The organism is Cupriavidus sp. FW306-01-F10A (genome assembly GCF_058782785.1).
This window is the reverse complement of the sequence record NZ_JBYSYA010000007.1, coordinates 222558-313376: the sequence shown is the minus strand read 5'-3', so window position 1 is coordinate 313376 and position 90819 is coordinate 222558. Positions and strand designations below refer to the sequence as shown.

Here is a 90819-nt window from a genome sequence, read left to right as displayed (position 1 = left end):
AGCTGCGTGACGCGGTCCACGTCTTCGTGGCCCATGCCCTGCGTGGGCTCGTCGAGCAGCATCAGCTCGGGCTCCATCGCCAGCGTGGTGGCGATCTCCAGCGCGCGCTTGCGGCCGTATGGCAGGTTCACCGTCAGCGTCTGCGCGAACTCGGTCAGGCCGACCTGTTCGAGCAGTTCCATGGCGCGGTCATTGAGCACGTCCAGCGAGCGCTCGCTGCGCCAGAACTGGTACGCCGTGCCGAGCTGGCGCTGCAGCCCGATGCGCACGTTCTCCATCACCGTCAGGTGCGGGAATACCGCCGAGATCTGGAACGAACGGATCACGCCGCGCCGCGCGATCTGCGCGGGCTTTTCACGGGTGATGTCGATGCCGTTGAAAAGGATTGTGCCGGTAGTCGGCTCCAGGAATTTGGTGAGCAGGTTGAAGCAAGTCGTCTTGCCCGCGCCGTTGGGCCCGATCAACGCATGGATCGACCCGCGGCGCACCTGCAGGTTGACGTCGCTCACCGCGGTAAAGCCGCGGAAGGCCTTGCCGAGGTTGCGGGTCTCTAGTATCAGGTCTTGGTGCATGGCCTTGACTCCGTGGCGCTGCCTTGTCGGTTGGGATGGCGCGGCATGCTCAGCCCGCCACGGGCAGCGCAGCGACCGCGTACGCGTGGCGCAGCGTGCGCCCCAGCACCGGATCTTCCAGCTCGATTTCGAAGCGCTCGGCCGGGCGGATGCCGCCGATCGCGGGCAGCGTGCCGCACAGCATCGCCGAGCCTTCGCCAAAGTCGCCGCCATGGCCGCTGAAGCGCTGCAGCAGGTCCGCCGGGGAGCGCATGGCGGTCACCGGGCCTTCCTGGTACAGCACGCGCTCGCCGTCGATGGTGGCGTAGGAGCGCAGCACCAGCTGGTCCCAGTGGCCTTCCACCTCAGAAAGGAGCCACAAGGCCGACGCACAGGGCTTCTCGCACATCTGCTTGGACACGGTGATGCCGTAGGTCTCGGCTTCGCGGTCGGTATGGTCCGAGGCAATGCCCACCAGGATGTCATCGCCGTCCCGGACCAGCAGGAACTCGGCTTCGCCGCTGCTGGCCTCGCCGCTGACCTGGATCTCCGGGGCCGGCCCCAGGCGTTGCGCAGCCACGCGATAGAACACCGGGGTATAGGGCGGGCGCTTCACGCCCAGTTCTTCCAGTTCCCGGATGTGGGCTTCCATGGCTTCGACGTCGCGGCCGGTCCAGCCCGCCACGATGAGCTGGTGGATGGTGACGGTGCGTTGCGACTTGCCCTGGCGGCTGACGAGTTCAAAGGTGAGGGTCTTCATGATCGGTTGCCTCTCTGCAATGGGGTGGAGCGCCGGCTGGAATGCCGGCCTCGGTGAGGGATATGGGCTTACTTCCTGACCAGCGGGCAGGTGCTTGCGCTGAGCGGGCGGAACGCTTCGCTCGCGGGAATCACGCTCTTGATCTTGTAGTAGTCCCACGGCCGCTTCGACTCCTGCGGCCGCTTTACTTCGACCAGGTACATGTCGTGCACCATCAGGCCATCGGCGCGGATCGTGCCGTTCTTCGCGAAGAAGTCATTGACCGGGGTCTCGCGCATGCGCGCCAGCACGGCATCGCTGTCATCGGTGCGCGCGGCCTGGATCGCCTTCAGGTAGTGCGTGGTCGACGAATACACACCGGCATGCACCAGGGTCGGCATGCGTCCGGTCTTGTCGAAGAAGCGTTGCGACCACGCGCGCGTGGCGTCGTCGCGATCCCAGTAGAACGATGTGGTCAGCGTCATGCCCTGCGCGGCTTGCAGCCCCAGGCTGTGGATATCGCTGATAAACATGTGCAGCCCGGCCAGCTTCTGCCTGCCCGCGGTGTTGATGCCGAAATCCGCGGCGGTCTTGATCGCATTGACCGTGTCGGCGCCAGCGTTGGCCAAACCGATCACCTTCGCACCCGAGGACTGTCCCTGCAGCAGGTAGGACGACAGGTCGGCGGAGTTGATCGGATGCCTGGCCTTGCCCTTCAGGGTACCGCCGACACTGGACAGCGCCTCGGTGCCGTCCTTCTCCAGCGACGCGCCCAGGGCGTAGTCGACCGTCAGGAAGTACCAGCTGTTGTCGCCGCGCCGGGCCAGCGCCTTGACCGTGTTGGCGGCAAAGGCGTAGGTGTCGTACGAGTACTGGATGGTGTAGGGCGAGCAGTCTTCATTGCTCAGGCGCGTGGTGCCGGCACCGCTGGCGATGACGATCTTGTGCTTGAGCTTGCCCAGGTTGGACACGGCCAGCGCGACCGAGGACGGCAGGGCGTCCTGGATCACGTCGACCTTCTGGTTGTCGAACCAGCCGCGCGCCAGCGTGGCGGCGACGTCGGTCTTGTTCTGGTGGTCGGCGCTGACCACCTGGATGGGGGCGCCCAGCACCTTGCCGCCGAAATCGTCCACGGCCATCTGCGCGGCCACCACGGAGCCCTTGCCGCCGATATCGGAAAAGATCGACGACATGTCGGTCAGCACACCGATCTTGACCACGCCGTCGCTGATGGGGGCCGGGTCGGCTGCAGAAGCAGTCGCCGCAAACAGGATGGCGCAGGCCAGTACGGCGGCGCCGGTACGGATATCAGGCATTGTTGTCTCCACTGTAGTTATGGGTACTTCTGTACTGCTGCGGGGGCTCAGCCCCGCTCGTGCCGCAATGCCGCCTCGATGCCCATGCCGATGGCCAGCAGCCTGCGGTCGGACAGGTGGCGCCCGAACAGCATCAGGCCCACCGGCGCGTCGCCCAGGCGATGGCATGGGACCGACAGCGCGCACAGGTCGAGCATGTTGGCGATGGCCGGGTTGCGCAGCAGCAGCCGGTTGGTGCTGAAGAAGGCTTCGTCGTCGTCCAGGTCCGCGATGCGCGGCGCCACGACCGGCACGGTGGGCAGGACCACGGCATCGAATCCCGCCAGCTCGGCATCGGCCTGCCGGCACAGCTCGCCCCGGCGCTGCAGCATGCGCAGGTAGTCGGCGGCACGCTGCCCGTCAGCCAGCCGGATGCGCGACAGCACGCGCGGGTCATAGCGATCGGCCTGCTCAGCCAGCAGGCTGCCGTGCCAGGCACTGGCTTCCGCGGCGACCAGGCCGCCGTTCGCGCCGATGCCGGCCAGCTGGTCCCAGCTGTCGAAGCTCACGTCCTGCAGCAGCGCGCCCGCCGCGGAGAGCCGGCGCAGCGTGCGGCTGAAGACCTCGGCCACCTCGTCCGACATGCCTTCCAGTACCAGGCCGGTGGGCACCGCCAGGCGCAGCCCTGCCAGCGGCGCCGGCCCCGCGGGCGGCGCCTCGCCCGCCATCACGGCATCAACGGCGGCGCAGCACGCCACGGTGTTGGCCAGGCAGCCCACCGAGTCACAGCTGGGCGACAACGGCACCGTGCCCTGCAGCGGCACGCGCCGCGCCGTGGGCTTGAAGCCGGCGATGCCGCACAACGCGGCCGGGATCCGGCACGAGCCGCCGGTGTCGGAGCCGATCGCGGCCAGGGCCATGCCGTCGGTCACCGACACCGCGGCCCCCGACGACGAGCCACCGGGAATGCGACCCGTCTGCCGGTCGTAGGGATTGCGTGGCGTGCCGTAGTGCGGATTGATGCCGACGCCCGAGTAGGCGAACTCGGTCATATTGGTACGCCCGACAAACACCGCCCCCGCCGCACGCAAGCGCGCGATGACCGGCGCGTCGGCACTGGCCGCACGCTCCGGCAGCACACGTGCGCCGGCGCGGGTCACGTCGCCCTGCACGTCGAACAGGTCCTTGACCGACACCGGCACGCCCGCCAGCGGGCCGGCCACGCCCTGCTCGCGCAGCATGTCGCTGGCCTGGGCCTGCTTGCGCGCCGCCATGCTCACGCCATGCGGGAATACGCGCGCGCCCTCGCCGCCTGGATTGCAGATACGTTCGACGCATGACGCCAGCAGGGACAGCGCGTTGGCACTGCCCGCGGCAAGCTGGCGCTGCGCGGTTGCGATGGTCGCTTCCATGATCAGGCCGGGTCGTAGTAGTGGATCTCCAGCAGCATGCAGCCGCCGTCGGACTTGAACGGGCCGTGGAAGGCGCCGGGCGGGCGGCAGGCGTAGGTGTTGGGGACGAAGGCTTCGCCGCCCTTGCCATTGGCGTCGTTGCCGACGGTCAGGTCGCCGCTGAGCAGATAGACCTCTTCCCAGTACTCATGCACGAAGGGCGAGGTGGTGAACACGCCGGGCTGGAAGCGCAGCAGGCGCGTACGGCTGCCGCTGCGGCCGTTCTCGTCCAGCGAGCCGGCCAGGATCTTCTGCTGGATGCCCGACGGATAGCCGTGGGGGACCTCCCAGCCGGACTCCAGGTCCAGGGTGTGGAACTCGTCGTGAAGTTTGGTGATTGCCATGTCGATCTCCGTGTTCGATGCGGGAATTGGGAAAGGTGCGGAACGTCAGGCGGCCTGCGGCAGCTTGGCCAGTTCGCTTTCAAGGGAATAGCTGCCGAGCATGTTGTCGACCAGGCCGGATGCGTTCTGCCAGTCGTAGGTGCGATAGGCATGCCCCTTGGTGACAAAGGTGGCGCCGGCATAGAACATCTCGTACTGGTTGTGGCGCGACGCAAACTCGGAGCCGACCGCGTCCCAGGCGAGCTTGAAGAACTTGACGCGCTCTTCCGGGCTGCACACCGGCGACTTCTGCGTCTTGGCGATGATCCCGGCGAGCGACGGATTGGCGAAATCCTCGATGCTCGACGGCAGCATGATCATGCCGCCGCCGGCCAGCTCGCGCAGCGTGGCCAGCACCTTGCCGTAGAGCTGCTGGGTCACCACCTGCGAGCCGTACAGCATGCTGCGGTCCGGCACGAAGTAGCCATGCTTGCCGACCTGGCCCTTGGCCTCCATGCCGTAGACCCAGGCCTCGACCATGCCTGCTTCGGCGGCGAGCTGGCCCAGCATTTCCCTGACCTGCGGGAAGCTGTTGGTGCCGTTGATCTCGGTGATGCGGTGCGCCAGGCCTACCAGGAAACGCAGCTTCACCATCAGCCGCACCTGGCACTGGTAGTTCTGGTAGACGTGCGCCGGCGTGGCGTGGAATTGCCTGGCGCACAAGCCCACGTCGCCCGCGACGAAGATGCGCTCCCACGGCACCTTGACGTCGTCGAAATAGAGCACCGCGTCGTTCTCGTCAAAGCGGCTGGCCAGCGGGTTGTCGAACACCGAGGTGGCATTGGCTTCATACGACTTGCGCGACATCACCTTCAGGCCCTTGGTGTTCATCGGCACTGCGAAGGACAGCGCATACATCTCGTCGCCCTCGCGCAGCGGCTGGATGCAGCTGCAGAAGACCTCATTGGCCATGATGCCGCTGGTCGCCAGCATCTTGGCGCCGCGCACGGTGATGCCCTCCGCGTCCTGGTCGACGATGCCCACCGCCAGGTACTTGTCTTCCTGCTCGTGCGCGGACTTGGACTGGTTGGCCTGCGGGTTGACGATCACATAGGTGAGGAACAGGTCGTTGTCGCGGGCATAGCGGTAGTAGTCGCGCAGCGCGCCGGCACGTGCCGGATCGGCCTGCTCGAAGACATCGATGCCCATGTACATGCCCGAGATGCAAGAAGCCACGTGGTCGGGCGAGCGGCCCATGAAGCCGTAGTGCAGTTCGGTCCAGGCTTCCAGCATCTGGCGGCGTTCGACCAGTTCGTTGTAGCTGGCCGGCAGCTCCCAGATCCGGCTGACGCGCCGGTCGGTGCCCGCCGGCTGGAAGGTCATCTTGTCGATATTGCCCGGCTGCGCCTGGAAGTCGTAGAGGTTGGCGTAGCTGCGGATCGAGTTGCGGAAGGCCGGGTGGCTGGTGACATCCGTCACCCGCTTGCCGTCCAGGTACACCTCGCGGCCATCGCGCAGCATGGCGATGTGCTGGTTACCGGTCTTGATCATGTCGTTCTCCTGTGCTGACTGTCTGTTCTTGTGGATTCAGGCGGCGGCCGGGCTGTCTTCCAGTGCCCGGTACTTGCCGCCAAAGAAGATGAGGGGCCGGCCGTCCTGGCGGGCCTGGTGACGGACCACCCGCCCGATAAAGATCACGTGGTCGCCGCCGTCGTGCATGGCATAGGGCTCGCACTCGAAGGTGGCCAGCGCGTCCGGCAGCAGCACGTGGCTGTCCTCGTTGCGCTTGCTGAAACCGATGCCTTCCCACTTGCCGGAATTGGCCCTGGCGAAGCGGTTCGAGATATCCTGCTGCGCCTCGGCCAGCACGTTGACGGCATAGCGCCGCGCGCTGCGCAGGTCGCCCAGGCTCAGGCAGCGGCGGTCCACCGAGAACAGCACCAGCGGCGGGTCCAGCGATACCGAGTTGAACGACGCCACCGTGATGCCGACCGGCAGCCCTTCTTCGCGCGGCGCGGTAATCACGGCAACGCCTGTTGCAAACATCGCCAACGCATTCCTGAAGCGGCGGTGCGCTTCTGCGTCCGCTTCGGCGTCCGCTTTGACGCCCTGACCAACAGATGACTCAGCCATCACGACTCCTACGCAAGTGTTCTCACCAAACCGGTTACTTTGTTTATTTACCTTTGTAATTTAGGTTTTATTGAATGCTAAAAAACAACGCTATTCAAGTTGGTGGAAACCCTAGAAGGCGGAGCCGGACAGCCCTCCGAGGCGACTCAATGAAGTTCGGAAACCCTTTCTGGACAAGGCTTTCCGGTTAGCGAACAGGTGGCGCCATGCAACCGGAATTGCAGCTGTCCGCGCGTCAAGCAACCCTACCGGCAGCATGGCGCTGCCGCGAACGGCCGCTACCCGGTGCTAGACTCGGCCCCACTTTCCTTGACCAGCGGGTACGCTTTGCCCACGGTCGTCCCCATCCGCCTCCAGGAATGAGCGCTATGCAATCCGAGCCGAAGACCCTTCCGATCTACATGGACTACAGCGCGACGACACCGGTCGACACCCGGGTCGTCGAGAAGATGGTTCCCTACCTGCACCAGCAGTTCGGCAACCCCGCATCGCGCAGCCATTACTACGGCTGGCAGGCGGAAGAGGCAGTCGAGGCCGCGCGCGCGCATGTGGCGGCGCTGCTGAATGCGGACCCGCGCGAGATCATCTGGACCTCCGGCGCGACCGAGGGCAACAACCTGGCGATCAAGGGCGCGGCGCATTTCTATCGCGGCAAGGGCAACCACATCATCACCGTCAAAACCGAGCACAAGGCCGTGCTCGATACCTGCCGCGAGCTGGAACGGCAGGGCTTTGAGGTGACCTATCTCGACGTCGGCACCGACGGCCTGGTCGACCTTGACGCGCTGCGAGCGGCCATGCGGCCGGACACCATCCTGGTTTCGGTGATGATGGTCAACAATGAGATCGGCGTGATCCAGCCAGTCGCGCAGATCGGCGAGCTATGCCGCGCGGCGGGGGTGGTGTTCCATTGCGATGCGGTGCAGGCCGCCGGCAAGATCGCCATCGACCTGGATACCCTGAAGATCGACCTGCTCACCGTGACGGCGCACAAGGTCTATGGCCCGAAAGGCATCGGCGCGCTCTACGTGCGGCGCAAGCCGCGCATCCGCATCGAGGCGCAGATCCACGGCGGCGGGCATGAGCGCGGCATGCGCTCAGGCACCCTGCCAACGCACCAGATCGTGGGCATGGGCGAGGCCTTCAGGCTGGCAAAGCTCGAACTTGCGGAGGAAGCGCGCCGCGTGGGCGCGTTGCGCGACCGGTTGCTGGCGGGGCTGTCGCGGCTGGACGAGGTCTACGTCAACGGCAGCCTGGCGCACCGTATCCCGCACAACCTGAACATCAGCTTCAACTATGTCGAAGGCGAGTCCCTGATCATGGGCATCAAGGACGTGGCGGTGTCGTCAGGCTCGGCCTGCACCTCGGCTTCACTGGAGCCCTCGTTCGTGCTGCGGGCGCTGGGCCGCAGCGACGAGCTGGCACATAGCTCGATCCGCTTTACGCTTGGGCGATACACCACCGCGGCAGAGGTGGACGAGGTCATCCGGCAGGTCAGCGAGACCGTTACCCGCCTGCGTGAACTGAGCCCGCTATGGGAGATGCACCAGCAGGGCATCGATGTCGGCACGGTGCAGTGGGCCGCGCACTAGCCCTTCTGCCGGCGCGCCTGCAGATGTTCGAGATCCAGCGCGGCGCGATCGCCGTTGGCGACCAGCCGGTCGACCACCGAGCACAGCACCTTGAATTCGGTGCGGGAAACGCCGTCGAACAATACGTCGTTGATCTGCTGCTGCACCGGCAGCAGTTCATTGAGCAGACGGGTCCCGGCGGCGGTGATGGTCAGACGCATCTTGCGCTTGTCTTCGGGATGGGCCTTCTTGTCGATCAGCCCCAGCTTCTTGAGCTTGCCGGTCTCGATGGTGATGAACGGGCCGCTCAGGTGCAGATGGTCGGCGAGCTGGTTGACCGTCACCTCGCCTTGCTGCGACAGGTGCAGGATCGAGCGGATCAGCGAATACTGGACCCCCGTCAGGCCGATCAGGCTGCCAAAGCCGTCGCGCACGGACAGCAGGCGCGCGGCAAACGGCAGCAGGCCATTCACCAGGTGCCGGAATTCACGGTCCGAGCCGTCGACCAGGCACGCCGGATGCGTAACGGTCAGGTTCTTGTTTGCAGAAGTCGTTGCCATCGGCGGAATGTCCACTTAGCTTTTGATGCAAGCTTTGTGCCAAATTCTATCAAACTCCCCGCAACACCCGCCCCTCCCTTAATCCAAACGCCTGAGTCCAGCATGAACACAATCCCGCTCGCCACCGCCAAAGCCCGGCTGGCCCAATACGTCGAGGCCAAAGACAACAATCGTCCGGCGCTGATCCACGAAGCCTTCGCTCCGGATGCGTCGCTGACCTTCTCGATCGATACCGACTCCATCAGCTTCCCGCCCAAGGCCGAAGGCGCGGATGCCATTGCCGCGACGCTGGTCAGCGAGTTTGCGAAGACGTTCGACCGCTGCCGGACCTACTACCTCGGCGACGTTGCGGCGGCGCTGGACGGCAACGCCATGACGATCCCCTGGCTGGTGGTGATGCGGGAAACCGCGGCCAGCGCCTTGCGCGTCGGCAAGGGCGATTACCGCTGGGGCTTTGCCGCCGGCGATGACGGCACGTACCGTATCGCCAGCCTGCATATCCATATCGAACGGATGGACACGATCGCCGATCCCGGCGCGGTCACGTTGGCGGCCTTGCAGGCGGCACTGCCCTATCCCTGGCTGCCGGCGCCGGTGCTTGCTGCCAGCATCCAAGCGCAAGCCAGCGCGCAACCCGCGCTGGGGTTCCTGAATGTGTTCGCGCAAGCGGCCCGCATGCCTTGACGGGCGCGGGTCATCTGGCCGGCAATTGCTGCGCGACCAGCGCCACCCAATACGCCGCGCCCAGCGGCAGGATCCTGTCATTGAAGTCGTAGTAGGGATTATGCAGCGGCGGGTCCTCCGCGCTTTCACCCGCGCCGATGCCGATATAGGCGCCGGGGCGCTTTTCCAGCATGAAGGCGAAGTCCTCCGATCCCATTGCCGGCTTGATATCGGTCTTCACGTTGTCGGCGCCCACCAGTTGGGCGGCGGCGGCAATGGCAGCGTCGGTCTCGGCGGGGGTGTTGACCACGCCGGGGTAGCCGGGGCGGTAGTCAATCGCGATCCGCGCGCCGTGGGTCGTGCCCACGCCCTCGCAGATCTGCCGCATCGCGGTTTGCATGCGGTCGCGCACCGCGGGGTTCAGCGTGCGGATGGTGCCGCGCAGCACCACCGACTCAGGCAGCACGTTCCAGGTATCGCCGCCGTGGATCTGCGTGATGCTGACCACGACCGCATCGGTGGGATCGGTGCGGCGGCTGGCAATGGTCTGCAGCGCGGTGACCAGGTGCGCGGACACGACCACGGAATCGATGCCGTGGTGCGGCTGGGCGCCATGTGCGCCCTTGCCGGTGATGACGATCTCGAAGTTGTCGAGGAACGCGGTCATGGTGCCGGCGCGGATGGCGAACTTGCCGCGCGGCAACTGGGGGAAGTTGTGCATGCCATAGACGGCATCGGCCGGGAACTGGTCGAACAGGCCCTCTTCCACCATCACGCGGCCGCCGCCTTCATTCTCCTCGGCGGGCTGGAACACGAAATGCACCGTGCCGCGGAAGGCATCGCGGTGGCGCGACAGGTGCGCGGCCGCGCCCAGCAGCATGGCGGTATGGCCGTCGTGGCCGCACGCGTGCATCTTGCCCGCGCAGGTGGAAGCGTGGGCGGCCTTGCCCAGCTCCTGCATGTTCAGCGCATCCAGGTCCGCGCGCAGCGCGATGCTGGGGCCGTCGCCGTTGCGCAGGGTGCCGACCACGCCCGTCGTCGCCAGCCCCCGCTGCACCTCAATCTCCATCAGGCCCAGCGCCTGCGCCACGATGCCGGCAGTGCGGTGTTCTTCGAATGCGGTTTCTGGAACAGCGTGGATGTCGCGGCGCCAGGCCAGCATGTCCTGGCGGATGTCGTCGGCAATGTCGGGGTCGCGGTACATGGGTAATCCCTGCTACGGGTGGGGTTCAGTGGAAGAACTCGGCAATCAGCGTGGCGCCGAGGAAGGTACCGGCCGTGGCCGTCAGCGAAACCACCACGATGCGCCAGCCGAGCAACCGGAACACCGGCAGGTCCTTGGCCACCGAGAAGCCCGCCAGCGCCAGCACCGGCGTGGTGAAGGTCATGAAATTGAGTTTTTCCGTCATGGCGATGACGGCGTCGGAGAACGGGAACATCCCCGGCACGCCGATCAGCGTGACCACCACCGACATCGTCAGCAGCAGCGGCACGCGCGGGAACACGCGCTTGAGCAGGTCGCAGGCCGCCACGATGGCAATGGCCACCAGGATGCCCTTGAGCGATACCGACAGCGGCACGTTGTATGACAACTTGTTGCCGATCAGCACGCCGGCGCCGACCACGAACCAGCCCAGCGCGGCATCCCGCGCCGAGGTGCCATGCGCCAGCGCGCCATCGAGCTTGACGTCCTGCACCTCGCGCATGGCGTCACGGCGCGAGAAGCGGCCCAGTACCGGCTCCAGCTTGCCGTACAGCCATGAGCACAGCGGCAGCGACAGGAACAGCGTGAAATAGAAGCCGGCCACCGAGGTCAGCAGGTTCGACGCCGCGGCAATCGCCATGATCTCGGAAGCCTGCCCGGGGTGCTGCGCGACGATGGCGCCGACGGCCGCCGCCATCAGGCTGCCCGAGCCCACGCCGGCACCCATGGCCAGCGAACGCGGATCGAAGATGCCCAGGCTGCTGACAAACCCCGACAGCACCGCGATGAAGAGCGCGCCCAGCACGGTGCCGGTGATGTACTCGGCCAGCACGCCGCGGCCTTCCGGCGACGCCATGCCGTATTTCTCGCCGATGATGACGATATTGCCCTCGCGCCCAACCGAGAAGGTCGCGCCGACGGCCTCGCGCTTGATGCCGAGCAGCAAGGCCAGCGGCAGGCCCAGCGCCAGCGTCCCGAGCGCGTGCCCGAACTCCTGGAACAGCAGCGCCCAGCCCGCGTCCTTGAGCTGCGGCAGCGCGCCGCCCACGGTCAGGCCGAGCTTCACCACGAACAGCAGCAGCCCGGCATTGAGCAGCCCGGTGGCAAGCGATTGCAGCGGCGCGTCGATGCGCACCGCGCGCGGCACGTTCCGGGCCGCGATGCCCCACGCCGCGGCCATCAGCAGCGCCCACAGCATCGGCATCAGCACGACCTTGCCGGGTCCCAGCTTGAACTGCACCGCGCCAATGGTTTCGGCAATCGCCACCACGGCCAGCGTGACAACGGCCAGTCGTACCTTGCCACTGCCGGTGACGGCGGCAATCGGGGAAGCGGACGCAAGCGCCGGCTGGGCAATGGGGTTGGTCATCGGGTGTCTCCGCGGGAAGGCTGCTTATGTCGCACAAACGTGCTCTCTTCGGCATTCCGGTTCGATCTTGACCGCTTACCGAGAAGGATCAGGCTAGTATTCCGGCGCCTGAGCGTTTCATCAATGATCGTGATATGGGAAACTTGTTGCATTCAATGCAACGCTCAAGCGGAGTGACACGTGCTTTCGATGGACGACAAACTGGACACGCGGCGCGTGCGCTACTTCATGCAGGTGCTCGACAGCGGCTCGGTCCGCGGCGCCGCCGAAGTCCTCGACATGGACCCCTCAGCCGTCAGCCGGGCCATCGCCGTGCTGGAGAAAGACTGCGGCACGCGCCAGCTGGAGCGGCATGGCCGCGGCGTGGTTGCCACCGAGGCGGGCGATCTGCTGGCCGCCTATGTCCGCAACCAGAACAACCAGAAGCAGCAGTTGCTGGCCGAACTCGACAGCATCCAGAAGGTGGCGCGCGGCCATATCGACATCGTGGCGGGCGAAGGTTTCGTGGAATGGCTGATGCGCCATAGCCTGCGCACCTTCATGCTGGCCCACCCGGGCATCACGGTGGACCTGTCGGTGGGCAGCACCGACGAGATCGTGCAGCGCATTGTCGATGGCAGCGCCCATATCGGACTGGTGTTCCAGCCGCCCAGGGACGCGCGGCTGCGCTGCCACCACGCCCATCCGATGCCGATCCAGACCCAGGTGCTGGCCTCGCACCCGCTGGCGCAGCTGGGCCGGCCGCTGGACCTGCAGGACCTGCTGCCCTACCCCGGCGCCACCCTGCACCGGACCTTCGGCGTGCGCCAGCACATCGAGGCCGCAGAGATCAGCGAGGGCGTGCGCCTGCAGTCGCTGCTGACCACCTCGTCATTCAATGCGCTGGGGCATTTCGCGGCGGCGGGGCTTGGCTATGTCCTGTGTACGCGCCTGGCCTTGTGGAACCAGCTTAACGAGGCGCCCGTGGTGTCGCTGCCAATGAAAAACCCCCTGCTTTACCAGGGGGAAATCCAGACCGTGTCGCGCCAGGGCCGGGTGTTGTCGCCGCCGGCGGCACGGCTGTTGCGGCAGATCGTGGGGGATTTCTCGGCGCTGATGACTGGGGAGTGAACCTTCGCGCCCGGTGTGTCAGACCACACCCTCCGCCCGCAGCCGGGCCAGCTCCTCATACCCGATGCCAAGCCGCCCATAGACCTCGGCATTGTGTTCGCCCACATCCGGCCCGGTACGCGGTGACGGCGGCGCATAGCCCGAGAAGCGCGGCACCACGCATGGCGCCGGCACCGAGCCCAGATCCGGATCGGGCAGCCGGACGATGGCCTGGCGCGCCGCCATCTGCGGATCGTCGACGATGTCGGCGATGCTGAATACCTTGCTGAACGGCACCTGGCACTGCACCAGCCGCGCCGCCACGGCGGCATAGGGCTGCGCGGCAAACCACTCCGCAATGCTGCCGTCCAGCGCTTCGATATTGCGCACGCGCCCGGCGTTGGTGGCGTATTCCGGCGCCTGCGCCAGTTGCGGCGCGTCCATGGCCTCGGCGAGCCGGCGGAAGGTGGCGTCGGAGGAGGCCACTACCGTGACCCAGATCTCGTCCGCGGTGCGGTACATGTTGGACGGCGCCGCGTAGGTGGTGCGGTTGCCGGCGCGCTGGCGCACATGCCCCAACTGTTCATATTCGATGGCCAGCGGATCCAGCAGGCGGAACAACGCCTCGGTGGCGGCCAGGTCGATCTCGCGGCCGCGCTGGCCGGGCCTGGCGTGCTGCTCTGCCACCGCAGTGGCAATCGCAAAGGCGCCGAACAGCCCGGCAATCATGTCTCCCACCGGGTAGTTCATATGCATCGGCCCGCTCTGCGCGGTGCCCGCCAGGTTGGTGAAGCCGCTCCTGGCTTCAAAGATGCGGGCAAAGCCCGGCCGCGCCGCATCGGGCCCGGTCTGGCCGAAGCCGGTCAGCCGCAGCACGATCAGCTTCGGGTTAGCCGCATGCAGGGTGTCGAGATCCAGCCCCCAGCGCGCCAGCGTGCCGGTGCGGAAGTTCTCGACCAGCACATCGAACTGGGGCAGCAAGCGCAGGAAGATCTCGCGGCCGCGCGGCGTGCGCACGTCGAGCGAGATGCCGCGCTTGCCGCGATTGGTCACCTTCCAGTACAGGGCGTGGTCCTCGGTAACCGGCTCCAGCCCGCGCAGCGGATCGCTGCCGTCGGGCAACTCCAGCTTGACCACATCGGCGCCCATGTCGGCACACAGCGTGGCGGAAAACGGGCCGGCCACCACGGTGGCCATGTCGAGGATGCGCAGTCCGCCCAGCGGGCCCGTGCAGTGTGCGTCTGGCGATACAGCGTGTGTGTCCTGGTCTTGCATGGCGGGCCTCCGGCGGCATTGGCGTCTGCTGCAAGGTGGCAGGCGGCTGGCCCGGATGCAAGCACGGTTTCGCTGTGCGGAACGGTCGTGCTACAACATTGACGCCCCCATCTCCGGATCCCAGCATGGAACCCAAGCAACCACCGCACAGCATGGACCGCAACCCGGAACACCTGCCCCTGCCAGGCCTGGCCAGCGAAGATGCACTGGCCACTGACCGCCAGTTCGCCACCAACCTGGCGCGCGGGCTGGAGGTGCTGCGTGCCTTCACGCCGTCCAGCCCGGTGCTGGGCAACCAGGACATCGTGGCGCGCACGGGGCTGCCCAAGGCGACGGTGTCGCGGCTGACCTACACGCTGGGGCTGCTCGGCTTCCTGAGCCGCGTGCCCGGCAACCAGAAGTACCGGCTGGGCGCCGGCGTGCTGGCGCTGGCCTACCCGATGCTGGCCGGGCTGGCGATCCGCCAGGTGGCGCGGCCGTATATGGAGGCGATTGCGCGTGAAACCGGCTGCACGGTGAACCTGGGCATGCGCGAGCGGCTGTCGGTAGTGTACGTGGACAGTTGCCGGCTGGATCCCGGCAACCTCTACCAGCCGGACATCGGCAGCACCCGGCCGCTGCTGGCCAGCGCGATCGGCCGCGCGGTCTTGCTGGCCTGCAGCGCCGACGAGCGCACGGCACTGCTGAACCGGCTGCGCGTGGACGATCCGGAGCGCTTCAACGTCGAGCGCCAGATGTGGGCGGACGACCAGAAGCACTTCCGCGCGCACGGTTACTGCCTGAGCCGCGGCGAGTGGCGGCCAGAGATCCACGCGATCGCGGCACCCGTGCGCCAGTCGCTGCACGAAGACCCGTTTGCGCTGAACTGCACCATCGCCGCATCGCGCAACCGCGACAACATGCTGGAGCGCGAGGTGGCGCCAAGGCTGCGCGAGGCGGTGCGGCAGATCGAACTGAGCTGCGCGCGCTAGCCGACAGGACGCAGCAATGCAGTCCGCCGGCGATGTCGCCGGCAATGACAAGCGGCCCGCCAGAGGCCCGCATGAAAACGCGCCGCGGGAAATCCCCCGGCGCAGGCAACCCAAGGAGACAAGATGGATGCCATCCAACCGTTGCGCCAGCTCGCTGCCGGCATGCTGGCCTGCGCCGCGCTGATGCCGCTGCCATTGCCGGCCGCCCCTGACAATGCGGCGCGCTTCCCGGACCGCCCGATACGGATCATCGTGCCGTTCTCGGCGGGCGGCGTGGTCGACTCCGTCACCCGCATCACCGCGGATAACATGGCGCGGGTGCTGAAGCAGCCCGTCATCGTCGAGAACAAGACCGGCGCCGGCGGCGCCATCGGCGCGGACTTCGTCGCCAGGTCGCCCGCCGACGGCTATACGCTGCTGGCGGTCAGCCCCAGCTATGTGGTCGGGCCGCTGCTGAACCCGTCGATCCAGGGCAAGAGCGGCAAGGACTTCCGCGCGGTGGCGGGCATTGGTGCCGTACCCAACGTGATCGTGGTGCCGGCTTCGTCGCCGCTGCGCACGCTGCCTGAACTGCTCGATGCCGCGCGCAGCAAGCCCGGCACGCTGACCTACGCCAGCGCGGGCGTCGGCACCTCGAACCATCTGTCGGCGGAACTGCTGGCGCAGATGACGCAAGTGAAGCTCACCCACGTGCCCTACAAGGGCCAGCCCGAGGCCATGAGCGACCTGCTGGGCGCGCGCGTCTCGATGATGGCGCTGACCTCGGCCATTGCCCGCCAGCAGGTGCAAAGCGGCAAGCTGCGCGCGCTGGCGGTGACTTCGGCAAAGCGCTCGGCCGTGATGCCCGACGTGCCCACCGTGGCCGAAGCCGCGCGCCTGCCCGGCTATGAAGTGGGCGGGTGGTTCGGCCTGGTCGCGCCGCAGGGCACGCCGGACGCGGTGGCGCGCAAGCTGGCCGAGGCCGCCGCGCAGGCCACATCGGACCCCACCACGGCACGCCGCCTGGCCGAACTCGGCATGGACCTGGCACCGCAATCCACCGCCGCATTCGACCGCTTCCTGGACACGGAAACCAGGAAATGGACCGGCGTGCTGAAGACCGCCGGCATCACGGCACAGTAGCCGCATACGCTCATCCAACCTACCGGAAACATCCCATGATCCGCGACTCCGCCCGCCAGCAAGCGCTGCTTGCCGATATCCGCCGCTTCGTGCTCGAAACCTGCATCCCGCTAGAGGCGGAGATCGACCGCACCGATGTCATCCCCGAGCCCGTGGTCGAGCAGATGCGCCGCCTCGGCCTGTTCGGCCACAGCATCCCTGAAGCGTACGGTGGCGCAGGGCTGACCACCGAGGAACTGGCGCTGGTGAACATCGAGGTCTCGCAGGCCGCCACCGTGTTCCGTGCCCGCTTTGGCGGCAACACCGGCATCGCCTCCGAATCGCTGGTGGCCGACGGCACCGAAGCGCAGCGGCAGCGCTACCTGCCGCAACTGGCCTCCGGCAAAGTGACCGGCTGCTTTGCGCTGACCGAACCGGAAGCCGGCTCCGATGCGACATCGCTGCAAACCACCGCAAGGCAAGACGGCGATCACTACGTGCTGAACGGCAGCAAGTGCTTTATCACCAATGCCCCGATCGCGGACCTGTTCACCGTGTTCGCCCGCACCGATCCCGATACGCCCGGCGCGCATGGCATCAGCGCCTTCCTGATCGAACGCGGCACTCCCGGCCTCAGCACCAGCGAACCGGAACGCAAGATGGGACAGCACGGCTCGCCGGTGGGCGATGTCTACCTGAAGGACTGCCGCGTGCCGGCCAGCGCCATCGTCGGCGGCAAACCCAATGTCGGTTTCAAGACGGCGATGAAGGCGCTCAACAAGCAGCGCATCAACCTGGCCGGCTTGTGCGTGGGGCCCGCCATCCGGCTGGTCGACGAGATGGTCCGCTACGCGGCGCAGCGCCGGCAGTTCGGCAAGCCGATCGCGGACTACCAGCTGGTGCAGCAGATGATTGCCGACAGCAATACGGAACTGCACGCCGCCCGCGCACTGGTGCTCGACACCGCGCGCAAGCGCGACGCTGGCGAAGACGTGACCATGGAGGCGTCGATGTGCAAGCTGTTCGCCTCGGAGATGGCCGGCCGCGTGGCCGACCGCGCGGTGCAGGTATTTGGCGGCAGGGGCTACATGGCACGCACCGTGGCCGAGCGCTTCTACCGCGATGTGCGGCTGTTCCGGCTGTATGAGGGCACGACGCAGATCCACCAGCTCAATATTGCGCGCAGGACGATGGAGGCGCGGGGGGCGGCGCTGGAGGGGAGCGGGCCTGAGCCAGATGCGAGGCAACCGGCGCGGTAGCCGGATGGCGTCCTTGCTGACTATCTGACTATCCGTGCGCGCTGGCAGCCAGCGCGTCCATGAACGCCTGCCGCAGCGGCGTCTGCTCGGTGTCCCGGCGCCGGAGCACGCCGACCATGCCCTCGCGCCGGTATGGCAGCCGCAATATCGCCACCTGCCCCAGGCGACTGAAGAATGCTGCCATCCGGCCTGACATCACGGCCAGCAGCTCTCCCTGCTGCAGCAGCGACACGTTGGCAAGCAACGTCGCGCTCTCGATCCGCACGCATGGCGCGGGTTCGCCGGCCAGTGCCAGTTCGTAGTCCAGCTCGCGCCGGATCTGGCTGGTCACGGGCGGCCCCACCCAGGTGTAGGCGCGCGTATCCGCCCACCCGACCTTGCGCTTGCGCGCGAGCGGATGCGTGGGGCCGGCGATCACGCGGATAGTCTCCGGATATAGCAGGTCGCAGCGCAGCGCGCCGTCGATGCCCTGCACTTCGGTACGTCCCATGACGAAGTCCAGCCGCCCTTCGCGCAGGGCCGGCAGCATCTCTTCGACGGTGCCCTCTGCCAGCGTCAGGTGGGCATCGGGAAAGCGCTCGCGAAACCGGCTGATCGCCGACGGCAGCAGATCGACCGATACGGTTGGCGTCGCGCCGATCGCCAGTTGCCCGGCCGCGCCTTCCGCCATCACGCGAATGGTGGCCTGGGTGCGTTCGATCTCATTGAGGATGGTGCGGGCATGCACCACCAGCGCTTCGCAGAAGCGGGTCGGCACCAGGCCGCGCGAATGCCGCTCGAACAGTGCCACCCCCAGTTCACTCTCCAGCTCGGCCAGCCAGCGGGACAGGGCCGGCTGGGTCATGTTCAGGCGCGCAGCGGTACGGCTGACATTGCGGGTTTCATGTAGCGCCACCAGCACATGCAGCTGGCGGATACGCATCCGTTGGGTCCAATCCATGGTATGAGTTTCAGGTTATAGCAGAGGTCATATTAATCATTTCAATGGAATCGCGGACGATGCAATAATTTTTCCATCCCCCGCAAGCCGCCATTGCCATGCCCCCGTCCAGCATTCCCGCCAGCGCCCGCCCCAATTTCCTGCTGTTCATCACCGACCAGCATCGCGCCGACCATCTCGGCATCTATGGCAACGCCGTGGTGCAGACGCCCAATATCGACCGGCTCGGCAGCCATGGCTGGGTGGCAGAGCGCTGCTATGTGGCCTCGCCGATCTGCATGCCGAACCGCGCATCGCTGATGACCGGGCGCATGCCGTCGGTCCATGGCGCGCGCCACAATGGCATTCCCTTGCCGCTGTCACAGACGACGTTTGTCGAGCGGCTGCGCGATGCCGGCTATCGCACGGGGCTGGTCGGCAAATCGCATCTGCAGAACATGACCGGCCTTGCGCCAGTCTGGCCACGTCCCGGCGATCCGCGCACGGAGGGCGAAGCGCGCCGGCCTGAAAGCGGGCGCTTCGACCAGGAATGGGGACCGGCCTGGCGCGACGATCCTGACTTCGCCATGTCACTGCCGTATTACGGCTTTGCCGACGTGCAGCTGGTGACCGACCATGGCGACACGGCCGGCGGGCATTACCGGCGCTGGCTGGAGCAGCGCCATCCCGAGGTAGCGCGCGCGTGCGGCCAGGAGCAGGCCATCCCGACACCAGGCTATGTGTTGGCCGAAGCGCGGCAGGCCTGGCGCACGCGCGTACCGGAAACGCTGTCGACCACGGCATGGATCGGCGATCGCACCATTGACCTGCTCGGGCAATACGCGCAAGAGGACGCCCCCTTCATGATCCAGTGTTCGTTTCCGGATCCCCATCACCCGTTCACGCCACCCGGCCGCTTCTGGGACATGTACCGGCCCGAGGACATGGCCCTGCCGCCCTCGTTCGACGCCGATCCGGCGCTGGCGCCGCCGCACCTGCGCTGGATGCACGCGCAGCGCGACGCCGGCCGCGCCGTCAAGCATACGCCGGCGATGTTCGCCTGCACGGCGCGCGAGGCCCGCGAAGCGCTGGCGCTGAACTATGGCTCGATCGCGCATATCGACGACACCATCGGCCGCGTGATGACGCACCTGGCCGCGCTCGGCCTGGATCGCAACACTGTGGTCCTGTTCACCAGCGACCATGGCGACTTCTTCGGCGATCACCAGTTGCTCTGGAAAGGGCCGCTGCACTACCAGGGCCTGATCCGCACGCCGCTGATCTGGTCGGAACCCGCAGCGCGCACGGCCACCGATGCCCGCGCCGCGCGCAGCCAGGCACTGTGCTCGAGCATCGATATCGCGCCGTCGATCCTCGCGCGCGCGGGCTGCGCGCCCTACAACGGCATGCAAGGCCTGTCGCTGCTGCCCGCCATCGCCGGCGAGGCATTGCCGCGGGAAGCCCTGCTGATCGAGGAAGAGAACCAGCGCACCATGTTCGGCTTCCCGATGCGCACGCGCATGCGGACGCTGCAAACCGCGCGCTATCGGCTCAGTGTGTACGAAGGCGCGCCGTGGGGCGAACTCTACGACCTTGAAAGCGACCCAACCGAATCGCACAACCTGTGGGATGCGCCGGCGCTGGCAGGCACGCGCCAGGCGCTGCTGCACCAGTTGCTGGTCACGATGATCTCGCACAGCGACGCCAGCCCCAATCCGACCGCGCTTGCCTGAATCGGGTCCGCCCGCACCACCAGCGGCAGCACCCCATGACAACAATATCCACGGAGACAACCCATGACACGCCGTCCCTTCAGAATGCTGATCGCCGCAGCCATGCTGGCGGCCGCGGTCCCCGCCTGCGCGCAGGATGCCTACCCGGCCAAGCCGGTCCGCCTGATCGTCAACTTTCCTGCAGGTGGCCCGCTCGACACCGTGGCACGGCTCATTGCCGAGCGTGCCGGGCGCGACCTGAAGCAGCCGGTCGTGGTGGAGAACCGCTCCGGCGCCGGCGGCAACATCGGTGCCGAAGCCGTCGCGCATGCGACGCCGGACGGCTACACGTTGCTGATGTCGACTGACACCGTGGTCACCGTCAACCCGTTCGCCTATCGCAAGATGTCGTTCGACCCGGTCCGCGACCTGGAGCCGGTTGGCCTGGCCGGCACCTTCAATCAGGTGCTGGTCACGCATCCCGGCCTGAAAATCCGCGACCTGAAGCAGTTCCTGGCTGCCGGCAAGGACAAAGACCTGTCCTATGCATCGGCTGGCGTAGCATCGCCGGGCCATATCGTGTTCGAGATGCTGAAGGCGCGCACGCAGATCCGGGGCACCCATGTCCCCTACAAGGGCAATGCGCCAGCACTGAGCGACGTGCTCGCGGGCCAGGTACCGGCAGGATTCCTGGCCACGCCGACCGCCGTGCAATACATCAAGGGCGGCAAGCTGGTCGCGCTTGCGGTGTCCGGCCTCAAGCGCGACCCCTTGCTCCCGGACGTGCCGACGGTGGCAGAGACCGGCATCGCCAACTTCGATGCCGAGTTCGCCTTCGTCATGTTCCTGCCCTCAGGCACGCCCGCGGCCATCCGTGCACGCTGGGAGCAGCAGCTCAAGACCGTCTTCGCGGACGCGGATTTCCAGAAGAAGCTGCTGGCGCAGGGCGTGCGGCCGCAGACGAGCAACGGCGCGGCGGCAACGCAATGGCTCGCCGCGGGGCGTACGCGCTGGGGCGAACTGATCCGCAAGCTCGGCGTGTCCCTGGACTGAGCGACTGCCCGGGGCCTTCAGCCCCGCCCCCGCCCCGCCTTCTCCGCCAGCGGCGAGCGCACGCGAAAATGCGCCGCCAGCAGCGCCGCGAATTCCTCCGCGATCTCCGATGGCGCGGAATGCCCGGAGAACGCCATGCGCACCTCCACCGGGCAGCGCGGTGCGAGCGGCACCACCCGCAAGCCGTGCCCGAATACCGCCGCGACATAGGGATTGACGATCCCTATGCCCGCCCCTTCGGCCGCCATCGTGCAAATCGTGCCTGAGTAAGTGGTCTCGATGGTCGCCGACGGCTCGACGCCGGCTTTTTGCATGAGCCGCTGCACCGCCAGGTGCAGCGCATCGTCTGCGTTCAGCAGGATCAGGAACTGCCCGCGCAAGTCGCGCACGCGAAGGGTGTCGCGCGCCGCCAGCGGGTGTTCCGGGTGCATGACGCACACCGCTCCCGACTGATGCACCACGTTGACATCCAGGTGCGGATGGTCGATCTCGCTGGTGGTCAGCACCAGGTCGTACAGGCCATGCAGCAACCCTTCACGCAGCTGGTGCCCGCCGACCGTTTGCAGGCTGATATGCACGTCCGGGTGCCGCTCCGTGAACGGCCGGATCACCTTGGGCATCACCCCCAGCCCGAGCGAAGGCGTGCAGCCGATACGCAGCACGCCGGTGCCGGACTTGCGCAGCACCGCCACGTCCTGCTCGATCCGCGCCAGCCCCTGGAAGTGGTTCTGCACCGTGTCGAACAGGCGCCGCGCCTCCTGCGTCGGCCGCAGCCGGCCCTTCTGGATATCGAACAGCTTCAGTTCAGTCGCCGCCTGCATCTGGGCCAGCAAACGGCTCACCGACGGCTGGGTCGTATGCAGCATGGCAGCGGCCGCGGTCGTGGTTCCGGTCAGCATGACCGCGCGGAACGCCTCGATCTGGCGGAAGTTAAGGGGACGGGACATGGCATCGGCAAGGGACGGGCGAGTCGGGCAATGTATATCAAATCTGCATAGGGTGCATTGAACAAAGAATTATTCAGAATGCCAACCCCTCCTCTACACTCGCTTCGCATTGCCGCTTCCAGACGGCAGGACCAGAACCCAAGGAGAAAAGTGATGAAGCGGCATTCGCCCCGGAATGTTTGGAAAGGCGGGATCGTTGCGGCCGTGCTGGCCATCGCCGGCACCGGCAGCGCGCTCGCCCAGCCGGGTTATCCGGACCACACGATCCGGATCATCGTGCCGTTCAGCGCCGGGGGCAGCTCGGACCTGCAGGCACGCATGCTGGCCGACCGGCTGGGCAAGCTCTACAAGCAATCGGTAGTGGTCGAGAACCGGCCCGGCGCCGGCGGCCATATCGGGGGCAAGGCCGTGGTCGATGCGGCGCCCGACGGCTACACGCTGCTGCTGGGCTCGCTGGGCCTGCACGCCACCTATGCCACCTTCAAGAAGCTGAACTACAACCCCGCCACCGATCTCAAGGTCGTGACGGTGCTGGCGGAGATGCCGCACGTGGTGGTGGTCAACCCGAAGCTGGCGGTGAACAACCTGCAGCAACTGGCCAGCCTGGCGCGCCAGCAGCCAGACACGCGGACCTTCGGCTCGGCCGGCGTCGGGTCCTCGGTGCACATGATGGGCGAGCTGTTCCGCCTCAACGCCAATGCGCCGATCACGCACGTGCCATACAAGGGCAGCTCAGCGGCCATGACGGATCTTCTCGGCGGCCAGATCGACATGATGTTCGAGAATCCGCCCACCACGCTGGCCTATATCCGCTCCGGCAAGCTCAAGGCGCTGGCGGTGACCGGCAAGACCCGCTCGGCCGCGCTGCCCGATGTGCCTACTGCCAGCGAAGCCGGCTACCCGTCGTTCGTGGCGACTTCCTGGACCACGGTTGCGGTTGGCGCCAGGGTGCCCGATGCGATCGCGGACAAGCTCAACGCCGATATCCGCCAGATCGTGGCCACGCCGGAGTTCCGGCAGGGACTGCAAGAGCAGGGCATGACCCCGGTGGCCAATACGCGCGATGCCGCGCAGAAGTTCGTCGCCGCGGAGAAAGTGCGCTGGGACCAGGTGATCCTGAAGGGCAAGATCACCGCCGAATAAGCGGCTTCCATCCGCGCACGGACACTCCCCTTCATGGCTGGACGCGCGGCCAGCCATTGAACTTTCCAGACTTCAGCTTCAACACGGACACACACGCTTCATGTCAACGGAACGCATCATTGCCACGCCGCTGCCCTGCCGCCGCGTCGGCGCGGGCGAGCATCATCACTTCTTCGGCTACTACAACAAGACCAACTGGGACCGCAGCGGCCGCTACCTGCTGGCGCAGCGTGTGCCGATGGCAGATGCCGACCTGACGCCCGGCCTGGTTGCCGAGATCGGCTACTTCGACCTGCAGGACAACGACCGCTTCCATCGCGTGGGGGAAACCACCGCGTGGAACTGGCAGATGGGCTCGCAGCTGCAATGGCTGGATGGCGAAGCACAGCGCCAGCTTGTCTACAACTGCCGCAGCCGGGACGCGAAGGCCTTCTATCCCCACCTGGGCGCCACCATCTTCAACCTCGACACCGGCGAAGCGCGCCAGCTGCCGATGCCGGTCTATGTGGTCGCGCCGGACAGCCGTTACGCGCTGTGCGCGGACTACCGCCGCCTCTACGTCACGCACCAGACCATCGGCTACAGCGACCACGGCACCCAGCCCGCGCTGGACAATGCGCCCGCCGACGACGGCATCCACTACATGGACCTGCGCACCGGGCAGACGCGCCTGATCGTGAGCTACGCTGACCTGCGCAACTTCCATCCGCGCGCCTCGATGGACAAGGCCATCCACTGGGTCAGCCACATCGAAATTAACCCGTCCTCATCGCGCGTGCTGCTGCTGCACCGCTGGACCGAACGGGTCGAGGACGAAACCTGCTTCCTGCACCGGCTGATCACGGTCAATCCGGACGGCAGCGACATGCGCTTGCTCGAATGCTCCGACCATCCGCTGCCGCAGCTTGCCGAAGATTTCGATCCGAACGCGGTCGGCACCTTCGACTATGAGAAGTCCGAGTACCAGATCTCCCATCCGCTCTGGCAAGACGATAGCAGTATCATCGTGTGGGGGCCGCACGCGGGCAGCATCCACTACCACCTCTACCACGACAGCCCCGGCGGCAAGGTTGAAGTCATCGGCGACGGCATCCTGACCGAGAACGGTCACATGACCTTCTCGCCCACCAACAAGCGCTGGCTGCTCAGCGACACCTATCCCGACGCGCACACCAACGAGCGCGTGCTGTTTCTCTTCGACATGGCGCAGGGCGTGCGCCATGACCTGGGCAGTTACTACACCAGCCCGTTCCTGAAGAAGGAAAACCGCTGCGACCTGCACCCACGCTGGAGCCGCGACGGGCGGCACGTGTGCATCGATTCGATCCACGACTCCGAGCGGCAGATGTATATCGTCGACGTTTCCGCGCTGACCGACGAGGCAGGCCAGGCGTAAGGCGCCCCCCCGACACAAGCGTCGCAGCACGCTGCTGCCCTGTACCCCTGCGCCAAAGGCACCAGCCTGGAAGCGCATGGGCAGCGCCCTCTCTCCGAAGCCCCCCTCCCCCACACGCCGCCAGCCGGGTCACGCTGGCGACAATTGCCGCCGGCCGCAACCTGCGTACCTGGCAGTCCCCTTGTCTCCCGCCCTTGGTGCCAAGTCCGATGTTGCCCCGCCTCCTGGCTATGGCGCGCTGCCGCAGCCGCCTGCCTGTAAACAGGGCGTGCAAAAAGGGCGTTCTTCACCAAAACTGATGATGAGCATTCGGCAGTCCCGGGCCTGACAAGGTCCCGCCAAAGCGCGAGCCACGCCCGGTCCGGGCTTCAAGGACCGGCGCAGTAGGTAGCGCAAGCATCACAAAAGTGATGCAAAAAGCATTTTTCAGTGAGAAATCGGCCTATCGGCCGGCGAAGGTGCGGCCACGACGCGGCTGTCTCAACCCGGCACCCCCCACTCCAAACGGACGTTGGATTGGGGGAAGTCCGGTCACAATCGCTGAGCAAGGCTGGCACAGTGGTCGCTACGTCAACAGGACTCCCCCGACTTGTCAGCAATGGCACCTCGCCGGAAGGACTGGGTGCGGCCGCGTCGCGCGCGAACGGCAGCTTTTGCCGCAACCGCCATGCAGAGCCTTGCCACCGATCTCACTGATTACCCGACCTGTAGAAGGAAAGCCGATGTTCTCCGAAGCCGAGCCTCCGCACCCGATGCGCCACGCCTCTCGCGCCAAAGCCCCCACGCTGCCGCCATGGATCACGGCGCGGATGGCACAACATTTCGACGAGCGGATGGGCAAGCTCTGGGGCGGCGATCATCTGCTTCACGGACGCACGCCCGGGCCCGATGCGCTGCACCTGAGCAGCAACGACTATCTCTGCCTGCTCGGCGAATCCTCGCTGATACAGGCGCAGGCGCGGGCCTTCCTCAATGAGGAGCCGGAGTTGCTGATGTCGTCCGTGTTCCAGCACGGCGACACCCCGCAGCGGCGGGTCGAGCGCAAGATCGCAGACCTGATGCAGGCCGAGGACGGGCTGATCGCCCAGTCCGGCTGGGCCGCCAACGTCGGCCTGGTGCAGTGCATTGCCGGCCCCGGCATTCCGGTCTATATCGACATGAACGGGCATGCCTCCCTTTGGGAGGGCATCATCGCCGCGGGCGCGCAGGCCGTGCCGGTGCGCCACAACGATTGCGAGCACGTGCGCCGCCAGCTGGAGCGCTTCGGCCCGGGCGTGATCATGGTGGACTCGGTCTACAGCACCACCGGCAGCGTGGCGCCGCTGGAGGACTATGTCGCCCTGGCCGAGGCATCGGGCTGCGTGCTGGTGGTGGACGAGTCGCACTCGCTCGGCACCCATGGGCCGTCTGGCGGCGGCCTGGTGCGCGCGCTCGGGCTGTCCGAGCGCGTACACTTCCGCACGGCCTCGCTGGCCAAGGCGTTTGCCGGCCGCGCCGGCTATGTTGCCTGTTCGACCGACTTCAAGGACTTCTTCGCGGTTGAGTCCCGGCCGGCCATTTTCAGTTCCGGGCTGCTGCGCCATGAGGTTGCGTGGTTCGATGCCGTGACGGATTTCGTCGCCACGGCGGATGAGCGCCGTGCGCGCCTGCACGCCATCACCCGCGACACCCGGGCTGCGATTGCCGAACTGGGCTACAACATCAGCGAAGGCTCCGAGCAGATCATCGGCCTGGAGGCGGGAACCGAGCCGCAGGTCAAGGTGCTGCGCGATGCGCTGCAGAGCCGCGGGATCTTCGGCGCGGTATTCTGTGCGCCGGCAACACCCAAGAATCGGGCATTGATGCGACTTACGCTGCATGCGAAACTTGCCGCCAATGAAATCGACCGCCTGGTCGGCGTGCTCGCCAGTATCCGCGACGAAGTCCGGCTGGATGAATGGTCCTCGACGCGCCGGGCCCGGCGCAAGTCTCAAAATCCCACAAGCGGGCCGCTGGCAGGCTCCCGCGAGGAGTAGTCCTGGAGATGGATGCAAAGGTAGCGCAAGCGGAAGACGGCCGCACCTCACTTGCCGGCGTCGCCCGCCATGCGTGGCAGACCGTGTTCGAGACCGCCGCGCGGGCCACCCTGCTGGACGAGGAGAGCGTCATCCGGCTGCGCCGGATCCAGATGGTGGGCGCGCTGGGCGTGATCGGACACCCGCTGTACTACGTGATCTGGTCCTACATCTTCCCGCAGCCCTATGAAAACCTCTGGCTGCGCCTGGTCTGCACCGCGCTGTTCGTGCCGCTGCTGTTCGCCTCCGCCTTCTCGGACCGTCGCTGGCTGCCGCCCTATGCGCTCTTTGCCATTACCGTAGGCCTGCCGTTCGCCTTTATCTTCTTCTACCTGGAGAATGGCGGCTCCATGGTGTGGGCCGAATCGGTCATCATCGCGGTGGTGATCCTGTATCACTTCAACACCGCGTTCGCGACCATTGCCTTGTTCTCAGGGGCCGCCGCAGCCATCGCCCTGTTCGTGCTGGCGGGCAACTCCATGGGCGTAATCCCGTGGGAGCCGGTACTGCTGCAGCTGCCGGTGATCGGCTTTGTCATCGCGGTGCTGGTGGTGATCAAGCTGGACCGCCAGTTGCTGGCCGAACAGAAGCGGCGCGGGATGGCCGCCGCGCTGGCCACCGTCGCGCACGAATTGCGCACGCCGCTGACCAGCCTGGCCATGACTGCCAGGGGCCTCAAGGCGCGGCTGCCGGCGGCCCTGGACCAGGACACGCCGCAGCGCGACGGCCTGATGCAGGCCGTGGCCCGGATGGAATCAGACCTGGCCCATATCAGCAACAGCATTGAACTGCTGGTCGCCAACTCCAAGAACCCGGACAACGCCACGCAGGAGCTGTTCGAACTGGGCGGTGTGATCCGCGACGCTGTCGGCCGGTTTCCGTTCGAGCACAGCGACCTGGATCTGGTCACCGTCGACCTGCCTGGCCCCGCCTACGTGATGGGCAACGCCCAGTTGTTCGGGCTGGTCACGACCAACTTGCTGAAGAACGCGCTGGAAGCGACCAAGCGCGCCGGCAAGGGCACCATCCATATCCGCTGCGAGGTCCGGCCCGACGCCGTCCATGTAATGTTCCGCGACACCGCCACTGGCGTGCCGCCGCAAGTGCTGGCCCGGATGTTCCAGCCCTTCTTCTCTTACCCGGCGCATCGCGGCACCGGCATCGGACTGGCGTTTTGCCAGAAGGTGCTGAACAGCTGGGGGGCAAGCATCAGCTGCCGCTCCGAAGAGCACGTGTTCACCGAGTTCGATATGCGCTTTCCCCGCAAGGGGAAATGGCCCGAGGCGCCATCGCAACAGCAATAGCAGGCGCCGGCATTGCCGGCGCCGCACAGCCACTTACACCACCCCCGGCGGCCTTCAGCCCCGCAACCTGCGCGGCATCCATCCCCGGGGCCCCTGCCATCCTCAGCATCAGCCCCGGGCGCTGCCGGGCTTCTGCACTGTCAAGGCGTTGTCGACAATTCCATAGATCGTTGACACGATGTCAACCAAGAATTAACAGTCCGCCGCGACCCGGCATCGTGCAGCGGGTTTACCTTAGTACGCAGCAACACAAGAGTTTGGGGTGAATCGCCCTACTGCCCCGCAACGCCCTGTCCCTAGTATTGACTCACCGCGCGGCGCCAGCAGGACTGCCGCGCGGTACCAGGCATACCCCGCCTGCCACGCATAGCCAGTGTCCCTGATTACCTCATCGAATCCAGCCGCTCACCGGGTGAACGGCTGCGGACACGGCTGCAAGAAAACATAGGAGACAACATGCTGCACGACCTGCCCGCCCGCCCCGAGACCGTCCACTGGGGCTACTTCGATGCCGCCAAGGCGCCCGCCCTGACCGTGAAAAGCGGTGACCTCATCCGCGCCGAAGCGGTGACCCACCATGCCGGCGATGCCCCCGACCTGATGATGGACGACGCCATTCGCGAGATCTTCCGGGCGATTCCCCACGACGACCGCAACCCCGGCGTGCACATCATGACCGGCCCCATCTATGTCGAAGACGCCAAGCCCGGCGACGTGCTGGAGGTGCGCTACCTGCAGATGATTCCGCGCTTCCGTTTCGGGGCGAATGCCGCGGCCCACTGGGGCCAGCTGTACAAGGAGTTCGAGAAGGAGCGGGTCACCATCTATGAGCTGGACCAGCGCTCCAACACCGCGCATGCCCTGTACGCCTTCGACTACCCCGGCAAGATGACCATCCCCGGCAAGCTCGTGGATGACCGGGAATGCTGCCGGCAGCCCGCGCTGGCCGGTGTGCGCGTTCCCGTGCGCCCGCATCTTGGCACGGCTGGCGTCGCGCCCGACGCACGCGGCCGCGTCACCACCGTCGAGCCCGGCCTGCATGGCGGCAATATCGACAACTGGCGCATCGGCGCGGGCGCCACCATGTACTACCCGGTGCAGGTGGATGGCGCGCTGTTCTCGATCGGCGACCCGCATATCTCGCAAGGCGACGGCGAGATCAGCGGCACCGCCATCGAGGCCTCATTGAACGTCCTGTTCCAGATCGTCCTGCGCAAGGACTTCCACTTCCCGTCGCCGCTGCTGGAAACGCCGGATTGCTGGGTCGTCCATGGCTTCCACGAGGACCTGGATGAAGCCGGCAAGAACGCGGCCCGCGACATGATCCACCTGCTGACCGAGCAACAGGGACTCTCGCGCGACGATGCCTATTCGCTCATGAGCGTCTCGGCTGACTTCGGCGTGACGCAGGTCGTCGATGGCACCCAGGGCATCCATTGCACCATGCCGCGCTCGATCTTCCCGCCCAAGGACAAGGGCTGAGCCGTCAACTCAATACAAAGGGAGAGCGCCGCATGCAATACGTCTATATAGGACGCAACGAACTGGTTGCACTGATTGTCGGCCTGGTCACCGGCACGCTGTATTCCTGGCTGAACCTGCCGATCCCCGCGCCAAACGTCACCGGCGGGATCTGCGCCATCCTCTTCACCTACATCGGCTATCTGATGGTGCACGCGTGGCGCAGGACCATCGCCTTCGGGCGGCCGCCGGAAAGCCGCTGAATCACGCGCAATTCATGAGATGGGGGAATGACATGGTGGAAATTGCATTGGGCAGCACCGAGCTGCAGGCCGCAGCCGTTGGCTTGGTGACTGGCGTTATCTACACTGCGGTACGTGCGCCGATACCGGCCCCGAACGTGCTCGGCGGGATCTTCGCCATCTTTGGCACGTTCGCGGGATTCGTACTGGTGGCCGCGATGCGGGGGCAGTTGCTGTTCGGCTAGCGGAGGGCCTGGCCTTCGCAAGAAATGCTTTGGATGCGCGGCGGACAGCAATGTCCGCCCGTTTTCGCTGTTGCAGCGTGATGCCAGGGAGGCTCAATTGCACCTTTTGCGTTTTTCCACCGAAGCCTATCCACGCAACCGGCGCGGCGCAGCCTGGCGTGACGAACTCCGCGCCGCACGCCTGCATTGCGAAAGCCTGTGCGCGGATCACACCCTGCACGGCACGATCGAGTCGCGGACCACCCCCGCGGGCATCGAGCTGACCTGCATTGCATCGGTCCCCCAGACGCTGGCCATCACCAGCGGCGACGGCCGCGGCCTGATGCTGCTGATGCTGACCGAAGGCGAAGCGCACCTCGCTGCGCCGGAACTGCGTGAACCGCTGCGGCCGGGGCAGGTGGTCTGCGTGCCGGAACACGCCGCCCGCAGGCTGGCCCTGGCCACCAGCTTCCGGATGCTGATCGTGCACATCGGCCAGGCATTGCTGAGCGCACGCATCACCGCCCCCTTGCCTCGCTCCGCGCTGGTGCTGAGCGGCGACGCCGCGGAACTGTTTGCCCGCCTGCTCCAGTCCATGGCGGCCAGCTTCGACACCATCGTGTCCGCAAACGCCAAGGCCATCCAGCCCTTCGACAACACCATCACCGCCTGCCTTGACGCCGCGCTGGCCGACAGCCAGCCCAGCGCACCGCCGGACATGACGCCCTCGCGCGCGGCCGTCTTTGCGCGCGTCTGCAGCCGCATTGACGCACGCCTTGCCGAGCCGGAGCTCAGCCTCGCCGCCATCGCCGCAGACGAGCGCATGTCGGCCCGCTACCTGCAGAAGCTCTTCGAGAAATCCGGCAGCAGCTTTTCCGCCTACCTGCGCACCAGCCGGCTTGAGCGATGCCGGGCCGACCTGGCCAACCACCAATACGACAAGCTCTCGGTCTCCGACATCTGCTATCGCTGGGGCTTTAACGACCCTTCGCACTTCAGCCACGCGTTTCGCGAACAGTTCGGGATCTCGCCCCGCGCCTACCGTGAGCAGGCCGCGAACACGCCCGAGCATCGCCCACCGCAGAATGTCTCCCGCGGGCTTCCGGCCCATGCGAAACGCGCTCCGGCCAGTCCTGGCGCGCCCGCGAACGATGGCTCTGCTGCGCGCCTGCAAGCGGCGCCCACCATCGTCCCCATCACCCAGGCCCGCTCGCACGCCGCGCGCCCGGAAGGCCGGCACCACTGGCTGCAGGCCACGGACAAGACCGTGCACTGGGGCTATCTCAGCCACGATCTGCCGCCCGTGCTCGAGGTCATGCCCGGCGACACCGTCACCATCGAAACCCTGACGCAGCACGCCTCTGACGACCGGGAACGCATGATCGACGGCGACGCCGGCGCCGAAAGCGTCTTTCACTGGACCGCGGAGCAAAAGAACGTCAACCGGCGCGGCGCGGGCCCCATCGACGCCTCGGTCTATGGCCGCGGCGCGGGCGAAGGCTTTGGCGTGCATATCTGCACCGGCCCGGTCGCGGTGCGCGGCGCCATGCCCGGCGATGTGCTGGAGGTGCGCATCCTGGACGTGCGGCCGCGCCCATGCTGCAACCCGCGCTTTGCCGGCAGGGCCTTCGGCAGCAACGCCGCGACCTGGTGGGGCTTTCATTACCGCGACATGCTGACCGAGCCGCGCGAGCGCGAAGTGGTCACCATCTTCGAGATCGATTGCGAACGCGCCGACAGCCGTGCGCGCGCGGTCTACAACTTCCGCTGGACGCCGCAGCGCGATCCGTTCGGCGTGCTGCACCCGACCATCGACTATCCCGGCGTGCCAGTCGACCACGACACCATCGTCAAAAACTACGACGTGCTGCGCGATATCGAGATCCCGGTCCGCCCCCACTTCGGCGTCATCGCCGTGGCGCCGGCGCAGGACGGCCTGATCGACTCCATCCCGCCCTCAAGCTTCGCCGGCAACCTGGACAACTGGCGCGTCACCCGCGGCGCCAGCGTCTACCTCAAGGTAGCCGTACCGGGCGCCCTGCTGTCGATTGGCGATCCCCATGCCTCCCAGGGAGACTCCGAGCTGTGCGGCACGGCCATCGAATGCTCGCTCACCGGTGACTTCCAGCTCATCCTGCACAAGAGCACCATGATCGACCGCGGCGCCCCCTTCGCCGACCTGAGCTACCCGCTGGTGGAAACCGCCGACGAATGGATCCTGCACGGCTTCAGCTCGCCGAACCACCTGGCTGAACTGGGCCAGATGGCGCAGAGCCATATCTACCTGAAGTCCACCCTGGACGACGCCATGCGCGACGCCTTCCGCAAGACACGCCGCTTCCTTATGTCGGTCAAGGGGCTGAGTGAGGACGAGGCGGTCGCGCTGATCTCGGTTGCGGTGGATTTTGGTATCACGCAGGTGGTCAATGGCAACTGGGGCGTGCATGCCATTATCAGGAAGTCGATGTTCAGCCGCGCCTAGCAGGCTGTCGCACGGCGCAAGACCCATATGCGTATCCGACGCTGGCCGCGAACGGCAGCCTGCTGGGCTGTCCCGTGATCGATAGCGCAAGCGCCCCGGCTACTGCCGGCGCGGCGCTAGCCATGGCATCATCGGCGGAAGCCTAGGTTATTGGGGCGCGGACTGGGTGGTCGATCAAATGGAGTGAGATAAGTGCTCAAGAAATTGCGCGACATGTTGACTCACAGGCGTATCGCCGAGGAGCGGAATCGAGCTCTCCGAGCACGCTTCGGCCGCTCGCGGGAAGAATTGCAACGTTTATTTGCTCGTCCGCTAGATGCGATGCAACTATCAGTGACTGAAAAGAGGCCATCTAAGTACCCTGAAATTTCCAGCTTATTACCCGGAGCGGGCATAAATGCCTTTTACGCTCACTTTCAGCTGGAGTCGGATAAGGTGCATGGGTTTATCGAAGACATTAAAATCGGATTCGATAAAATTGATGAGCACTTGTATATAAAACGCAGCGGCAATGAGGCTGTAGATTTTCTCATTTCCATTGCGTTCAGTAATGAGTTTACTGGATCAATAGTGTCAGTGATGACCAACGATACTTCGGTGTTTGATCGCATAGTAGTGGCCAACTCAAGTCCACCGCCTCCGTGGGTCGCCTTCCCGGAGATTAGCGAACCGCTTAAGCTGGGATTCCTGCAAGGCGACCTTGAATATTGGTGGGATAACTATTGGTCTCCATTCTGGGAATCCTTAACCGCCGAAGAGCGCGAGGCATATTTAGGAAGACACGGAGCCACCGAAGAATGGAAGCGTTGCATTTGGCTTCATGGAAGGGAGGCACGTGAGCTACTGGAAAGCGCGCTGTTTGAGAAGGATCAGGGATAGCATGACCTTCCGGCATGTTCCTGAAGGTGCGTCCGCAATGCGAGCATTACTCCTGAATTTCAATCGACCGATGACTGTCGAGCGCTTGATGAAGGAACTCATTTAAGAGGGGAGCAACCCCGCCGCCGGCCGGCCTTTCAGCAACTGCCGGGCGCCAACACGCACGGCCGAACGCTGCCTGCCGGCCCCTATAGTATCCTCGCGGGTTCCCCGACCCGTACCACGAGATTGATGCACCACACCGACGACGCGCTCCCCGAGCACGAATCCACCGCCATCCACGAACCCCGCCTCTGGCGCGACAAGGGCTGGACCGCCCGCGTCATCAAGAACGAGGATGGCGACGGCTGGGCAGTCGAAATGATCCGCGACGGCAGCGCCGAGCCCGCGCTGGTCGGGCCCTGGACCATGGGACGGAACAAGGTCGATCCCAAGCCGCTGGATGCCACCGCGCACCAGACGCTGGTGAAGACCGCTTCAGAGGTGATCCGGCGGCATGAGCAGCAACTGCATGCGCAGCTCAACAAGCAGGTCAGTATCGAGTCTGAATCCGGCACTGTGATTGTGAAGCTCGTCATTACGCCGGACGAATTCGAGCCCTTTGGCACGCTCACGGCTGAAGATGCCTTCGGCGATGTGCTGGCGACTGTGAAGGTGCGGCCCGACTTTCGGCTGACGCGGGACAGCGCCGAGCGCTGGGCCGCTGGCGGGTTCGACAGGATTCGCTAGGCAACTGCCTGACAACGAAGCGCCGGAAGATTGCGAATCGTCTGATCGCCATAGACGACAGAGATGGGGACACTAGAGCCATCACCGAGACAACGGTGATCGGGCGTACCAACCCGGATCTCATTACAGGTGGCCGTCTCATGCGGCCAAAGTCGCACGTCCACATCCCTCAGTTTAATGGCGGGCCGGGGCGGGGCAGCCGCAAGGCTGGCCGGACTATCCTGTTAATGAGCCGGTATTGGTACCCCCGCTGTCAGGCCCGCCACCCTTTTAATGCAGGTATCAGGCGGGACTTCCAACTTTGATAGGAGCTCGCAATGGAAGAACAAACCGCGTCGAAACAACAAACCGTCTTGATCGCCAATCTGGAAGATTGTCGCGAATCGCTGAATTGCATCAGTGCTGGATTGGACAGGGTGCTGGTTCTGTTGGAAGTGGAAAGCGAATGTTCGGATGCTTGCTTTGGTATCCGGTGCCTGGTGGAGATGATCAAGGCGAAGTTTGATCGGACGGCGGCGGAGATTTGTCCGGTGGCGTGGGGATGCTGATGTGGCCGGGGGTGTAGCTCCGGTGGGATGGAATAACCGCAGCTTCGGCTGCGGTTATTTTTTTGGGGGGGACGGTACGAGGCTGGCTGCCTGCGAGGAGCCACGAGAGCAGTCGCCTGACGACGATTACTACGACGACCTCTATGATGATCTATGTTTCAAGAAAGACTTAACCCCGGCGGCCCAGCGTCTCGGGGTTTTGTCGTTTAAGGTTCCTGCATTGCATTGAGAATCGCGCGGTGCGGGATCAGTTGATCCGCTTCAACACTGCCGGGGTACACTGCGAGCAGGACTTGTGGGAGATCGTCTTGTAGTTTGCGCTTATCGTGCCACTCCTTGGCGCACTATCCATCCAGCTTATCGAAGTACCATTGATGGAAATGTTGCGAACTGCATCGCTGGCCGTGTAGCCCGACGCATTCCTGACGACGTAGAGTCCCGTTCGGCCATCGGCATTGATAACGAGCCGGTGTTGCTGACTACTACCCTTGTTTCCCACGTACGTTCCTGCGGCTGGATGGGCGTTCGGTTCGCATGCCGGAAGCATCATCCAGTTGTGGTTGAGATTCTCGAGCTGGCTTTCCGTTCTATCGCGTGCGCGCACCACCTTCCTTCGGTAACGCGAAACCGATTGGTCATAGGCGCCGAGCGCAGGCCGCACCCCAGCTTCCAAGGCATACCAGTCCCACACAAAGGTTGATCCGATCACCGGGACATGGGCGGCTTGCCTCGTCATGTCGATCATGTACTTAAGCGCTTCTCGATTGCTGTCGATGCGCTTCTTCTGCTCATCTAGATCGCGCAATTCGCTCTTGTGAGCGGCTGCCTTACTGCTCAGCGCCTTCGCATTCTCCCTGAGCACCTCCACGGCTGCAGGTCGCGATGAACACTTGGCCAACGCCTCGGCTGAGACAGGTGTGAGCACTACATCTTTGTAGTCGCCCTCGCTTGCAGCGTCGAGTTTCTGTCCTGCTCGCCGGTAGCCGTCGACGAGCTTGCTCCAGTCGCTTCCAAAATGCTCGGCTCCAGGGTCTTCGCCGTTCTCAATGCGACGAAGAATCTTCTCGACGCTCACAATGTTCTCGTACGCCTCGTTTGCGTCGACTAACGCCTGTGGCAGGTCTGGCGGAACCTGCGCGAGAGATTGATGCCCTTGCAGAACAAGCATTGCAAACACCAAAACGTATCGATTCAGGTTTCTCATTTTTGCTCCTCCTCTATGGCTGCTTAACCGCCGACGCGTTTATACCGCATGTCTGTCACGTCAATCGCACCTACGCGGAACCCCCCTCCCAGCGCACCAGACAGACTACCTCCGTTGCGCACCGTTCGACTGCTGGACCAGGTGCGCAGGCGCATTCGCTTCCTGCGCCACGACCCGCGCACGGAGCAGGCGCGGCTGTTCGCCGCCTGGTTGACTCTTCTGAGCTTCCGGGTCTGGCCGATTACAGGACCATTCCTCCTCGATGGACCGCAATCGCTGCAAACCGGTTATGGAGTGCGTGAGGAGAAATTTGGGGTCGATAGGCGACCCTGGGTTTCCCTTACCACCGTAACTTCACAAGTTCCGTGAGCGTGGGAAATGGCCAGTCCTCATCGTCAGCCGAATTCGTCAAGCTTGTAGCGAGGGGAGTAAATGGCATTTGCCATGCGTTCCACAATGTCACCGGCCCCATGGACCAAATATGCCAAAGTTTCTCGCACCCGCTTTGGGTCGTTGAATGTTGGGAACTGTCGCTTCCACGTGGCAAGTCCTCCGTCGAAGAAGCGGAATCGATCGTGGAATGAATGAAGGGTCGCCAAGGCGTCGAACAAGTCGGAGTCGTTAGCCTCCATGATCGCCTCGCGGGAACCAAAGACGCGTTTGAGCCGGGGGTAGTTCGTGCCGACTATGCCCGCAGACGGCCAGTAGCGGTCATCGGGAAATTACAGTTGAGTGACTGCTCCTTAAGCTAGTTGCTGCCCCCTCGAAGACCGACAGACTACGTCTGCTGTCGTTGAACCAGTCATTCGGCACCTGTCGAGTCGCCGACTCGTTGAACCAACGACGGATATTTTTACTTCGCAACACTAAATCTTTCAATTGCCGAAGAGAGGATCCTTAAAGGATGATCCGTAACGTCATTGTGCCAATATGTGCCGCGAAACACCGCGGACGACTCGTAGCGAATAATGTGCGCGGGGCGCGGGGTTCATCATTGCATTTTCTGTGAGACGAAAACTATAGGATGACTCTTCGGGGTCGCCCGCGTTTTGGTCCCAAGCGAGCTTTTCGGCGCCTGAAGGCGGAGATCCGGAAATGATGAGAAGGAGGCGTTCATGTTGAACCGCTCGGAAAGCAGTCCAACGGTACTAAAGAGGGCTGTACTGGCCGTCGCAATAGCCACCCTCGCCACGCCGTCCGCCAGTGCCGACGAGCGGCAGTACAAAATGACGACGCTTATTCCGCCGCAGATCACGACGCCGGACAAGGTTGAAACGCGCATCGGCACGCTGCGCTTCTTCGATGGTGTGCCGACAGAGGATACCGCTTCCAAGGTCTATGATCAGCTGGATTTCAGCCGCGGCATCGAAGCTTTTCTCAACGGTATTCCCGGCGCCTCCATGGTGGGCCTGCGCACTGGCAGTCGCGCCGTCGGCGCAGTCAACGGAACGATCGGCATCTTTCAGGACCTGATGGATTCAAGGTCGCTGTACCTGACGGCCAATACCGAAAGCATTTACTACGCAACGTGGATTGACCTAAAGAACGGCCCCGTCGTCATCGAGAGTCCTCCTAACGTGCTGGGCGTAGTCAACGACTTCTGGTTCCGCTATGTTGCCGACCTTGGCAATGCCGGCCCTGACAAGGGCAAGGGCGGGAAGTACCTGATCCTGCCTCCGGATTACAAGGGCACCGTGCCGGAAGGCTATTTCACCTTCAAATCCCCGACCTACGGCAACCTGGTGCTGGGTCGCGGCTTTATGAAGGACGGGTCGACCCGGGCGGCAGTGGACAGCATCCGGCAGCATATGCGCGTCTACCCGCTCTCCGAGGCTGGTCGGCCGCACGAGCCGAACTTCGTCGAACTTTCTGGCCGGGAAATGAATACGGTGCACGCCAACGATTTCAGCTTCTTTTCCGAGCTTAACCAGATCGTCCAGGAAGAACCTGAGGATTCGTACGGCCCCGACATGATGGGCATCTTTAATGACATCGGACTGGTCAAGGGCCAGCCCTTTGCGCCCGATGCCCGAATGAAGAAGATCCTCACCGACGCAGTCGCCACCGGGAACGCCATTGCCCGTTCGATTGATTTTCGCAGCCGAGCCAAGGAAGCAAGAATCTATCCTAATGCCCACTGGAATACACCGTTCATTGGCGGCAGCTACGAATGGCTGACCAAGGGCGGGGCGCGCAATTTCGACGCGCGAACCATGTTCTTCTATGCGGCCACGGTCAACACACCCGCAATGGCCGTAGCGATGCCGGGGGTTGGGTCACAATACGCATCGGCCAATCTGGATGCGAACGGCCAGGCTTTCGATGGTGCAAAGACCTATCGTTTGCGCGTTCCCGCCGATGTGCCGGCCAAAGATTTCTGGTCGGTTGTCCTGTATGACACACAGACGCGCTCCATGTTGCAAACTGATCAGCGCTTCCCCAGCCTCTCCAGCCAGACCAAACCAAAGGCGAATCCGGACGGCAGCGTGGATGTCTACTTCAGCCCTAAGCGACCCACGAATGTTGACAATTGGGTACAGACGGTTCCGGGCAAGAGTTGGTTTACGATTTTCCGCCTCTACGGTCCGCTGCAGCCCTGGTTCGACAAGACCTGGAAGCTGCCGGATATCCAACGTGTCGGGTGATGTGCCCCTCTGCGTGATGACATGTCACCCAGCGAAACAGCAGTCTGATGTAGACGCCCGCTATGGAGAAAGCAGCCGGTCAGGGTTACTTGCCTGATTGGAACAAGCCGGGCTCGCGACCCGAGTCCCTTCTTCGCCGCCAAGCCAGAACCGCTTCGCTCCATTTTGATCGCGTCTCTCACCCCTTCCACGTGTCCGGCGCATTACGCCGGACGTAGTCCATACCTCAATATCCACGTGCTGGATCGATGATGTTCTCCGGCAATTCCCCGGCAGAAACGCGAACAATATTCTCCGCAATCTGCCTCGCCGCAGACGACGGAATCGCCACCGAAGCCAGGTGGGGTGTGATCAGCACATTAGGCATGCTCCACAGCGGATCCCCGGCAGGCAAAGGTTCGCGCTCGAAAACGTCCAGGGTTGCCCCGCCGATGTGGCCGCTTTGGAGCAGGTCCGTAAGCGCCGCCTGATCGACCAGTGCGCCCCGCGCGACGTTGATGAAGGCCGCGCCTCGCGGCAGCCGCTCGAGTCGCGCCCGATCCAGGATGCCAGCCGTCTGCGGCGTGAGCGGCAGCATCACGACGACAATGTCCCCCTGTCCGAGCACGGTGTCGAGCGTTTCCAGTCCTGCAAAGCATTCCACGCCTTCGATCTGCGCCGGGCTGCGCGACCAGCCGATCACCTCGAACCCCTGGCGCTGCAGTTCGTGCGCCGCTCTCGCGCCCAGCTGACCGAGCCCCAGAACCGCCACGCGGATGTCTTCCGGAGAACGGGGATGACGGTAGGCCCACTCACCCCGCCGCTGCGCCTGCTCGAAGTACGGGATGTCCCGGGCGTGCCGCAGCACAGCGAACAGCACGTACCCGGCCATCATGCGCGCCATCTGCGGGTCCGTGAGCCGTGTGATCGGAATGCCTTGGGGAAGGTCCTGCCGCTGAACCAGTGAATCAACCCCCGCCCCCAGATTGACGATCAGGCGCAGGTTCGTCATCCCGGCAAAGAAATTCTCCGGCGGTTTCCAGGCGAGCGCGTAGTGAATGTCGGCCGGCCGGGTGATTTCGCTGGAGTGAATGACCTTCAGCTTCGGGAGCTGGGCCTGGAGCGCGCGCTTCCACGTGTCGAAATCGTCGAATGCGCTGTAGAAGGCCAGCGCGCCCGAGGGGGTGTCTTCAGAAATTGGCATCTTGGCAACTGCATTGAGAATAATGGCAAGGACGACAGCGAGAGTACATCTTGCTGCCGTTCAGCGTGTGCACGGGAAATCAGACCGCTGCTCTGCCCTTCTGCACCAGCCGCGTGACGGCCTCGATGGCAAACTCGTAGCCGTCGCCGCCCAGCCCGGCGATCACGCCATCCGCCACCTTGGAGATGTAGGAGTGGTGGCGGAACGGCTCGCGCTTCCAGATGTTGCTCATATGGGTTTCGATGATCTTGCCGGGGAAAGACAGCAAGGCATCGAGGATCGGAATCGACGAGTAGGTCAGGCCGGCCGCATTGATGATGATGCCGTCCGCCACGCCGCGCGCTTCCTGGATCCAGTCGACCAGCTGTCCCTCGTAGTTCGACTGCAAGAAGCGCAGGTCGGCATTCAGGGACGCGGCCTTTTTCTCGCATCGAGACTGCAGCACCGGAAAGCTGTCGCTGCCGTAGGTCTTGTTGGCGTCCAGGCCATATAGATTGGCGTTGGGGCCGTTCAGGAACCAGATGGTGATTCTCTCGCTCATGTTCTGCCTCTGTATCTCAACCTTCGTGGGGGCGCGTGGCCTGCATGGCGGGCAGGCTTTGGAAAGCCTCATTCCAGCGTGCCGCGTTGCGGTATTGGGCGCGCCAGTCGAGTTCGGGAAACCGGAAGTCCAGATACCCCAGCGCGCAGCCAATGGTGATTTCACCGATGGTGGGCTGTTCTTCCACCAGGTCCGGTGCGATGGCGTCGATTGACTCGAGGCAGGCGCTGACTTTCGTCAGCAGCGCTTCGCGCCACGTGGGCCACTGGACTTCCTCGGGGCGCGCGGTCCGTTCGTAGCGCGCGAGCAGCGCGGCGTCGAGCAGGCCATCGCCGAGCGCCTGGCGGGTCAGGGCCGTCCACCGCGCGGGGCCGGAGGCGGGAAAGATGTCCGCGGCGTCTGCCCGGCTGGCCAGGTACTCGCAAATCACCCGGCTGTCATAGATGGACTGGCCATTTTCCAGGATCAGCGTCGGGACTTTGGCGAGCGGGTTGTGGGCCGCGATGCGCGGGTCGCGCCGCACCGGATGGGCGGCGCTGTCCAGCAGCTCGATGGATTCGGCCTGCCCCGTCAGGTGTGCGCAGACCATGACCTTGCGCACGAATGGCGAGGTCGGAGCGAAAAGGAGTTTCAGCATGGTTAATTGGCCTCTAGGGGATCAGGACCAGCTTGCCGAAGACCTTGCCGCTTTCCAGCATCTGGTGGGACGCGACTGCTTCCGCGAGCGGGAAGGTGGCGTGGATGCGCGGCTTGACCCGTCCGTTCTTCAGCAGCGGGATGACATGGCGGGCAAGGCTCTGGGCCATCCGGGTCTTTTCGTAATGGCTCTGGGGGCGCATGGTGGACGAGTGCAGGCTCAACTGGCGCTGCATCAGCGTCAGCAGTTCGACATTGACCGCCGAACCCTGCATGAAGGACAGGCTGACATGGCGGCCGCCGAAGGCCATGGCGGCAAGATTGCGGCGGACATAGTCGCCGCCGACGATATCGATGACCACGTCGACCCCGCGCCCATCGGTGTGCTCCAGGCAGGCCTTGGTGAAATCGGTGGTGGGCCAGCAGATCGTCGCATCGGCGCCCATGGCGCGCAGTTCCGGAAAACGGCTTTCGTCGTTGTCCGTGACGATGACGGTTGCGCCGGCGGCATGCGCCATGCGGATCGTGAGCGTGCCGATGCCGCCGGCTGCACCGTGGATCAGGACGGTTTCGCCCATGGCCAGGCGGCCCAGCTCGAACAGGTTGTGCCACACGGTGAACAGCCCCTCGGGCAAGGCGGCTGCCTCAACATCGGAAAGCGTGCCGGGCACGATGAAGGACTGATCGACCGGCGCCGTACACCACGGCGCATAGCCGCCGCCGGGCACCAGGCTCATCAGCCGCTGGCCCATCAGCTGGCTGTCCACACCGGGACCGCAGGCGACCACTTCGCCGCAGACTTCCAGCCCGAGCACGTCGGTGATGCCGGGCGCGGGCTTGGCGATACCTTGACGCTGCATGATGTCGGGCCGGTTGACGCCGGCGGCGAGCACGCGTAGCAGGACTTCGCCAGCACCGGGCTCGGGCATGGGGCGCTCGGCCAGCGTTAGCACACCGGCGTCGCCGGGTTCACGGGCGATGATGGCTTGCATGGAGCGGGGAAGACTGGTCATGGGTGTGTTCTCTCAGGCGGCGTTGTCTGACGCGTTGTGTCATGCCTTCGCGTTGCGTTCTTGCATCTGCTCTTACGTCCGCTTCTGCGGACTGAAAATGCTGACACCCTCATCTGGCAGCGCAAGTCCCGCGACCGAGCCGATGGGCCATTGCTGCATGGCGCCCAGGCCCGCACTGCGCACCGTGACGACCTGACGGGCCGTCATCGGAATGTCCACGTCGATGAACGTATTGATGTGATCGCCCTGGTAGACGTGATTGATCACCGTGCCGCTCAACACCGATTCGGCATGCAAATGCTCAAGCTTGATGTGCTCCGGGCGCACGTACACGTCCAGCCTTTCCCCGTCGTGCGATGCGTCGGCCAGGCGGGCATGTGGAAAGCTGATGAGCCCCGAGCCTAGGCGCAGTTGCACGTCCGTTGCCGTCTGGCCGTGATAATGCGCTGGCAGGATATTCACGTCGCCCAGGAAGGACGCCACGAACGGGTCTTGCGGGTTCTGATACAGATCGGCCGGCGACGCGATCTGCCGAATGGTGCCGTTCGACATCACCGCGATCCGGTCGGACATGGCCAGCGCCTCGCCCTGGTCGTGGGTGACGAATACCGTGGTCAGGCGCAAGCGGCGCTGGATTTCCCGGATCTCTACCTGCATGGAGCCGCGCAGGTTCTTGTCCAGGGCCGAGAAGGGCTCGTCCAGCAGCAGTACCTTGGGCTGGATCACCAGCGCCCGCGCCAGCGCCACGCGCTGCTGCTGGCCGCCCGAGAGTTCGCGCGGCTTGCGGTGCCCGAGGCCGTCCAGCTTCACCAGGTCCATCACCTGCTTCACGCGCTGTGCGATTTCGTCCTTGCCCACGCCCCGCATACGCAGGCCATAGCCGATATTGCGCTCGACGGTCATGTGGGGAAAGAGCGCGTAATTCTGGAAGACGATGCCGATCTGCCGCTTGTGCGGCGGCTCGCAGGTCACCGGCTGGCCATCGATGAAGATCTCGCCGGTGTCGGCTTCCGCAAAGCCTGCGATGAGGTTGAGGAGCGTCGTCTTGCCGCAGCCGGACGGGCCCAGCAGGGTGAGGAACTCCCCGCGTCGTATCTTCAGCGAGAGCTCGTGCAGCACGGTGTGGTCGTGATACTTCTTGACCACCCGTTCCAGGCTGACTGCGGTATCGGGCTGTGCGTTGTGTTGCTGTGCGGCAGGCTCGGAGTTGGCTACGTTCATAGGTGTACAGAGATTGAGGAGTATGCCGTGCTCCAGGCTTGGGCCCAATGACATCGAGGCCGAGCTGGTACTGGCAAGCAGGATAAGTCAAACAGCCAGTATCGGGACTTTGCAGAAACTGATGCGGTCCCTCGGAAAAAACGAAATGCCCGGTTTCTGCGCCGGCGGCGCGGATGCGATGGCCGGGAACGCCTTGTGGTGCGCGGGTGGTGCGCGGGTGCGGGGTGGCGGTGCGGCACCCTTCGGCCGGCGCTTTACTTTTTCCTAAGTCCTGAGTTTGAAAAACGTGATTTTCAAACGAGGTGGGCTTCATCAAACTGGCCACCGTCGATGAGCGATGTCTCCAGGGCGCCAGTACGCCTTGCCGTCGAAGCTTCCGTGCCGGGGCGACTGACCGGGGCGATCATTCTTAGGAAATTCAAATGTCAGTGGAAAAAATCAACACCGTGGTGGTCGGTGCTGGCCAGGCGGGCATCGCGATGAGCGAGCATCTCGCGCACATGGGTGTGCAGCATGTCGTGCTGGAACGCAGCCGAATCGCAGAACGCTGGCGCTCGGAACGTTGGGATTCTCTGGTCGCGAATGGACCGGCCTGGCATGACCGTTTTCCCGGGATGAAATTCGAAGGCATTTCGCCGGAGACCTTTCCGTCGAAAGAGCGCATGGCCCAGTATTTCGAGAGCTATGCCGCCATGCTGAAGGCGCCGGTCCGTACCGGCGTGGAAGTCAGGCGGGTGGAACGGCATCAAGGACGTCCCGGCTTCAGGGTGACGACATCCGACGGCATCATCGACGCAGACAACGTCGTTGCCGCAACCGGCCCGTTCCAGACGCCGGCCTATCCGAAGATCGTGCCTGAGAGCGAAAAAATCCGGCAGCTGCATTCCTCGGCCTACAAGAATCCGGACCAGTTGGCGGAAGGCGGGGTGCTCGTGGTGGGCGCGGGCGCTTCCGGCTCACAGATCGCCGAAGAGCTGCGCCAGGCCGGCAAGACGGTTTACCTCTCGGTCGGCGAGCATTACCGCCCGCCGCGCGCGTACCGTGGCCGTGACTACTGCTGGTGGCTGGGCGCCCTCGGCCTGTGGGATGAAGTGAGGATCCGGCCCAAGAAGGCGCACGTCGCTTTCGCCGTGAGCGGCTATGAAGGCGGCAAGACCGTTGATTTCCGGCGCCTGGCGCACGCGGGCATCAACCTGGTCGGCCTGACCCAATCCTACAAGGATGGCGTCATGACGTTCGAGCCAGGCCTGCCCGAGAACATCGCCGAGGGCGACCGCGCCTACTTCGACGTGCTGCGCGAAGCGGATGCCTATATCGAAGAGAATGGCCTGCCGTTTCCGCCGGAACCTGACGCCTGGGAGCTGCTGCCGGACCCGGAGTGCCTCAAGCACCCGATCCTCAGCCTCGACCTCGCTGACGCCGGCATCACCACGATTCTCTGGGCGACCGGTTTCAAGTTTGATTTCAACTGGCTGAACGTGAAGAATGCCTTCGACGAGAAGGGAGATCCGTTCCACAAGCGCGGCATCTCCGCGGAAAGCGGCATCTATTTCCTGGGCCTGCCGAATCTGGTCAACCGGGCGTCGTCCTTCATCTATGGCGTCTGGCACGATGCGAAATACATCGCTGACCATATCGTGCTCCAGAACGGCTACATGACGTATGAGCGGTCTTGAGCTTGTTCTTGAGGCTGCACGGTGACCTGTCATTGGTAACGAGGTTGCACGCACGAGCTGCCGGATCGGGTGATCCGGCAGCTTTTTGTTTTTCTCAAGGGAGTTCCCATGGCCGAGATGACGTGCATTGAAGACCTGCGCAGGCTGGCGAGAAAGCGCGTGCCGCGCATGTTCTATGACTATGTCGACGGCGGATCGTGGACCGAATATACCTACCGTGCCAACGAGGCGGATTTTCAGCGTATCGAATTCCGCCAGCGCGTGGCGGTTGACATTACCGAGCGCAGCACCGCCAGCACCATGGTGGGCCAGCCGGTCAGCATGCCGGTGGCGATCGCGCCCACCGGGTTGACCGGCATGCAGCACGCCGATGGAGAAATCCTGGCCGCGCGCGCGGCGAAGCGGCACGGCATCCCGTTCACCTTGTCCACCATGAGCATCTGCCCGATCGAGGCGGTGGCGGAAGCGACCGGACGCCATCCGTTCTGGTTCCAGCTGTATGTGCTGCGCGACCGGACCTTTGTCGAAAGCCTGATCGACCGTGCCAGGAATGCCAATTGTTCGGCGCTCGTGGTCACGATGGACCTGCAGGTCTTCGGCCAGCGGCACAAGGACAAGAAGAACGGTCTGTCCACGCCGCCCAAGCCGACCCTGCGCAACCTTGTGAACATGGCGAGCAAGCCGCGCTGGTGCATGGGCATGCTGGGTACCAGACACCGTCAGTTCGGCAATATCGTCGGGCATGCCAGGGGCGTCGACAATATCGGGTCGCTGGTGGAGTGGACTCAGGAGCAGTTCGATCCGCGTCTGTCCTGGCAGGATGTTGAATGGATCAAGAAGCGATGGGATGGGAAGCTGATCGTCAAGGGCATCCAGGACCCCGAGGATGCGCGGCTGGCGGTGGCAAGCGGCGCCGATGCCATCATTGTGTCGAACCATGGCGGGCGCCAGCTGGACGGCGCCGCGTCATCGATCTCCACATTGCCGCGCATCGTGGAAGCCGTCGGGGATCGGGTGGAAGTCCATATGGATGGCGGCATCCGCTCGGGCCAGGATGTGCTCAAGGCTATCGCGCTCGGGGCGCGTGGCACGTATATCGGTCGCGCCATGATGTATGGCCTGGGCGCCCTCGGCGAGCAAGGCGTGACCACGGCCTTGAACATCATTCAGAACGAGCTTGATCTCTCCATGGCGTTTTGCGGCAAGACGGATATCCAGTCGGTCGACCGCAGCATCCTGCTGACTTCATTTTGATAGCGTCCTGAGGCGTCCGGGCCGAAGCCGGCCAGGACGCCAGGACTTATTGACAGAGAAATTCGACGAGGCCGGCCAGCATGCGGTCGCAGGCTTCGATCTGCGCCAGCTCCACATACTCGTCGGCCTTGTGTGCGACTTCAATGCTCCCGGGCCCGCAGATCAGCACTGGCGTTTCGTTCCAGCTCTGCTGGAACAATCCACCCTCGCTGCCATAGTCCACCCTGGCGCATGGGGTGCCCGCGGGGAGCAGCGAGGCAAGCAGGCCGACAGCAGGCGAATCCTCGCGCGTGTTCAGGCTGGGATAGCTGTTTGTCATCTGGATGTCTGGCAAGGGCGCCGCAGGATCCAGCGCCTCATTTTTGACGCGCTCGGCCAGGCGTTCCAGGACGCGCTTCAGGATCTCCTCGGGTTTATCTTCCGAGACATTGCGAATCTCGAAACTGACTTCGCATTCGCTGGGCACGATGTTCAAGGCGCGGCCGCCGTGGATGACGCCAGCGTGGACCGTGCTGTAGGGCACGCCGTAGCCCTCCTCGCGAGGGCCGCTTTGCGCGAGTTCACGCTGCAGGTCCCGCAGGGATGCGACGAGGTCGCTGGCCATGTGGATGGCGTTGAAGAACCTGGGCGCCAGGCCTGAGTGGCCGGCCTGGCCGCAGCAGACCGCCCGGTAGGCAGCCTTGCCCTTGTGACCGGTGCCGATCCGCATCAAGGTCGGCTCGCCGACAATGCACAGGTAGGGTGCGGGGAGGCTGTTCTCCAGGCGGCGCAGCAGGTGGCGCACGCCAACGCAGCCGATTTCCTCGTCGAAGGACAGCGCCAGCTGCAAGGGGCGCCGGAGCGGCTGCCGGGCGGCTGCCACCATGGCGGTGACGGCGCAGGCCACGAAGCCTTTCATGTCGGCTGTGCCGCGTCCGTAGATGCGGCCATCCCGGTGCGTTGCCTCAAAAGGGGGGGAAGTCCAGGGCTGGCCTTCCACCGGCACCACATCGGTATGGCCGGAGAGCAGGACGCCCGGAACGCCCACCGGACCAACCGTCGCAAACAGATTGGAGCGGCTGGGGTCTTGCGGGTCGGGCGCGAGCATCGATTCGATGCCGGCTTCCGCCAGGATGTCCTGGACCTTGTGGATGAGCGCGATGTTCGGCGTCAGGGAAACCGATGCGAAAGAAATGAGCGTTTCCAGGAGAGAGACGCTTGCTGAGGAGGCTTGATTTTCCATCTCTGGCCCTTCTTGAGGGGGCATTGCCGAAACACGGCATGGCCGATGCGGCTGGCGCTTCAGGACGCCGATTTCAGCGGCGCTGCTATATGGGGATCGAAGAAACTTGGAGCGCTCATTCCGGGGATGTATTGGTCGGAGATATAAGCGCGGCAGCGTTCCATGAAGATTCTCGTCAATCTTGACTGTTTCATCGGCTTGTAAGTCGCCAGGCCGAGCAGCATGGGCCGATGGGTACCGGCAAGGCGGACCCGCACCATGCGCTTTCCATCGAGCGACTGATCGGATTTGGGGCGCACATTGAAGAGTGCGTAGCCAATGCCGTTGGCGACCATGGACCGGACCACTTCCGTGGACTGCGAACGCGCCGCGATGTTCGGCGTCACGCCGGCCTTTTCAAACAGGGAGGTGAAATAGTCCCGGCTCATCGGCATATCGAGCAGGACGTAGGGTTCGGGCGCCAGCTCTTCGAAGGAGACGACTTTCTGCTGCGCCAGCGGATGGACCTCGCTCACCAGCACATAGGGCGGCATTGTCGCCAGGCTCTCGAACTGGATGTCGTCCTCAAGGTGCAGGTCGTAGGTGATCGCCACGTCGATCTCAAGCGCATGGAGCTTGTTCATCAAGACTTCCTGATCGCCTTCGACCATCTGCAGCTCGATTTTGTTGAAGGCGCGCGAAAAGCCGAAGATAACCTCGGGCGCAATCATTGCCGTGAGCGACTGGAAGCTTCCCACCCGCAAGGTGCCCTGGATGACGTCGCTCGAATCGGAGGCGATTTCATAGAGTCGGGACGACCGTCCGAGCATGTCTTCGCAGTGATGCAGGACCAGCTTGCCGATGGTGGTCAGGCCAATGCCCTTGGAAGAATGGCGCACGAACAGCTGCACGCCCAGTTCGGCCTCGATATGGGCGATCGCTGCGGAGATCGAGGGAGAGGAGATATGGATTTGCGTCGACGCAGCGGCGATGCTGCCATGCTTCGCCGTTGCGACGAAATACTCCATCTGGCGCAGGGAAATGCGATTGAGCATGTCGAGATCAGGAAAAGGGGAACGGTCCAGTGTACTGGAGAAGGTTTGCCCTTTCGAGTGCCGGCTGCCTGGCCGGCGCTGTCACGCTTCATTCGATGCGTCGGACTGGTCACAGGTTTCCGGGAACGCCAAAGCTGGGCGCTGCACGGGGATCGAGCGCCCGCTTGACATAGTCCTTCAGCTGCGGCGCATAAACCTCCCAGGCGGCATGGAGGGCCTCGACCGGATCGTTTTCTACCCAGTCCAGGCGCAGATCCACGACAGGCCAGTTTTGCGCATCGTACACCAGCAGGCCTGCCGAGTGCACCGGACCCTCCTCGCCGCCGGCGGCCTGGCCGGCGAGCATGGCCTGCATCAGCCGTTCTGCGAGCGCGCCTTCGGTCTGCTCGAAGGCCGACAGCATGGCCTGGGGCACGTCACGCGTCGCCAGCATGTTGCCCGCGCATGCGGCATGGGTGCCGACCACGCTTGCCAGGGTGCCCAGCGCCTTGGCACCGGTGAAAACCACTGGCGGGTTGTGCGCGTCGATGGCCATGAGCTGGCGATACTCGATATGGGGGCGCTTCTGCAGCTCTGCGAGGGCGCGTTCCGGCGTCAGGCCGCTGGCCATCAGGTCCAGCGCGAGGGGCCCCAGATCCGGGTCGGTAATGTTCTGGCTCGCGGCGGCGCCGACCCCTTTGCGGCCGCGGATGCAGCGCGAGGCAACCGCCGGTGACGAGGACGCCACGGCAGCGCCGAACTGGCCGGTGGCGGGGCACCGTGCAATGATGGAGAAGGTCATGGCAGCTCAGTCGGGGATGACAGCGGTGGCGTCGATCTCTACCAGCCACTCGGGGCGGGCCAGAGCCGATACGACGATGCCGGTCGAGACCGGGAAGACACCCTTCAGCCAGCGGCCCACGACGCGATAGACCGCCTCGCGGTAGCGCGGGTCGATGATGTAGATCGTGATCTTGCAGATGTCCTCGAGCTCGCCGCCGGCTTCCTTGAGCAGCATCGCGATATTGGCCATGGCCTGCTCCGCCTGTCCGGCGACGTCCCCGATGCACACGCTCTCCGAGGTGTCGAGGTTCTGGCCGATCTGCCCTCGCAGAAAAACGGTACGGCCGCGCGCGACAACGGCCTGGCAAAGGTCGTTGTCCAGGTTCTGTTCCGGGTAGGTGACTTTGGTGTTGAAGGTGCGGATGCGGGTATGCTTCATGGTCGATTCGGATCGATTCGGCAGGTGGCGGGAGATTGGGGGCGATGCACCCGACTGCATGGTCATGTGCAGCCGCTGGCGGCGCCATTTGTATTTTCCTGCCGGCCGTTTAGGAATTTCCGAATACCACCGAACCTCACACGGCCGCTAACCTGCTCCAGACGGCGGAACCATCCACAACCCCATCGGGAAATGTGAGGCACCCCTACGAAAAAGCCGACTTGGCCGCCTGGTACGACTTTCACATCATAGGCTCCGTAATTCGAAGTCATTGCGTCAACGTGATTGCGTCAGCAACGCATCTCTTCTTGTGATTGCATTGCCCGGTGGCACGTTCCAGCGTATTTCCAGTTCTATCAGATGTTTATCTTTTCGATTGGGGGTTAGTAAATGACGATTCGCAAGCTTTTGGCACTTTGCGCGCTCTCCGCCACGCTTGGCAGTACCGCGGCATGGGCCCAGGAAGCCTTGGTGGTGAGCACCTGGGGCGGCAGTTTCCGCGACCTCATCGATGAAAGCATCGGCAAGGAATTCACGCGGCAAACCGGGGTGCCGGTCAAGTACATCACGGGCGGAACCATCGACCGCCTGAACAAGGCGAAGCTTGCCTCCAAGCCCGAGAGCGACGTTACCTTCACGACTTCCCACGTCGGCTGGCTCTACGCCAACGGCAATCTGTTTGAAAAGCTGGATACGAGCAAGATTCCGAATTACAAGCATCTGGTCGAGCGCGCCAGGATCAGCCCGTATCACATCGGCAGCTGGGCCTATGTCTACACCATCGGTTATCGCGCCGACCTGGTGCCGCCCAGCGTCAAGTTCGAGAGCTGGAACGACCTGTGGAGCCCGGCCCTGAAAGGCAAGATAGGCGTGCCCGACTTCGATCCGAGCCATGTGGTCGCGGTTTCGGCCATGCTGTCGGGTGGCGATGCGCAAAGCTGGGAAAAGGGGCAGGACAAGCTCAAGGCGCTCAAGCCCAACTTCAAGGCGTTCTATACCAATGACGCCAATGCGCAGCAGTTGATCGCCACCGGCGAAACGCCCGTGCAGGTCATCCTGTCGATCAACGCCTATCACATGATCAGCCAGGGCGTTCCCGTCAAGTTGGTCACGCCCAAGGAAGGCGCGGTGCTCGGCATCGATACCATGGCCATCACGAAGGGCTCCACCAAGGCCGATCTGGCTTACAAGTTCATGAACATCGCCTTGTCCCCGGAAGTCCAGTCGAAGATCGTGGCCTTGAAGAAGGCCAGCCCCGTCGTCGACGACGCCAAGGTTTCGCCTGAAGACGCCAAGCTGCCCGGCGTGTTCACAACGAAGGAGCAGTGGGACAAGGCCATCCTGGTGGACCACAAGCTGCGCGCCGAGAAGACTGCGGAATGGCGCAAGTGGTTCACTGAAAACGTCATGAACTGAACCCGACAGTAAGAGTATGGAGGGAGGGTCGCCGCGGCCATGCGCCGCGCCGATCCTCCCTCGCCGATTGAGCATCTGGAATAAGGTTTAAGAATGCGCCCCGATTCACGAGCCTGGTTGGTCTCCCCGGCAGTACTTGTCGCGCTGTGCATCGCAGTATCGTTGATTGCGGTCCTGCAGTTCAGCTTCCGGGCGTATGTGCCCGGCTCCCTGGATGTCGGCGGATTCACGTTCGCCAACTTCAGCGACCTGACCAAGTCGATTTATCTCGACGCGTTCTCCAACACCTTGTGGCTGAGCGTGGAGACGACCGTGTTTTCGCTGCTGGTTGCGTACCCGCTGGCCTATGCCCTGGTGCGCGTCAGGAGCCGGGCGCTCAAGTCCTTCATTCTCGTGGTGTCCATCACGCCCCTGTTTCTGGGGGAAATCGTCCGGACCTACTCCTGGATCGCCGTCCTGGGCAGCAATGGCTTCATCAATGGCACGCTGCGAAAGCTCGGCCTGATCGACTGGCCACTGGAACTCATGTTCACACACCTGGGCGTGCTGGTCGCGCTGGTGCACGTAACGATTCCCGTCGTGGTCCTGATGCTAGCCACGGCAATTTCGCATATCGACCGCGACTACGAAAAAGCCGCCCAGAGCCTGGGTGCCGGCCCGGTCAGGACCTTCCTCACGGTCACGCTTCCGCTTTCGATGCCGGGTATCCTGGCTGGCATCACAACTGCGTTCGCCTGGACCTTCAGCGCCTTTGCGACGCCTCAGATGATTGGCGGAGGCCGCGTGCCGACGGTCTCGACGCTGGTGTACCAGCTTGGCTTTGCTTCCATGAACTTCCCGCTGGCGGCCAGCCTGAGTGTGATGGGCTTGCTGCTCACGGCCGCAGCGCTCTTTTCCCTGGGGCTGTTCACCAAGCGACTGAAAGCCGTTGGAGGCCACTAAAATGAGAATCAAAAGCGCTCTGCCTTTGCCGCTGCGTGTCGCGGGCCCGCTGCTCGTCGCCATCCTGCTTGCATTCGTGCTGCTGCCGGTGGTGGTGGTGACCATCGCCGCCTTCAACGAAAAGGCGATCATCACTTTCCCGCCTGAATCCTATTCGCTGACATGGTTTGCACGCGTCTTCAGTTATCCGGATTTCCAGGATGGATTCCGTGCCAGCCTCGTCATCACCGGATGGTCCTCGTTCATTGCGCTGGTGATCGGGACCTGCCTGTCGATTGCCGTCAAACGGCTGGAATTCCCCGGCAAGCAGACGCTGCTGGCCATCCTGCATTCTCCGCTCGTGGTGCCGCACTTCACGCTGGGGCTGGGCCTGCTCATCCTGGTGTCACAGGCCTCCATACACCGCTCATATGACGTCGTCATCCTGTGTCACGTGATGCTGGTGCTGCCGTTCGTGCTGAAGAGCGTCTATGTTTCGATGGAAAACCTGGACGCAAAGCTGGAACAGGCGGCAGCAAGCCTCGGTGCGTCGCCGCTGAAGGTGCTTTTCACGATTACGATTCCGCTGCTCGCGCCGGGGCTGTTTGGCGGCTGGTTGTTTGCAGCGATCATGTCGTTCAGTGAATTCACCGCATCGCTTTTCGTCACAACGCAAGACACGCAGACCCTGCCCGTTTCCATGTACAACTATGTCCGGGAGTTTGCCGATCCGACGCTGGCCGCGCTGTCAGTCGTCTATATTGCCGTGACGGCTAGCGTGCTTGCCTTTGCGAACTATTTTCTGGGCTTGGGGAAAATCCTCAATATCGAGCAAGGGCATTGACCGGCATGCGCTGCTGAAAACCGTGCTGGCGGTATGGACCGCTAGCACGGCAGCTCGGGGGAGCTGCAAGCTGGAATGCCGTCCGTATACTGCCAAGCTGAAGCCCTCGTCAATGCTGCATCAGCCGCGCCGTCTCCGCTCGCGCGCGTGCGTACTCCCCAGCCAGCACATCAACCAGTTCATCCACGGGAAGCACCCCATCCACCCCCGAAACGCTGTGCCCGGCGCTCCAGATGTCGACCCAGCGCTTAGGGCCGTGCGCCTCCCGGCCATGCTCGCTGAAGAGTTCGCGGGCACGCTCGGGAGACACCTTGCCCTGCAGGGTCTGCGGGTCCAGCCCCGCCGCCACGATGGAGGGTCGCAGCATGTTGGTATCCAGTCCCGTGAAGGCCTGGGTCAGCAACACGTCGTCGAGCCGGCTGTCCACCAGCATGGCCTTGTAGTGGTCGGCGCCCAGGCTTTCCGGCGTGGCGATGAAGCGCGTGCCCATCATGCCCAGATCGCAGCCCAGCGTGCGGGCCGCCCACAGCGCGGCACCGTCGGACATGCCGCCCGACAGCACGATGGGGCCGTCGAACATCCGGCGTACGGCACGTACGAAGGCAAAGGGGTTGGCCCAGCCGGTCTGCCCGCCGGCCCCGGCCGTGAGCAGGATCAGACCATCGGCACCCGCCGCCAGCGCCTTCTCGGCATGGCGGATCGATGCCACGTCGGCGAACACCAGGCAGCCGATATCGTGCAGCGGCTGGATAACGGCTTCGGGCGAGCCTACGCTGGCGATGACCATTTCCACCCGGTGGCGGACAAGGACCCGCAGGTCCTCATCCAGCGTGGCCTGGCGCCGCATGATGATGTTGGGGCAGACCGGCGCGACCGGGCCGGGCGCCTCGGCGCACCGGGCCTTGATCTGGGCAAGCCAGGCGTCCAACTGCTCGGCACCGCGGGCGTTGACCGTGGGAAACGCGCCGATGACGCCGCTGCGGCATGCGGCGGCCACCAGATCCGGGCCGGACACACGCAGCATTGGCGCGGCAATCAGCGGCAGGCGCAGGCGCGATGCCAGCGATGAAGGCAAGCTCATGCAATCCTCTCCATCAGATGCCTGGGCATCCGCACATCATGCGGTGGCCCAAGCCATGTCAATCTGTCAGTCCCATTAGTTTGTATAGCCGGTCTTTTCGATCAGACGGGCAAAGCGCTTGCGCTCCTCCTGCGCATAGAGCCTGGTCTTCTCGGGGTCCAGATCTACTGTCTCGGAGCCGGCGCTGGATTGCTCCACGTAGGCCAGATACTCCTTGGACTTGAGCGCGGCCGAGAATCCCTTGTACAGGCGCTGCACCATCTCGGGTGGCGTACCGGCCTTGACCCCGTAGCCGATCCAGACGTAAGCCGTCGAATCGGCATAGCCGAGCTCGCTGAAGGTTGGCACATCCTGGAAGGCTGGCGGTCTGCGCTCGTGCGTCAAGGCCAGCAGGTGGATCTTGCCGGCGCGGAAGAATTCGCGCGCGGCGCCGGCGTCGATGATCATTGCGTCGACATTGCCGCCGACCACGTCGTTGAGCGCGGGCGCCGGGGCCTTGTATTGCACGTTGTTGAGCTGTATGCCGAGGTCGCGCTGGATCATCAGCGCCAGCAGCTTGTAGTAATGCCCGCTGTAGGTGGCCAGCGATGCCTTGCCCGGGTTGGCTTTGGCGTAGGCGACGAACTCGGCCAGCGACTTGTGCCTGCCCGCTTTCACGACCAGGGCGGCACCGCCGCGCACCGAGGTGATGACGGGCTGCAGTTGGGTTTCGGGATTGAAGCGCAGGCTCTTGTTGACCAGCGGAACAATCACCATGTTGCTGGGCGAGAGCATCAGTACGCGCGTTCCGTCGGCCGGTCCGTTCAGCACGTATTGCGTGGCGATCATGGTGTCGGCGCCTGGCTTGTTCTCGACGATCACCGTGCGCTGCAGTTCGCGGGACAGCACATCGGCAAGGATACGCGTGCTGGTGTCGGCGCCTGTGCCGCCGCCCAACGGCATGATGATGCTGATCGGGGTCTTGTCCTGCGCAAGCAGTGGCGAATGCGCTGCCCATGCCGTGGCCGCCGCTGCGGAGCCCAGCAGAAAGCTTCGTCTTTGCATAGTTGTCTCCTCCTTATTCCCGGCTTCCTGGCGCTACTCGCCGGACCAGACCGGCGCGCGCTTGGCCGCGAAGGCGTTGAGCCCTTCCACCCGGTCCTTTGAGTTGAGCGCGACCTGCGCAATCGGCATCTGGTTTTCCCAGGCTTCCAGTTCCTGCCATTCGAAGGCCTTGGACATGATGCGCTTGGACGCGGCCAGCGCCGTCGGGCCGTTCACCAGCAGCGAGCGGGCCAGTGCCATGGCGTTTTCCAGGGTCGCGCCCGGCTCGACCACCCGGTTCAGGATGCCATAGGGCCGCAGGAAATCGGCGTCGTAGATCTTGCCGGTCAGGGCCATCTCGAACGCGATGTTGTAGGGAATCTTCTTGGGCAGGCGGAACAGCCCGCCGCCGACCGCGACCAGGTTGTGCCGGACCTCGGGCAGGCCGAACTTGGCGTTGGCGGCGGCCACCACCATGTCGCAGGTCAGGCACAGCTCGAAGCCGCCGCCCACGGCATAGCCCTCGACGGCGGCGATCAGCGGCTTGCGCAGCGGCTGCATGAAGCAGCCAAAGCCGCCGCGGCGCAGCCTGGTGCGCTTGGCGCCGCTGGCCGCTTCCTTCAGGTCGGCGCCGGTAGAGAAATTGCCGCCGGCGCCATGGATGACGGCAACGAAGCAGTTCTTGTCCTCGTCAATATCGTCCATGATGTCCTGCAGCGCGATCGCCATCGCGTTGTTGCAGCAATTCTTGACTTCGGGCCGGTTCAGGGTGATGACTGCCACCCCCTCCTTCTTCTCCAGCATTGCAGCTTGCTCGGTGGTCATGGTGCGCTCCTCACAGGTTGAACGAGAACCCGCCGTTGACCGGATAGGTCTGGCCCGTGATCCACGAGCTCGATCCCGATGCCAGGAACAACACCATGTTGGCCACGTCCTCAGGCTGCCCCACGCGGCGGATCACGTAGTTCGAAAGCATCTTCTTTTTCCTGTCGGGATCGGCCTCCAGGCGCGCCGCGATCGCCGGCGTTGCCGTGGCGGAGATGGCGACGCAATTGGCGGTGATGTTGTAGCGCCCCAGCGCTCTGGCCGCGCCGCGCATGAAGCCGGCGGCCCCGGCCTTGGCGCCGGAATAGATTTCCAGGTTGGGTTCGCCCACACGGCCGGCGTCGGAGATGATGGTGATGATCCGGCCGGCGTTCTTTTCGATCATGCCAGGCACCACCGCCGCCGTGCAGTTGATGACACCGTAGAAATTGACGCGGATGAAGCTGTCCCAGGCTGCCTCGCCGACTTCCCAAAAATGCTTGCGCGCTTCGGGATCGGGGTTGACGCCCGAATTGCCGGCGTTATTGACCAGGATGTCGATGCTGCCGCCGGCCTCATCCGTGGCCTGCGCGAACACAGCCTTGACCTGCGCCTGGTCGGTCACGTCGCATACGGCGGCCACGGCCTTCGCGCCCAGTGCCCTGATTTCCTCTACCACTGCCTGGGCCCGCTCGGCATAGAAGTCGTTGACGATGACGGCCCCGGCGCCGCTCCTGGCGAAGTGCAGGGCCACCTCGCGGCCCACACCCTGGCCGGCACCGGTGACGGCCGCGATCTTTCCGTTGAGGTCGGTCAGGTTCAAAGTCATACGTTGCGCTCCTGGTTGTTCCAATGAGGTTGGCGAAGCTCGCGCTTCAGGATCTTGCCGACGGCATTGCGCGGCAGTTCGGCGACATGCACGAAATAACGCGGCCGCTTGTACGATGCCAGCTGCGCTTGCCCCAGCGCGGCCAGTTCATCGCCGGCAATGGGCCGGCCGTTCCTGGATTCGTAGTAGGCCACCACCTTCTCGCCGAATTCTTCGTCAGGCAGGCCGACCACCGCGATGTCGAGCAAGCCGGGGTGCTGGTAGAACGCCGCCTCGATTTCCGCGGGATAGATGTTGACCCCGCCCGAGATAATCATGTCCTTGGCGCGGTCGGTGATGTAGAGATAGCCGTCCGCATCGAGTTTGCCCATGTCGCCCGTGCGGAAGAAACCGCGCGCATCGAGCGTGTCTTCATCCAGCGGCGGCGCGTTGAGATAGTTCCTGATCACGGCCGGGGTATTGACCCAGATCTCGCCGACGGTGCCGCAAGCGCAGGGCTTGCCGTCCTCGTCGCGGATCTCCACTTCCACGCCGTCATAGGGCAGGCCGCTGGAGCCGGGTTTTCGGAAGTGGTCTTCTGCCTTCATGCCGGCGACCATGCCGGTCTCGGTGGAGCCGTAGCCCTCATGCAGCACCGGCCCGAACTGCTCGTGGACCCACTGCTTGATCGCCATGGGTACCGGCGCGGCGCCAATGCCCATGCTCTTGAGGCGCGGCACCTGGCGGCCCGAGGTCTCCTGGTAGCTCTTGAGCCGCTTGTACATGGTAGGCACGCCGGTCCAGTGCGTGACGCCGTGCTTCTCGGCGAGGTCGAACCAATGCGCGGCATCGAAGCGGTTCTGCAGGACCAGCATGGAGCCGTGCGCCATCGCCGCGCGCACCTGCGAAGGGCCTGAGCCGTGATGCAGCGGCATGGACACCAGCACCACGTCGGCCGCCTGGTATCGCTTGTACGCCCCGCCCTGGGCTTCGAGGTAGCGGTTCAGGCACTCATTGCCCGGCTCGGGCCGCAGATGGCGCGCCACACCCTTGGGCCTGCCCGTGGTACCCGAGGTGTAGATGATCTGCTCGCACAGTTCGTCCATGGCGAGCGGCACTCCGCCGGGCTGGGTCAGCACGTTCCATTGGCTTGCCGCGCCGGTCGTGGACACCGGAATCATGGCATCCGGCGGCAGCACGGAGATCTTGTCCATGAACGCCTGCGGCTGCTCGTCATCCAGGATCAGCATGCTGGCGCCGGCATTCTCCAGCACATAGGCGACCTCGTCGGCGACCAGGCGCCAGTTGATGCCCAGCAGCCGGGCCTTGAGCTTGGACAGCGCCAGCATCAAGGCCACCCATTGCGACGTGGTCTGCATGCGCAGCGCCACGATGTCGCCGGCGCCGACGCCGCGCCGGGCGAGCTGGTTGGCGATGTTGTCGGCCAGCGTGTTGAGCTCGCGCCAGGTCAGGGTCTGGTCTGCGGCGACCACGGCGGGCCTGTCGGGCTGGACCTGCGCCCAGTGTTCAGGCAAGTTTGGTGCGGTTGTCATCGGGGTGTCCATCCTTCAGCGAAACAGGTGGCGGGCCAGCACGTGGTACTTGTGCACCTCGGTCGGGCCTTCATAGATGCGGGCAGGACGCTGCGAGCGATACCAGTGCGCAATGGGGTTATCCAGCGACACCCCGGCCGCGCCGAAGATCTGGACACCACGGTCGAGCACGCGGCCGACCACCTCGGTAGCCTGCATCTTGATCAGGCTGGCCTCGACGCGCGTATCGTGGCCGGCATCGGCCTTCCTGGCGGCGGCGTACATCATCAGGCGGCACTGGTTGATGTCGATCCACGAATCCACGACCATGGCCTGCACCGCCTGCTTCTGCGACAGGGCCGAGCCGAAGGTCACGCGCTGCTTGGCGTAGTCGGTCATCATTTCCAGCGTACGCATGGCGATGCCCAGGGCGCGAGCGCCCACGCCGAAGCGGGCCTGCGACAAGATGATCTGGGCGTTGCGAAAGCCTTCGCCGCTGGCGCCGATCATTGCGTCCTCGGGCACTTCGCAGTTGTCGAAGATCAGCTCGTTGGTGATCATGCCGTCCAGCGTCTGGATGTCGCGCGACACGTTCAGGCCAGGGTTGGACTTGTCCACCGCGAACATGGAGATGCCGCCGTGCTGGCGCTTTTCCTGATCGGTCACGGCCACGACGAAGATCACCTCGGCGGGGCCGACGCTGGAGATGAAGACCTTGGTGCCGTTGATCACCCACTTGTCGCCCCGTTTAACGGCTTTGGTCTGGATCGCATTGCCGGGATCGGCCCCGCCCGAAGGCTCGGTCTGTGCGAACGCGTACCGCAGCCGGTCGTCCAGGCAGGGATCGAGGTAGCGCTCCTTCTGCAAGCCCGTGGCGTTGAAAAGGAAGGGCGGCACCTGCCCGCCGAAACGCAGGGGCACCAGGCATTGGTAGTTCTCCTCGATGACCGCCAGTTGCTGCGTTACCGTCAGTCTGGCGCCGCCCAGCGTCTCGGGCAGCGTCAGGCCCCACAGGCCCACTTCCTTGGCGGCCCTGGTACCGGGCAGCAGATCCTGCGGGGTAATTTCGCCGCCCTGCAGCTTCCTGGCCTCCAGTGGCATCTGGTGCTTGTGCACCAGCTTGCGTGTAAGGTCCACAATGGCACGCGTGTCCTCGTCGAATTCGACCATGTAGTCGATCATGTGCATGTCTCCTGTTTGAAATTCGCGGTTCAGATGCCCAGCACGTGCGCGTAGCAGACGGCGCCCACGCCTACCATGTGCGCCAGCCCCGTGCGCGCCCGGGGCTGCTGCCGCTGCCCGGCCTCGCCGCGGAGTTGCAGCGTGATTTCGGCGATCTGACCCACGCCAGTCGGACCGATCGGATGCCCCATGGCAATGAGCCCGCCCGATGGGCTCACTGCGACCCTCCCGCCGATGTGGAACTCGCCCGCCTTCAAGGCCGGTATGGCCTGGCCCGGCTTGCACAGGCCCATGGCCTCGAGGTAAAGCACTTCCTCGATCGCGAAGGCGTCGTGCAGCTCGACCACATCAACTGCCGTGGGCGCTACGCCGGCCTCCTTCAGCGCCTGCTGGCAAGTGGCCTGCGTGAGCATTTCGTCGAACGCTGTAGCGTCCTTGTAAACAGCCTGGCTCCGGGCGGCCGACGACAGCACCCGCACCGCGCGGCCGGGATCGATGCCGTGCGCCTTGATTGCATCTTCGGACATCAGCACCACGGCCGCCGCGCCCTCGCCGACCGGCGTGCATTGCAGCACCGTGAGCTCGCCAGACACCTTGCGCCCTCCCAGTACCTCCTCGAGCGTGCGCGGCTTCTGGCGCTGGGCGTTCGGGTTGAGCGCGCCGTTGTTGTGGTTCTTCACCGCGGCCAGCGCGATGTCGCGCATGTCGGCCCCGGAGCGATGCACGTACTTGTCTGCCAGCAGCGCAAAGTGTGTGAACGGCGCGATGTACTCGCTGGCCAGTTGCTCGATGCCAGCCTGCGTCTCGCCGCGTACCACCGGCGCGCGCTTGTCCACGCCCAGCACCAGCGCGGTATCGGCAAGGCCGCTGGCCACTTCGATGCAGGCATTGCGGAACGCCGTCGAACCGGACGCCGAGGCGTTTTCGACATGGGCGATAGGCAGCCCCGTCGCCCCAAGGTGGCGCAGGATGGGCCGCCCGCAGGCCATGCCCAGCAGCGCCCGGGCAACATAGGCGGTGTCCACGCCGGCGATGGACACGCCCGCGTCGGCCAGCGCCTGGCGCGCGGCGGTCAGGCCCAGCGTCACGTACGACGTATCCGACGGATCCTGGTAGCGATGCCAGCCTATGCCTACGACGTAGACCGGCCGCAGGTCCTTCAGTGTTCGCTTCATGCCGTCACCCCGAATCGGAATTCCAGAACCGCGGGGTCTTGCCCGCGCTGACGCAGCACGCCATGGACGCGCCGGCCGTGCCAGTCGCCCGCCTCGTGCCCCACGTCCAGCAGGGCGCGCACCACCGGGCCGGCGTCGAGCCGGACCTCGGCCACCGTGAATGGCACTGCAGGCTCCGGCTGGGCATGGATGTGGACCTGGCTGCTGCCGAGCACCACCCCTTGCGCGGCCAGTTCGATATCGGCCAGTTCGGCGCTGCCGCAGCACTCACAGCCGTAGTGCTGCGGTGGGAACGCCACTTCATTGCACGCTGTGCAGCGGACTCCTTTGAGAAAAGGAGTCTGATGGGCGTCCCAACCACAGAGGCTGGGCTTTTCTATCCGGGAAGTTGTCTCGTCTGTCTTCATGTTTTTTCCTCAACTTACTTACCATATGGTCGGTAAGTTTGTATGATTTAGCAAATAGGGTTTTCCGCAGGTCCTGCATTTCCACTCATCCACCTCAACAAGGAGCAGCAGCTTGGGCCCACTCGCAGGCGTCAAAGTGATCGAAATCAGCGGCATCGGACCCGGTCCGTTCTGCGGCATGCTGCTGGCGGACCTGGGGGCGACCGTCATTGCCGTCGAGCCGCCGGAGCGCCTGGCCGCGCCGGAACGGCCTCATGCCATCACCAGCCGCGGCAAGCAATCGATGGTGCTGAACCTCAAGGACCCTGCCGCCGTGGAGGCCGTGCTGCGCCTGTGCGAGGGCGCCGACCTGCTGATCGAAGGCATGCGCCCGGGTGTGATGGAGCGCCTGGGCCTGGGGCCGGAGGTGTGCCTGCAGCGGCGGCCTGCTCTGGTGTACGGCCGCATGACAGGCTGGGGCCAGCAAGGGCCGTGGGCGCCGCGCGCCGGCCATGACAGCAACTACACCGCCCTCAGCGGCGCCCTGTGGTTTGCCGGGCCGGCCGGTGAACCGCCGATGGCGCCGTCCACCGTACTCGGCGATGTGGCCGGCGGCGCGCTGTATCTGGCGGTAGGGCTGCTGGCCGCGCTGCAGCATGCGCGCAGCACGGGGCAAGGGCAGGTCGTCGATGCCGCCATCGTCGATGGCGCGGCCCACATGCTGAACCTGATGCTGGGCGCCATCCAGCGGCGCGGCGGCGGCTTCGAACGCGGCACGCAGGCTTTTGACAGTTCGCACTGGGCGGCGCAAAGCTACCAGTGCCAGGATGGCGGCTGGATCAACTTTGCGCCGCTCGAACCCAAGTTCTATGCCGAGTTGCTCGCGCGCCTGGGGCTGGACGGCGACGCGCGCTTTGTCCGCGGCCAGAACGACCCCGGCCTGTGGCCCGAACTCAGGCAAGCCATGGCCGCACTCATGCGCTCGCGTACACGCGCCGAATGGGAGGCTTGCCTGGGTGGCAGTGATGCCTGCTGGGCGCCCGTGCTGGCGCCGCACGAGGCCGCCTGCCACCCCCACATGGCAGCGCGGCAGAGCTATGTCACGCGTGGCGGCGTGCTGCAGGCCGCCCCCGCGCCGCGGTTCTCGGCCACGCCGCCGGAGATGCGGGACATCGCGCCCGTCGGCACCCACACGCGCGAAATCCTGAGCACTCTGGCTCTCACGCCCGATAATCTGGAGAATCTGCTCCGTTCACAAAACGCCTGAATTTGCTTAACTATGACTGCCATGACACCCCATACCGCCCGACGAACCCGTCGCACCCAGGAGGAGCGGCGCGCCACGTCGGAGCTGGCCTTGATCAATGCCGCCATGACGGTCATGCGCGCCAAGGGTGTAGGCGGTATGACGATTGCCGAGGTGGCCGAGACCGCGGGCGTCAGCAAAGGTCTCGTCGTTCACCTGTACGGCAACAAGCAGGCCCTGCAACTGGCCGTGCTGACCGAGTTGCGCACCGATTTCGCCAAGCGTTTCCAGCAGGCGGAAGGGCACACGGTCGGCCTCGAGCGCCTGCGCAGCTTCATACGCGCGCACTTCGGCAGCCTCAGCAAGCCGGACTCCAACACCCAGGTGTTCTCGGCGCTGTTGTCGGAAGCCATCTTTCAGGATCAGGAGTTCGCCGCAGACGTCGCGAGCATGAACGATGCCACGATCGCCTTCGTGCGCGAGTGCCTGGAGGCAGAACAGTCCCGGGGCACCCGCTTCATCGAGTCCGACCTGGACAGCCTGGCCACTTTCATCGTCGCCAGCATGCGTGGCATCGCACAGGTCTTTTCCATCAACGCTACCGCGAAGACCAAGACTCTGGATACGCAAAAGCTGATGCACCTGTGCGAGGCGATGGTTGATCGCATGGTGGTTTCCGCTTGATGTTCACCTGGCGGTTTCAGCGGCCCATCAGTGCAAATCCAACCGTGCGCTCTCAGGGATAATCATATTCCCTCAATGGGCGTAGCCGATCAGACGCTCCTTCGCCCGGAAAATCCGATAGGGTTCGCGGGGTTACGATGCCTGCCATGGCGCGTAATCGTGCCTTATCGCCGCGCCCCATAGGCGGAGTCGAAGTATCGAGGGTGCATTTCGCAGAATGACCGCTTGCCGGCCAATTCCGGTCCATGGTGATGACACGCGCAACGACAGTGTAGGGTCGAAAAGCGACCACCGGCTCGCGACTGACAGAGGTCATCTACGATTGCCATCGGCTCTCTTTGCCCCACATCTGCAGTATCAAGGGTGCCAGGTCGACGGCCTTTCAATTGGCATCGCAGGCCGTTGGCTTCCCGCCATGGCATACGAAAGTTTGTTTGCGGCATCGACGACTGTCTGCGCCAGCTCCAGCAAACGCTCTTCGCTTAGCCGGGCGGTCGGTCCCGAAATGCACATGGAGCCCAGCAGCCGCCAGTGCAATCCGAAAACCGGTGCCGACACGCTGGAGACTTCGGCCTCGCGCTCGCCGAGCGACAGATGAAATCCACGGCGGCGGATCATTTCATAAAGCTCGCCCGGCTCTCCCGAGAACGCCAGAATGACGCGGCCTGGCGAGCCGCTGTCCAGCGGCAGGGCCGCCCCGATCCTGACGTGATGCCGGATGGCCTGCGGTCCTTCGACCCGGACCAGGCAGGTTCGCTGTTGTCCCTCCCGGACGTAGAACGAAGCGCTTTCGCCGGTCTTGATCGTCAGCTCCCGCAGGACTGGCTCCACCACTTCCTGAACGTTGAAGGTTGCCTGGTAGCACGCGCCCAGCCACCCTGCTGCGCGGCCGAGCCGCCAGCTGCCGTCTTCCTTCTGCACCAGGTAGTTGTCCGCCGCCAGCGTGCGCGCCAGCCGCAGCACGGTGGTCTTGTGGATGCCGGTTCGCCGGCTCAGTTCGGCAAGTGAGAGCTGGGGGTCGTTCACCCCGAACGCCTCGAGCACGCGCAGGGCGCGGGTGACCGCTATGACGCCCCCGGCGCCATCGTCGCCTTTTGAGGCGCCCTTTGGATCACTATTCGCATTCATAGAATGAAACGAGGTGCACGGTATGAAACGGCATTGTATGCCGTGAAACGGTCGACCACAATCCGAATCACAACGAAACCGAGATTCGGAGACAGTAATGAAGGCAATTTCCCGTCACTGCATATTCATGCTTGCCGCAGGTCTGGTTCTGGCGTCCGCCACTACCCAGGCCGCGCCGCAATACCCCACCAAGCCCATCCGCGTCATCGTGCCTTTTCCCGCCGGCGGCGGCACGGACATCATCGCGCGAGAAGTCACCAATACGGTGGCCAAGTCGACCGGCTGGGTCTTTGTGGTGGAGAACAAGCCAGGGTCCGGTGGCAACCTCGGGGTGGACGCGGCAGCCAAGGCGCCGGCCGATGGCTACACCATCGTCATGGGGCAGACCAGCAACCTTGCAATCAATCCCTCGCTGTATGAACGGCTGCCGTATGACCCATTGAAGGATCTGGCGCCTATCAGTCTGGTCGCCTCCGCGCCGCTCGTCCTGGTGACGCATGTCAACTCGCCCTACAAGACGATGAAGGACGCGCTTCAGGCTGCCAAGGCAAAGCCCGGAGCGATCAATTTCGCGTCGCCGGGCAACGGCACGGTGGCGCACCTAGGCGGCGAGCTGCTTCAGGGTACCGCGAAGGTGAAGTTCACCCATGTGCCGTACAAGGGCGCAGCGCAGGCGGTCAACGACCTGATGGGCGGCCAGGTCGATCTCTACATGGCATCCGTGCCAACGTTGCTCGGGCATATCAAGAACAACAGGCTGCGGCCGCTCGCGGTGACGTCGCCGAAGCGTTTGCCAGACCTGCCCCAGGTGCCGACAGTCGCCGAGCTGGGCTATCCCGGCTTTGATACCGCGACCTGGTTCGGCTTCGTCGCGCCTGCCGCGACACCGAAGGAGATCGTGGTGCGCCTCAATACCGAGTTCAACAAGGCGCTCAAATCCCCGGAGCTCGCCAAGAAGCTGAATGAACAAGGCGCATCGGTGCTGGCCGGCACGCCTGAGGCGTTCAGCGCGCTGATCAAGCAGGACATCGGACGCTGGGCATCGGTCATCAAGACCTCCGGCACGAAGCTGGATTGACGCCCTTATCTACCTGTCCATTTCATATTGCCGGAGTCCATCATGACCTTGCCCAACATCATCAAATCGTTTGAGCGCGTGCCCGCCGAGATCGTGGCGCGGGCTGCCAGGTTCCAACCGGCGATCCTCTCCGATGTCGGCGGACGCCGCGGCGCTTTGCATGGCCGGATCAGGGCCTTGCGCCCGACCATGAAAGTCGCCGGGCCCGCCTTCACTGTCGAGGTTCGCCCCGGTGACAATCTGATGATCCACGCAGCACTGGCGCTGGCGCAGCCGGGCGATGTTCTGGTCGTCGACGGCAAAGGGGACCAGACCTCTGCGCTGATGGGAACGATCATGATGCATGCCGCTCGCCAGCGCGGCCTTGCTGGTGTCGTCATCGACGGCGCGGTCCGCGACAGCCTCGAGCTCGACGAAATGCAGTTCCCGGTCTTTTCGGTGGGTACGAACCCTAACGGCCCCACCAAGGAAGTTGGCGGGCGCATTGGACACCCCATTTCTGTTGGTGGCGTCACGGTGAACCCTGGCGACTACATCTGCGGCGACGCCGATGGCCTGGTCGTGGTGGAGCGCGAGAAGATCGAAGCCTTGCTCGATGCGGCGGCAAAGAAGGAAGAGGCGGAAGCCAAGCGCATCGCCCAGATCAGGGAAGGCAATACCACCGCACCCTGGCTGCTGGCATCGCTGGTGACGGCGGGCGTCCTGAAGCAGGGAGAAGCACTGTGACGAACAAGCAAGTCATTATCGTCACGGGTGCCGACCTCGCGCCGGAAGCCCTCGCGCTGCTGGGCGACTATGAAATCGTATTCGCGGGGAAAACGCCCCAGACCGCCGATATTGCAGCCCTGGCAAAGGAGCACAACCCGGTCGGCATTATCGTGCGCTACGGCAGCTTGACCGCTGAAGTCATGGACGCAGCACCCGCCTTGAAAGTGATTTCGAAACACGGCACCGGAACTGACACCATCGATAAAGCCGCTGCGCAGGCGCGCGGCATCAAGGTGGCCGCCGCGGCCGGGGCCAATGCCGCCGCCGTGGCTGAACATGCGTGGGCGCTGATCCTTGCGTGTGCCAAAGCGGTTCCACATCTCAACGATCGCATGCGCCAGGGTCATTGGGACAAGGCGACTTACAAGGCCGTCGAACTGAACGGTTGCACGCTCGGTATCGTGGGGCTCGGAGAGATCGGCCGCCGCGCCGCCGTGGTTGGTTTGGCGATGGGCATGGATGTCACCGCTTTCGATCCTTATGCGGCGACAGTCCCGGAAGGCGTAACACTTGTCGACCTGCCTCGGTTGTTCAGGGAATCGGACGTGGTGTCGCTGCACTGCCCGTTGACGGAAGAGAACCGTGGCATGTTGAACCGCGAAACGCTGGAGACGTTCAAGGACGGCGCGATCCTGGTCAATACGGCGCGAGGCGGACTCATCGACGAGCCTGCATTGGCCGAAGCGCTGCAGAGCGGCAAACTGTATGCGGCTGGACTGGACAGCTTTGCCGTGGAACCGATGCCCGTGCCGCATCCGTTCCGCGACATTCCCAACCTGATCCTGTCGCCGCACATCGGCGGCGTCAGCAACGCGGCGTACGTGAACATGGGCGTTGGGGCGGCAAAGAACGTCCTGGCGGTGCTGCAAGGCGTGGCTACGCCGGCCTGACCGACGCACGGCTGCATCATCAACTAGAACAGAAGTGTCGCGGGAGGAGCCGACGGACAGTCAGGTCTCGCCCGCAGCACAAGGAGACAAAGGTGTTTTATCGAACCATTGGCTGCCTGGTGGCAGCAACGACGCTGCTTGTCAGCCTGTCCGCTGTGGCGGCGTACCCGGACAAACCGGTCCGCATCATCGTGCCGAACCCTCCCGGCGGCGCCGTCGACGTCGTGACGCGCAAGGTTGCGCAGAAGCTCTCCGTGCAGACGGGGCAGAGCTTCGTCGTGGAGAACAAGCCGGGCGCGTCCGGCACGATCGGCACGTCCCAGGTCGTGAACGCACCCGCCGATGGCTACACGCTTCTGGCGAACGACAACTCCTACACTACCCTCCCCTATGTCTTCAAGAAGCTGAACTGGGACCATCAGACCGCTCTGGTCCCTATCGCGCCGTTCGCATTTTCGCCGGTGGTGCTTGGCGTCAAGGCCGATTCGCGCTTCAAGGACCTGGCTTCGCTGGTCAGCTATGCCAAGGCGCATCCCGGAGAGGTGACATTTGGCACCGGCGGCCCCGGTAGTTCGCCGCATTTTTCTGCCGAGGCGTTCCAACAGGCCGCAGGTATCAAGCTGATGCATGTGCCGTACAAGGGGGCTGGCGAGGCCATGGTCGGGCTGCTGTCCGGTAGCGTGGATCTGCTGGTCGTGTCGACCCCGACCGCGCTGGCGCCGGTCAAGGGTAATCAGATGCGCCTGCTGGGCATCAGTGGCAAGACCAGGGTGGATGTGTTCCCGAGCGTCCCTACATTCGCTGAGGCTGGTGTACCCAGCTTCAGCCTGTTCAACTGGTCAGGCCTTGCCGCGCCGAAGGGCACGCCGAACGATGTCATTACGCGCCTGCAAACGGAAATCCAGAAGGCGCTCCAGGCGCCCGACATGAAGACCTTCCTTGCGCAGATGGGGTCGCAGCCGGGCAACCTGGACAGCCCCGCGTTCGCGCAGCTGATCCAGCGCGAAACCGCGCAATGGGCAACGGTTGCGCAAAAGGCGCATATTGAGAAGCAATAACCAGGAGCGGCGATGTTCCTACTTCAGCAACCGGCCGTACGCGATGCACAGGTGCTCACCCGGCTTCCGGAGCCGTTCCGTCGGCACGACCCAGACAACGCGTGGGCGCATGCCAATCGCGGCGGGGCGACGATCGACTCATTCCTGGAGGGGCCGGTCTGGGCCGATGGCCATCTCTGGGTGACGGACATCCCCTACGGCCGCATTTTCCGTGTTTCGATGCAGGGCGACTGGGAGCTGGTTGCCGAGTACGACGGTGAACCGAATGGCATGAAGCGCCTGGCCCGCGGTGATTTCCTGATCACCGACTATCGCAACGGCCTGGTGCGTCTGGATGCAAAGTCGGGAACCGTCACCCCGTTTCTCGAGCGCAGGAATTCGGAACGCTTCCGGGGCGTCAACGACCTGACCTTCGATTCGCAGGGCAATCTCTACTTCACCGACCAGGGCCAGACCGGCTTGCACGATCCGACGGGCCGCGTCTATCGGCTGACGCCCGACGGCAAGCTGGACGTCCTGCTGGACAACGCACCGAGCCCGAACGGTGTCGTCCTCGCGCCCGACGAGAAGGTGCTGTTCGTCGCGATGACCCGCGGCAACAGCGTATGGCGCGTGCCGTTGCAGGCCGACGGTTCGGTCAGCAAGGTCGGGCAGTTCTTTACCTCTTACGGCCCGAGCGGCCCCGACGGTCTGGCAATGAGATCGGATGGCCATCTGCTGGTGGCGAATCCCGGACTTGGTTATGTCTGGGTGCTCAATCATCGCGCCGAGCCTGTGGAGGTGATTCGTAGCCCGGATGGCACATCGCTGACCAATCTGTGCTTTGGCGGCACCGAGGGCACCACGCTATTCATGACCGAGTCGACCACCGGGACGATCCTGTGCGCCGACATGTCGGTGGGCGGTGCGCCGGTGCACGGAGGACGGCTGGCGTGAACGGAGTATCGGGCATTCTCGCCATGCCGGACACATGCCTGCGCCAGAGCGCCGCGGCCGAGCAGCAAGAACGCGGCCTCACCCACGCCGCGTGCCGCGGGACTATCGCGCCTCGGTCGATTCGCGCTCGAACTTACGGATCACCGGGTTGCCAAGGATGGCATCCCTTCCCGCCTCGATCAGGCGATCGACGTCCTTCTCGGGCAGTCGAAGTCTGGTCGGCAGATCGTTCAGGCTTGCAGCTCGCTCCTTGTCGAGGGCCTCAAACGAGATCCGCGTGACGAAGAATTCGACTTCATTGCACCGCCAGCCTGGGCGGCGTGCAGCGATCTCCTGCTGCCGGAAATGCGGCAGCCCACACCGGTACGCCACGAGATCGTCGCGCCACCGCTGCATCATGGGAACGAAGGCGTCATAGGTCATGCGAACGCTGGTCGCCATTCCCGCGTCGATGGCCGCACTTGCGACTTCGATTCCGGACGGGCCACCCGGGCTTTGGTTCCAATCGCCGCGCGGGCCCTGACCGGCGTCAACAACGATGAAGAGTAGCCGCCGCACATTGATCGCGTCGTTCTCGCTCATGGGACCGTAAGCCGTGCCCAGCAGCAGGCGCGATTGCAAAATGGTGGCCAGGCCGTAGTTGTCGGTCACCCCGCCGTCTACCAGCTTGATGTACTTTCCCTTCGAAGTGTCCCGGTGACCGCGAACGGCGGTTGCCAAAGCGCCAAGCAGCAGCGATTGCCCGGGCCTCTGGGCGTGGTCAAGGTTCGGCAGCGGTGTACTGCAAGCCTCGGGATATTTTTGAAGGACGATCGGTGCGAAGAAGAGCGGGACCGCCATGGATGCGGCGACGGCCTCGGAAACGGGAAAGCTCGCGAGATCACTGCATAGCGCATCGAATGCCAGCTGGCTGAACGGGAACGCGACCCGGTAGTAGACGTTCGTGGCATTGATCCAGACGAGCGGCTTGCCGCGGCGGAACATGTCGGCGAACGTCGCGCCCTTGAACACGTCTTCATCGAGCCATGTCTGGAGATCTTCCCGATTGTTGAGGCCTCCCGCGAAGAGGCGCGCAAGGTTGACCGGATTCAGGAGACTGAAGCGAAGCCCCGCCTCTCCGTCCTTCAAGAGCACGGATCGAAAGGTCGCCAGGCTGGCCTTGCCGTGCAGACCGTAGTACGCCGCGGTGATGGAGCCTCCGGACACGCTGCTGATAAATGAGACGTCGTCGAGCAGGGACGCGTCCCCGGGACCTCTCATGGCGTCGAGCCCCTGCAGCGCGCCGAAGGCGAAAGCTGCGGCTCGCGTGCCACCGCCAGAGAACGACATGGCGACGGTTGTCGGGCCGGCGACGTCGGTGGGTTCGCGCATGGCCGCGGATGCGCTGCCAGCCGCGGCCTGAGGCAGATTGCGCGGAGCATTGTGAGAAAGCGACCCACAGGCACTGAGTCCCGCAAGCAGAAGCAGCATCAGAGCGTGGCAGGCCCTGCCGCGGGCGTGCCGCTCTCTCCCTGCCCCCCCAACTCGCCAAGGCAGGCTGCTCTTGCGGCGAAGAGTCTGGTCATGTCGAAACTTCCACATTGGACTAGGTCAGAAAGGTGCTCGGCGTGGTGGCGGCCCGCGGGAAGGGAAGGTCGAGTTTCGTTGGCGCCAGGATCCGGTGTGTCCGGCTCCCTCGGGATCTTACGGCATCGCCATGGGGCCGCGCGACCCGCAGATGGCGCCTGAGTAGCGTCGGGAGAAAGTCGGAGGGCGGACGAAGATCAAGGTACTGAATGCTAACTCGACCGGGCTTGATTGGTTCGCCTGGTGCCGCGCCGCCAGCGGTCATTTTCAATCTCCTCCAAGTTGTCGGAGCCGCCACGCGCGCCGGCTTCAGGCATCAAACGCCCACCGGAGCCAGGGTCTTACATGTCCTGAATTAATCAAATTTTTTGAATAATGTTTACAACTCTGGCTGGCTATCTCCGCACTTTCATACGACATAGTTCGTCACATAGACGGCACGTCAATGCAACACAGCGAACAAAGCGCCGCCCAACGAGAACTCAAAATCATTGAATAAATTTCATCGGAGAGAGCAGTATGCCGAACGCCAAGCTGGAAGTCCCCCATCCCTCGGAGCACACAAGATGATTCCAGGTCGAAGCGTGGCCAACGGCGCCCTCCTGCTGGGATGCTGGCTGGCCATCAGCACGTCCAGCGTAGCGGCGGCAGCGATCGTCGCCAACGCGCTGATCGCATGATCGCCTCCTCCGCGGGGGAAACCTTCCGCCGCGGCCATGCCCCCGCTACAGGATGGATCTCAGCCATGAGCGCAAACGTCAACGCATCAGACTACAGCGCTGCACATCCGGTCGGCTATCATGCGAATCCTCTCTGAAGTAGCTCCCTATGATTTCCGTCCGTAATGTCACGCTGCGTCGCGGCGTCAATGTCGTACTCGACCGCGCGTCCGTCACCTTCAACCCCGGCGAAAAGATTGGTCTTGTCGGCCGCAATGGCGCCGGCAAGTCATCCTTCTTCGGCCTTCTCAACGGGACGCTACACGAAGACAGCGGTGAGTTCTCGATACCCGCTGCATGGAAGATGGGCCAGGTCGCGCAGGAGATGCCGGAGACCGGGCAGAGCGCGACCGACTTCGTAGTCGAGGGTGATACCGTGCTGTTGGCCGCGCAGGCCGAAGTAGCCGCCGCCGAGGTCAGCGACGACGGCATGCGCATGGCGCACGCCTACATGGCCCTGCACGACGCCGGTGCACACGATGCCCCCGCACGTGCCCAGGCGCTGATCCTCGGCCTTGGCTTCAGTGCTGCGCAGCTTGGTCAGCCGGTCAACAGTTTCTCCGGCGGCTGGCGCATGCGACTGCAACTGGCGCGCGCGCTCATGTGCCCGTCCGACCTGCTGCTGCTCGACGAGCCGACCAATCACCTCGACCTCGACGCGCTGGTCTGGCTGGAAGCCTGGCTCAAGCGCTATCAGGGAACCCTGGTAGTGATCAGCCACGACCGCGAATTCCTCGACGCGGTGACGCAGGTGACGGTGCACGTCGACAACGCCAAGCTCGTGCGTTATGGCGGCAACTACAGCAAATTCGAAGACATGCGCGCTGAGCAACTCGTATTGCAGCAGGCCGCGCTGGCCAGGCAGGCGGACAAGATCGCCCACCTGCAGAAGTTCATCGACCGTTTCAAGGCCAAGGCCTCGAAGGCGAAGCAGGCGCAGAGCCGGGTCAAGGCGCTCGAACGCATGGAGAAGATCGCACCGGTACTTGCCGACGCAGAGTTCAACTTCGAGTTCAAGGAGCCGCTCAACGTCCCGAACCCGCTGTTGTCGATGCTGGACGCGAGCTTCGGCTACCCGGCGCCGACCGGCGCACTGCCGGGCACGCCGCCCACGATCATCGTGCGGGGCATCAACCGTTCCGTGCTGGCCGGGCAGCGCATCGGCATTCTCGGTGCCAACGGCCAAGGAAAGTCCACGCTGGTGAAGACGGTGGCGCACGCGCTGGCACCGATTGCCGGCGAAATCAGCGAAGGCAAAGGCCTGAATATCGGCTACTTCGCACAGCAGGAACTCGACGTGCTGCGCCCGCTCGACACGCCGATGGAACACATGATCCGCCTTGCCAAGGACACGCCGGCGCACATGCGCGCTCCCGGCCAGAGTGGCACCGAACAATCCCTTCGCACCTTCCTCGGCACCTTCAACTTCAGTGGCGACATGGTCCATCAGGCGGTTAGCACGATGAGCGGCGGCGAGAAGGCGCGGCTCGTGTTGTGCATGATCGTGTGGCAGCGTCCCAACCTGCTGCTGCTCGACGAGCCTACCAACCACCTCGACCTGGCCACCCGCGAAGCGCTAGGCATGGCGCTCAACGAATTCGAAGGCACAGTGATGCTGGTCAGTCACGACCGGGCCCTGCTGCGCGCCGTATGCGATGAGTTCTGGCTGGTCACCAAGGGCGGCGTCGAGCCCTTCGACGGCGATCTGGACGATTACCAGCAGTTCCTGCGCGACGAAGCCCGTCGCCTGCGCGAGCAGCCTGCCGCAGTGTAGAAGGTCATCGCCTGAAATGGTGGGACCCAGGCGTGAGCTTTACAGGATTCAGCGCGAAAGTCGCCATTGAGCGCCTCGTGACCTGATACGGCGAGTTCCGGAATCCCGTCGCAGTGGTTCTCCTTTTCAGAACCCTGCGCATGCCTATTAATGGGAAGCTGCTCGCCGGTCGAAGCAGTGACCGGAAACGTCGGTCAGTTGCCGGGACCATCGCCAGCCCGGGGAAAAAGCGGCCACGCCGTCGCCGCGCAGGCCCCGGCCAGGAGCCAGACGCCGGCCCAGCCGCCGCGATCGAGCAGTGGCGGGATCGCCGCAGGGGCAGCGAAGTACGCGGCGAAGACCAGCGTATTGGCCAGTCCGAGGGCCGTACCCGCCCGCTCCGCGCCCGCCTGCGTCGCCAGTTCGGTGTAGGCAACCCCATGCCAGGCCGAAACCGCGATGCCAGCCAGCACGACCGCGGCCATGGTCAGCGTCGCCGGAACACCCTGCCCGACCGCCGCGCAGAGGGCCAGCGGCACGAACATCAGCGCGGCGATCAGCGTGCATTGGCGCAGCCATGCACGGCGGTTGCCACGCCGATCGGTACGGCGGCCGCTCCAGATCCGCATCGCCATCGCGCCGAGCTGCACAGCGCAAAGGGTGGCGGCGATGCCCGACACACCCACATGGGCCGCATCGTGCAGGAACACCGAGGCGAAGCTCAAGACCGCGAACTGGGGCGCGCACAGGATACCGATGGCCACCGCAATGCGCCAGACCCGCAGGCTGCGCAACGGGCTGGCATTGTCGTGCGCATGGCGCCGTGCCGACGCGGGGGCATCGAGATGCGCGGGTTCGTGCAGCCATCGCCAGGTCAGCCAGGCAGAGGCAAGGCAGAACGCGGCCAGGACTGCGTACACCCAGCGAAAGCCCATGGCAAAGGCCAGCCACGGCAACACGAGCGCCCCTAGCCCGCCGCCGAGGGGCACCGCGGTCTGGCGGATACTCATCGCCAGGCCGCGCTCGCCGTCGGCGAACCATCGCATCACCGCCCGCCCGCTGGCCCCGTTGACGCTGCCGCCCGCCAGTCCCAGCAGCGCCATGCAGGCCATCGCCACCGGCAACGGCGGCACGCGATCCGGCCTTGGGGCCAGGAACAGTGCCATCACCGCCAGTATGAGAGCGGTGGCGCCGAGCCCGTACAGCAGGACGCGACGGTCGCCCCACCGGTCGGCCGCTGCGCCCCACGGCAGTTCGGACAACGCGGCGCCGATGCCCAACGCACCAAGCAGCAGGCCAAGCCCCCCGTTGTCGATCTGATAGGCGCTGCGCAGCCACACCGCGGTGGCGGGCAACCCGTTGGCGGCAGCGATGAAGCTGGCGTTCGCGGCAACGCCGACGCCCAACACTTTCCAGCGATGCGAAGCAGCGGAAGCCGCGAGGGAATTGCCACCAGGGCGGGCAAAACAGACGGACTCGGCCACGACGGCCCTCCGATAAGGCTGTTGACAGGGCGTCAGTATTGCAACCAATATTCGTCTTGAAAATCAGAAAGTTTGGGACCAATTGTTTCGTTTTTCCGCACGATTGCCATGACGTCGAATCTTGATATTGCCGCGCTGCGCAGCTTGATCGCCGGCATCGACCTGGGCAGCTTCGCGCGCGCTGCGGAGCAGGTCGGGCGCTCCACTTCGGCCGTCAGTGCGCAGATTCACAAGCTCGAGGACATGGCAGGCACGCCGCTGTTTCGCAAGGCCGGCCGGACCCTGGAACTTACCGAGACGGGGAGTCTGCTGCTTGGCTACGCGCGCAGAATCGTTGCCCTGAACGACGAAGCTGCCGCGGCCGTGAAAGGGGTGGACCTGTCCGGCGGCGTGCGATTGGGACTGCAGGAAGAGTTCGGCGAGGCAATGCTGCCGGAGGTGTTGGGGCGGTTTGCGCGAGCGCATCCGAAGGTCCGGGTCGAAGCCATGGTGGCGCGCAATCACGATTTGTTCGCCCGCATCCAGGCGCGGACGCTGGATCTCGCGCTGGTCTGGGGCGGCGCGGATGGCGCTCGGACGGCAAGAGAGCCCGGCGCCGATATCGCCGTGGTCGGCGAACCGCCGATGTGCTGGGTCGGACCGGCTGCGCTGCCGTGGCACATCGAGCCCGGCCAGCCGATACCGCTGGCGGCGTTCGACCGGCCCTGCCATTTCCACGATGCCGCCACGGCGGCATTGGACCGCGCCGGAATCCCCTGGCGCGTCTCGTTCACCAGCCCCAACCTTGGTGGCCTGTGGGCCGCCGCGGCAGCCGGACTTGGGTTGGTGGTCCGCACGCCCTACGGCTTGCCGGCATCGCTGCGGCAACTTGGGGCTGCCGAAGGATTGCCGCCGCTCGGCAAGATGCCCCTGATGCTCCTGCGCGCGCCGGGACCCGCGTCCGAGGTATCGCAGCGCCTGGCTGACATCATGCTTGAGGCGTTGCGTCCGGTGTGATGGCGGCGGTGGGATGGCTGGTCACGTCCTACCGGATCGGCGGTGAACCATCGAATTCCGGCCGTTCACGTAACAGGATGCGGAAGACCGGTATGGGGTCGCAAGCAAGCGGGCCCCGCCAGCGGCGCGGCGCTTGATGTTTGGCGTTGCAGCAAGGCCTGTCCGACATATAGTGAAATCCTGGCCCGTGTTTATGACTGCACGTTCCCCCCGCGGTGACACCTGTTGCCATGGAGAGGCACATCGACCCCGGCAGCATGCCCATCGCCGTGAGCAACACAGCGCGGATGTCATTGCCAGCCGAATCGTGTGCGCGTTCCTACGGGAGTCTTCATGCTGTACCAGCTCGTCGAGTATCAGCGCGCGCTGCTCACGCCATTCACCGCATGGGCGGCGAGCGCAGCAAATGCGTTCATCGATCCGGCCAGCCCCTTCGCATATCTCCCGGGCGCATCGGGCTTTGCTGCTGGCTATGAGATGCTCTACCGGCTCGGCAGGACCTGCGAGAAGCCGTCGTTTGGCATCATCACCGCCATCCGGCGCGACGGCCACGTCATCGCGGTGGCTGAGCAGGTCATTGTGGAAGGGCCGTTTTGCCGGCTGCTGCGCTTCGCACCCGACATGGGCGCGCTTGACCCTTGCACCGCATCGATGCCAGCGGTGCTGGTCTGTGCGCCGCTGGCGGGCCATCATGCCGTCATGCTGCGTGAAGTCGTGCAGGCCTTGGTGCCCGAGCATGTCGTGTATGTGACGGATTGGAACGATGCGCGTCGCGTGCCGGTGGCCGAAGGACCGTTCCATCTCGATGACCAGGTGGCCCACCTGCAGGCATTTATCCGTCGGATCAGGGCGGAACCGCTACACGTGCTGGCCATCTGTCAGGCCACCGTGCCAGCGCTGGCTGCGGTTTCGCTGTTGGCGAGCGCGGGTGAGCCGACACCCAGGAGCCTCATCCTGGTGGGCGGCCCGGTCGATGCACGCCGCAGCCCGACTGCACTCGGACGTCTGGCCGCGCGCCACTCTCTCGCGTGGTTTCAGCGTAACCTGATCTATGCGGTACCGCAGCCCTACCCGGGTGCCGGACGCAAGGTGTGCCCAAGCTTTCTGCAACTTGCCGGCTTGGCGGCGGCACAGCCAGAACGTCTGGGGGAGGCTTATTGGGACTATTGCCTGGATCTCGTTCGCTGCGACCCCGTGCGTGCCAAGGAGCACCGGCGTGCCTGCGATGCCTACCACGCGGTGCTCGACATGGCGGCCGAGTTTTACCTGGACACCATCCAGCTCGTGTTCCAGGAATTTCAGTTGGCGCGCGGCAGCTGGCAGGTGCGCGGCGAGGCAGTGCGGCCACAGGACATCCGTACCACCGCACTGCTGACCATCGAGGGCGAACAGGATGAGATTTCCGGCCGGGGCCAGACGCAGGCCGCGCACGATCTGTGCCGAGGCATCGCCGCATGCGACAAGCGGCACCTCACGGCCCGCCAGTGCGGCCACTATGATCTGTTCTGCGGGCCTCGCTGGTGCACCGACGTCTACCCCCGCATCCGCGATCTGACCGGGCACGATACTTAGCATCGCCTGCCCGCGGGCAGGATCACCCAGTCAAGGGCTGTGCAATCCCTATTGGGGAACAAGAACTCGCGGTGGCCAGCTCACGGCTGGCTCTCGGGCGCCGACGCAGGATGGCCACGCGTTGCCGCGGCGGAAGCGCCTTGGCCGCCGGCACGCCCCTTACTGCGGTCAACCTTGCCGTGCGCTTCGCTCTTGCCTTTCTTGGCACTCTCGCCGGAGGCACTGCTGGCGGCCTGCTCAGTTGGCTCCGCGCGCCTGCCAGTGTCAGTCCCCGGTGTTGGAGGCGAACCGTAGCGACCGCCCTGCGCCCACGCCGCAACGGCGGTTAGCGAAAGGGCGGCGAGGAAAGCTAGCTTTTTCATTGCTGTCTCCTTTCCTGTGGGATCGCCTTTCACGGTAGACGCTCGCGCTGTAAACACAAGCCTGCGAACCCAATAGCGCTCAAGTCGCTGCAAACTCTGCTCCGCGCCGGCGTGCGATGAGGGTGCACGCGAGTTCAAGAATGACGCTAACCCTCCGGCGCCGACGACACATCGTGCGTGATCTGCCCCGCGCCCAGCTTGTTCACGCGTCATCGCGCAGTCGGTAGTGGTACCGGTGATCGCTGATGCCGACACAGACTATGGCAACGAACTGAACGTCACGCGCCGGCGCGTACTTCGATCGTGAAGAAGTGATCGAGTGCCTGTACGGGACCGGCCGGCCCATCGACCGAGCCGCCGGGCGCGAAGCCGACCAGCCGCTGCAGGTCCCTACTTGCCGCCGACACCGACCTTGCCGCGCCCGACCTTTCGATGCGGCACACTGGGGCGTAGCCTCTTCCTGGAGCCAGCCGTCAGCGTGACGTGCTCCGCAGGGTAGCGGGGGGTCCTGTGCGGCGCGGCCTGATGGGCGGAATGGCCCGGATCGATGCGCTTGATAGCTGACATGACTGACACCTCCTCAGAGGATTCTAGTCCGAAACAGCACGGCGCTTATGCCGCCCGTCGCTAGCAGCCCCATGGGCGCTGATCCTGGGGCGCTCACCAGTGAGGGGCCCATGACCGCAACATGCAGACAGGCGCGGCAAATGTCTCCATCAATGCAATCGAGGACGCGATCAACGCGTGGCGGCGCCGCGCACAGCCGCCGGCCGACGTGTGGCCAACGGCACTACCCCGCCCGCAGCGCCCACAGGGCCTCCAGTACGTATTCCGTGGCGCGTTCTACCCGCTCCCCGCTGTGCGCCAACCCCAGTCGCCGCCACAACGCCGGCCGCAGCGGCCGCATCACTATGCGCGCATCCGGCGCCGGCGTGGTGACCTCGTGTGGCAGCAGGGCCGCACCATAGCCGGCCGCCACCAGGCTCTTGATGGCGTCGTTGTAGTTGAGCTGAATCCGCGGCGCTGGCCTGTGGCCACCGCTGGCGAACCACTCGGCGGTCAGGCGCGACAGGCGCGTGGTGCCGTCATTGAGGATCAGCGGGCGCGTTGCCAGCCAGGCCGGCGTGATGCGCGCCGGGCAGGGCCAGCTCGCTGGCAGGAAAGCCCGTACCGGATCGCGCCGCCAAGGGCGGATGGTCAGCCCCGCCACGCGCGCCTGTGGCAGTGCCACCAGACCGATCTCCAGCGTGCCGGCGGCCAGCCGCGCCAGCGTCTCCTCCGAGGTAAGCACGGCCACCTGCACGTCGATGTCGGGATGCCGCTCCGCCAGCATGGCCAGCGCCTGCGGCAGCAGGTGGGCGATGGCCCCGGTCGAGGCGCCGAGGCGCACGCGGCCGGTCAACCCCTGCACCTGACGCTGCACGTCGTCCAGCGCAAGGTCGGCATCGGCCAGCAGGCGGCGGGCGCGATCGACCAGGGTCTCGCCAATGGACGACGGACGCACCTCGCCGCGCCTGCGCGTCAGCAGTTGCGCACCGACACGGGCTTCCAGCTCGGCAATGTGAAGGCTGACGGTGGGCGGAGCCAGGTGCAACGCGCGCGCGGCTTCGGCGAAGGAACCCAGATCGGCGATGGCGACGAGGGTACGCAGGCGGTCCAGGCTGATCTCGCGCATGGGGCGGCACTCCGGTTAAGGGCGTATCTGCTGACGAGGAATATCGTTCAGGAAACGTGAATTTCATCGTCATGAAATTCAACTTCTTCGATTCTATCCGGTGGCGCAAGATGGCGCTTCCTGTACCGGCCGCACCAACGCAGAGCTGATGCTGAACCGGCCGGGGCCGCCACTTTCACGCCACTGCCAAGGATCCATCCCATGCGCTACCCTCTTGTTTTCATCGACGGCGACCAGGGCACCACCGGCCTGCAGATCCACGAACGCCTGCGCGGACGCGACGATCTGCGCCTGTTGAAACTGCCCGCCGGCCAGCGCAAGGATGCGCGCGCCCGCGCCGACGCCATCAACGGCTGCGACATCGCCATCCTGTGCCTGCCGGACTCCGCCGCACGCGAGGCGGTGACGTCCATCGTCAACCCTGCGGTGCGTGTGATCGACGCCAGCTCGGCACACCGCACGCGGCCTGGCTGGACCTACGGCTTTCCCGAGATGACCGCCGGCCAGGCGCAGCGCATCGCGGGCGCGCTGCGCGTCAGCAACCCGGGCTGCTATCCCACCGGGGCGATCGGCCTGTTGCGCCCCTTGGCGGAGGGCGGCCTGCTGCCGCACGACTACCCCATCGCCATCCACGCGGTGTCGGGCTATTCGGGTGGCGGCCGCACCGCCGTCGATACCTACGAGGGACCGGAGGCCACCCGGGCTCTGCCCTTCCAGGTCTATGGCCTGGACCTGGCGCACAAGCACACGCCTGAAATCCAGCAGCACGCGAGCCTGGCACGTCGTCCCGCCTTCGTGCCGGCCTACGGCGCCTTCCGGCAAGGTATCGTACTGACGGTGGCGCTGGAGTTGGACCTGCTGGCATCGGGCACGGACGTCGGCAGGCTGCACGCCTGCCTGCTCGACCACTACGCCGGCGCCCGCCATGTCGAGGTGATGCCGCTAGCCGAATCGGCCGCCGCCACTCACCTCGACCCGCAGGCACTGAACGGCACCAACGACCTGCGCCTGGGCGTGTTCGCCAACCGCGAGCACGGGCAGGTGCTGTTGGCGGCGGTGTTCGACAACCTCGGCAAGGGTGCTTCGGGGGCGGCAGTGCAGAACCTCGACCTCATGCTGGCCGGGGTGGCGGCGGAGGTTCGCCGGGCCGCCTGAGGCCTACCCAGCGTCGAAATATGAAGCGGGCCGGCAGCTTCGCGGCTTCCGGCCCGCCTGGTGCGATCGGGTCAATCACGCGTGATTCGACGCGTCTGTGAATCTGCATGCCTCGCATGGCGCGGATGCGTTCGTGATACTTCCGCATGCCCTCGTACTGACGCAGGAGCAATTGTTGCCGTTCGGTCAACATACTGTGGCCTTCGCGCCGTTTGCTTTGCAGAGCTGCCACTCCGGTCAGACCAGCGCCTGCAGACGGCTGGCGCTCTCGTCCAATTGCTGAGCGGCGGGACCAGGGCATCCAGACCGACGCCTCGGGTCGTGGTGTCGCACTCCAGGTCCAGCAAGGTCAGGAAGGATTGAAGGCCGGCGCTGACGCGCAGGATGTCATTCGTGATCTCGAGGATATGGTCCTCAAGGGTGATGGCTGTGCTAAGTGCCAGCGGGCCGGTTTTATTGCGGCGACGAGCCTGGGGTCAGCCATTCTCAGTCGATCATCGCTTCCTTCCCGAGTGACCATGGGTGCTCTGACACCGGTGGTCACTGACACGGCAGTAACTTCGTGCCACGCGCCTAGGGTTTCGCTGTTCCTCTTCGGATAAGCATGTCAAAGAGAAACTGAGCGGCCGGCGCCAACGGGCGTCCTCGTCGCGAGATCAATCCCAACGTTCGAGTTATCACTGGGTCAGTCAGCGGGATCGCAAGCAGACCACTGCTGGACTTCGGCGGCAAAGCCATTCGAGGCACAACACCGATTCCCAGGTCGGCCTGGACCAGGCTTACCAAGGCGGGAACATGATTTACCTCGCAGTACCATCGCGGTCTTACCGGCAGCCGCGCAAGGGCCTGGTCGATCAGGAAGCGGTTGCCGCTGCCTTGCGCGAGCGTAATGTAGTCAAAGCCTTCAAGGTCTTTCCATTTGACGCTTCTTCGCGTCGCCAGCGGATGCCCCTTGCGACAGGCGACAACGAACGCCTCTTCAATCAAGGGGCAGAAATCGATGTCAGGCTCCTGCGTCCCGATATAGGTCAGGCCGAAATCCGCATCGCCGCGCGTGACCGCGAGAAGGACATCCCCGGAAGACTCGTCAATGATGCGGATCCGTATCCCCGGATAGCGCTCGTGATACGGCCCCACGACAGAGGGCAGGAAATGCCCGACCGCAGACGGTACGCATGCAAGCGTCACCTCGCCCGACAGCCGATCGGCAACGCTCTGGATGCCGAGCATGGCCTCTTCCAGCTCGTTGATGACGTTTCGCGCCTTGTGCACAAACATGCGGCCCAGGGTAGTCAATTCGACTTTCCGGGTGGTCCGCGTGAACAGCGCGACGCCAAGCGCTTCTTCCAGTTTATCGACGCGACGCGACAGTGCCGACTGCGACAGGAACATCGCATCGGATGCCGCCTTGAAGCTGCCCAGATCGGCTACGGCCAGGAACGCTCGCAAGTCCGCCAAATCGAAATTCATGTGTCTTACGCAAGAATACTTGTGATCTTTGCACTTTACACTGGAATCCGGTCAGCGTGATCATTCGCCCTATGGATGGAACGAAACACTGTCCTGACCAAGCAGGAGACACAATGCCCAACAAAGTACAAGAGCCGTTACGGCGCATGTCGCGCCGTAACGCCCTAGCCGCCCTCGCGATCCCGCTAGCCACTGCACTGATTCCCGCACAGGCGCAGACCTGGACACCCGCCAGGCCGATCCGGCTGATTGTCCCGTATGGGCCCGGCGGAAGCTCGGACGCCATTGCCCGCGTCATCGCGGCAGAGATGTCGAAGAATCTGGGCCAACAGATCGTGGTGGACAACAAGGGCGGCGGCCAGGGTGTCATCGCCATGCAGGAGACCGCACGCGCAGCGCCTGACGGATACACACTGGTTCTCGGCCACGTTGGCACGCTTGCCGTCAATCCCGCCATGATGCGCAAGCTTCCCTACGATCCTCTGAAGGACTTCACGCCGGTGACTTTGCTGGCGAAAGTGCCGATGGTGTTCGCGGTGGGGCCTACCGTCCATAGCGATTCCATCAAGGCATTCATCGCCCAGGCCAAGGCGAAGCCTGGTGCCATGACCTACGGATCGGCGGGCAACGGAAGCGCTGGCAACGTTGCTTTCGAGATGCTCAAGCAGACTGCGCATATCGATCTTGTGCACGTGCCATATAAGGGCACCGGCGCCCAGATTTCCGACTTGCTCGCCGGAAACATCGACGCCGCATCGGCGGGCCTGGCGGGGATCCTGCAACACGCCAAGGCGGGCAAGCTGCGCATACTCGCCGTTGGATCGTCACAGCGCCTCGCGCCGATTCCCAACGTTCCCACCATTGCCGAGGAAGGCTACCCGGGATTTGAAAGCTCGCAATGGTTTGGGCTGATGGCGCCAGCGCGCACGCCCACGCCGGTGGTCAGCCGCCTGCATGCCGAGGCAGTCAAGGCCCTGGCCACCCCGCTGGTGCGACAACGACTTGCCGAGGACGCAAGCACGCCTGTCGGCGCGGGCAGCGCCGAATTTGCGTCATTCATTCGTTCCGAGCAACAACGCTGGGGCATCGTCATCCGCAGCGCGGGAATCCAGGCAAACTAAGTCTTCCGAGAATAGCCAGCATGCAACAAGATCGAATCACTGTATCCGAAGCCGAACTCCGCCAGCTCGGAGTGCGCGCGTTCCAGGGCCTGGGCCTGACCGAAGGGGACGCCATCGATGTCATTGACATCCTGGTACTTGCAGATCTCTTCGGGCTCAGCACCCATGGACTGTCTCGCATTGAATCCTATGGCGAACGGCTCCAGTCCGGCGGTATCTCGGCACGCCCCACCATTACAGTTGAGCGCGCCGCGCCGGCGCTGGTGAAGGTCGATGGTGGCAACGCAGTCGGCCCGCTCGCTGGCATGAAGGCGCTGCGCGCCGCCATGGAAGTCGCCGAAGAATTCGGCATCGGCATGGCCTTCGTCCGGGGCAGCAATCATTTCGGGCCAGTTTCACCGTACAGCTACATTGCGGCGGAAGCAGGATTCGCCAGCATGATTGGCAGCAACGCCACGACGACCATCGCGCCATGGGGTGGAAGCGACGCCCGCCTGGGCAACAGCCCGCTGGGTTTCGGCGTACCGGGGCATGACGGCCGCCACTTCCTGCTGGACATGGCCATGAGCGTGGCCGCACGCGCCAAGATTCGCAATGCGCTCAAGGCAGGACAATCCATCCCGGATTCATGGGCCACCGACGCGCAAGGACGACGGACCACCGATCCCAAGGCTGCCCTCGATGGCTTCCTGCTGCCGATTGGCGGGCACAAGGGCTATGGGCTGGCACTGATGGTCGATCTTTTCGCAGGACTGCTGTCGGATGCGGCGTACCTGACTCACGTCAAGTCGTGGGTCGATGCACCCGACCAGCCCCAGAACCTGGGCCATTTCTTTATCCTGGTTGATACCCGGCGACTGGGATCGGCCCAATGGCTGGCTGCCCGCATGCAAGACTTTGCGGCGATCCTTCACGGTAGCGCACCCGCGGAGCCTGGCAAGCCTGTTATTGTTCCCGGAGAGATCGAACTCGACAAGCTGGCGCGTCAGCGCGAAAAAGGCATTCTCATGGATCCAGCGGTGAAGGCGCTACTGGATCGACATGCCAACGCAAAGACGAACTGAAATGGCACACGCCGGAAGCATCATGACAAGTCAATATGCAAGGCTTGCAGCGGAGCTTGCGCCAACGGGAATCCTTCGCGCATCCATCAACGTAGGCAACCCTATCCTGGCAAACCTCGATGCCGGCGGCAATCCATTCGGCGTTTCAGTAGACCTCGCCCGTGAGCTTGCCAGTTGCTTGGGCGTTCCGCTTGAGCTTGTCGTATTTGACTCAGCAGGGAAGTCGGTCGAGGCCGTCACGGCCGAACAGGCGGACTTCGGATTCTTTGCCGTCGACCCGGTCCGGGGGGCCGGCATCGCATTCTCCGAACCCTACGTGCTGATCGAAGGCGCGTATTTGGTGAAGGAGGAATCCACCGTCAAGGCCAACGAAGAGGTCGACCTCGCCGGACGCCGTGTCGTGGTAGGAAAAGGGAGCGCCTACGATCTTTATCTCACTCGTACGCTGCAACATGCACACATCGTGCGCGCCCCGACGTCCCCTGCCGTTGTGCAAACATTCCTGGAGCAAAGCGCGGACGTGGCTGCAGGGGTGCGACAGCAATTGGAAGCAGATGCCAAGCGCACTGCGGGCCTGAGGTTGTTGCCGGGCCGGTTTATGGTCATACAGCAAGCCATGGGCCTCCCCATAGCCCGCAGCGCTGAAGCCGTGGAATTGCTACGGCGGTTCGTCGAGCAGATGAAGGCCTCCTGCTTCGTTTCGGACGCTCTCAGGCGTCACGGAATCGAGGGCGCGTCCGTCGCGCCCGCGAAATCATAGCCTGCACGCAACGCCGGGCTGGCAATGCCGGCGACGCAGGTGCTGATCTATGACAACGCCAAGCGGGGAACACCATTGATGCTCGCCGCACCCAGCGTTGTGCTGGACTTGCCCCTGCGCGTGCTGGTGCGCGATGACTGCCAGGGCAGCACCTGGATGAGCTGCCACACCGCCGCGGAACTGGAAAGCGCCCACCCATTGCCGGCCGGCAGCGCCGCGCCGCCGGCTGTGGCGCAGCGGATGATTCTTGACACGGTGGGCGCGCAAGGCGCCCCACGGTGATTTATCCGGCCAGGCCCTTGTTCGGGTTGATCAGGTACTTCTCACCCGTCGCGCGCTTGTTGTAGACGGCAATCACGTCCAGGTCCAGCACCTCGGCCAGCGAGATCTCTTTCGAGTAGTGGCTGGCAAAGGTGGTCTTCAGCTCCGCCATCACGCGTTGCTTCAGCGCGTTGGCCCGCTCGCGCCCGATCTTCTGCAGGAACGGGAACAGCAGCCAGCCGCCCATGCCCCACGCCATGCCGAAGTTGCGGTTGAACTCGGTCGGGCTTGTGTCCAGGCCGCCGTAGAGATAGACCTGCTTGTGGGTGGTCGAGCCATAGCGGCTGTATTCGCGGGCCGTCTTGTTCAAGGCCGCTTCCATGCAGGTGAGGATCTGGCCGCCGAGCTTGCCGCCGCCCGTGGCGTCGAACGCGATCGTTGCGCCAGTGGCGACGAGTGCCTCGGTGAGGTCCTGCATGAACGTGGGCGACGCGGCGTTGCAGACGTGGGCCGCGCCTTGTGCCTTGAGCAGGTCCGCCTGCTCTTGCTTGCGCACGATGTTCACCAGCTTGATGCCATCCTTGAGACAGATCTGATTGAGCATCTGGCCCAGGTTGGAGGCCGCGGCGGTGTGCACCAGGGCGCTATGTCCTTCGAGCCGCATGGTCTCGACCATGCCCAGTGCGGTGAGCGGGTTGACGAATGACGACGCGCCGTCAGCAGGCGTGGCGCCTTCGGGCAGGACCAGGCACTGGTCCGCGGGAATGCAGCGGTACTGCGAGTACATCGCGCCGCCGATGGCAGCCACGGTCTTGCCCATCAGGGCTTGCGCCGCGGGGGACGAGCCTGCATCGACGACCACGCCCGCGCCCTCATTGCCAACCGGCATGGACGCATCCAGGCGGCCCGCCATGCTGCGCATCGCGCCTTCCGGAACGCGCGCGGTGACGATGGGGTGCTCGGCCGTGCCGCTGGCCTTGGCCGTGCTCATGTCGGCCGCACCGAACAGCAGTCCGAGATCGGACGGGTTGAGGGGAGAGGCTTCAATGCGGATGAGCACTTCATCCGGGCCAGGGTTCGGCGTGTCGATGCTGGCTAGCGACAGCTCGAGTTCACCACTGCTCTTGATTTGCGAACGAAGTTGAAGTGCGGTGCGCATTCGATGTCTCCTTGGTCTGTCGGTTTGCGGTGAGCGCGGCAGCAGCGGGGGGCTGTTTTCGCCAGCAGTCAGCAATGTAGCAAGTTCCTGCGAATCCCGTACTGGGCCGGAAATTCAGGTCATGCGCCGGCCGACAGGCCATCATGCATCGCACTGATAGCGGTGGATATATCAATCACCTGGCGGTCAGCCCTGTTGCGCTTTACGTTCCAGTCGCCGGCTCGACTCGGACTGAAGGAAACGATTGACCCGCCTGTGCGGGACCGGCCGGCCCACGAGCACGGCCAGCCCCTGCATGCTGCACGGCGGCAACATCATTCGGCCTTGTAGCCCGATGCCTTGATGGGCCGTTCCCAGCGCCTGAGCTCGGCGACCTGGGTCTCGCCGAGTTGCTGCGGGCCGGCGTAGTTTGCATTCAGGCCGATCTCGCGGATGCGCGCCTGGAGATCGGGCGCCTTGAGCACTTCGGCGATCGCGTCGGACAGGCGCTTGACCTTGTCGGCCGGCAGGCCTGCGGGGGCGAACAGGCCGACGAAGGCCTCAGCTGTGGCGTCGATGCCGGACTCCTTGAGCGTTGGCACGTCGGGCAGCGCCGGCGATCGCGCGTTACCCGTGACCGCGAGGATGCGCAGGCGGCCCGCGCGGTGATGCTCGATGGTCTCCGATATCGTGTCCACCATGATGGGAATCTGTCCGCCCAGCAGATCGGACACTGCCGGCGCGCCGCCCTTGTAGGCAACGTGCGTGAGCGGCACGCCTGAGGCCTGCGACAGCAGCACGCCCGCAAAGTGCGGCACGGTGCCTGCGCCCGAAGTACCGTAGTTGGCGCGGGCCGGGTTGGCCTTGAGCCAGTTCAGCACCGCGCGGATGTCGCCGGCCGGCGCCGCCGGACCCGCCGTCACCGCGAAGTCGAAGGTCACCACGCGCGCGATGGGCGTGAAGTCCTTCACCGGGTCATAGTTGAGGTGGTAGAGCCATGGCGAGATCACCAACGCGCCGCTGGGCGAAATGACCAGCGTGTTGCCGTCGGCCGGCGCGCGCTTTGCTTCCCCAAGCACCAGGCGACCGCCAGCTCCGGGCTTATTCTCGACGATCACCTGCTGGCCGAGCGGCAGGCGCAGGCGCTCGGCCAGCAGCCGCGCCACGACATCGACCGAGCCGCCGGGCGCGAAGCCGACCAGCAGCTTGAGGGGGGGCTTGTCCTGGGCAAGGGCGCCCATAGGCAGCGCGGCGGCCAGCGCCAAGGTTGCAGCCACCCGATTGAAAACGCGTCGCTTCATCATGCTGAGAGTCTCCTTGGTCAGCCGAAGTCGATCAGAAACCGAATACTCGCATGGCATTGCCCGAACGCACGGCGTCGCGCTGCGCGGCGGACAGCCGCTCCGTATTGGCGAAGGACCCGCGCGTGTCGTGAACCTGGTGCGGCCAGTCGGTGCCGAACATCACCCGGTCGGCCCCGACGACCGAGATCAGGAACTCCAGCGAAGCCGGGCTGTACGAGATGCAGTCGTAGTGGATGTGGCGCAGGTAGTCGATGGGCGTGCGCTGCATCTTGCGCCGCTGGGGGATCTCGACCTCGTGGCCCTTCCCGAAACGGCCGGCCAGATAGGGCAACGCACCACCCGCATGCGAGGCGATGATCTTGAGGTTGGGGTATTGGTCGAAGAAGCCCTCGAAGATCATGCGCGTGATGGCGAGCGTGGTGTCGAACATGAAGCCCACGGACCAGCTCAGGTCGAACTTGGTCATGTCCATCAGGTCGGCGCCCGGCGGGTCGGTGGGGTGCACCAGCACCGGCAGCGCGCGGCGGTCGATTTCGGCCCAGATGGGCGCGAAGGCCGGGTCGGTCAGGCTGCGGCCGGCGATGTTGGCCAGCACCATGACGCCGCTCGCACCGTTGTCGCAGGTGCGCTTGAGCTCGTCGAGCGCGCGCTGCGGGTATTCCCACGGCAGCGAGGTGAACCAGCGCAGCCGGCTCGGGTGATCGGCCTGCGCCTGCGCCAGCGAATCGTTGGATTCGCGGGCCGCTTCGCAGCTGGTTTCCTCGTCGCCCCAGAACACATTGGGGCAAGTCAGCGACATGACAGAGATGTCGATGCCGGCCGCGTCCATGTGCTGGATGCGCAGGTCGTAGTCGAAGTGTCCTTTCTGTGGGATGACCACGGGCGTGTCGCCACGGAATACCTCGTGCTGGCCGTCGGGGCGCTGCTGGATGTTGTAGAGCCCGCCCTTGCGCTTGAGCAGCTCCAGCCAGGGCTTTGTGAAGATGTGGGTGTGAACATCGATGACAGGCATCTAGGGGGCTCCCGTGGTGTGTGAGTGACGGATGTCTAGACACTACTGTAGTGATCTGGCATAAACGTATTGGCAGATATCTTGATACCAGGATAAGTAAATACTTATGCCCGACCGACTCACCGCCCTGGCCCTTGAAACGCTGGGCCGCATGCGCTCGCGCCTGAAGGCGCGCCAGCTCAACCTGCTGGTCGCGCTGAACGAGTACGGCTCGCTCTCCCGCGTGGCGCAGGAATGGGGGGTGACCCAGCCCTACCTGACGCAGATGCTGGCCGAGGTCGAATCCATGATGGGCACGGCCCTGTTCACGCGGCAACGCGGTGGCGTCACGCCCACGCCGGTGGGGCGCATCGCGATCTCGCGCGCTTCGCGCCTGCTGGTCGACCTGCAGGACTGGGCCAACGACATGGCCGCAGCCCGCCTGGGCTTCACCGAGCGGCTCAGCATCGGCGTGATCCACTACCTGTCCGGCCAGTTGCTGTGCGACACGCTCTCGCACACGCGCGAGCAGGTCGGGCCGTTCGTGTTCTCGGTGGAGGAAGCCAGCAGCGACCGCCTGCTGGCGCTGCTTCGCGAGCACAGGCTCGAAGGCGTGGTGGCACGCGCGCGCGGCGCGGCACAGGTGCGTGACCTGCGCTGCGACATCCTGTTCCGCCAGCGCCCCGCGCTGGTGTGCCACCTCAAGACTGCCAGGCATCTGGGCAAGCGCGCGCTGGACTGGCACGAGCTCGCCACCATGGACTGGGTCCTGCCGCCCGCGGGCACGGCGCTGGGCGCCTCGGTGCTGGACCTGTTCCTGCACGTGGGCGAAGAGCCACCGGTGCCGGCCATCGAAACCCATTCGCTCAAGATCGTCGGCCGCATGATCGAGCGCAACCCGTCGATGGTGGCCATCGTGCCCGCCGACGTGGCGCACGATCTCTCCACCCGCGCGCACGTGGCCAGCGTGCCCTGCGACCTGGAGTGGCCGCTGCCGCCGGTGGCGCTTTACCGGCGCCAGGGTGCGGGTGACTCGCCCACCATGGCGACCTTTGTGCGCACGCTGAAGACCTTGTGCAAGGAACGGTTCTGATGACCGCCGCCGCTGCTTGCAAACTGTGATTCCGCGTCGCGTTGGCCGGCCCAGTTGCAAGCTTTCTCCTTTTTACAGTTGTTGCTGCACTTCACTTGTGGCTCATCGCCTGGTGCGCCTAGCGCAAGGCTGTTTCATGCCGCTTGAAGCTGTTGAGCGGGGCATAACGTCCCGTCCGAGAGCGCGGCAAGCCAAGCCGCGCTACGCCCATATCAATGCCGATGGCACCGCCATTGGCAGCGGCTGTTCGACCTCGCGTTCAGCCTGAATCGACACCTGAAGCCGGAAGGTTCCCCAATGACGTCCACCCGTACGGTCTCCTGTCGAGCTCCTGGATTTCCTATTTTTCTTTCCTGCGATTAGCTGTATAGTACTTCGATATTTCGAAGAAAATATCAAAGGAGACAGCGATGAACAGAAGTTTCCGATGCTGGCGGCGATCGCTGCTGGCAGCGTTGGCACTGGCGCCAGCACTCTCATTCGCGCAGGAAAAATTCCCTAGTCGGCCAATTACCTGGATCGTGCCGTTCACCCCGGGTGGCATCACCGACACGGCATCGCGCACCATCGCCAAGAAGATGTCGGAAACCCTGAAACAATCGGTGGTGGTGGAAAACCGCCCCGGGGCTGGCGGCATGGTCGGCACGGAAGTCGCGGCGCGTGCGCCGGCCGATGGCTACACATGGATCTATGGCACGCAGGGCACAATGGCGGCCAACCTGGCGCTGTACGGCAAGGTGCGCTACGACCCGTTGAAGGATTTCGCCCCAGTCCACGCGATCTCGGAAACATCCACGATCATGGTGGTCAACGCCTCGCGCCCCTACAAGACGGTCAAGGAACTGGTGGAATACGCCAAGCAGCATCCGGGCAAGGTCAACTTCGGATCGGCGGGCGCGGGTACCGGCACGCATTTGAGCGCCGAGTTGTTCCAGACCAGCGCCGGCGTGAAGCTAACCCACGTTCCGTACAAGGGCAGTTCGCCGGCCATCAACGATCTGCTGGGCGGCGTGGTGGACGTGATGTTCGACTATCCGAGCATCGTGATACCTCATATCCAGAGCGGAAAGCTGCGCGCGCTTGCCACGACCGGCAAAGAGCGTCTGGCGCTGCTGCCGACCGTGCCCACCATTGCGCAATCAGGTTACGCCATGGCGCAGGCCAGTAGCTGGTCCGGCATCCTGGTGCCGGCCGGCACGCCGCCACAGACCGTGGCGCTGATTGCGAAGGCGACGGAGGAAGCGCTGCGCGACCCCGAGGTACGCAAGTCGATCGAGCCATACGGCAGTATGCCGATGTACGGCCTGTCCGAAGCCAAGTTCGGCAGCTTCATCCAGGCCGAGATCGTGAAGTGGGGGGATGTGGTCAAGAAGTCCGGCGCCAAGCTGGACTGACCAACGGGCCATCCATGCGGGGCGCGGCCAAGGCCGGCGCCCCGCGATGCTTCAGGCCATACCCTCCAGCGTCACGGGGAACCCGGGCAACGGCCCGTTTTCCGTCTCCGTGATCCGCGCCCCCGATCTGGCTCGGGCTTGCACAACGGCCTCCGCAGCATCCAGCACCGGGAACACCGGCAGGTCCGCGTCGGCCAGACGCGCCATCAGCGCATCGGCGTCATACTCGACCACACATTCCGCCAGACGCGCATTGATCGCTTCGGCATGCGCGGTACGCGCGGCGTGGGTCGCGCAACATGCATCGTCGGCGGCGAACAGACCCAGCGAAGCATTCAGGCCGCGCCAGAAATGCTCCTCCAGCGCGGCGATGGTCAGGTAGCGGCCATCCCTGCAGCGGAACACGCCATAGGCCGGCTTGCCGCCCAGCATCGCACGCTGCGCATCGGACGTGGTCGCGGCCTTCTGGCGAAACAGCCCCAGCCGCGGCGCCATCCAATGCAG

84 protein-coding genes (1 of these 84 cut by a window edge) are annotated in these 90819 nt (G+C 64.6%); 42 read left to right on the top strand and 42 right to left on the bottom strand.

All coding sequences use genetic code 11. From position 1 onward, the window contains the following. The 7 genes from AC3WLF_RS13600 to AC3WLF_RS13570 form a co-directional block, all read right to left on the bottom strand. Nucleotides 1–572 (bottom strand): ABC transporter ATP-binding protein (locus AC3WLF_RS13600; protein ID WP_492358372.1); only part of this gene is annotated, 572 nt, incomplete at its 3' end. Nucleotides 573–621: 49 nt separating this feature from the next. Next, nucleotides 622–1311, bottom strand: coding sequence for a DUF2848 domain-containing protein (locus AC3WLF_RS13595; protein ID WP_492317952.1), 690 nt, complete (start codon nt 1309–1311; stop codon nt 622–624). 68 nt (nt 1312–1379) lie between these two features. Continuing rightward, complete coding sequence (locus tag AC3WLF_RS13590) at nt 1380–2606, bottom strand: ABC transporter substrate-binding protein (RefSeq protein WP_492317953.1); 1227 nt, start codon at nt 2604–2606, stop codon at nt 1380–1382. Nucleotides 2607–2653: 47 nt separating this feature from the next. Next, a complete protein-coding gene (locus AC3WLF_RS13585) occupies nt 2654–3997 on the bottom strand; it encodes an amidase (RefSeq protein ID WP_492351530.1) in 1344 nt (447 codons plus the stop codon). A 2-nt stretch (nt 3998–3999) separates the two neighbouring features. Further along, entirely contained in the window at nt 4000–4380 is a 381-nt protein-coding gene (locus tag AC3WLF_RS13580; protein ID WP_492317955.1) for a cupin domain-containing protein, read from the bottom strand. A gap of 45 nt (nt 4381–4425) precedes the next feature. Further along, entirely contained in the window at nt 4426–5910 is a 1485-nt protein-coding gene (locus AC3WLF_RS13575) for a 4-hydroxyphenylacetate 3-hydroxylase family protein (protein WP_010812511.1), read from the bottom strand. 36 nt (nt 5911–5946) lie between these two features. Next, the gene (locus AC3WLF_RS13570; protein WP_013952145.1) at nt 5947–6492 is read right to left on the bottom strand and encodes a flavin reductase family protein; all 546 of its coding nucleotides are present in this window, start codon (nt 6490–6492) and stop codon (nt 5947–5949) included. A gap of 368 nt (nt 6493–6860) precedes the next feature. Here AC3WLF_RS13570 and AC3WLF_RS13565 point away from each other — a divergent pair, with 368 nt between their 5' ends. Continuing rightward, nucleotides 6861–8084 (top strand): IscS subfamily cysteine desulfurase, encoded by a 1224-nt coding sequence (locus AC3WLF_RS13565; RefSeq protein WP_492358371.1) that lies wholly within the window; start codon nt 6861–6863, stop codon nt 8082–8084. Here the strand turns inward: AC3WLF_RS13565 and AC3WLF_RS13560 are convergent. Further along, a complete protein-coding gene (locus tag AC3WLF_RS13560) occupies nt 8081–8623 on the bottom strand; it encodes a MarR family winged helix-turn-helix transcriptional regulator (protein ID WP_492317957.1) in 543 nt (180 codons plus the stop codon). The genes AC3WLF_RS13565 and AC3WLF_RS13560 overlap by 4 nt on opposite strands. A gap of 102 nt (nt 8624–8725) precedes the next feature. Between AC3WLF_RS13560 and AC3WLF_RS13555 the strand changes: the two genes are divergently transcribed. Then, a complete protein-coding gene (locus AC3WLF_RS13555; RefSeq protein WP_492351528.1) occupies nt 8726–9307 on the top strand; it encodes a hypothetical protein in 582 nt (193 codons plus the stop codon). 10 nt (nt 9308–9317) lie between these two features. On the opposite strand, the gene AC3WLF_RS13550 is transcribed toward AC3WLF_RS13555, so the two are convergent. Further along, nucleotides 9318–10490 carry a M20 aminoacylase family protein gene (locus tag AC3WLF_RS13550; RefSeq protein ID WP_492317959.1) on the bottom strand — a complete coding sequence of 391 codons (1173 nt, stop codon included), beginning with the start codon at nt 10488–10490 and terminating at the stop codon, nt 9318–9320. 25 nt (nt 10491–10515) lie between these two features. Then, nucleotides 10516–11859, bottom strand: coding sequence for a DUF3100 domain-containing protein (locus AC3WLF_RS13545; protein WP_492317960.1), 1344 nt, complete (start codon nt 11857–11859; stop codon nt 10516–10518). A 189-nt stretch (nt 11860–12048) separates the two neighbouring features. Here AC3WLF_RS13545 and AC3WLF_RS13540 point away from each other — a divergent pair, with 189 nt between their 5' ends. Beyond that, a complete protein-coding gene (locus tag AC3WLF_RS13540; protein WP_492358370.1) occupies nt 12049–12969 on the top strand; it encodes a LysR family transcriptional regulator in 921 nt (306 codons plus the stop codon). A gap of 18 nt (nt 12970–12987) precedes the next feature. Here the strand turns inward: AC3WLF_RS13540 and AC3WLF_RS13535 are convergent, their stop codons facing one another. Further along, nucleotides 12988–14223, bottom strand: a complete 1236-nt coding sequence (locus AC3WLF_RS13535; protein ID WP_492358369.1) for a CaiB/BaiF CoA transferase family protein — start codon at nt 14221–14223, stop codon at nt 12988–12990. 125 nt (nt 14224–14348) lie between these two features. Here AC3WLF_RS13535 and AC3WLF_RS13530 point away from each other — a divergent pair, with 125 nt between their 5' ends. From AC3WLF_RS13530 to AC3WLF_RS13520, 3 genes are all read left to right on the top strand, one after another. Continuing rightward, a complete protein-coding gene (locus tag AC3WLF_RS13530) occupies nt 14349–15194 on the top strand; it encodes an IclR family transcriptional regulator (protein WP_013952140.1) in 846 nt (281 codons plus the stop codon). A 123-nt stretch (nt 15195–15317) separates the two neighbouring features. Beyond that, nucleotides 15318–16316: a Bug family tripartite tricarboxylate transporter substrate binding protein gene (locus AC3WLF_RS13525; protein ID WP_492358368.1), complete on the top strand. Its 999-nt coding sequence runs from the start codon at nt 15318–15320 to the stop codon at nt 16314–16316. Between the two features lie 35 nt (nt 16317–16351). After that, nucleotides 16352–17554 carry an acyl-CoA dehydrogenase family protein gene (locus AC3WLF_RS13520; protein ID WP_492358367.1) on the top strand — a complete coding sequence of 401 codons (1203 nt, stop codon included), beginning with the start codon at nt 16352–16354 and terminating at the stop codon, nt 17552–17554. A gap of 28 nt (nt 17555–17582) precedes the next feature. Here the strand turns inward: AC3WLF_RS13520 and AC3WLF_RS13515 are convergent, their stop codons facing one another. Continuing rightward, nucleotides 17583–18494: a LysR family transcriptional regulator gene (locus tag AC3WLF_RS13515; protein WP_492317973.1), complete on the bottom strand. Its 912-nt coding sequence runs from the start codon at nt 18492–18494 to the stop codon at nt 17583–17585. Between the two features lie 98 nt (nt 18495–18592). Between AC3WLF_RS13515 and AC3WLF_RS13510 the strand changes: the two genes are divergently transcribed. Together AC3WLF_RS13510 and AC3WLF_RS13505 are read left to right on the top strand one after the other, a co-directional pair. Continuing rightward, nucleotides 18593–20206, top strand: a complete 1614-nt coding sequence (locus tag AC3WLF_RS13510) for a sulfatase family protein (RefSeq protein WP_492358366.1) — start codon at nt 18593–18595, stop codon at nt 20204–20206. A 63-nt stretch (nt 20207–20269) separates the two neighbouring features. Then, nucleotides 20270–21238, top strand: coding sequence for a Bug family tripartite tricarboxylate transporter substrate binding protein (locus AC3WLF_RS13505; RefSeq protein WP_492358365.1), 969 nt, complete (start codon nt 20270–20272; stop codon nt 21236–21238). A 17-nt stretch (nt 21239–21255) separates the two neighbouring features. Here the strand turns inward: AC3WLF_RS13505 and AC3WLF_RS13500 are convergent, their stop codons facing one another. After that, nucleotides 21256–22185, bottom strand: a complete 930-nt coding sequence (locus AC3WLF_RS13500; RefSeq protein WP_492317976.1) for a LysR substrate-binding domain-containing protein — start codon at nt 22183–22185, stop codon at nt 21256–21258. A gap of 153 nt (nt 22186–22338) precedes the next feature. Here AC3WLF_RS13500 and AC3WLF_RS13495 point away from each other — a divergent pair, with 153 nt between their 5' ends. The 11 genes from AC3WLF_RS13495 to AC3WLF_RS13445 all read left to right on the top strand — a co-directional run bounded on the left by AC3WLF_RS13495 (nt 22339) and on the right by AC3WLF_RS13445 (nt 34647). Beyond that, nucleotides 22339–23328 carry a Bug family tripartite tricarboxylate transporter substrate binding protein gene (locus AC3WLF_RS13495; protein WP_492351519.1) on the top strand — a complete coding sequence of 330 codons (990 nt, stop codon included), beginning with the start codon at nt 22339–22341 and terminating at the stop codon, nt 23326–23328. Between the two features lie 100 nt (nt 23329–23428). After that, on the top strand, nt 23429–24724 hold the full coding sequence (locus tag AC3WLF_RS13490; RefSeq protein WP_492358364.1) for a hypothetical protein: 1296 nt from the start codon (nt 23429–23431) through the stop codon (nt 24722–24724). Nucleotides 24725–25446: 722 nt separating this feature from the next. Then, on the top strand, nt 25447–26739 hold the full coding sequence (gene cqsA / locus AC3WLF_RS13485; RefSeq protein WP_492358363.1) for an alpha-hydroxyketone-type quorum-sensing autoinducer synthase: 1293 nt from the start codon (nt 25447–25449) through the stop codon (nt 26737–26739). Nucleotides 26740–26747: 8 nt separating this feature from the next. Further along, the gene (locus tag AC3WLF_RS13480; RefSeq protein ID WP_492317979.1) at nt 26748–28082 is read left to right on the top strand and encodes a sensor histidine kinase; all 1335 of its coding nucleotides are present in this window, start codon (nt 26748–26750) and stop codon (nt 28080–28082) included. Between the two features lie 456 nt (nt 28083–28538). Continuing rightward, a complete protein-coding gene (locus tag AC3WLF_RS13475) occupies nt 28539–29564 on the top strand; it encodes an acetamidase/formamidase family protein (RefSeq protein ID WP_035827381.1) in 1026 nt (341 codons plus the stop codon). Between the two features lie 32 nt (nt 29565–29596). Continuing rightward, nucleotides 29597–29806: a XapX domain-containing protein gene (locus tag AC3WLF_RS13470; protein WP_492317980.1), complete on the top strand. Its 210-nt coding sequence runs from the start codon at nt 29597–29599 to the stop codon at nt 29804–29806. A 32-nt stretch (nt 29807–29838) separates the two neighbouring features. Beyond that, nucleotides 29839–30030, top strand: coding sequence for a DUF1427 family protein (locus AC3WLF_RS13465; protein ID WP_010812533.1), 192 nt, complete (start codon nt 29839–29841; stop codon nt 30028–30030). A 97-nt stretch (nt 30031–30127) separates the two neighbouring features. After that, nucleotides 30128–32491, top strand: coding sequence for an acetamidase/formamidase family protein (locus AC3WLF_RS13460; protein WP_492317981.1), 2364 nt, complete (start codon nt 30128–30130; stop codon nt 32489–32491). Nucleotides 32492–32683: 192 nt separating this feature from the next. Further along, the gene (locus AC3WLF_RS13455) at nt 32684–33370 is read left to right on the top strand and encodes a hypothetical protein (RefSeq protein ID WP_492317982.1); all 687 of its coding nucleotides are present in this window, start codon (nt 32684–32686) and stop codon (nt 33368–33370) included. A 231-nt stretch (nt 33371–33601) separates the two neighbouring features. Beyond that, nucleotides 33602–34099, top strand: a complete 498-nt coding sequence (locus AC3WLF_RS13450) for a hypothetical protein (RefSeq protein WP_492317983.1) — start codon at nt 33602–33604, stop codon at nt 34097–34099. Nucleotides 34100–34416: 317 nt separating this feature from the next. Further along, on the top strand, nt 34417–34647 hold the full coding sequence (locus tag AC3WLF_RS13445; RefSeq protein WP_492317984.1) for a hypothetical protein: 231 nt from the start codon (nt 34417–34419) through the stop codon (nt 34645–34647). A gap of 247 nt (nt 34648–34894) precedes the next feature. Here the strand turns inward: AC3WLF_RS13445 and AC3WLF_RS13440 are convergent, their stop codons facing one another. After that, nucleotides 34895–35851, bottom strand: a complete 957-nt coding sequence (locus AC3WLF_RS13440; protein ID WP_492317985.1) for a hypothetical protein — start codon at nt 35849–35851, stop codon at nt 34895–34897. A gap of 1115 nt (nt 35852–36966) precedes the next feature. Here AC3WLF_RS13440 and AC3WLF_RS13435 point away from each other — a divergent pair. Further along, nucleotides 36967–38496 carry a DUF1254 domain-containing protein gene (locus tag AC3WLF_RS13435; RefSeq protein WP_492317986.1) on the top strand — a complete coding sequence of 510 codons (1530 nt, stop codon included), beginning with the start codon at nt 36967–36969 and terminating at the stop codon, nt 38494–38496. A 226-nt stretch (nt 38497–38722) separates the two neighbouring features. Here the strand turns inward: AC3WLF_RS13435 and AC3WLF_RS13430 are convergent, their stop codons facing one another. From AC3WLF_RS13430 to AC3WLF_RS13410, 5 genes are all read right to left on the bottom strand, one after another. Then, nucleotides 38723–39679 carry a 2-hydroxyacid dehydrogenase gene (locus AC3WLF_RS13430; protein WP_492358362.1) on the bottom strand — a complete coding sequence of 319 codons (957 nt, stop codon included), beginning with the start codon at nt 39677–39679 and terminating at the stop codon, nt 38723–38725. A 79-nt stretch (nt 39680–39758) separates the two neighbouring features. Further along, the gene (locus tag AC3WLF_RS13425; protein WP_492317988.1) at nt 39759–40220 is read right to left on the bottom strand and encodes a type II 3-dehydroquinate dehydratase; all 462 of its coding nucleotides are present in this window, start codon (nt 40218–40220) and stop codon (nt 39759–39761) included. 16 nt (nt 40221–40236) lie between these two features. Then, complete coding sequence (locus AC3WLF_RS13420; protein ID WP_492317989.1) at nt 40237–40857, bottom strand: glutathione S-transferase; 621 nt, start codon at nt 40855–40857, stop codon at nt 40237–40239. Nucleotides 40858–40870: 13 nt separating this feature from the next. Then, nucleotides 40871–41869, bottom strand: coding sequence for an NAD(P)H-quinone oxidoreductase (locus AC3WLF_RS13415; protein ID WP_492317990.1), 999 nt, complete (start codon nt 41867–41869; stop codon nt 40871–40873). Between the two features lie 72 nt (nt 41870–41941). Continuing rightward, nucleotides 41942–43090: an ABC transporter ATP-binding protein gene (locus tag AC3WLF_RS13410; protein ID WP_427309071.1), complete on the bottom strand. Its 1149-nt coding sequence runs from the start codon at nt 43088–43090 to the stop codon at nt 41942–41944. Nucleotides 43091–43512: 422 nt separating this feature from the next. Here AC3WLF_RS13410 and AC3WLF_RS13405 point away from each other — a divergent pair, with 422 nt between their 5' ends. Next, nucleotides 43513–44766, top strand: a complete 1254-nt coding sequence (locus tag AC3WLF_RS13405) for a flavin-containing monooxygenase (protein WP_492358361.1) — start codon at nt 43513–43515, stop codon at nt 44764–44766. A 108-nt stretch (nt 44767–44874) separates the two neighbouring features. After that, nucleotides 44875–46020, top strand: coding sequence for an alpha-hydroxy acid oxidase (locus AC3WLF_RS13400; RefSeq protein ID WP_492317991.1), 1146 nt, complete (start codon nt 44875–44877; stop codon nt 46018–46020). A gap of 46 nt (nt 46021–46066) precedes the next feature. Here AC3WLF_RS13400 and argE read toward each other — a convergent pair whose 3' ends face one another. From argE to AC3WLF_RS13380, 4 genes are all read right to left on the bottom strand, one after another. Next, nucleotides 46067–47242 carry an acetylornithine deacetylase gene (gene argE, locus AC3WLF_RS13395; RefSeq protein WP_492358360.1) on the bottom strand — a complete coding sequence of 392 codons (1176 nt, stop codon included), beginning with the start codon at nt 47240–47242 and terminating at the stop codon, nt 46067–46069. Between the two features lie 59 nt (nt 47243–47301). Further along, a complete protein-coding gene (locus tag AC3WLF_RS13390; protein ID WP_354681834.1) occupies nt 47302–48276 on the bottom strand; it encodes a LysR family transcriptional regulator in 975 nt (324 codons plus the stop codon). A gap of 109 nt (nt 48277–48385) precedes the next feature. Beyond that, nucleotides 48386–49057, bottom strand: a complete 672-nt coding sequence (locus AC3WLF_RS13385; RefSeq protein WP_492358359.1) for a DUF1028 domain-containing protein — start codon at nt 49055–49057, stop codon at nt 48386–48388. 6 nt (nt 49058–49063) lie between these two features. Beyond that, the gene (locus tag AC3WLF_RS13380) at nt 49064–49477 is read right to left on the bottom strand and encodes a RidA family protein (protein WP_010812548.1); all 414 of its coding nucleotides are present in this window, start codon (nt 49475–49477) and stop codon (nt 49064–49066) included. A 390-nt stretch (nt 49478–49867) separates the two neighbouring features. On the opposite strand from AC3WLF_RS13380, the gene AC3WLF_RS13375 reads away from it, so the two are divergent. The 3 genes from AC3WLF_RS13375 to AC3WLF_RS13365 all read left to right on the top strand — a co-directional run bounded on the left by AC3WLF_RS13375 (nt 49868) and on the right by AC3WLF_RS13365 (nt 52658). After that, on the top strand, nt 49868–50893 hold the full coding sequence (locus AC3WLF_RS13375) for an ABC transporter substrate-binding protein (protein ID WP_354681836.1): 1026 nt from the start codon (nt 49868–49870) through the stop codon (nt 50891–50893). Nucleotides 50894–50986: 93 nt separating this feature from the next. Then, nucleotides 50987–51835: an ABC transporter permease gene (locus tag AC3WLF_RS13370; protein ID WP_026163914.1), complete on the top strand. Its 849-nt coding sequence runs from the start codon at nt 50987–50989 to the stop codon at nt 51833–51835. A 1-nt stretch (nt 51836) separates the two neighbouring features. Continuing rightward, nucleotides 51837–52658 carry an ABC transporter permease gene (locus tag AC3WLF_RS13365; protein WP_492317994.1) on the top strand — a complete coding sequence of 274 codons (822 nt, stop codon included), beginning with the start codon at nt 51837–51839 and terminating at the stop codon, nt 52656–52658. 109 nt (nt 52659–52767) lie between these two features. On the opposite strand, the gene AC3WLF_RS13360 is transcribed toward AC3WLF_RS13365, so the two are convergent. The 8 genes from AC3WLF_RS13360 to AC3WLF_RS13325 form a co-directional block, all read right to left on the bottom strand. Next, nucleotides 52768–53739, bottom strand: coding sequence for an NAD(P)H-dependent flavin oxidoreductase (locus AC3WLF_RS13360; protein ID WP_492317995.1), 972 nt, complete (start codon nt 53737–53739; stop codon nt 52768–52770). Nucleotides 53740–53814: 75 nt separating this feature from the next. Next, nucleotides 53815–54783, bottom strand: coding sequence for a Bug family tripartite tricarboxylate transporter substrate binding protein (locus AC3WLF_RS13355; RefSeq protein WP_492317996.1), 969 nt, complete (start codon nt 54781–54783; stop codon nt 53815–53817). Nucleotides 54784–54816: 33 nt separating this feature from the next. Further along, complete coding sequence (locus AC3WLF_RS13350; RefSeq protein ID WP_492358358.1) at nt 54817–55587, bottom strand: crotonase/enoyl-CoA hydratase family protein; 771 nt, start codon at nt 55585–55587, stop codon at nt 54817–54819. Nucleotides 55588–55597: 10 nt separating this feature from the next. Next, nucleotides 55598–56395: an SDR family NAD(P)-dependent oxidoreductase gene (locus AC3WLF_RS13345; RefSeq protein ID WP_492317998.1), complete on the bottom strand. Its 798-nt coding sequence runs from the start codon at nt 56393–56395 to the stop codon at nt 55598–55600. Then, the gene (locus AC3WLF_RS13340; protein WP_492358357.1) at nt 56392–57927 is read right to left on the bottom strand and encodes a class I adenylate-forming enzyme family protein; all 1536 of its coding nucleotides are present in this window, start codon (nt 57925–57927) and stop codon (nt 56392–56394) included. The genes AC3WLF_RS13345 and AC3WLF_RS13340 overlap by 4 nt, the downstream gene beginning before the upstream one ends. A 15-nt stretch (nt 57928–57942) precedes the next feature. Then, nucleotides 57943–59088: an acyl-CoA dehydrogenase family protein gene (locus AC3WLF_RS13335; protein ID WP_492318000.1), complete on the bottom strand. Its 1146-nt coding sequence runs from the start codon at nt 59086–59088 to the stop codon at nt 57943–57945. A gap of 29 nt (nt 59089–59117) precedes the next feature. Continuing rightward, complete coding sequence (locus tag AC3WLF_RS13330) at nt 59118–60263, bottom strand: thiolase family protein (protein ID WP_492358356.1); 1146 nt, start codon at nt 60261–60263, stop codon at nt 59118–59120. Further along, the gene (locus tag AC3WLF_RS13325) at nt 60260–60670 is read right to left on the bottom strand and encodes a Zn-ribbon domain-containing OB-fold protein (protein ID WP_492358355.1); all 411 of its coding nucleotides are present in this window, start codon (nt 60668–60670) and stop codon (nt 60260–60262) included. The genes AC3WLF_RS13330 and AC3WLF_RS13325 overlap by 4 nt, the downstream gene beginning before the upstream one ends. 112 nt (nt 60671–60782) lie before the next feature. Here AC3WLF_RS13325 and AC3WLF_RS13320 point away from each other — a divergent pair, with 112 nt between their 5' ends. Then, nucleotides 60783–61916: a CaiB/BaiF CoA transferase family protein gene (locus tag AC3WLF_RS13320; protein ID WP_492358354.1), complete on the top strand. Its 1134-nt coding sequence runs from the start codon at nt 60783–60785 to the stop codon at nt 61914–61916. A 21-nt stretch (nt 61917–61937) separates the two neighbouring features. Then, nucleotides 61938–62579, top strand: a complete 642-nt coding sequence (locus AC3WLF_RS13315; protein WP_492318004.1) for a TetR/AcrR family transcriptional regulator — start codon at nt 61938–61940, stop codon at nt 62577–62579. A gap of 357 nt (nt 62580–62936) precedes the next feature. On the opposite strand, the gene AC3WLF_RS13310 is transcribed toward AC3WLF_RS13315, so the two are convergent. Beyond that, complete coding sequence (locus tag AC3WLF_RS13310) at nt 62937–63707, bottom strand: IclR family transcriptional regulator (protein ID WP_492358353.1); 771 nt, start codon at nt 63705–63707, stop codon at nt 62937–62939. 97 nt (nt 63708–63804) lie between these two features. On the opposite strand from AC3WLF_RS13310, the gene AC3WLF_RS13305 reads away from it, so the two are divergent. The 5 genes from AC3WLF_RS13305 (at nt 63805) to AC3WLF_RS13285 (ending at nt 68437) form a co-directional block, all read left to right on the top strand. Further along, nucleotides 63805–64785, top strand: coding sequence for a Bug family tripartite tricarboxylate transporter substrate binding protein (locus tag AC3WLF_RS13305; RefSeq protein ID WP_492351506.1), 981 nt, complete (start codon nt 63805–63807; stop codon nt 64783–64785). 42 nt (nt 64786–64827) lie between these two features. Beyond that, entirely contained in the window at nt 64828–65511 is a 684-nt protein-coding gene (locus AC3WLF_RS13300; protein ID WP_010812580.1) for an RraA family protein, read from the top strand. Then, on the top strand, nt 65508–66443 hold the full coding sequence (locus AC3WLF_RS13295; protein ID WP_492356345.1) for a hydroxyacid dehydrogenase: 936 nt from the start codon (nt 65508–65510) through the stop codon (nt 66441–66443). The genes AC3WLF_RS13300 and AC3WLF_RS13295 overlap by 4 nt, the downstream gene beginning before the upstream one ends. Before the next feature lie 92 nt (nt 66444–66535). Next, nucleotides 66536–67501, top strand: a complete 966-nt coding sequence (locus AC3WLF_RS13290; protein ID WP_492318008.1) for a Bug family tripartite tricarboxylate transporter substrate binding protein — start codon at nt 66536–66538, stop codon at nt 67499–67501. 12 nt (nt 67502–67513) lie between these two features. Then, on the top strand, nt 67514–68437 hold the full coding sequence (locus AC3WLF_RS13285) for an SMP-30/gluconolactonase/LRE family protein (RefSeq protein WP_492318009.1): 924 nt from the start codon (nt 67514–67516) through the stop codon (nt 68435–68437). A gap of 102 nt (nt 68438–68539) precedes the next feature. Here AC3WLF_RS13285 and AC3WLF_RS13280 read toward each other — a convergent pair whose 3' ends face one another. Next, nucleotides 68540–69808 carry a patatin-like phospholipase family protein gene (locus AC3WLF_RS13280; RefSeq protein WP_492358352.1) on the bottom strand — a complete coding sequence of 423 codons (1269 nt, stop codon included), beginning with the start codon at nt 69806–69808 and terminating at the stop codon, nt 68540–68542. A 1023-nt stretch (nt 69809–70831) separates the two neighbouring features. Between AC3WLF_RS13280 and AC3WLF_RS13275 the strand changes: the two genes are divergently transcribed. Continuing rightward, nucleotides 70832–72496, top strand: a complete 1665-nt coding sequence (locus tag AC3WLF_RS13275; RefSeq protein ID WP_492318011.1) for an ABC-F family ATP-binding cassette domain-containing protein — start codon at nt 70832–70834, stop codon at nt 72494–72496. A 194-nt stretch (nt 72497–72690) separates the two neighbouring features. Here AC3WLF_RS13275 and AC3WLF_RS13270 read toward each other — a convergent pair whose 3' ends face one another. Then, nucleotides 72691–73959 (bottom strand): MFS transporter, encoded by a 1269-nt coding sequence (locus AC3WLF_RS13270; protein WP_492351501.1) that lies wholly within the window; start codon nt 73957–73959, stop codon nt 72691–72693. A gap of 108 nt (nt 73960–74067) precedes the next feature. On the opposite strand from AC3WLF_RS13270, the gene AC3WLF_RS13265 reads away from it, so the two are divergent. Then, nucleotides 74068–74955: a LysR substrate-binding domain-containing protein gene (locus AC3WLF_RS13265; protein ID WP_492318013.1), complete on the top strand. Its 888-nt coding sequence runs from the start codon at nt 74068–74070 to the stop codon at nt 74953–74955. Between the two features lie 333 nt (nt 74956–75288). Next, nucleotides 75289–76527, top strand: coding sequence for a polyhydroxyalkanoate depolymerase (gene phaZ, locus AC3WLF_RS13260; RefSeq protein WP_492358351.1), 1239 nt, complete (start codon nt 75289–75291; stop codon nt 76525–76527). 640 nt (nt 76528–77167) lie between these two features. On the opposite strand, the gene AC3WLF_RS13255 is transcribed toward phaZ, so the two are convergent. Beyond that, nucleotides 77168–77296: a hypothetical protein gene (locus AC3WLF_RS13255; RefSeq protein ID WP_492318015.1), complete on the bottom strand. Its 129-nt coding sequence runs from the start codon at nt 77294–77296 to the stop codon at nt 77168–77170. 383 nt (nt 77297–77679) lie between these two features. Then, a complete protein-coding gene (locus tag AC3WLF_RS13250; protein ID WP_010812590.1) occupies nt 77680–78564 on the bottom strand; it encodes a LysR family transcriptional regulator in 885 nt (294 codons plus the stop codon). Between the two features lie 201 nt (nt 78565–78765). Between AC3WLF_RS13250 and argC the strand changes: the two genes are divergently transcribed. Further along, the gene (gene argC / locus AC3WLF_RS13245) at nt 78766–79719 is read left to right on the top strand and encodes an N-acetyl-gamma-glutamyl-phosphate reductase (protein ID WP_492358350.1); all 954 of its coding nucleotides are present in this window, start codon (nt 78766–78768) and stop codon (nt 79717–79719) included. A gap of 71 nt (nt 79720–79790) precedes the next feature. On the opposite strand, the gene AC3WLF_RS13240 is transcribed toward argC, so the two are convergent. Together AC3WLF_RS13240 and AC3WLF_RS13235 are read right to left on the bottom strand one after the other, a co-directional pair. Continuing rightward, the gene (locus AC3WLF_RS13240) at nt 79791–80102 is read right to left on the bottom strand and encodes a hypothetical protein (protein WP_492358374.1); all 312 of its coding nucleotides are present in this window, start codon (nt 80100–80102) and stop codon (nt 79791–79793) included. 190 nt (nt 80103–80292) lie between these two features. Then, a complete protein-coding gene (locus AC3WLF_RS13235) occupies nt 80293–81189 on the bottom strand; it encodes a LysR family transcriptional regulator (protein ID WP_492358349.1) in 897 nt (298 codons plus the stop codon). Nucleotides 81190–81302: 113 nt separating this feature from the next. Between AC3WLF_RS13235 and AC3WLF_RS13230 the strand changes: the two genes are divergently transcribed. The 4 genes from AC3WLF_RS13230 to AC3WLF_RS13215 are packed head-to-tail and all read left to right on the top strand — an operon-like array spanning nt 81303 to nt 84416. Beyond that, a complete protein-coding gene (locus AC3WLF_RS13230) occupies nt 81303–82310 on the top strand; it encodes a Bug family tripartite tricarboxylate transporter substrate binding protein (RefSeq protein ID WP_492358348.1) in 1008 nt (335 codons plus the stop codon). A gap of 20 nt (nt 82311–82330) precedes the next feature. After that, entirely contained in the window at nt 82331–83374 is a 1044-nt protein-coding gene (locus AC3WLF_RS13225) for an Ldh family oxidoreductase (protein WP_492318020.1), read from the top strand. 22 nt (nt 83375–83396) lie between these two features. Further along, nucleotides 83397–84134 (top strand): ABC transporter substrate-binding protein, encoded by a 738-nt coding sequence (locus tag AC3WLF_RS13220; RefSeq protein WP_492318021.1) that lies wholly within the window; start codon nt 83397–83399, stop codon nt 84132–84134. 18 nt (nt 84135–84152) lie between these two features. Then, complete coding sequence (locus AC3WLF_RS13215; RefSeq protein WP_492318213.1) at nt 84153–84416, top strand: DUF302 domain-containing protein; 264 nt, start codon at nt 84153–84155, stop codon at nt 84414–84416. Between the two features lies 1 nt (nt 84417). Here AC3WLF_RS13215 and AC3WLF_RS13210 read toward each other — a convergent pair whose 3' ends face one another. From AC3WLF_RS13210 to AC3WLF_RS13200, 3 genes are all read right to left on the bottom strand, one after another. Then, entirely contained in the window at nt 84418–85554 is a 1137-nt protein-coding gene (locus AC3WLF_RS13210) for a zinc-binding dehydrogenase (RefSeq protein ID WP_492358347.1), read from the bottom strand. A 314-nt stretch (nt 85555–85868) separates the two neighbouring features. Further along, nucleotides 85869–86837 (bottom strand): Bug family tripartite tricarboxylate transporter substrate binding protein, encoded by a 969-nt coding sequence (locus AC3WLF_RS13205; RefSeq protein WP_492318023.1) that lies wholly within the window; start codon nt 86835–86837, stop codon nt 85869–85871. Nucleotides 86838–86868: 31 nt separating this feature from the next. Further along, nucleotides 86869–87849, bottom strand: a complete 981-nt coding sequence (locus AC3WLF_RS13200) for an amidohydrolase family protein (RefSeq protein ID WP_010812600.1) — start codon at nt 87847–87849, stop codon at nt 86869–86871. 106 nt (nt 87850–87955) lie between these two features. Between AC3WLF_RS13200 and AC3WLF_RS13195 the strand changes: the two genes are divergently transcribed. After that, a complete protein-coding gene (locus tag AC3WLF_RS13195) occupies nt 87956–88921 on the top strand; it encodes a LysR family transcriptional regulator (RefSeq protein ID WP_492318024.1) in 966 nt (321 codons plus the stop codon). A 410-nt stretch (nt 88922–89331) separates the two neighbouring features. Next, nucleotides 89332–90315, top strand: a complete 984-nt coding sequence (locus tag AC3WLF_RS13190) for a Bug family tripartite tricarboxylate transporter substrate binding protein (protein WP_492356334.1) — start codon at nt 89332–89334, stop codon at nt 90313–90315. Nucleotides 90316–90366: 51 nt separating this feature from the next. Here AC3WLF_RS13190 and AC3WLF_RS13185 read toward each other — a convergent pair whose 3' ends face one another. Further along, nucleotides 90367–90819, bottom strand: partial view of a CaiB/BaiF CoA transferase family protein gene (locus AC3WLF_RS13185; RefSeq protein WP_492318026.1) — the 3' end only. It continues 615 nt past the right edge of the window; 453 of the gene's 1068 nt are visible here — the last part of the coding sequence; its start codon lies beyond the right edge, outside the window; its stop codon occupies nt 90367–90369.

Coding starts and splice junctions, on each gene's coding strand:
- AC3WLF_RS13210 (WP_492358347.1), bottom strand. CDS start 85,554: ATGCGCACCGCACTTCAACTTCGTTCGCAAATCAAGAGCAGTGGTGAA.
- AC3WLF_RS13470 (WP_492317980.1), top strand. CDS start 29,597: ATGCAATACGTCTATATAGGACGCAACGAACTGGTTGCACTGATTGTC.
- AC3WLF_RS13505 (WP_492358365.1), top strand. CDS start 20,270: ATGACACGCCGTCCCTTCAGAATGCTGATCGCCGCAGCCATGCTGGCG.
- AC3WLF_RS13335 (WP_492318000.1), bottom strand. CDS start 59,088: ATGATCGACTACATGGTCGAATTCGACGAGGACACGCGTGCCATTGTG.
- AC3WLF_RS13205 (WP_492318023.1), bottom strand. CDS start 86,837: ATGATGAAGCGACGCGTTTTCAATCGGGTGGCTGCAACCTTGGCGCTG.
- AC3WLF_RS13380 (WP_010812548.1), bottom strand. CDS start 49,477: ATGAAGCATACCCGCATCCGCACCTTCAACACCAAAGTCACCTACCCG.
- AC3WLF_RS13310 (WP_492358353.1), bottom strand. CDS start 63,707: ATGAATGCGAATAGTGATCCAAAGGGCGCCTCAAAAGGCGACGATGGC.
- AC3WLF_RS13440 (WP_492317985.1), bottom strand. CDS start 35,851: ATGAGAAACCTGAATCGATACGTTTTGGTGTTTGCAATGCTTGTTCTG.
- AC3WLF_RS13590 (WP_492317953.1), bottom strand. CDS start 2,606: ATGCCTGATATCCGTACCGGCGCCGCCGTACTGGCCTGCGCCATCCTG.
- AC3WLF_RS13200 (WP_010812600.1), bottom strand. CDS start 87,849: ATGCCTGTCATCGATGTTCACACCCACATCTTCACAAAGCCCTGGCTG.
- argC (WP_492358350.1), top strand. CDS start 78,766: ATGCGCTACCCTCTTGTTTTCATCGACGGCGACCAGGGCACCACCGGC.
- AC3WLF_RS13425 (WP_492317988.1), bottom strand. CDS start 40,220: ATGAGCGAGAGAATCACCATCTGGTTCCTGAACGGCCCCAACGCCAAT.
- AC3WLF_RS13315 (WP_492318004.1), top strand. CDS start 61,938: ATGACACCCCATACCGCCCGACGAACCCGTCGCACCCAGGAGGAGCGG.
- AC3WLF_RS13390 (WP_354681834.1), bottom strand. CDS start 48,276: ATGCTCAATCGCATTTCCCTGCGCCAGATGGAGTATTTCGTCGCAACG.
- AC3WLF_RS13410 (WP_427309071.1), bottom strand. CDS start 43,090: ATGAACGTAGCCAACTCCGAGCCTGCCGCACAGCAACACAACGCACAG.
- AC3WLF_RS13550 (WP_492317959.1), bottom strand. CDS start 10,490: ATGTACCGCGACCCCGACATTGCCGACGACATCCGCCAGGACATGCTG.
- AC3WLF_RS13375 (WP_354681836.1), top strand. CDS start 49,868: ATGACGATTCGCAAGCTTTTGGCACTTTGCGCGCTCTCCGCCACGCTT.
- AC3WLF_RS13420 (WP_492317989.1), bottom strand. CDS start 40,857: ATGCTGAAACTCCTTTTCGCTCCGACCTCGCCATTCGTGCGCAAGGTC.
- AC3WLF_RS13435 (WP_492317986.1), top strand. CDS start 36,967: ATGTTGAACCGCTCGGAAAGCAGTCCAACGGTACTAAAGAGGGCTGTA.
- AC3WLF_RS13265 (WP_492318013.1), top strand. CDS start 74,068: ATGACGTCGAATCTTGATATTGCCGCGCTGCGCAGCTTGATCGCCGGC.
- AC3WLF_RS13525 (WP_492358368.1), top strand. CDS start 15,318: ATGGATGCCATCCAACCGTTGCGCCAGCTCGCTGCCGGCATGCTGGCC.
- cqsA (WP_492358363.1), top strand. CDS start 25,447: ATGTTCTCCGAAGCCGAGCCTCCGCACCCGATGCGCCACGCCTCTCGC.
- AC3WLF_RS13570 (WP_013952145.1), bottom strand. CDS start 6,492: ATGGCTGAGTCATCTGTTGGTCAGGGCGTCAAAGCGGACGCCGAAGCG.
- AC3WLF_RS13480 (WP_492317979.1), top strand. CDS start 26,748: ATGGATGCAAAGGTAGCGCAAGCGGAAGACGGCCGCACCTCACTTGCC.
- AC3WLF_RS13305 (WP_492351506.1), top strand. CDS start 63,805: ATGAAGGCAATTTCCCGTCACTGCATATTCATGCTTGCCGCAGGTCTG.
- AC3WLF_RS13225 (WP_492318020.1), top strand. CDS start 82,331: ATGCAACAAGATCGAATCACTGTATCCGAAGCCGAACTCCGCCAGCTC.
- argE (WP_492358360.1), bottom strand. CDS start 47,242: ATGGAAAATCAAGCCTCCTCAGCAAGCGTCTCTCTCCTGGAAACGCTC.
- AC3WLF_RS13385 (WP_492358359.1), bottom strand. CDS start 49,057: ATGACCTTCTCCATCATTGCACGGTGCCCCGCCACCGGCCAGTTCGGC.
- AC3WLF_RS13300 (WP_010812580.1), top strand. CDS start 64,828: ATGACCTTGCCCAACATCATCAAATCGTTTGAGCGCGTGCCCGCCGAG.
- AC3WLF_RS13530 (WP_013952140.1), top strand. CDS start 14,349: ATGGAACCCAAGCAACCACCGCACAGCATGGACCGCAACCCGGAACAC.
- AC3WLF_RS13520 (WP_492358367.1), top strand. CDS start 16,352: ATGATCCGCGACTCCGCCCGCCAGCAAGCGCTGCTTGCCGATATCCGC.
- AC3WLF_RS13405 (WP_492358361.1), top strand. CDS start 43,513: ATGTCAGTGGAAAAAATCAACACCGTGGTGGTCGGTGCTGGCCAGGCG.
- AC3WLF_RS13195 (WP_492318024.1), top strand. CDS start 87,956: ATGCCCGACCGACTCACCGCCCTGGCCCTTGAAACGCTGGGCCGCATG.
- AC3WLF_RS13220 (WP_492318021.1), top strand. CDS start 83,397: ATGACAAGTCAATATGCAAGGCTTGCAGCGGAGCTTGCGCCAACGGGA.
- AC3WLF_RS13345 (WP_492317998.1), bottom strand. CDS start 56,395: ATGACTTTGAACCTGACCGACCTCAACGGAAAGATCGCGGCCGTCACC.
- AC3WLF_RS13250 (WP_010812590.1), bottom strand. CDS start 78,564: ATGCGCGAGATCAGCCTGGACCGCCTGCGTACCCTCGTCGCCATCGCC.
- AC3WLF_RS13325 (WP_492358355.1), bottom strand. CDS start 60,670: ATGAAGACAGACGAGACAACTTCCCGGATAGAAAAGCCCAGCCTCTGT.
- AC3WLF_RS13365 (WP_492317994.1), top strand. CDS start 51,837: ATGAGAATCAAAAGCGCTCTGCCTTTGCCGCTGCGTGTCGCGGGCCCG.
- AC3WLF_RS13360 (WP_492317995.1), bottom strand. CDS start 53,739: ATGAGCTTGCCTTCATCGCTGGCATCGCGCCTGCGCCTGCCGCTGATT.
- AC3WLF_RS13355 (WP_492317996.1), bottom strand. CDS start 54,783: ATGCAAAGACGAAGCTTTCTGCTGGGCTCCGCAGCGGCGGCCACGGCA.
- AC3WLF_RS13580 (WP_492317955.1), bottom strand. CDS start 4,380: ATGGCAATCACCAAACTTCACGACGAGTTCCACACCCTGGACCTGGAG.
- AC3WLF_RS13235 (WP_492358349.1), bottom strand. CDS start 81,189: ATGAATTTCGATTTGGCGGACTTGCGAGCGTTCCTGGCCGTAGCCGAT.
- AC3WLF_RS13575 (WP_010812511.1), bottom strand. CDS start 5,910: ATGATCAAGACCGGTAACCAGCACATCGCCATGCTGCGCGATGGCCGC.
- AC3WLF_RS13585 (WP_492351530.1), bottom strand. CDS start 3,997: ATGGAAGCGACCATCGCAACCGCGCAGCGCCAGCTTGCCGCGGGCAGT.
- AC3WLF_RS13465 (WP_010812533.1), top strand. CDS start 29,839: ATGGTGGAAATTGCATTGGGCAGCACCGAGCTGCAGGCCGCAGCCGTT.
- AC3WLF_RS13540 (WP_492358370.1), top strand. CDS start 12,049: ATGGACGACAAACTGGACACGCGGCGCGTGCGCTACTTCATGCAGGTG.
- AC3WLF_RS13280 (WP_492358352.1), bottom strand. CDS start 69,808: ATGCGCGAACCCACCGACGTCGCCGGCCCGACAACCGTCGCCATGTCG.
- AC3WLF_RS13340 (WP_492358357.1), bottom strand. CDS start 57,927: ATGACAACCGCACCAAACTTGCCTGAACACTGGGCGCAGGTCCAGCCC.
- AC3WLF_RS13500 (WP_492317976.1), bottom strand. CDS start 22,185: ATGTCCCGTCCCCTTAACTTCCGCCAGATCGAGGCGTTCCGCGCGGTC.
- AC3WLF_RS13370 (WP_026163914.1), top strand. CDS start 50,987: ATGCGCCCCGATTCACGAGCCTGGTTGGTCTCCCCGGCAGTACTTGTC.
- AC3WLF_RS13330 (WP_492358356.1), bottom strand. CDS start 60,263: ATGAAGCGAACACTGAAGGACCTGCGGCCGGTCTACGTCGTAGGCATA.
- AC3WLF_RS13545 (WP_492317960.1), bottom strand. CDS start 11,859: ATGACCAACCCCATTGCCCAGCCGGCGCTTGCGTCCGCTTCCCCGATT.
- AC3WLF_RS13510 (WP_492358366.1), top strand. CDS start 18,593: ATGCCCCCGTCCAGCATTCCCGCCAGCGCCCGCCCCAATTTCCTGCTG.
- AC3WLF_RS13450 (WP_492317983.1), top strand. CDS start 33,602: ATGCACCACACCGACGACGCGCTCCCCGAGCACGAATCCACCGCCATC.
- AC3WLF_RS13400 (WP_492317991.1), top strand. CDS start 44,875: ATGGCCGAGATGACGTGCATTGAAGACCTGCGCAGGCTGGCGAGAAAG.
- AC3WLF_RS13595 (WP_492317952.1), bottom strand. CDS start 1,311: ATGAAGACCCTCACCTTTGAACTCGTCAGCCGCCAGGGCAAGTCGCAA.
- AC3WLF_RS13445 (WP_492317984.1), top strand. CDS start 34,417: ATGGAAGAACAAACCGCGTCGAAACAACAAACCGTCTTGATCGCCAAT.
- AC3WLF_RS13490 (WP_492358364.1), top strand. CDS start 23,429: ATGTCAACGGAACGCATCATTGCCACGCCGCTGCCCTGCCGCCGCGTC.
- AC3WLF_RS13555 (WP_492351528.1), top strand. CDS start 8,726: ATGAACACAATCCCGCTCGCCACCGCCAAAGCCCGGCTGGCCCAATAC.
- AC3WLF_RS13515 (WP_492317973.1), bottom strand. CDS start 18,494: ATGGATTGGACCCAACGGATGCGTATCCGCCAGCTGCATGTGCTGGTG.
- AC3WLF_RS13415 (WP_492317990.1), bottom strand. CDS start 41,869: ATGACCAGTCTTCCCCGCTCCATGCAAGCCATCATCGCCCGTGAACCC.
- AC3WLF_RS13565 (WP_492358371.1), top strand. CDS start 6,861: ATGCAATCCGAGCCGAAGACCCTTCCGATCTACATGGACTACAGCGCG.
- phaZ (WP_492358351.1), top strand. CDS start 75,289: ATGCTGTACCAGCTCGTCGAGTATCAGCGCGCGCTGCTCACGCCATTC.
- AC3WLF_RS13285 (WP_492318009.1), top strand. CDS start 67,514: ATGTTCCTACTTCAGCAACCGGCCGTACGCGATGCACAGGTGCTCACC.
- AC3WLF_RS13560 (WP_492317957.1), bottom strand. CDS start 8,623: ATGGCAACGACTTCTGCAAACAAGAACCTGACCGTTACGCATCCGGCG.
- AC3WLF_RS13430 (WP_492358362.1), bottom strand. CDS start 39,679: ATGCCAATTTCTGAAGACACCCCCTCGGGCGCGCTGGCCTTCTACAGC.
- AC3WLF_RS13495 (WP_492351519.1), top strand. CDS start 22,339: ATGAAGCGGCATTCGCCCCGGAATGTTTGGAAAGGCGGGATCGTTGCG.
- AC3WLF_RS13190 (WP_492356334.1), top strand. CDS start 89,332: ATGAACAGAAGTTTCCGATGCTGGCGGCGATCGCTGCTGGCAGCGTTG.
- AC3WLF_RS13535 (WP_492358369.1), bottom strand. CDS start 14,223: ATGCAAGACCAGGACACACACGCTGTATCGCCAGACGCACACTGCACG.
- AC3WLF_RS13350 (WP_492358358.1), bottom strand. CDS start 55,587: ATGACCACCGAGCAAGCTGCAATGCTGGAGAAGAAGGAGGGGGTGGCA.
- AC3WLF_RS13475 (WP_035827381.1), top strand. CDS start 28,539: ATGCTGCACGACCTGCCCGCCCGCCCCGAGACCGTCCACTGGGGCTAC.
- AC3WLF_RS13275 (WP_492318011.1), top strand. CDS start 70,832: ATGATTTCCGTCCGTAATGTCACGCTGCGTCGCGGCGTCAATGTCGTA.
- AC3WLF_RS13230 (WP_492358348.1), top strand. CDS start 81,303: ATGCCCAACAAAGTACAAGAGCCGTTACGGCGCATGTCGCGCCGTAAC.